This is a genomic window from Streptomyces sp. NBC_00440 (genome assembly GCF_036014215.1).
Taxonomy (GTDB): Bacteria; Actinomycetota; Actinomycetes; order Streptomycetales; family Streptomycetaceae; genus Streptomyces.
The window spans coordinates 4657501-4770764 of sequence record NZ_CP107921.1 but is presented as its reverse complement, the minus strand read 5'-3'; the positions used below and the strand labels follow the sequence as shown (position 1 = coordinate 4770764).

The following is a 113264-nucleotide window of genomic DNA, read 5'->3' as shown; positions in this document are numbered from 1 at the left end:
CTCGCCCATCGAGATCTGGCCGAGCCCTTCGGAGTTGGGCAACCGTTCCTCGAACGCCACGACGTTGGGGTGGAGTTCGGGGAACTGGTCGAGCCCGAGCTCCAGCGCGCGCTCCACCGTGACGAGCCGCTCGACCGGCGGGATCTCGTTGGCGAGGGCCCGCAGGAGCGTGGTCTTGCCGGCGTTGGTGGCGCCCGCGATCATGATGTTCTTACGGGCGCGGACCGCGCAGGCGAGGAAGTGGGCCAGCTCGGGGGTGAGCGTGCCGTTGCCGACGAGGTCCGCCATGAAGACCTTGCCCATCCGGGCGCGACGGATGGAGAGCGCGGGCCTGCGGGCGACCTCCATCACGGCCGAGAGCCGGGAGCCGTCGGGGAGCCGCAGGTCGAGCTGGGGGTTGGCGGAGTCGAAGGGGCGGGACGAGAGTCCCGAGTAGGCGCCGAGCACCTGGATGAGTTCGACGAGTTCCTCGTCGGTGTCGGCCACCGGGTCGACGCGGGCCTCGCGCCCGTCGGCGTAACCGACGAAGACCTGGTCGCAGCCGTTGATGTCGATGTTCTCGACCTCGGGGTCGTCAAGCAGCGGCTGGAGGCGCCCGACTCCGAAGAGCGCCGCGTGCACGGCCGCCGCGTACTGCTCCTCGGTCTCCGCGTCGAAAGGGGTACGCCCGGCGTTGATCTCCGCGCGCGCGTACTCCTCAAGTATCTGGGCGATGACGGCGCGCGCGTACTGCCGCTCGTCCTCCCCGGACATCGGCGGCGTGTTGCTGACCTGGTCGATACGGCGCTGTTCCGCGATCCGGTCGCCGGCCTCCTGCCGGTACCGCTTGACCAGGCTGTGGTCGACGACGTCGCTCATCGAGCGGCCCCGGCGCCCGGCTGTGACCAGGCGGCGCCGAACTGCTGGTAGACGTCGGCGGCGACCTTGCGGGCGCTGCGGATCAGCAGCGACTTGTCGAGCCGGCCGCGGCCGCGCCCGGAGAGCAGCGCGGCGCCGGAGGTGTCGTGCGCGAGTGTGCCGATGACCCGGGCGCCGGTCTGGGCGGCGACGAGCATGTCGTTGACCTGGTGGGCGACCTTGGCGGACGCGCTCGACTCGACGACCAGCAGGACGCCGATGAGCGGAGTGGCCAGCTGCGACATTCCGCGCTGTCCGCCGTGCAGCTGGGCGGCGAGGGCGGCGGCCCGGTCCCGTACGCGGGCGATGTGCTCCGGTTCCGTACGGGCGACGAGCAGCACGAGGCCGGCCTGCGGCAGCAGGTCGAGCGCGGGCGAACCCCCGGCGATCCGGCCGATGTCGGCGATCACGTCGGCGGGCGCGTGCGGTGAGTCGCCGAGGGTGGAGAAGGCGTGCCCGAGGGTGGGCCAGACACCGGCGAGGCCTGCGGCCTGCTCGGCGGAGCCGATCCCGACGAGCAGCTCCAGGCCGCCGGCCATGGGCTGGGCGTGGTCCCACAGCTGGTCGGCGGCGAGCCCGCGGCGGGCTGCGGCGGCGATGGAGAGCAGGCCGGTGTTCGGGTTGAGCGGGCCGCCGTTGGAGGCGGTGGTGCGGTAGACGAGGTCCCCGCCGGCCGGGTCGGCTTCGGCGAGCAGCGCCCGCCGGGGCCAGACGGCGGCGAGGGCGAGGGCGGCCGTGGTGACTCCGGGCGAACCCTTGTCTGCGGCGAGGGCGATGAGCGCCATGTCTTCTGCGTTCCTCTGGGTTCCTCTGGGGGCGTCGGTCAGCCGTTAGTGGGAAGCAACCGTGACCACGGCTGCTTCCCCTGCGGATGCGGCCTGCGACAGGGCAGCGGCGTCGGCGTTGTCGACCAGGAGGGTGACCGCGAGATTGCCGCTGCTGATGGTGGAGTCGTTGGGCTTGTCGGCCTGGCTGACGGTGGCCCGGTTCACGATGATGCCGCCACCGGAGGACCCGGAGTTGCTGGACGAACCGGACTGGCTGCCGCTGCTGCTGGAGCTGCTGGAGCCGCTACGGTCGCCCACCCGGTAGACGGTGACGGTGTCGCCGGCCTTGATCCCGACGGGGTACTGGCCGTCCTTGAGGGAGAGTCCGACGACGGCCTTGCCCGCGGGGGTGCCCTTTTCGCCGGTGAACATCTCGCCCACCAGGAGGGACCCGGAGTAGAGGGCGCTCCTGGCGGTGAGGGTCTTCTCGACGGTGCCGAGCTGGTCCCACTTGATGTAGTTGATCGAGTTGTCGTTGGCGACCATCACCGACGTGACGTCGCTACTCGTGATGGCCTGGCCCGCCTCGACGTTGTGCGTCAGTTTGGCGACCTCGACCCGGTTGCCGGCCCGGAGCACCAGCACGGTGGCTCCCAGCGCGCCGACGAGGATCAGCAGGACGGCGAGCGCGGCGAGGGCGGGTTTGCGTTCACGGGCGACGGTGGGAAGCCGCTCACCGGCCGACTGGGCGGGTGAGGGAACCCTGTGGTTGCCTGCACCCGTGCGCTCCTGGACCTTCACGCCGCTTCTCCCCGAATCCCCGAAATGTTTCTCTGCGACATATAGCGAGTCGACTTCGCCGCCATTTATCCGGTTCCGATTCCCAGGCCACCGGAGGCTGTCAAGTCATCGCACCGTAGCAGCAGCACATAAGCGCCTCAAGACGAGATAAGGATCGCGAACTTCACGCGCATCGCCAGGATCGGTCCAAACCGGTCAGAATCGACGAGCCTTGAGGGCCACCCAAAGATTCACGAGATTTCCCCGTACCCGCTGCACGACAGGGCATCGCCCGTTGCATCCGCCAACCCTTCACGGAGATCCGCCGATCGGGGCCCGCCAGCCCGCAGCCAACCCGGGGACTGGCGATGCACACGCAAATTCCTGAGGGCCATGGCGTCCGCATCACCGTCACAACTGGGCAGTTGGGGGCCAGGGAGGGAGGGGCGGGGCTGCACCGAGAACACAGGCTCGGGCCCCGACGCGAGCCCCGGCAACGAGCCCCGGCAGGAACCTCGGCACGCGGTTGGGGTCGGCCCGGCGCGGACCTGGCTGGGACTTGGCACGATCGGGGCGCGGACCGAGGTCCGATCGGGCACGCAGCGAGGTCCGATGCGGCCCGAGCCGGGGGCGGTCCAGGCCCGGGCCGAGCCCGGGCGGAGCCCGAACCGCGGGCTGCGCGATGACGGCAGCGGGGTGCGGTTCGGGTGCCCAGCCGCCCGGTAGCCCAGCAATATGTGAAGCGTGAACAAAGCGTAATCAAGACGGAACCTTCGCCCCGGCCGACAGCGCCCAATCTCCCGGATCCCCCCAGGAACCCCAGGCAACAGCCGCCGAACACCGGCCCCCACGCGCCCGCGCACGCACCATTCACCCCAATCGTCACCCGGGCCTCACCCTGCGCGGCGAATTCAGCCTGGTGAAACCAAGTGCCGCCCGGATAGCGTCAATTACCTCCAGTCCACAACCGCCCCACCGGGAGTCGCCAGTGAACCGCCGATCCTTGCCCGCTGCCGCAGCACTCGCGACCGCAGCGGCACTTCTTCTGACCGCGTGCGGCGGAGGCGGTGACAGCAAGTCGAAGGACTCGGGCAAGATCGCCGGGGCGGACCAGGGGGCATCGAAGTCAGCTTCACCCTCGGCTTCCGCCTCAGCCTCAGCTGACGTCGATCGACCCAAGTTCAGCCTGCCGTCGGACATCAAGTACGTCTTCGAGTGGCCCAAGACTGGCGACAAGGAGAAAGACGCCGTCATGTCCGACGCCGAGCAACTCATCAAGGCGAGGGACTACGCAATCGTCAAGCAGGACCCACTCCAGGCGGGTTACCGGTTCTACACCGAAGGGGAACTCACCGCATCGACTCAGGAATACGTCGCGGCGTATGTCAAAGCGAAATCGCGCATCACAGGAACCATTCGCTACTACGGCCCGGTCATTTCACTCAATGGTCCCGACAAGGCTACGTTCGCCTTCTGCCAGGATCAGGGAAAGGGGTATGACCTTCACCTGCAGACGAACAAGATCAACAAGACGCCAGTGACGAAGAACAGCTACGTCCTCTACAATTCAGCGCTACGCAAGAACGACAAAGGCGTGTGGGTTACCACGGCTTTGAACTCCGACAGGGGGAGTTCAAAGTGCCAGCCTTGAAAGGCTCGTACGGCGCGTTGGCGGCAACAGCGGCCCTTGGCCTGCTGTTCCTCAACGCCGGCCCAGCTCAGGCAGACTTTGAAACGGGGGGCGGAGCTTCCGGCACCGATCTCGAAGCACACGCGGGAGACTCAGGCAAGAGTGGCGGGGGTAGTCGCGGAGTCCAGTACTCCCCCGCCAACAGCGGTCCGGGTAACCTGGCTTCCGCAGGCGACTGGTCACCGCCAGCCTGTTGGTTTGCCCCTACGTATTCCCCTGCCGAGTTCCAAAAAAAGAATGAGGATGTCTGGAACGAGGAGTCGACCGGCTATCAGTGGGATGCAATCCAGCGTGACTACTACGCCGGCGGCCATCCATACAAGGACTTCAACAAGGCCAAAGCGGGCAAGGGCTACTGGTGGACTTCATACGTGGACAAGAGCTACCCACCGGGCTGGGACGCCTGCCAGGACCGAAAGGATTTCTGGGTCGACACCGGTAAGCCACCGCCGGCGGACCGGCCCGACGCCGTCACCCCGAAAATGCTCGCCGAACTCGCATCCGCGCACACCACCGTCCCGGACACACACGTGACGCTGGCTCCCGCAGGCGCCACCAAGGTCAATCTTCCGACGTGGGCCTGGCTCGACAAGACACAGTTCAAACCGGTCTCCGTCACGGCTTACATACCCGGTATGTCGGCCACCACGACCGCCAAACCCGTCTCGCTGAAGCTGGAGCCGGGCACGGACGACTCCGAACTCCACCCGGCCTCAGGCGAATGCACCTTCAACGCCGACGGCTCCATCGGCACCGCCTACAAGCCTGGTGACGCCGACAAGACACCACCGTGCGGAATCACCTATCTCCGGGCTTCCGGTGACAGCGGTCCCTTCAAGCTGCGCGCCACCATCACCTGGAAGATCTCCTGGACAGGTACGGGAAACCCCGGGCAGCACTCCCTGGGCACCGGCACCTTCGGCACCACCCAGGACGTGACGGTGGACGAGATCCAGGCCATCAACCGCTGACCGCCCCTCAGTCCGCCCGAATCGGCTCCACCGGGATCCCGGCGGGCGAGCGCGGCGACGATCCAGGTGCAAGGCCTGCATCCGGCCGGCCGGTCCACTCCCGCGCTGGCGAACCGGGAGCCTCAGTGGATAGCGTCGTACGGCTGGAGTCGGCGCTCCAGGACTCCCGGGCCCGGGCCAGGCCGCCGTCCCCCCGCGAAATCCGATGTCGTCAACCACTGAGGCAGACCCGAAAATCATGTATCTGGAAAAGTCCCCCAAGACCTGGTCGGCCATCTGTATTGCCCTCTACCTGGTCGGGATCACCTACATGGGCGTGGGTTCCATTCCGGATGAAATCGGCCTGTGGCTGGGGCTGTCGGCGCTATTCCTCGTTGTGCTGCTCCCGTGTCTGGCCGTACCCATCTCCAAGGCCATCTACCAGCGCATCCGAATCGACGGGGAAACCCTCCGGGTCGGCCGCGAGCGCATTCCGCTCGCCGATGTGGACCCGGCCTCGGTTCAGGCCGCGCTCCAGGGCGCCGTATCGACGCCGATGGAACGCAACGCAACCTCAGCGGCCGCCATCGATGCCCCGGCGCCGGGTCTGCGGGCAGCCGAGCGCACCGGACCCCGCCTCGTCGGCGGCGGCTGGGCCGTCCCGATGGGCATGGACAGCGTGACGATCTCCACCTGTCAGGGGGAGTTGCTGCTGATCGCCACCCGGAACCGCACTGCCTTCCTGACAGCCCTCGCGAACGGGACGGCAGGGCGCGGCAACTCCTGAGCCAGCAACTACGCAGAGACCGGTCCGGCCGACTGCGCCTTCCGCCGACTCGCCGCGCGTCTCGGCGGAAGGCCGTGCCGCTAGGGTCGGACCGTCTCGCCCGTCAGTTCGGTCCAGGAGGTAACGGTGGCATTCGGCAAGGGCAGAAAGGCCGAGGAGCCTGCGGTGGAGCCCATTGAGTGGGTGAACGTCCACAAGTTCATCATCGGCACCGTAGAGCGACCGGAGACCATCAAACGCAAGAAGGCGGTGTACGGACCACGCGCGGTGCGCGTACCCAAGGGAGGCAAGGACTACCGCGTCAACACCCCTTGCGCATACCTCGCTCCCGCCTCCCGACCGGTGGACGGCCCCTCCCACAACGATCTCACCCTGTACGAAGACCCCGAGTGTCAAAACCTGTTGTGCTACGTGGAGCCGCCCGAGGAGGTCGACGGTGAACGCCACCACCTCGTGCACGACGCACAGGGGCTGACCATCGGCACCTTGCGCCGTATTCCTCCCAAGCGTCCCTTCCGGCATACCTGGCGTATAGACCAGCCGGGGCACGCGGAAATCGTGGGCCGCAATGAGTGGGCCAGTGGCGACTCGACGAAGGAGGTAGTCGGCCGTGCCGCTGCGCGGATGACCATTGGATTCGTAGCCGGACTGGCCGACTTCGGTGGTGGTAATGGAGATCAGCCGACAAAGCCTCGAACTCTTGAGTGGCGCGTGGAAGAAAAGGTAGTGATGATGTCGGAGGGCAGCGTCGAAGTATCAATCAAGGCCGACTGGATCGACCGTCGACTGGCCTTCGCATTCGCCCTTGTTGGCGACAAATAGGGCAGTGAATCGTCGGCGAAGAACAGGCACCGGGCGCAATCAGGCGTCGCGCCGGGCGATAGATTACAGGGATAATCTGAGTTGCAGGATGCGGGCTGCACCACGTCGTCATACCTAGCAGAGTCCTGAGGGGGAGAGAAACCGTGAGAATGGCAAATCCAGATGACCTCGATCATCTCGCCAAGCTCATTGATGGCAAAGGCGGTGTACAGGACAAACTTGACGAAGCGTTTACTAGAGCGTCGAATCTCGGCGTTACAAGCCATCTCGCGTCTCTCAAGCCACTGCGGTCCTGGGTATCGGACACGGCGCCCGATCTGCGCAAGCGCGCCGTCTTCGCCCGACTGGAGAATGGCGATCCCGATGCCGGCTTGAAGTGGGCCGGATTCACCGACGCTGATCTCAAAAAATACAAGGGAGAAAAGCTCGGACCGGACGTCATCCTTCTGGCCAACTCGGTAGCAGCCAGCGACGAACCGCAGTCGGACTCCTTCAAGCGGCAGAAGCACGAATCCCTCAACGACTGGCTCGACCGACTCAAGTCGCAAGCCATCGGACAGATTCCGGGGCTTCATCCGCACGAGAAGACGATTGCGTATTTGATCGGGCTTTACGGCGACTGGGGGTCAGTCACACAGACAACCGCAACGGTCACCATGCAGGGCGCCGCGCTGACCAAGGTGCTGGTGGGTAACTCTCTCGCCAAGGGGGCGCTGCGGACCTGGAAGACCCGCATCGGCGTTTCGTTGCGCGGGTCCAGCAACGGAGCTCTGCGATGGTCAGGCACCAAACTCATCAAGGCGAAGCTTCCCATCCGCTCGCTCGGGGCCCCCGGGAGTTGGTTTCCGGGCAAACTTAGCCAATGGGCACAGAAGATCCCTGGCACGAAAGGTAAAATCGGCGACGTAACCGGCGAACTCTACAATGAGTTTCGCAAGCTCCCCTTCATGGATGCCAAGATCGTGAAGGACCTCACGGCAAACAGTGCCATTGACTTCATCGTCGGCTCTGATTCGCTCGCCGCGCAGTACGGAGGGATAACCCACGCAGGAACGAACGTCGTCCGCGCCGGCAACGCAAACCTACTCAAGGTCACCGGCAAGGTCTTCACTGAGTCACGTGGCCTGGGATCCACCCGGCTGGCCGCACTCGGCAAGGGCATCGGGACGGCTGGCAAGGTATCTGGACTCCTCCGCGGGGCGGGCATTGCCGGAAGTGCGGCATCGACTGTCTTCAGTGCGGCGAATGTGATCGCGCAGGGCAACCCGGTCACCGCCTTCAAGAAGAAGGGCGCGGGTTACGTAGCGGACGTCGCGGAGGTCGGCTTCAACGCCTCCATGACAGCCGCCATGATCGCCCCTAATCCGATCACCATCGGTCTCGCCGTCGGTACGGGTCTTATTTACGGCGGCGCCAAGGTCGTCGAACACTGGGACGACATCAAGAAGGGTGCTGGAAAGGCCGCGGACTGGGTCGGGGACAAGGCGAAGAAGGTCGGGGACGGCATCGCGAACGGCGCAAAGAGCATCGCCAAACATGCGAACCCGATGAGCTGGTTCTGACGCCGGGCGCCGGTTCTCGGGCCGGCGCCCGCTTCCAGGCCTGTCCGGTCCCGTCCCCCCGCGCCCACAGGGCGTCCGGCCTGTGGACCTCGTCAGTCCCGGCGGCGCAGCCTGCCGTACAGCACGAAGGCTTCCATCGCGGCAAAGAGGCCCGCGCAGGTCCATATCAGTCCGCCTGAGGGCCCAGGCCTGCCCCGGCGCCATCATGCTGCACCAGCAAGGGCGGGTGAGATCGCATTCTGCAATGACGTCCGAGTTCCGGGGCGAACTTGGCTTGAAGTAGCTTGCCTTGCCTGTACAGGGCGCGAACTGCCCCGAATTATTGGGGTCGGTGAATACGTAGCTTCTCCGAGCATTTCCTCTGCTGCGCCGTGACCAGCCCCAGGTAGTGATCCAAGCGAAAGCCGGTACGCCTGTGCCCCGACTCACGCCGTATACCCGAGACCTGCAAGTACCCGGGTATACGGGAAATGGCCCGGGATCCCGAGCGCCGCCGACCGCCGGCGCGGCCGGCTGGTCCGGGGGTGGGCACGCTGAATCAGCTGAATCAGCGGTTCGGATGGGCCTTCCTGCCCCCCTCTCTGCCCACCCCCTACGAACTGCTCACGCCTCGTCGATCAGATCCGACTTGTCCGGTAGCAGGTCAGCCAGCTTCTCCCAGATTTCCCTCGCGTTCGACCGCGCCAGTACCAGCACGCTCTCCGGGGTCACCTGGCCCGGCAGGATCGGCTCCTCCGGCTTTTCGCGGATCCAGTAGCCGAGGGCGCCGCAGTCCCAGACCGCAAGGGCGCGGAGCATCGCCGCGCGTTCGTCCTCGTGCTTGCCGTCCCAGGCCGTCGTGATGCGCCAGGTCGAGTTCATGGTGAGGACGAGATTCGTGAACTGCGCCAGGTCCGGGTCCTTGAGGTTGCTGTCCGCCTCCACCAGTGCCTTACGCACCAGCTCGCGCGTCGCGTCCTCGTCGACTCCGTCGCCCTCGCCCAGCGCCACGAAGGCGGCGTCCAGGGCCCCCATCGACGTCTCTATCCGGTCGACCGCCGGCTTCTCGCTGTCGCCGCTGCGGAGGTTGACCTTCCTGGCCAGCTCCCAGACCAGCGTGCTCGGCTCCAGCGGTACGTACTCGGACTCCTCGTCGCCGGGCCAGCCGTCGTGGGAGATGACCGCGTCCTGGCCCACGATGACTCCGTGGTTGACCGGGCCGTGCTCGCCCGTGACCTCCACCGTGATCATGACCATGGGGTCGGCCAGCGCGCCCAGCAAGTCACGCATCAGCGGGGAGAGTTCACCCTCTTCGCCGACCAGGCCGATCTGCTGGAGCTCGACCAGCGAGGGCCACAGCTCGTCCGGCGGGGTCTCGCCGTCCAGCAGGTGCGCGAAGACACCGATGTGGCGGTCGGCCAGGCGCAGGCGGCCTCGGGAACTGTCGTACGAAGGCATGTCTCTCGTTCCTCCCCCAGGGCCTGACGGCCGCGCGGCTCACTTCTTGGGATGCTGCAGGTCCTTGGCGGACTGAGAGGCCTTGTGGGCCTCCTCACGCAGCGACTTGGCGACCATGGTGCAGGTGGTCCGCCAGCTCTTCAGCTTTCCACGCACAGAATCGGCGTTCGGCCCGGCCCACGTCTTCATCACCGTGGTGCTCTGGGTGTGGGGCGAGTCGACCAGCGAATCGATGTGGTCGGCCAGCGACCTCAGAGACGCGGCGCGCGAATTTAGTTCCTGGATGTCCGGATTACCCATAGCAGCCTCCCCCGCTGTCACACAGATGCCGTCAAGCATAGACGGACTTCAACAGACGGCAAAGCGCAGTTCAAGGACGCGCACCACCCGGCGTACGAACTGACTCATGCGCCCCTTCCGGTGCGCGCGCACGACTCCCCTGCCTCGCCCTGCGTGCCCCACACCCTTACCCATTACGTACCACCCACTTCTTATGCCTCTTCTGCGTTCCGGTGGCATTCATTCCCCTGAACATGGCGGACTCTGATTGGTTCCGTATTCGTTGGGCGGAGATCTAACTGGAATAGGCCGGAGGTGGCGTGAACGACGGCGTCCGTAGGGGCAGTTGCTCCGGTCACCCGTCATCGCGGCCCTCGACGGTCAATCTTGACAAACAGTCCATCGGGTGATGATTGCGCAGATCGCCCTACTCAACCCAAAAGGCGAAGATCGCCCAACTCTGCCCCCACGCAGAGCCCGAGACCCGTTGCCCGCGGCCCGATTCACTGACCCCGATACCCGAAGGGTCTTTACGGGAACTGCCTGCTGTGCGGTAGCGTCCACTGTTGCAAACGGATAGTCCGTTTACCTCAGTGACAACGGGGAGGATCGCGATGGATCGCGGCGCAGATCTTAGTCAACTCCGGGACCTGGCGAAGAAGTTCCAGCACAGCTCTGGAGACCTTCACACGCTCATCAAGCACCTGAACACGGCGACGTCCAGTAGCACGGGCTTCTGGAAGGGTCCCAAGGCCGACAACTTCCGCAGTGACTGGGAGAGCGTTCGTCCCACCTTCGAGAAGTGGGTCACAACGCTGGGCGATGCCCACAAGTCGGCGAACACCAGCGCCGACAACATCGAAGGTGCCACCTGAGCACGGTTGGCTGTACGCACGACGCCGGGGCGGTCACCTGACAGGTGGCCGCCCCGGCGTCTGTGTATCCGGGTATCCGGCATCCGGCTCTCCGGTTCAGCCCCGCATCACGCCCTGGACCGGTGTCATCGTCCCGCCCGTCACCAGCAGCCCGCTGCCCACGGGCCCGGCGGTCGAGTTGGACGGCAGACGGATGCTGAAGAGCTCGCCCTCCTGAGGGGTCTGCGGTGTCAGCAGCAGGCCGTTACGGCTCTTGCGGGCCTCCGTGACGAAGCCCCGGTACTGCGAGGACAGCGAGTCCGTCGTGCCGGCGGCGATCAGTCCGTGGTCTCCGTCCGCGCCCCTCTTGATGACCGTCTCCAGGGCCTCGTCCAAGTTTCCGTCGTAGAGCAGTTCCGCGTCGTCGACGACCACCACGTACGGGCGCCCCTCCGCTTGCTCCAGCAATTCCTCCAGATCGCCCTCGCGGTGCTCCCCGTTGAGGAGCCCCAGCACGCCCGGCCGCCCCTCCAGTTCCCGCAGCGGCGAGCGGCGCGGTGTGATGAGGACGAGCGGGGTGCCCCTGGCCAGCAGCGACTCCGCAGCGCAGACCAGCGCGTTGGAGCGCCCCGACTTCGGCGGGCCCGCGATCACGAAGCCAGGACCTGAATCGACCAGGTCGACACCCATCGGTCGCAGTTCGTCCCCGCCCACGCAGAGCAGCGCCCACAGCGGCGACTGCGGCACGGCTTCCGGGTCGAGGGCCATCGCCTGCTCCGCGGTGATGCGCGCGGGCAGCGCGTCCACCCGCATCGGACCGCGCCCGGCCGGGAGCCTGCCGTACTGCGCCTGCGCCGTCTCGGCGATCTCCCGCAGCCTGCGGACCTGGGCCTGACCGGCCGGGTCGGCGTCGAGCAGGCCGATCTGGGTCTCGTCGACCCCGGTGTCCGTGATGCGCAGGGCGCGTCCCGGCGGCATGTTCTTCGGGATCTCGCGGGTCTGGAGCCCCGCCATGCCGTAGTCGTTCGGGTCGGCGAAGCGCATCACGAGACGGTCCATGAAGGCTGATGCGACATTGCCGGTGAGACCTGAACGGTCGGCGGTCATGACCACCTTGATCCCGGCCGCCGAGCCTTCGCGGAAGATGCGCTGGACCTGCTCGATCAGCTGGCCGTAGTTGAAGTTCTCGAAGGTGGAGACGAACCCCTCCCAGCTGTCGAGCAGGAGCACCATCCACGGCAGCCGGTCCTCCGGCGCGGCCGCGGCCCGCTGCTCGGCGGCGCTGGACGCGCCCTCCATGGCGAGCATCTGCTGACGCCTGGCGATCTCGCCGAGCAGCCGGTCGATCAGTCGTCGTACCCGGTCGGGTTCGTCGCGGTTGACCACACCGCCGACGTGGGGCATCCGCACCAGCGGCAGCAGCGCGTTGGAACCGCAGTCGATGGCGTACACATGGACGTCGTACGGAGACGTCTCCCGGCCGATGACTCCGCCCAGGGTCCGCAGCGCCGTGGAGCGGCCCGACCTGGCGCCGCCGACGAGCAGGGTGTGCTCGCCGTGGACGAGGTCGACCGCGAGCGGCTTGCGGGCCTGCTGAGAGGGCAGGTCGGTGAGGCCGTAGCCGATCGGCGCGACGTCGCGGAAGGGCGCTGCCGGGTCCTGTACTGCCGACGGGGCCTGGAACTCGGCCAGTTCGTCGATCGTGACGTGTTCGCCGAGCGGCGGCAGCCACGGGCTGCGCGGGGCAGGGAAGCCCATCTTCTCGGAGCCGGCCCGGACCGCGTCGACCAGCACGGCGAGGTCCGTGACCATCGTGCCGTCGTCCTCCGCCCCGGCCGCTCCCCTGGGTGCGGGGCGGCTGTACATCGGCCAGGTGAGCGGGGCGAGCGTTGCCTTGGGGCCGCTGCCGCCGGTGGCGGGCCTGCGGCCACCGATACGTGCCGACTGCACACCGACAAGTGACTGTGCCCCGGAGCGCACATAGGCGCGGCCAGGGGTGGACTTGGCGATGGCGCCGGCGTCCGCGGCGTCGATGACGTCCTGCGATTCGGAACCGTCGGTCACTCGAAGGGCGATACGGAGGTTGGTGTTGGCCCGGATGTCGGCGCTGACCACACCGGCCGGGCGCTGGGTCGCGAGCACCAGGTGCACACCCAGCGAACGGCCTCGCCTGGCGATGTCGACCAGTCCCGCGATGAAGTCGGGAAGCTCGGCGACCAGCGAGGCGAACTCGTCGATGACCAGCACCAGACGGGGCATCGGTTCGAGCTCCGGGCGGAGCCTGCGGGTGTCGTTGTAGTCCTCGATGTCCTTGGTGCCGGTGTCGAAGAGGATCGTCTCGCGACGGTGCAGTTCGGCCGCGAGCGAGGCCAGGGCCCGCTCGGTCAGATGCGCGTCGAGGTCGCTGACCATGCCGACGGTGTGCGGGAGCCGGGCGCAGTCCATGAAGGCGCTGCCGCCCTTGTAGTCGATGAGGACATAGTTGAGGGCGTCGGGCCGGTTGGCCACCGCGAGCGAGGCGATGATGGTCTGGAGCAGTTCGGACTTACCGGCACCGGTGGTACCCGCGACGAGCGCGTGCGGTCCGTCGCGACGGATGTCGAGGACGAAGGGCCCGTCCGCCGCCACCCCGATCGGGGCGGCCGTGGTGGACCCGCCGGCCAGCCAGACCCGTTCGATATCGTCGCCGGTCGGGTCGGGCAGGCCGAGGAGGTGGAGCAGCCTGGCCGCAGTGGGCAGGGCGCTGTCGGCGTCGTCACGGCTGACGTCGCGTACCGGCGCGAGGGAACGGGCCAGCAGCTCGCACCAGTCGGGGGCCACCTGGTCGGCGAGTACCTGACCGGCCAGTTCGAGGCCGGAGCCGCGCAGCCGTACGTGCGCCGCCGACTCGGGCGTCCAGGACACCACGGCCCGGCACTCCTCGGGGAGCAGCCGCTCGTCCTCGTCGACGCAGAGAGCGAAGATACCGAGGCCCGGGCCCTCCTGGAGGAGCTGGGGCACTCCGGCCATCCGGCGCAGCAGCCGTGCCCCGTCGAGCACCAGCAGGATGTGCGGGTCGCCCCCGAGCCCTCCGGCCATACCGCCCGAGTGCTCCCGTACGGCCTTGCGGCGGCCGAGTTCGTTGAGCAGTTCATTGACCCGCCGGGTGACGGCCTCGTTGTCCGATCCGATGAGGGCCACGCAGTCCTGGCCCTGCTGGGGTGCGGTGTGCGGGATCCAGTGCGCCCAGTTCCACTCCTCGGCTGCGTCGCGGGCCGAGGACAGTACGACCAGCGAGAGTTCGCGCGGGCTGTGGAGCACCGCCGCCTGGACGGCGAGCCAGCGCGCCGACGACAGGGCGCGGGGCCGGTCGCCCGCGACGCCGACGACACCCAGCTCGGGGAAGGGCAGCGTGATCGGGACATCCGGGATACGGGGCGGTTCCGGTTCCTCCTCTCCGGGATCGCGGCGCCCCGCGACAAGTTCGACGTCGGCCAGTGCGGTGCCCACACCGATCCGCAGCTTGAGGACGTCCGGGTCGGTGAGCCTGCGCTCCCAGAGCCGGCGGCGCGGGCCGGTGGCGAAGAGCAGGATCTCGGCCGGGTCCGGGTTCTGGGCGCGCAGCCGCTTCTGCTCGTCCTTGCCCGCCCTGACCAGCTCGGCCTCGTAGGCCGCGACGTCCTTCTTGTACTGCTTGGCCGAGGTCTTGTTCTTCTTCTTGCCCTCGCGGTTCTCGCTGATCCACTGGCCAAGCATCATCACCGGGCTCATCAGGCAGAACATCAGCATGTAGATCTGCTTGGTGACGAAGTACATGCCGAGGCCGAAGAACAGCGGCATGATCGCGGCGATCAGCTGGAAACGTGCCCGTTCGCCCTTGGACGGCGGTGTGGGGATGACGATCCGGGCGCGGGGCCTGAGCGGCGAGAGGCGCGGGGGCCGGTTGTACGCGAGGCCGCCTTCGCCGGTGTCGGAGAGGTGCGCGTCCGGTTCGCCGACCTCGTCGAGTATGAGAAGCGAGTCCCCTACGCGGACGACTCCCCCCAGCGGCCAGTCCTGCTCGCCGGTGACGGGGGCATCGTCCAGCTGGACGGCCGCCCCGGGCTGAGGTGCGACGGTCGCCCTGCCCTGTACGTCGATGGCCAAACGGAGTGCGAGGGGCGGGAGTTGGGTGTCGGCGACGGGCAGAGTGCAGGTCGGGGCCGAGCCGATGGTCGCGGACCCGGCAGCCAGCCTGACCACTCGCCCGGAGGAGGCTCCGCCCGCGACGCGCACTTCGTAGCGCCCTACGGGTTCGCCCCGGCGCAGCAGCGGCCCGATGGAGTCGTCGACGGAGATCCGCATGCCGTCGCGCAGCACGGAGCCCACCGGGGTGCGCGGGTCACAACGGTGCCCGTCGGCCCAGAGGGTGGGGGCGGCCGGTGCCTGGCCCGCGTAGCTGAAGCGGGGGTCGAGGGTCGTTCCCGGCATGGGTACGACGACGGAGGGGACCGCTTCGTGCGCCTGGCGCTGCTGTGCTCCCCGGGTCGCAGCGAGCACCTCCGCCACGTCGCCGGCGGTGGCCGCGTCGTCTGTGTTGACCAGGACATCCTGCGGCTCCTCCCCCTCCCGTACGACTGTCACCAGCACTCGCATGGTCGTCTTCCTCCCTGCCGGTCCTCGGTGGCCTGCCGGCCCTGGGTGGCGCGCTTGTCGTATGGGTTCACTGAGGCTAATGCTTGCGAACGCGGGCAGGAACACGTGCCCCGTACGGCAGCGGAGGCGGACCGGCGCGGTGTCCGACCGGATGTCGGCGCAGCCGAGGGGGCCCGGCCAGCCGGGTGCCCCCTTCGCCCTGATTTCCTCTTCGCAGATTGCCTCTTCGTGTGCGATCCGCGGGATGCACGGTGCCGGTCAGGAGCGAGCTGCGCCGGTGATGATCCGGACGGGGCTCTCCAGGCACATCGAGAAGCCGGAGCTGCACCAGCTAGACTGCCGGGAGGGCGTACAACTCGTTGCCGTGTGCGGCCATGAGCCGGGCGCCCGCTGCCGCGACACGGTAACGGTCGTCAAGGCTGCGGCCGTCGTTGTACGTCCAGCGCAGGCTCCCCGTCTTCGCGTCGATGGCATAAACGCCGCCGCTCTCGAAGACCGAGGCCGCGTACAGGGTGTCGCCGACCTTCACCAGATTGTCCGAGAAGGGTTTGCGGGCGAGGTCGCCGCTCATCCATATCTTCTTGCCGGTCTTCGGGTTGATGGCCCAGACGCCGCTGTCGTAGTCGAAGGCATACGCCACACCGTCGAAGACGAACGGAGGCTCGAACCCCCGGCGCCCGGCAGGAGGAAGCGTCCAGAGCGGATCTCCGGACTTGAGGTCGAACGCGCGCATCGTCTTACCGCTGACCATGACGGTGTTCGCATGCACCCCGACCTTGTTCGCAGTGGAACCGTCGCCGACCTTCTTGCTCCACAGCTGCCCGCCGTTGGCGCTGTTACGCACGGTGAGGTTCTTTCGTCCGTCCGTATAGACGAGACAGCCCGGCACCACCGTCAGCGCAAAGCCGAAGTCTTCCGTTCCCTCGTCGCGCGGTTGCTGCCAGGCGAGTTTGCGGGTTTTGATGTCGATGGCCACGATCGCGGTGAGGTTCTTCTTGATATCGCTGTCCTGGACCTCCGCGATGCCGTAGATCCGCTTGTCATCAGCGCCTATGGGAGCTTTCGCGCTCAGCTTCCCTCCGAGGCGGGTGCGCCACGCCTCTTTGCCGGTCTTCGCGTCGATACCGACGAGCGTGCCGTCGTAATCGCCGCTGCCGCAGAAGAACATCCCGCCCGAGGCGACGATTTTCCCGGCGCCATCCGTCGTCTCCAGCTCTCCGGTCTTCCATCGGCGGGCACCGGACTTCACGTCGAAACCCTGCATCTCATCGCCACTGATGACTGCCACATCACCGATGACGAGCGGCGGGACATCGTAATCGAGGTTGTCGTTACCCGGAGTCTTGTGCCAGAGCGGCTGCGGGGCGACTCCGTTCGGCGGGGTCGTGAAGGCCTCGGGCTTCTCCGTCGGCTTCACGACGGGATTCGTACCGCTATCGCGGGTGGCCAGCCAGGCTCCGCCGGCGCCCACCACCGCCACCCCGGTGACACTGCCCGCCGCTATACGGAAGAACCGGCGGCGGCTCGGGGCTGCGGGCGCGCTGGTGTCACCCGCGCTGTTCGCCAGGGTCGGGACTGGACCGAAGCCCTGGGGAGCTGCCGCCGGGAAGGCCGTGGCGGTCGGCAGCCCGTGGGCAGCGCCAGCGGCCGTTACGGTCTCCGCCCGCGCCGGCACCGGGATGTCGCCCCCCGTCGGGGTGTCGAGGTCCAGGATGCGCGAGGCATGTGTGGCGATCGTCGAGGAGACCGCCGAGGGGAGCCAGTCGGCGAAGACCTCGCCCGTGTTTTTCGGGTCGAGCGACTGGAGGATCTCAGCCGGGGTCGGGCGCTGCGCCGGATCCTTGGCCAGGCAGGCGCGGATCAGGCCGGTCAGCATCTGGGGGACACCCGTCAGGTCCGGCTCGGCGTGCACCACCTGGTAGAGCATCGTCGCCGCGGCGACCGCATCGCCGAACACATTGCGCCCGGTCGCCGCGAAGGCGAGGACCACACCGAGCGAGAACACGTCTCCGGCCGTGCCCACGTCCTGTCCCATCGCCTGCTCCGGTGGCATGAAACCGGGTGAACCGACCACAACTCCCGTCTGTGTCAGGCGGTTTCCGTCCACCGCTCGCGCGATGCCGAAGTCGATGACGCGCGGGCCGCCCGCGGCGAGCAGCACATTGGACGGCTTGAGGTCGCGATGGATCAGGCCGGCCGCGTGGACCTCCTGCAGCGCCGCGGCGAGACCCGTGCCGAGGGCCCGTACGGTGTGCTCGGGCAGGGGCCCGTGGGCCTCGACAACGTCCGTGAGGTCCGGGCCGAGGACGTACGCCGTTGCCAGCCAGGGCAGTGGCTCGTCGGGAGCTGCGTCGACCACCGGTGCGGTGTAGCGGCCCGAGACCCGGCGGGCCATGTCCACCTCGTGGCGGAACCGTTCCCTGAACGCCGGGTCCGCGGCGAGGTCCTGGCGTACCACCTTCACCGCGACGGTGCGGCCGCCGGGTGAGCGGGCCAGGTACACCCGGCCCATTCCGCCCGCACCGAGCCGGCCCAACAGCCGGTAGTTTCCCAGCGTTCGGGGGTCGTCCGGCTGCAACAGGTCCATGTCAGTGTTCCTTAGGGTGTCTGCTCGTCAGGCTCGGTGCCTTCGACACCTTAGAGAGTGCTGTGTGACGTCGTACGCCTAAGGTCGGCAAACGGGACGGGCTCCCGCCACGACCCACGACCATGGGTTCACGAGCGCCGGACCGTCCCGCTCGGGATTTCCGGCCGCCGGCGCGGAGGGAGCTCTCCGGCCCGCCTCGAACGAAAATGTCCCGTAATCCCTGAGGGCTCAGGGATTACGGGACATCATCGGCCTCGGCGGGCGGGTGGCAGCGGGGCGCGCCCGCCTTCCTCCGCTCCGGGGCGCCGCTCGGTCGTCAGTGGCTGTCCACGCCGTCGCCGGGGACGGCGTTCTGGGGCGACTCGTGCCAGTTGGTGACGATCGGCTTGTCGACGGTGATGCTGCCGGTGGGCAGGCTGACCGGGTCGGTGTGGTCGTCCTGGCTCACCGCGGTGATGATCTCGTTGAGTTCCTTGCCGCCATCGGTGTTGGTGGTCTTGGGGTTCACCCCGGCGTAGGCGGTGGTGGCGCCGCTCAGCTTCACCGGGTCTCCGACGGACTGCTCGGCCGGTCCCGCTTCCGTGCCGTCGGAGCCGAACGCCACCATCGGGAGCGCGGACGGGAGCGTGCAGGTGATACCCGGCTTCGCCTTCACCGAGATGAGGATGTAGCCGCCGGCCTGGGTCTCGGACTTGGCGCCCCACTTCAGGTCGTTGGCGCCGCAGGCCTGCCCGTAGCCGCTCTTGTCCCCGCTGCTGCTTCCGCTGCCCTTGCTCTTGGCTGCGGCGCCGTTCGACGAGGTGCCGCTGTTGCCGGATGCGCTGCTGTCGTCGCCGGACGTGGCGCCATCCGCCGACTTGCCCTTCTCCGCCTCAGCCGAGACGTCCTTGCCGCCTGAGCTCCCGGCCTTGCCTGCGGTGTCCTGGGCCTGGTCCGCGGAGTGTGCCGCGGCGGCCGAGTCGGACCCGCCCTGGCAGGCGGTCAGCGACAGGACGGCGGCTACCGCCATGGCGGCCAGGGTGGACGTGCGGATGAGGTTCTTACGCATGGGTGGGCTCCCCGTAGTGATCGGACTGCTTCAGCAGAGATCGGACTGCTTCAGCCGGACGCGGCGCCAGGCTCGCGCCCTGCCGACGACAACGAGCTTCGTGGGAGCCGGGCATACCCGCAATGATCTACCGGAAAGGAGGGACACTGGAACGGCGAAACGGCCTCTGACCTGTGGGAACGCCGTACCGCTGGAACGGTCGCCCGGGACGGCGGTACGGGCCGGAACGCTCATCGGTCCGTATCGGCCCGTAGTGGAAAGCGGCCCGAACGGCATGTAACGGGAGCGGCCGGGGGCCGTCAGGGGCGATCGTGGGCGCCCAACAGCGGCGCCCACGGTCCGGAGTTCGGGGTTCGGGGTTCGGCAACAGCCCTCAGGAGCCGAGCAGTTCGACGTGCACGTCCGACGGGAAGCCCGTCGTGGAGCCGACCCGTCGTGCGAACTCCTTGACGCCTTCCAGCTGGTCGGCGCCGAAGCGGAAGTCCAGTGTCGTGAAGTAGCGCTCCAGCAGCTCCGCGTCGAAGACCTCCCAGTGCGATGCCTGCTCGGCGACCTTGGTGACCTCTTCGAGGGACACGTCGCGGGAGGACAGGAACGCCTCGTGGACCGCCTTCACGACCTCGGGCTCGCGCGCGGCGTAGTCCTTGCGGGCGGCCCAGACCGCGAAGACGAACGGCAGCCCCGTCCACTCCTTCCACATCTGGCCCAGGTCGTGGACCTGGAGGCCGAGCTTGGGGGCGTCGTGCAGTGCGGCACGCAGCGCCGCGTCGCCGATGAGGACCGCCGCGTCGGCCTCCTGCATCATCACGCCGAGGTCGGGCGGGCACCGGTAGTAGTCGGGCGTGACCTCGTACCGCTCGGCCAGCAGCAGCTGCGCCAGGCGTACGGAGGTGCGCGAGGTGGAGCCGAGCGCCACCCGCGCCCCGTCGAGCTGCTCCAGCGGCTTCTTGGAGACGATCACGCAGGACATCACGGGACCGTCGCAGCCGACCGCCAGGTCGGGGAAGGCCACGAGGTCGTCGGCGTTCTTGAGGAACTCGACGAGCGTGACGGGCGCGATGTCCAGGTCACCCCTGACCAGCTGCTCGCTGAGCTTCTCGGGGGTGTCCTTGGTCAGCTCCAGATCGAGCAGGGTGCCCGTGCGCGCCAGCCCCCAGTAGAGCGGGAGACAGTTCAGGAACTGGATGTGCCCGACGCGGGGCCGGCTGCGACGGTGGTCGGCTTCGGCGGCGTGTTCTTCGCCGTGTTCCGCGGTGTGCGCGGGGGCGGTCCCGGTGGCGTGTCCGGTGACGGGTGCGGCGGCCTCTTCGGCGTATGAATTGTCCACATCGTGAGGCTAGACCCGCGTTGTACGCTGGAAAACGCAGGGTGGTCCGTCAGCATGACGCACCGCGGCCAAACGTCCGGGTGAAGTGATCTTCGCCTCTACCGCGGGCGCGCGGGCGCGTGCTAGGCTCGCCGCAAGTTGCAGTTTGGTTTCCCTTGCAGTACAGAGCCTGCGGAGCATGTGACCCGCAGGCTTTTGTAGTTTTCAGACTTCTTAGCAGGTTCTGGAGCAGGGCAACCCTTTGGCCCAAGGAGGGCTTATGGCTACCGGAACCGTCAAGTGGTTCAACGCTGAAAAGGGCTTCGGCTTCATCGCCCAGGACGGCGGCGGCCCGGATGTCTTCGTCCACTATTCCGCGATCAACGCGTCTGGTTTCCGCTCGCTTGAGGAGAACCAGCTCGTGAACTTCGACGTCACGCAGGGCCCGAAGGGTCCGCAGGCGGAGAACGTCACCCCGGCCTAGTTGCCCGGGCCGATCGGATCGCGGTCGGGATAGCACCACCCAAGGAGCCCCTTTCCGTACGTTCGCGTACGGAAAGGGGCTCCTGCCTTTTCCGGCACCCGGCTATGGACCGCCGATTGCCGCCTACCACTGGCTGTCGCCTATCGCCGGTTGTCGCCTATCCCCGGTTGTCGACTACCGCCGGTACATCTCCTCGATCTGCTCGCCGAAGTCCTTGGCTATAACCGCCCGCTTCAGCTTCAGCGACGGTGTCAGATGCCCGCTCTCCTCCGTGAAGTCAACCGGGAGTACCGCGAACTTCCGGATCGACTCGGCTCGCGACACCAGCCGGTTCGCCTCGTCGACCGCCCGCTGCAGTGCTCCCCTCAACTCCTCGTCGTGGACCAGTTCCCGCATCGGGACACCCGTCTTCTTCCGCATCAGCCGCCAGTGCGCGAGGCCGTCCGGCTCCAGGGTGATCAGCGCCGTGACATAGCTGCGGTTGTCGCCGACGACCATGCACTGTCCGACCAGCGGATGCGCCCGCAGCCAGTCCTCCAGGGGCGCCGGCGCCACGTTCTTGCCGCCCGACGTGATGATGAGGTCCTTCTTGCGGCCGGTGATCGTGAGGTAGCCGTCCTCGTCCAGCTCGCCCACGTCGCCCGTGGCGAACCACTGGCCGGAGCCGAGCCCGGCGCTGCCCGCGTACTGCCCGGCCCCCGCGCTCTCGCCGCGCTGCCCGTCCCAGTAGCCGCTGAAGACCTGGCCGCCGCTGAGCAGCACCTCACCGTCGTCCGCGATCCGGACCGCCGTGCCGGGCAGCGGCCAGCCGACCGTGCCGAGCCGCGGCTTCATCGGCGGGGTGACCGTCGCGGCGGCCGTCGTCTCGGTGAGGCCGTACCCCTCGAAGATCTGGATTCCGGCGCCCGCGTAGAACGCCGCCAGCCGGTGGCCGAGCGGGGAACCGCCGCAGATCGCGTACTTCACCCGGCCGCCGAGCGCCGCACGTATCCGCCGGTAGACCAGCGGGTCGTACACGGCATGGGCCAGCCGCAGGCCCGTCCCCGGCCCGGAGCCGGTGCCGTGCTCGGCGGCCTCCAGCGCCTGCCCGTACCGCTGCGCGATCCGCGCCGCGCGGTCGAAGGACGAGGCCCGGCCCATCTTCTCGGCGGTGGCGCGGCCGGTGTTGTAGACCTTCTCCAGGACGTACGGGATCGCCAGCAGGAACGTCGGACGGAACCCGGCAAGGTCCGCCAGCAGGTCCTCCGTACTGATGCTGGGTGCGTGCCCGAGGCGCACCCGGGCCCGCATACAGCCGATCGCCACCATCCGGCCGAAGACATGGGAGAGCGGCAGGAAGAGCAGCGTCGACGGCGGGTCCTTGGTCACCGATCTGAAGACCGGGTGGAGCAGTTCGACCGCGTTGTCCACCTCGGCGAAGAAGTTGGCGTGGGTGAGGACGCAGCCCTTGGGGCGGCCCGTGGTGCCCGAGGTGTAGATCAGGGTGGCGACGGCGGCCGGCGAGCGCCCGGCCCGGCGTTCGGCCACCGCTTCGTCGGGTACGTCCCGGCCCGCGTCCTTCAGGATGCCGATCGCGCCGGTGTCGAACTCCCAGAGGTCCGCCAGGGCGGGCAGCTGACGGCGCTCCACGCTGACCAGCCTGGCCTGCTCCTTGTTCTCGACGGCGCAGGCGACCGCGCCGGAGTCCTGGAGGATCCAGCGGACCTGGAAGGCGGAGGACGTCGGATAGACCGGGACGGTGACCAGACCCGCCGCCCAGGAGGCGAAGTCGAGGAGCGTCCACTCGTAGGTGGTCCTGGCCATGATCGCGATACGGTCGCCGGCCGCCAGGCCCGCTGCGATGAGTCCCTTGGCGACGGCCTGCACTTCGAGGGCGAACTCCATGGACGAGACATCGGTCCAGCGGCCGTCCGGCTGCTTCCGGCTGAGCACCGGTTCGTCGGGGGCCTGGTGGGCGTTGTCGAAGGGGATGTCGGCGAGCGAACCGTACTCGACGGGCCGGACCAGTGGCGGTACGGAGACCTCCCGCACCGTCCCGTCCACGCGCCGCTTGCGCGGTTCCAGCTGCTGCACTGACACGGGCACGGTCACTTGCGGCTCCTCATGTCGTGATGTCGTGGTACGTCAGCCAGGGCGCTCTCCCGGGCAGGTGTGTTCTGCCCGGCAGGTGTGTTCTGTCCGGGGGTGTGTTCTGCCCGGGGGTGTGTTCCGCCAGGCAGGTCAGGGGCGTTCGAGGATTGCCGTCACGCCCTGGCCGCCCGCCGCGCAGAGGGAGATCAGCCCCCGCCCGGGAGCCTCCCGCTCCGCGAGCAGCTTGGCCAGGGTGGCGACGATGCGGGCGCCGGTCGCAGCGAAGGGGTGGCCCGTCGCGAGCGAGGAGCCGGCGACGTTGAGCTTCGCCCGGTCCACCGGGGCGAGTCCCTGCTTCTCCCAGGCGGCGAGCGTGGCGAGCACCTGGGACGCGAACGCCTCGTGGATCTCGAAGAGATCGAAGTCGTCCAGGGTGAGGCCGGCGCGCTCCAGCATTCGCGGAACGGCGTACGCGGGCGCCATCAGCAGCCCGTCGGGGCCGTTGACGTAGTCGACGGCCGCCGTCTCGTACAGCGTCAGATACGCCAGCGGTTCGAGTCCGCGCTCGCGCGCCCACTCCTCGCTCGCCAGCAGCACGGTCGCAGCGCCGTCGGTGAGCGGGGTCGAGTTGCCCGCGGTCATGGTCGCGCCGGGCTCTCTGGCGCCGAACACCGGCTTCAGCGTGGCGAGTTTCTCCACAGTGGACTCCGGGCGGAGGTTCTGGTCCCGGGCCAGGCCGTGGAAGGGAGTCACCAGGTCCTGGAAGAAGCCGCGTTCGTACGCGGCGGCCAGCCGCTGGTGGCTGGTGGCGGCCAGCGCGTCCTGGTCGGCGCGGCCGATGTCCCATTCGCGGGCGGTGCGCGCCGCGTGCTCCCCCATCGAAAGCCCGGTGCGGGGCTCGGCGTTGCGCGGAATGTCCGGGACGAGGTGGCCGGGGCGTACACGGGAGAGAGCCCTGAGGCGCCCGCTCACCGACGTGGCCCGGCGTGCGTCGAGGAGGATCTTCCGCAGCTCGTCGTTGACGCCGAGAGGCGCATCGCTCGCGGTGTCCGAGCCGCCGGCGATCGCCGAGTCGACCGCGCCGAGGGCGATCTTGTTGGCGGTGGCGATGACGGCCTGGAGTCCCGTACCGCAGGCCTGCTGGATGTCGTACGCGGGCGTGCGCGGGTCGAGACGCGAGCCGAGCACGGTCTCCCGGGCGAGGTTGAAGTCGCGGCTGTGCTTGAGGACGGCGCCCGCGACGAACTCGCCGATCCGCTCGCCCTCCAGGCCGAACCGCTCGACCAGTCCGTCCAGCGCCGCTGTCAGCATGGACTGGTTGGACACGGTGGCGTACGGACCGTCCGAGCGGGCGAACGGGATGCGGCTGCCGCCGACCACTGCGACCTTGAGAGGCATCATGCCCGGCGTCATCGCGGCCTCATCTCGGCATCATCTCGACCAGCTCCTGACTCTTGAGTAACCTTACTCAAGAGTAAATCTACGATGCCGTAGGGAGCCTGGACAATGGCCGATCGCTATCTGCACTTCACCAGCACAGCACCCGGCCGTTTCCTCACCAGCAGGCTCGGCCTGCCCCAGCCGGCCGAGCTGCGCCGCTGGTCGGCCGAACGCCCGTGCCTTGAAGGGCCCTTGCTCCATGTGACAGCGGGCGGACCGTCGCTCGCGGGGCTGCCGGGGCTGGCGGAGGTGCTCGCCCGCACCGGCCTGAAGGCCGCGGAGCCCACAGAGCCCACGGGTCCCGCAGCGGAAGGTGAACGGCCGGCCGGCGTGGTCCTGGACGCCACCGGTGTCGTCACGGTGGCCGGTCTCGCGGAGGTGCACGGCGCGCTGCATCCCGTCGTACGGTCCCTCTCGCCGGGCGGCCGGGTCGTGGTGCTGGGCGCCCCGCTCTCCGACGAGGACCACCACCAGGCTGCGGCGCAGCAGGCGCTGGAGGGTTTCGTACGGTCCCTGGGCAAGGAGATCGGCCGGGGCAGGACCGTCCAACTGGTCAGGACGGTCTCCGCGACGGCGGCCGAGTCGACGCTGCGGTTCCTGCTGTCGCCGAAGTCCGCGTACGTGAGCGGGCAGGTCATCGAGATCGGCGGGCCAGGGACGGACACCGGCACCGCGGCCCCCGCGAACCGGGACCTGCCGCTCGCCGGCCGCACGGCGTTGGTCACCGGCTCCGCACGCGGCATCGGCGCCTCGGTCGCCGCGACTCTCGCCCGTGACGGGGCGAAGGTGTTCTGCCTCGATGTCCCGCAGTCCCAGGCAGAGTTGACCCGTACGGCCGACTCACTCGGCGGAACCGCCCTGCCCCTGGACATCACCGCGGCCGACGCTGCGGACCGGATCGCCGCCGCGCTCCCCGACGGCCTGGACATCCTGGTCCACAACGCGGGCATCACCCGCGACCGCCGCCTCGCCAACATGGCCGCCGACCGCTGGGCGAGCGTGCTCGACGTGAACCTGGACAGCGTGCTGCGGACGACGGACGGCCTGCTCAAGTCCGGCACACTGCGACCGGGCGGCCGCATCGTCGCGACGGCATCGATCGCCGGGATCGCGGGCAACACCGGCCAGACCAACTACGCAGCCAGCAAGGCCGGCATCATCGGCCTGGTCCGGACCCTCGCCCCCCGGCTCGCAGAACAGCACATCACGCTCAACGCCGTGGCCCCCGGCTTCATCGAGACCAGGATGACGGCCGCCGTACCGCTCTTCATCCGCGAAGCGGGACGGCGCATGAACTCGCTGGGACAGGGTGGCCTCCCGGTGGACGTCGCGGAGACGACCGCCTGGTTCGCCCACCCCGCGTCGGGCGGCGTCAACGGCCAGGTCGTACGGGTCTGCGGCCAGAGCCTGCTGGGGGCATGAGGGGCGCCGACCGCCCGGCCACCGGCCCCTCGCTTCTGCCCGCCGGGCGAGCCCTCGCTCCACCCTCCGGCCCGCCGCCTCGCTTCACCCTCCGGTAGGCGCCACGGCCCATGCCTCGATCTCGACCCGGAAGGCGGGATGCACCAGCCCGGCGACCTGTACCAGCGAGCAGGCCGGAGGATGTGCCGGATCCTGGTGCTCGTCGCGTACCCGGCGGAAGGCCGGAAGATCCTGCAAGTCGGTGAGGAACACGGTCAGCTTGACCACCCGCGCCAGACTCGAACCCGCCGCTTCCAGGGCGGTGGCCAGGTTCGCGTACACCTGCCGCACCTGGGCCTCGGCGTCGCCCTCACCCACTGGACGGCCCTCACCGTCCACCGGAACCTGACCCGAGACCGCGACGACCGTCCCCGTGAACGCCACAGCGTGGCTGTATCCGTTCACGGGTGGCGCCCCTTCAGGTCGCACGAAGTGCTGCACCGCTCCCCCATATCAACACCGACACGACAGCAACAGCAGACCCGCCCACGTCAGTGGTTGATCAGATGCGTACCGCGGCCTGGAAGCTGCCGATGGTGTTCATCGACTCGTAGCGGACATAGGCGCCCGGGTACGGGGCGTGCAGCACGGTGTTGTTGCCCGCGTAGAGCCCCACGTGCTGGGTGTTGTTGAAGAAGACCAGGTCGCCAGGCTTCAGCTGGCTGCGCGAGATGCGGGTGCCCTCGTTGATCTGGGTGTACGTGGTGCGGGTGATCTGGGCACCGGCCTGGGCGTACGACCACTGGGTCAGGCCCGAGCAGTCGAAGGCGTTGGGACCGGTGGCGCTGCGGACGTACGGCTTGCCCACCCGGGTCTCGGCGGCCTGGAGGGCGGCGGCGCCGAGGGCGGATGCGGGGGCCTCGTGGTCGAGTTTGACCCGGTCACCCGCGTCGCGGCTGGCGCGCACGTCGTCATCGTGCATCTTCGTACGCTCGGAGACGGTCAGGGTGTTGAGCACTTTCCGCGCCTCGGCGAGCTTGTCCTGCTGCTTCTTCTTGCGCTCCCCGAGCGTCTTACGGACGTCCGCGAGGTCGCGCAGTTTGCCCTGGGCCTCGGTGCGCTCCTGCGTGAGGGTCCGCTGCTTCTTCTGGATCTTCGCCAGGGCCTCGGCCTGCCTGGCCGTCAACTGGTCCAGGTCGGTGGCCCGGTCGAGGAAGCTGTCCGGGTCCGAGGCGAGGAAGAGCTTCACCGAGGGGTCGATCCCTCCGTCGCGGTACTGCGATGCGGCGATCGAACCGAGGCCGGCGCGGAGCGTGTTGAGCTCCTGCTGGCCGCGGGCCACCCTGTCCTGCAGCGCGTCGGTCTGCTTCTCCAGCTTGTCCTGCTGCTCCTTGGCCCCGTTGTACTGCTCGGTGGCCACCTCTGCCTCGTCGTAGAGCTTGTCGACCTTCGCCTTCACCTCGCTCTTGGTCGGCTTGGGATCGGCGTGAGCGGCCTGAGAGGTCAGGGCCACGGCCGCAGCGGCGGTCGCGGTCAGCACGGTCACGCGGGCACGGCTCGGCTGCTTGGGACGACGGTGGGACGCCACGAAGGCGAGCTCCTTCTTCCTCAGAGCCGCCTACCGGGTCATGGGGGGAAGTGCATCCCCGGCTCCGTGCACATCACGGACTCGGCGGTACCCCCGCTGACACCCCGGTTGGGTGATCAATCGCGCGAAGGTTCGAGGCCCAACCCTAGTGACCATCTTGTGACCATTACAATCTTCACAGCGAGAAACTCGGCACACGACGCACTTCTTTTACTCACAACGCACGCCGTGTAGCGGCGACTTGACGGCCCGTTGCGTAGCGGAAGTTTTCGATGCCGGGACGTCCCGATGCGCCGATGTCCATCCGGTCTACACCTTGTGTGCGAGAAGCTGGACTTCCTGGAACTGCCGCCGGTCCGTGGGCTTCGGCTCGGTCACCAGGCGGGCCGACTCGGCCAGTCCATGGTCGCGCAGGAGCTGAACGAGGCGATCGGGATACCAGCGGTAGGCCGTCGCGACCACATGGTCGTAGGACTGTGTCTCGTGGTGGGGGCCGTCAGTGGCGGGGAACTCGATCAACAGGTGCCCGCCGGGAGCCAGGACCCGTGCGAACTCGGCGAGGATGGCGGGCAGATCCTGCGGCGGAGTGTGGATGACGGACCACCGCGAGAGCACCCCGCCGAGCGCACCGTCCTCGATGTCCAGCGCGGCCATCGAGCCGACCTCGAACCGCATCCCGGGGTTGGCTTCGCGGGCCAGCTCGACCATCACAGGGGAGGCGTCGACTCCGAAGGCATTCAGGCCCAGCTCGCGGAGGTGGGCTGTGATGTGGCCCGGTCCGCAGCCGAGGTCCGCGACCCCGCCGCCGTTCGCCCGTACCAGCTCCGCGAAGGCACCCAGGAGGGCGCGCTCCAGAGGGCGGTCACGCAGGGAGTCGTGGAACTGCTCCGCGTAGGTGGTGGCGATGGCGTTGTAGGCCTCACGGGTGGCGCACAGGGTGTCGGGTTCGGTCACCCGGAGACCGTAGCGGCAGAAGGAGGAGAGTGCCTGCGTTTCAAGAGTGCGATCCCCCGGTCCGCCCGGCTTCCGGCCGGTCCCCGGGGAGGGAGCGATGAGTTCCGCCGGCCCGGGGAGTCTCACTCCGACCACCGTTGTCGACGACATGGGAAGAACAAATGGCTCAGCTGCTGAAAGTGCAGAACTTCACCGTCTCAAGTGACGGAATCGGCGCCGGCGAGGATCAGACCCTTGAGCGCCCCTTCGGCCACGTCGATCCCGGGAGGCTGTTCGCCTGGGCCGGCGCCACGGCGAGCTGGCCCATGCGCACCGACTCCGGGGGGAGCCGGGGCCTGGACGACTACCTGACGCGCGACTTCGCACGCAACATCGGTGCCGAGATCATGGGCCGCAACAAGTTCGGCCCCCAGCGCGGACCCTGGCCCAACGAGGAGTGGCGCGGCTGGTGGGGCGACGAACCCCCTTTCCACACACCGGTGTTCGTCATGACCCACCATGAGCGCCCTTCGTTCACGCTCTCCGACACCACGTTCCACTTCGTCGACGGCGACCCGGCCACGGTCCTGGAGCAGGCGCGGGAAGCAGCACAGGGCAAGGACGTCCGGCTCGGCGGCGGGGTCACCACCATCCGGGAGTTCCTCGACGCCGACCTCGTCGACACCATGCATGTGGCGGTCTCACCGGTGAAGCTCGGGTACGGACTGCGACTGTGGGAGTCCCCCGATGAGCTGCTCGACCGGTTCCACCTCGATGTCGTGCCCAGCCCGAGCGGGGTGACCCACCACCTGTTCTGGCGGAAGTGACAGGCCTCGGGTGGGCCACCGTGGCCCACCCGAGCGTCCTGCGGCCAGACCACTTCGTGGCATCAGCCCCCGGCAGGCCCGATGAGCTGGAGGTCCACGTACCCGGAGTGCGGACTGCTCTCGGCGGGGCTGCCGTCACCGACGTCGATGTCCGCCACCTTCCACAGGCGGCCGGCGAATTCGAGAGTGTCGCCCACCCGGGCGTCCCGGTAGGCGGCGTCCCCGCCGTCACGGCTCGCGATGCCGATGTCGGCGCGCGGGCCCTGGTTGATCTCCGTCACCACCGCGCTGTACTGCCCGCTGTACTCGTTGTTCGGCACGTGCCACCTGAGGCGGAAGCGGCCGTCGACCAGAGACGGCCACGTGGCCTCGGAGCTGGGCTGGGGTGACTCGGTCACGTTCTTCTGGCCCTTCGGTGTGAGTACCACTCGGTACGTGCAGATCTGCGCCACCGTGAACGAGGCACCGCCCACGGTGACGGCCTGGCCCGGCTTCACGGTCCATGCCCGGGTACCGGCTTCCGCCGAGCCGAGCCCTGTCCCGTTGGTCAGGACAGCGGAACGGGCCGAGCCGTCCGACCGGGCTTCCTTGTACGACACGTTTCCGGCACCGCCGGGCAGCTTGACGAAACCACCGCGCAGCACGTGGAGCCCCTTCGCGGCGGAATTACCCGCGCACACCGGGCCCTTGTCGCGGGGCGGGGCGGGGCTCGTCGTGGACGCGCCGGGGGGCGGGGTCTGCCCGGACTGCTTTCCGGACGAGCCGCAGCCCGCCGCGAGCAGCACACAGCCGACGACTGCGGCAAATCGGGCTGCCTTCATGACTTGGGCACCTCCAGAGCCTGCGGATTCCCGAAGAACTCTTTGTACTCGTCGGGGGTGGCCACGATGTCCTTGTTGGGCGGGCCCCATGGGTTGCCGAGCACGATGTTCCCGTTCTCGAACCCCTTGACGAAGTAGACGTGACGGGTGGAGAAAGTGGTTCCCCACTTGTCCTGGCCCTTCTTGTTCACATCGTCCCCGCTGCCTGTGCTGACAATCACCGGATGCCCCGAGTTGAAACTCGTCCGCACCGAATCCACGCTGTTGTCGATGCCCTTGGAATCGTGACCGGTGACATAAGGAGGGGCCTTCTCGTTGTAGTCCCACTCGATCGCCCCGTACGTCCCGTGCTCCGTACGGTCGTAGCGCTTGTCACCTTCATGGCCGTCCGGCGCGCCGCCGTCGTCGCCACCGTAGACGAGAGCGAACGCCTTCTCGTAGTAGGCGGGCCACATGGCTCCCTTGGCATGAGCCGTCATAGGAGTGCCGTCCTTGTCCAGCGGTACGTCCGGGGTGACGGTGACCCATCGCTGATTACCGTCCTTGTCCCAGATGCGGACGTTGACGGTGCCATTGGGATTCTGCTTGATCCCGTCACGGATGAACTGCGGGTTCACCTGAGCCGTCGACGTGAGTGATGCGATGTACCAGCAATCGCCGAACCGTCCTTGGTTGATGTCGGCAGCGTTGATGTCCTGCCCGTTGGAACCAGGGGCGAACAGAGGGTCGGACGGAATACCCCAGTGCATTCCCTTGGCGTCCGCTCCGGACTGGGAATTCTTGCCATCCAGATAAGCGTCCGTCGTGTCGAATCCCGGCTGCATTCCCGGAAAAGCCGCCTGGGCCTTGGCCCAGTGGGCGGGGCCGAGCTTCGCCAGGATCCTGCTGAGATGGTCACGGCGCTCACCCTCAGGCAGGCCGTTCTCGTCCCACCACTTCCAGCCGCTGTCATCCGTGTTGTTGATCAGGTCGTTGTAGCGCTTCAGATCGGCCTCGGGAACACGGTCGAAGAAGGCGTCCAGTTCAGCGGACGTCATCCCGTCCAGCATGCTCTCGACCTTCTTCAGATCGTCTCGGTTCCCGTTGGTGCCGAAGTCCTTGCCGTCGAGTTCCTTGATCTGCTTCAGCGCATCCTTGATGTGCTGCTCGTCGGCAGGGGCCTCGTCCGCGAAGAGGAGAGCCGGGTCGACCGCGTAGCCATGCTCGATGAGCATCTCGCACTCGTCGAGCTGCTTGCTGCGGCGATCCATCGACCCGGCCATGTTGCCCAGTTCGTCGTCCAGCACTCCGGGCATCTGCGCGGGCCCGCCGAACAGCGACGGCATGAAGAAGACCTGGCCGACCAGGGGCTGCAGGAGCGGGTCGGTGGTAGCCGGTTTGCCCTTCATGAGCTGGGTCGCCTCGGTGAGAACGGAGGCCAGGTCCCGGTGCAAGCCACGCGCGTCGCCGCCCAGTTTGCGCAGACTGGCGGCGAGGGCACGTATCTCTGTGCTGTCGAAGCCACGGAATTCGGTCAATGCCCCAGTCCCGTCTTCCGTTTGGCCGAGCCCGTCTTCGCCTCATCGTCGAGCCGGTCCGCCTCGGTGTCCCAGCGGCCCGCATCGTGCATGAGCGCAGACGCCATCTGCCCCAGCGTGCTCTTGCGATTCGCGATCTGCTGCGTCGATCGGGTGGCGAACGGCCCACGCCAGAGTGGAGGATCGGTCTGCTGGGCCTTCTTCGCCGCGCCGTCCAGATGGGGCCCGAGCTTCTTGGCGAGCGTACGAGCCCTGCGCGCACAGGCGCGCAGATCGCCTGCGCGCTTTTTCAGCTGCTCCGGTGTTTCCCCCGCCGGTTCGTCCGGTCGTGCCATGGTGCGTCCCCCAGCCCCGTCAACCCTCAGATCGACCGGTAAGGCTAACACCCCGCAATCCGGGCTCACTTGGGTTGCGGCAGACGCTGTGGCTCCGAACTGGCCGGCCTCGGCCAGAAAGAACTGGCCAGGGCCACATGTCGCGCTCGACCTCAGCTCCGCGATGGAACGGGGCACACGGACCCCGCAGCCGCAGAACCCCGGCCACCTCGACCAACGCCCGACCCGCGGGTAACCTTACTCTGGAGTAAATACCTTACGGATTACGGATCACGGAGCCCGGACCATGAGTGACCGCCTCACGCGCTCCCCCGGCCTGCTGCCCTCCATGGTGCGTGGGGCGGTTGCCTCGCCCTTCAAGCGTGGGGTGTCGGCCGAGGCGCCCCTGCCCGCGACCCGGCTGGTGCGGGGCGGGGTGCGTATCGATCCCGGGCGTCTTGACTCGTACGCGCGGGTCTGCGGCTTCGAGCGGGGCGGCCCGCTCCCCCTCACGTATCCGCATGTCCTCGGCTTTCCGCAGGCCATGCGGCTGATGTCCGCGCGGGCCTTCCCGCTGCCGGTTCTCGGGCTCGTCCATACCGGTATCGAGATCACCCGGCGGCGGGCTCTGCATCCGGGCGATGAGCTCGAACTCGCCGTCTACGCCGACGGGTTGAGGGCACACCGGCGTGGTACCGAAGTCGTCATGGTGACCGAGGCGCGGGTGGCCGGTGAGCCGGTCTGGGAGTCGCGGAGTACGTATCTGGCCCGGCACCCGGCGCCCGAAGGCGTGGCAGCCCGTACGCCGGACGCGCCGCCGCAGGCCGCGCGCCACGCCCTCACCACCGCCACCTGGGAGCTCCCCGCCGGCCTGGGCCGCCGGTACGGTGCCGTCTCCGGTGACCGAAACCCGATCCACCTCCACCCCCTCACCGCGAAGCTCTTCGGCTTCCCGCGCGCCATCGCGCACGGCATGTGGACCGCCGCACGCTGTCTGGCCGCCGTCGGGACCCCCGAAGACGTCCACGTACGCGTCGAGTTCAGGGCGCCGGTGCTGCTGCCGGGGACCGTGACGTACACCGCCGGAGCGGGTGCCTTCCAGGTCCTGAGCCAGGGGCCCCACGGGGCGGAACGGATCCACCTCACGGGCGCGGTGACGGCGCCCAGCGCTCCCCGTTCATAAGGTTCTCCAGGCCCGACCAGGCGAAGTTCATCAGCGTCGACGCGGCTTCCCTGGCCGGGACTCCGGGCATCCCGTTCGCCCATCCGGCGAGGGATTCCGCCGCACCCACCAAGGCCTGCGCGAGTCCCGCCACATCGCCGTCCGGCAGGGCCGGGTCGCGGTGCGCCTCGCGGGCGGCCGCCGCGATCAGGCCCGTCACGAAGTTCGTGATCTCGTCGCGCATCGCTGCGGCTTCGGCGGCGAACGGCTCCCCGTGCGTACGCGCCTGGTGGTGCAGGATGTTCCAGCCGTCCTGATGGCCCCGGGTGTGCTCGAAGAAGGCGCCGACGCCGTGCCACAGCTGCTGGTCCGCGGGGTCCGCCGGGTCCACCCCGGCGCGTACCGCGGCGACCAGGGACTGGGCCTCCCGGCGGATGCACGCAGTGAAGAGCTCTTCCTTGGAGTTCAGGTACAGATAGATCAAGGGCTTGGACACGCCCGCCAGTTCGGCGATCTCGTCCATCGAGGCGGCCCGGTATCCGCGCTGCCCGAAGGTCCGCACGGCAGCGTCCATCATCTGCCGCTCGCGCACCGCCCTCGGCATCCGCTTGGCCTTGGCCGCCTTGACTGCACCCACCTCAGAGCCCCTCCAGCCAGTTGGTACACACCAGGCAAGGGTACGGGTCCGGCCCCTCTCCGTCGTACGGAGAGGGGCCGGGTGGCGTGAAGTGAACGATCAAGCAGCGGTCAGATCTGCTGGGACTGTCAGGTCTGCCGGGACTGCCAGGTCTGTCAGGCCGGTCAGATGTGTCAGGCCTGTCAGGTGAGTCAGGCCGCGACCGGAACGGACTGCTTCTCCTCGACGTCGGCGGCGTGCACCTCGCGCTCGTCGACCGGGGAGGCCGAAGCGGAGTTGAACGCGTCGAGGTCCAGGATCTTCTCGCGCGCCGAGACGATGACCGGAATCAGAGCCTGGCCGGCGACGTTCGTCGCGGTGCGCATCATGTCCAGGATCGGGTCGATCGCCATCAGCAGGCCCACGCCCTCCAGCGGGAGCCCCAGCGTGGAGAGGGTCAGCGTCAGCATCACGGTCGCACCGGTCAGTCCGGCGGTGGCCGCCGAGCCGATGACCGAGACGAAGGCGATCAGCACGTAGTCCTGGATTCCGAGGTGTACGTCGAAGATCTGCGCGATGAAGATCGCGGCGATCGCCGGGTAGATCGAGGCGCAGCCGTCCATCTTGGTGGTCGAGCCGAACGGCACCGCGAAGGAGGCGTACTCCTTCGGCACCCCGAGGCGCTCGGTGACCCGCTGGGTGACCGGCATGGTGCCGACCGAGGAGCGGGAGACGAACGCCAGCTGGATCGCGGGCCAGGCGCCCTTGAAGAACTGCAGCGGGTTGACCTTGGCGACCGTCGCGAGCAGCACCGGGTAGACCACGAACAGCACGATCGCGCAACCGACGTAGATGTCGGCGGTGAACGTCGCGTACTTGCCGATCAGGTCCCAGCCGTAGTCGGCGATGGCGAAGCCGATCAGGCCGATGGTGCCCAGCGGCGCGAGGCGGATGACCCACCACAGGGCCTTCTGGAGCAGTTCGAGTACGGCCTCGCTGATCTTGAGGATCGGCTCCGCCTTCGCGCCGAGCTGGAGTGCGGCGATACCGGCGACGGCGGCCATGAAGACGATCTGCAGGACGTTCAGCTGGGTGAACGGCGTGACGACGTCCGTCGGCACGATGCCGGTCAGGAAGTCGATCCAGGAGCCGGACCCGTCGGGCGCCTTGCCGTCCTTGGGCGTGAGACCGGTGCCCGCGCCGGGGTTGGTGATCAGGCCGATCGCGAGGCCGATGACGACCGCGATCAGTGACGTGATCATGAACCACATCACCGTGCGGGTGGCCAGCCGGGCCGCGTTGTTGACCTTGCGGAGATTGGTGATCGACACCAGGATCGCGAAGAAGACGAGCGGGGCGACCGCCAGCTTCAGCAGCTGGATGAAGATGCCGCCGACGTGCTCCAGCGTGGACTTGAGCCAGCTGATGTCCTGGCTGCGGGCGAGCCAGCCGAGCAGGACACCCAGGACCAGACCGGCGATGATCTGGGCCCAGAACGGGAACTTGTCGGATATTCGGGACTTCGCCGGACCGGCGCTGGGACTGCCGGTCGAGTCGGCGGTGGAAGGCGCCGTGGGATTCGCGGCGGAATCCTCGGAACTCGCGGGACCTGCGGACATGGGGACACTCCGGTGAGGACGCAGCTGTGTGCTCGGTACGGAGCACGGGGGGACGGGGGCGCGGCGCCTGTCAGTGGGGGCGCCGCCGCATGAGGCCGATCAGAAGCGGCGACAGGCCGCGGACATGCAGCGGCAGAGATCGACATGCAGGCGCTCCACGAGCGCAGGGCTCCTGGGATGCGGGCGCACGGCTGTCTTCATGTCGAACACGTTAACACTTGAACTTTGAGTGCCTCAAAGCCGTTCTTTGGGGCAGGGGCGCGGCAGTACGCGAAAACGCCGGGACCCCGGTGCTGGAGCGACTCGCTCCGGCCCGGGGTTCCCGGCGTGTGTGACGTAACTTACGGTGCTTGCCCGCGCCTTGGGACGGCTGCGGGGCCGCGGGTGGAACGGAAGCCGACGGCCTACTGGGTGAGGCCGTCCTCCTGCGTACGGTTGGCCTCCAGCTTGACCTTGGCCCGCTCGACCTTGTTGATCAGCTGCTCGGACATCTTGTCGCGCTGCTTGCGCAGCAGGACGAAGCTGAGCGGCGCGGAGATGACCAGCGCCAGCAGGATCGTCCAGATGAAGTTGGAGCCGCCGAGTCCCTTGGGGATGATGCCGAAGTGGACGAGGACCGCGCAGAAGACCAGGGATCCCATGAAGATGACGATCCGCATCGCGGTGTAGCGGATCGTGGCGCCCGGGTTGGCTACAGACACGGGTGGGGCCTCTCTCTTCGTACCGATGATCGCTGGTGCTTCAGGACCTGCCCGACAAGTGAAGCACGCCCCACTTGCGATCACCCCGGCCGGGGTAGGGGTGCGGCGCGTCGGGGTCAGAGCAGCGGCAGGTACATGATGATGTCGTCGCGGTCGTCGCCGGGGGCGACCCGGATCGCGTCCGGCACCCGGCCCACTTCCTTGTAGCCGCAGGACTCGTAGAACCGGTCCACCCCGGTGCCGCCCCGGCAGGTGAGGCGGATCGCCTCGATGCCGTCGAGGGTGCGGGCGGCGTCCGCCGCCGCTGTCATCAGGTGGCGGCCGTACCCCTTGCCCTGGTGGGAGGGGTGGACCATCACGGTGTACAGCCAGATCCAGTGGCGCATCAGGCGGTGCGTGTTGAGCGTGAGGAAAGCGGTGGCGGCGACCGTGCCGCTCTCGTCGCGGCCGACCAGCAGCCGGACCCGGCCCTCGGTCATCGCGGTCAGATGTTTGATCAGTTCCGGGCGGACGTCGTCGGACGTGACCGGCGGGACGAAGCCGACGGCGCCGCCGGCGTTCGACACATCCGCCCAGAGCGCGGCCACTTCGTCCCGCAGCCTGGCGTCCATCCGCGGGTCCAGTTCAAACGTGAGGCTCATACGACCAGCGTAGGAAAGCACGGAACCCCGGCCGTGCCCGGGGTTCCGTCATCGAGGCAGGGAGAGCGCGACCCGTTCAGAAGCGCATCGGCTGCGGGGCGTCACGGCGGGCCGGGTCCGGTCCGTCGAACTCGCGGACGATCTCGTACTGCGTGTTGCGCTCGACCGGGCGGAAGCCCGCATCACGGATGAGTTCGAGCAGGTCCTCGCGGCCGAGCTTGTTCGGCGTGCCGTAGTTGTCGGCGTCGTGGGTGATCTTGTACTCGACCACCGAGCCGTCCATGTCGTCGGCGCCGTGCTGCAGCGCGAGCTGCGAGGTCTGGACGCCGTGCATGGGCCAGAAGACCTTCACGTGCGGGACGTTGTCGAAGAGCAGCCGGGACACCGCGAAGGTCTTCAGCGCCTCGGCGCCGGTGGCCATCGTGGTCCGCACCTGGAGCTTGTTGCGGACCTTGCCGTCCTTCATGTCCACGAAGTCGTGCTGGTAGCGCAGCGGGATGAAGACCTGGAAGCCGCCGGTCTCGTCCTGGAGTTCACGCAGTCGCAGGACGTGGTCCACGCGGTGGCGCGGCTCCTCGATGTGGCCGTAGAGCATCGTCGCCGGGGTCTTGAGACCCTTCTCGTGGGCGAGGCGGTGGATGCGCGACCAGTCCTCCCAGTGGGTGGCGTGGTCGACGATGTGCTGCCGGACCTCCCAGTCGAAGATCTCGGCGCCGCCACCGGTCAGCGATTCGAGGCCGGCCTCGATCAGCTCGTCCAGGATCTCCGAAGCGGAGAGCCCGGAAATCGTCTCGAAGTGGTGGATCTCCGTCGCGGTGAACGCCTTGAGGGCGACCTGCGGGAGGGCTTCCTTCAGCGCGCTGAGCGAGCGCGGGTAGTACCGCCACGGCAGCGTCGGGTGGAGGCCGTTGACGATGTGCAGCTCGGTGAGGTTGTCGCCCTCCATCGCCTTCGCGAGGCGGACGGCCTCCTCGATACGCATCGTGTACGCGTCCTTCTCGCCCGGCTTGCGCTGGAACGAGCAGTAGGCGCACGAGGCGGTGCACACATTGGTCATGTTGAGGTGCCGGTTGACGTTGAAGTGGACAACGTCGCCGTTCTTGCGCGTACGCACCTCGTGGGCGAGGCCGCCGAGCCAGGCCAGGTCGTCCGTCTCGTAGAGCGCGACGCCGTCCTCACGGGTCAGCCGCTCACCGGCCCGGACCTTTGCCTCGATCTCGCGCTTGAGGCCTACATCGTTGATCGACGCAGTCATGTGCGGCCGCCTCCCATATGCGTACGTAAACAACCAGCCAACCGTACTCCCCCGCCCGCGCGGCTCCGGGACCCGGCTGGCACCCGGCCGGCAACCGCCTCGCTCCCGGTGCCGGGGCCGGGGTCAGCTCGGCTCGGGCAGCTCTCCGACCCGGTTCTCCCACTTGGTGGAGAGCACGATCGTGGTGCGGGTGCGGGAGACGCCCCGGGTGCCGCTGAGCCGGCGGATCGTGCGCTCCAGACCGTCCACGTCGTCCACCCTGACCTTGAGCATGTACGAGTCGTCGCCCGCGATGAACCAGGCGTCCTCGATCTCGGCCAGGTCCTTGAGCCGGTGGGCCACGTCCTCGTGGTCGGCGGCGTCCGAGAGCGAGATACCGATGAGCGCGGTCACCCCGAGGCCGAGGGACTTGGCGTCGACGGTGGCGCGGTAACCGGTGATCACTCCGGCCGCCTCAAGGCGGTTGATGCGGTCGGTGACGCTGGGCCCGGAGAGCCCGACCAGCCGGCCGAGCTCGGCGTAGGAGGCCCTGCCGTTCTCCCGCAGCGCCTGGATGAGCTGCCTGTCCACCGCGTCCATACTGTTGAAGCCTTCCATTGTTCAGCAATATCGCGAGTTTACGTATAGAATCTAAGGCATGCAGGGAAAACGCCCTGCGAATCTTCCATCAGGAGTGATGTTCACCGTGTACACGATCGAGATGGCCTACGCCCGGATGCGCGAGCTTCAGGACCAGGCCAACCGTTCGCGTGACCAGCGGCTCGCCGCCGCAGCCCCGGCCCGCCGTACGAAGCGGCACGCCAAGAAGCGCTGACCGCCGGGCGGTTCCATGACCGCCCGAGTACGTCAGTCCTTGCGGGAGCCACCGAGCTCTCCCTCCCAGCGGCGGTACAGCCGGTGCGGCACCCCTGCCGCATCGAGCACCCGCCCCGCGACGAAGTCCACCAGATCCTGGATGTGCGTCGCTCCCGCGTAGAACGCCGGAGAGGCGGGCAGCACCACGGCGCCCGCCTCGTCCAGGGACACCAGGTGGCGCAGGGTCTGACCGCTGAGCGGGGTCTCCCGCACCGCGACCACCAGCGGGCGCCGCTCCTTGAGCGTCACGCTCGCCACCCGCTGGAGCAGGTCCTTCGAGAGCCCGAGCGCGACCCCCGCCACGCAGGCGGTGGAAGCCGGGACGATGATCATGCCCTTGACCGGGTACGAACCGGAGGACGGCCCGGCGGCCAGATCCCCGGCGGCCCAGTGCCGTACCGCTCCGGTCCCCTCCGCGAAGAGGCCCGGGTCCACCGCGAAGGTGTCCGGCTTCCCGTCCGCGCCCCTGGCCAGCCAGGTCCGCAGATCCTCCGGCCAGTGCGCGTCGCGGAAGGCGATCCCGGTCTCGTCCAGCAGCGTCAGCCGCGACGAGCGGCTGACCACCAGGTCCACGGCCTCGCCCGCGTCGAGCAGCCCGCGGAGCACTGCCGCCGCGTAGGGCGTACCGGACGCCCCGGAGACCCCGACGATCCACGGCCGCCGCGGCTGCTGACTGTGTACATTCACGCGCTCCACGTGTCCGAGCCTATCCGGGCCCGTCCGGCCGGCCGGAGACGGGAGGCGGGTCGCCGACGAGGGGCGGCCCGGACGGGTGTCACACCGTCAGGCCCCGCACCAGCAGATCGAGCAGGGCGCACACGAACAGGGCGATCCCGATGAAGCCGTTGACCGAGAAGAAGGCCCGGTTCAGCCGGGACAGGTCGTGCGGCTTCACGACGTTGTGCTCGTAGACGAAGGCCACCGCGACGATCACCAGGCCGGCCCAGAAGAACGCTCCGGCGTCCGTCGCCACCCCGTACCAGACCAGCAGGGCCGTGGTCACCGCGTGACAGGCGCGGGCGCCGTACAGCGCGGCCGGGATGCCGAAGCGGGCCGGCACCGACTTCACTCCGTCCGCGCGGTCCGCCTGGACGTCCTGGCAGCCGAAGATCAGGTCGAAGCCGCCGATCCAGATACCGACCGCGAGGCCGAGGATGACCGCGTCCCAGGACCACTGGCCGGTGATCGCCAGCCAGGCGCCGACCGGGCCGATGGCCTGCGCGAGGCCGAGGATCGCGTGCGGGAAGTTGGTGAAGCGCTTCCCGTACGGATAGACCACCATCGGGATGACCGCGATGGGCGCGAGCGCCAGGCACAGCGGGTTCAGCGCGGCCGCCGCGACGAGGAAGACGACGACCGCGACCCCCGCCCCCGTCCAGGCCGACTTCACCGAGACCGCGCCGGTGACCAGTTCGCGGGAGGCGGTGCGCGGGTTCCGGGCGTCGATCTCCCGGTCGATGATGCGGTTGCAGGCCATCGCGAAGGTACGCATGCCGACCATCGCGACGGTCACCAGGAGCAGCCGCCCCCAGTGGATGTTGCCGTCCAGCCGGTACATCGCGGTCAGTGCGGCGATGTACGCGAAGGGCAGCGCGAAGACCGAGTGCTCGATCATCACCAGGCGGAGGAACGCCTTGGTCCTGCCCGGTTGCGGCAGCGCGGCGGCGGATGCGCTCACAGGCCGTACTCCTTCCAGCGCTTCGTCACCCGGTCGGCGACAGCAGGGTCGGACCGCACCATCTCGGGCCAGCCGCCGTCCCGGGTGTAGCCCTCCTCGGGCCACTTCCTGGTCGCGTCGATACCGGCCTTGCCACCCCAGAACTGCTGGTAGGAGGCGTGGTCGAGGTGGTCGACCGGGCCTTCGGCGACGGTCAGGTCACGTGCGTAGTCCGTGTTGCCGAGGGCCCGCCAGGACACCTCGTGCAGATCGTGCACATCGCAGTCCGCGTCCACCACGACGATCAGTTTGGTGAGCGACATCATGTGCGCGCCCCAGACGGCGTGCATCACCTTCTGGGCGTGCTTCGGGTACTTCTTGTCGATCGAGACGATCGCGCAGTTGTGGAAGCCGCCCGACTCGGGCAGGTGGTAGTCCACGATGTCCGGAATGATGATCTTGAGCAGCGGCAGGAAGAAGCGTTCCGTCGCCCTCCCCAGCGGGCCGTCCTCGGTCGGCGGGCGGCCGACGACGATCGACTGGAGCAGCGGACGGCGGCGCATCGTGACGCAGTCGATCGTCAGTGCGGGGAACGGTTCCTGCGGGGTGTAGAAGCCGGTGTGGTCGCCGAAGGGGCCCTCGGGCAGCGTCTCGCCGGGCTCCAGCCAGCCCTCCAGGACGACTTCGGCCTGGGCGGGGACCTGGAGCGGGACCGTCCTGCAGTCGACCAGCTCGATCCGCTTGCCCTGTACGAAGCCGGCGAAGAGGTACTCGTCGATGTCCTCGGGGAGCGGGGCCGTCGAGGCGTACGTCACGGCGGGCGGCGCGCCGAAGGCGATGGCGACGGGCAGCCGCTCGCCCTTCCTGGCGGCCACCGCGTAGTGGTTGCGGCTGTCCTTGTGGATCTGCCAGTGCATCCCGATGGTGCGCTTGTCGTGACGCTGGAGCCGGTAGAGCCCGAGGTTGCGGATACCGGTCTCGGGGTGCTTGGTGTGCGTGAGCCCGAGGTTGAAGAAGGAGCCGCCGTCCTCGGGCCAGGTGAAGAGCGCCGGGAGGCGGTCGAGGTCCACGTCGTCGCCGGTGAGGACCACTTCCTGGACGGGGGCGGCCTCCGGCTTCACCTTCTTCGGCGGTACGTGGACCATCGTGCCCAGCTTGCCGAAGGCTTCCCGTACGCCGACGAAGCCCTGCGGCAGCTCGGGCTTGAGCAGGCCGCCGATCCGGTCGCTGATCTCGTCGTACGAGCTGAGGCCGAGGGCCTTGAGCAGCCGCCGGTCGGTGCCGAAGACGTTCATCGCCAGGGGCATCGACGCGCCCTTGACGTTCTCGAAGAGCAGCGCCGGGCCGCCCGCCTTGTTGACGCGGTCGACGATCTCCCCGACCTCCAGATGGGGGTCGACCTCGACCTTGATGCGCTTGAGGTCGCCGTCGCGCTCCAGCGCCCTGAGCAGCGAGCGAAGATCGTCGTAAGCCATGCGGTCCAGTCTGTCATCCCCAGCGGTGAAGCCGGAGCCCGCCATGTGCCGGGCGGGACGGGGGCCGGCCGGTGCGCGGCGGCGAGCCGCGCGGCGGCCGGTGTCCGACCGCTACCCTGTGGCCGTCATCGGGGCGTTGCGGACGTCTCGCAGCAATTCCCGGGGGGAACGTTCGACCATGCTCAGGTATCTGCCCTTCCTGCTGGTCCTGGCGCTCTGGATCTACGCGTTCATCGACTGCCTGAACACGCCCGAGGAGGAGGTCCGCGGTCTGCCCAAGGTCGTGTGGGTCATCGTCATCCTGCTCTTCGGCGAGGTGCTCGTCGGGCCCGTCGCATGGATCGCGGTGGGCCGGACACGGCGCGGGGCGGGCGGCGGGCGGGCCGTCTGGACGGCGCCGGACGACAATCCGGAGTTCCTCAACAGCCTGCGCAAGGGGAACAAGAAGGACAGCGCGAAGGACGAATCGGTGCTCAAGGACTGGGAGGCGGACCTGCGCCGCCGCGAGAACGAGCTGCGCCGCCGCGAGAGCGGCGAGGACGCGACCTGACAGCAGGGCCGGACGGACGGGGCTGACGGACGGGGCTGACGGAGATGGACAGGCGCATGGACATGGATATGGATACGGGCATCGGTCAGGCCGTTCCGGACCGCGCTCTGGCGCGGCGGTGGCTGGCCACGGCGGTCGCCGAGGCGCGGGCCGGGCTCGCGGAGGGCGGCATCCCGATCGGGGCCGCGCTGTACGGGGCGGACGGCACGCTGCTGGGCCGCGGGCACAACCGGCGGGTCCAGGACGGCGATCCGTCGACGCACGCCGAGACGTCCGCCTTCCGCGCCGCGGGGCGGCAGCGGTCGTACCGGGGCACGACCATGGTCACCACGCTCTCGCCCTGCTGGTACTGCAGCGGCCTGGTCCGGCAGTTCGGGATCTCCCGGCTGGTGGTCGGCGAGGCCGCCACCTTCCACGGCGGCCACGACTGGCTGGCGGAGCACGGGGTACGCGTCGTCGTGCTCGACGACGCCGAATGCACCGCGCTGATGCGGGACTTCATCACACGCAGCCCGGAGCTGTGGAACGAGGACATTGGCGCGGAGTGAGGGGCGCCGTCCGCTTCCCGGCGCCCGAAAGCCTATGCCCCTGCCAACCCACCCTCGGTAAGCTGATGTTGACGCAGTGACATCTGCGCACACCGGCGTGGGAGGTGCTGTGGAAAGGGAGTTGTACGCACGGGGCGGTCTCCTCCACGGTCTCGCACCGCGGCTCATCGGTCTGCCGCCGCACGGTTTCCAGCAGACGCCCGTCGAGGCGTTCGGGGGCCGCCGGGACGACCTGCCGGTGACCGTACTCACCGGTGGGCGCGGCATGGGCAAGACCGTCGTGCTCAAACAGCTCCGCACCAACTACCGCGGCCGTACCCCCGTCGCACTCATCGACTGCGAGCACCCGGACTTCGCGGCGCTGCCGTCAGGGCACCGGCGCGCGCCCTTCTGGTCGCCGGCCACCGAGGCACTCTCCGTCCTCGGCGAGCAGCTGGGTCCGGCCGTGCGGGGCGCCGGAGCCATAGAGTTCCCCCGGCTGGCCGCCGGTCTGATGGCCATCGCCTCCACCGGGTGGGACCCGAACAACAGCCAGCAGGTGCACGACGAGGCGCTGCGGCTCGGCCTGCTGGTGGAGTCGGGGGCGCGGCTCAAGAGCCTGGGCAAGGGCTGGCTCGTCAAGCTCACGGCGAAGTTCGCCGCACTGTGGACGGGCGCGCCGCCCGGTCTCGACGTCATCGTGGAGACCACCGTCGAGTCCCTGCTCGAAGACCTCTTCGACCGGGGCCAGCGCGCCGCGGCCAACTGGTACGGGGACTACCCGGGCGCCGGCGGCCACGCCAAGCGCGGGCTGAGTCTGCTGGCCCTGCAGTTCCACCGGGAGCGCGACAGCGACGCCCGCGCGCTCGCCGAGCGGCATCTCGTGGGGGCGCTCCGCGCCGATCTGCGGGCCGCCTACCAGGGGATGGGGCGGCTGCGCCGGGTCGGCAGGCCGCTGGTGCTGCTCGACAACGTGCAGGCGCCGCTGGGCCGCAGGCTCCTGGAGCCGGTGCTGCGCGACCGTGCGGCGGGCCGTCTTGACCAGGTCGTCTTCATCGCCACGCTGCGCGGTGACGACCATCCGGCGCTGCACTCGGCCGAGCGGTGCCTGCTGCCCGAGGTCACCCACTCCACGCCCTGGACGCGGGGCACCGAAGTCGCGTCCGGCGCGCTCACCGTGGGGCTGACGGAGCTGGGCCCGGAGCATGTGAGCCAGCTGCTCGACCGCGAGGACCCGGGGATGCGGACCCCGCCGCTGCTGGCCCGCTCCATCCACCGGCTGACCGGCGGGCGCCCGCTCGGGGTGGCGCTGCTGACGAAGGCCGCCGGGCAGGCGGCCGCCCAGCTGACCGGGCCCACCGTGCCGGTCGACGGCGGCCCCGAGAACCTCACCCCGGGCGAGCTGCTCTCGCTGCCCGTCGCGCTGCGCGAGGACGAACCGGGCCGCCCGACCGCCACCGAGCTGCTCCAGCAGCTGGTGCCCCCGGCCAGGCTCGACCGGCTCGCCGTGCTGGCCGCAGCGCACAGCACGGCGGACGCCGAAGTGCTCGCCGCCGCCCGGCTCGACCACGACGGCGGCCGGGCCGGCGTCCTGCCGATGCGCGATCTGCTGGCCGACGAGTGCTGGCCGGCCGCGCCCGACCACTTCGTCGGCGACCCGTTCCTGCGCACCCTGCTGCTGCACCGGCTGCGCCACCCCACCGGGGAGGCCGCGTCGGCCTCGGAGCTCTGGCGCGAGGTCCAGGAGACGATGCGCGACCACTGCGCGGAGCTGGCTCCGCGCCGCCTCCACCACGAGCTGGCGCTCGGCACCACCGAGAACGCCGTCGCGCATCTGCGGGACACCTTCCGGGCGGCCGACGCCGCCGCCTGGCTCGACGAGCTGCGCTTCATCGCGTCGGCGCCGCACTTCGCGGAGTACGACGTACGGCGCGCGGTGGCGCTGGGACGGACCGACTCCGCGCAGCAGCCGCCGCCCGGCACCGACCGCGTGTTCCATCTGCGCATCCGCCGACTCCTCTACTGCGTATGGCAGTTGACCGACCTGCTGGCGCTGCCCGACGAAGGGCTCACCGAGAAGATGGGCGACGAGCTGGCCCAGCTGTCGGCGCTGCATCCGACCGGCAACGAAGTGCTCTGGCACGCCTCCAGGACCTGGCCGTCGGCCGTCCGGGAGTGGCGGAGCCCGGACCGTACCGCTAGCGACCCAGGGGGCATCACGCCGTGAGCAACAGGTTCCGCGAGTTCTTCTGGTACACGGGTCTGCGCCGCATCCTCACCTCGGCGGTGGTCCTGGTCCTGCTCGCCGGTGCGGGCATCGCCGCGTACGCCCTCTACACCCCGGACCTGCACTGCGCGAAGGGCGTCGACCGCCCCGAGAAGGGGGCGGAGTGCATAGGGGTCAACGGCGACGGTTACGACTTCGGGCGGCCCGCGCTGCACGAGGTGGCGCAGGCCATCGCCCGCGAGAACCGGACGCTCAAGAAGGGCCAGTACGCGACGGTGGCGCTGCTGCTGCCGCTGACCTCGACGGACAGCGACATGGCGAACAAGGTGCTGCACGAGGCGCAGGGCGCGTTCGTGGAGCAGTACCGCGCCAACCACGACGACAACGACCAGGTGCCGAAGATCCGGCTGGTCCTCGCGAACACCGGTATCGGCAGCGACCAGTGGCCCACGACGGTGCGCAAGCTCAAGGGCATGACGGGCGCCCCGGACAATCTGCGCGCCGTCTCCGGCGTGGCGACCAGCAGCGATGCCACCCGCAACGCGGTCAAGGAGCTGACCACCAGCCACATCCCGGTGATCGGCACCACCATCACGGCCGACGACATCTCCAACGGCCCCAACGGCATTCCCTTCCCGGGGCTCGCCCGGGTCTCGCCGACCAACAAGGACGAGGCCGACGCGCTGAAGAACTTCGCGGACATCGACCCGAAGAAGACACTCCTGGTGCGCGACACGCACCCCGGCGACCACTACACGGAGACGCTGCGGGCCGCCTTCAACGGAATGCTGGCGGGCGCCCCGTACGAGGACCGGGTGTACACCTCGCCGCCCGACCAGTCCGAGGACGGCTCGACCGCCAACACCTTCGCGCAGATCACCGACGCGATCTGCTCGGCCCGCAATGTGAACACGATCCTCTTCGCCGGCCGCCACACCCAGCTGCGGCAGTTCGTGAACGCGCTGGGCAACCGGATATGTGTACGGACGAAGTTCACCATCCTCACCGGCGACGAGGGTTCGTACCTCGGCTACGACACCAAGCTCAACAAGAAGGCGCTGAAGCCCAAGAAGGGCGCGGAGCCGGTCATCGTCCAGTACGCCGCGCTCGCGCACCCCGGCGCCTGGTCGAAGGCCACCGACCCGGGCATGCCGGCGACCGGCGGCAGCCCGGCCGACTACACGGCCTTCACCAACGCGGTGGCGACGGCTTCGGGCAACGGCGTCGGGCCGATCGGCCCCATCGACAACGCCTCACTGGCCGACGGCCAGGCGATCATCGCGTACGACGGAATGGCGACCGCGGTGACCGGGATCCGCAGGGCCAGGGCGAGCAGCAGCGTCCTGCCGGACATCGAGGACGTCGGCGCGGTCTGGTCGAAGCTGCAAGGGCCGCTGCGGGTGAACGGCGCGAGCGGCTGGATCTGCCTGGACAACTACGGGAACCCGTACGACAAGGCCGTGGCCATAGTGCAGTTGACGCAGACGGGGACCCAGGAGTTCGTGAAGCTCGCCTGGCCCGCGAAGACGAAGAAGCCACCGGCTCAGGAGTGCCTGCCGCCGCGCGGCCGGTAGGCGGCCCGCAGTTCCTCGCGTCGCTCGGCGCTCCCGGCGGGCCCGGCCGGTCCGCCCGGCCCGCCCGGCCGCAGGGGGTGGCCCTCCAGGGCCTCGTGCAGCAGCTCGAAGTGCTCGTGCCAGCAGGCCAGCGCGTCCGGCCGCCGGTCGTCGGGGCCGGTGAACTCGTGGGTGAAGCGCACCACGGTCGCCTCGGCCCCGACGGATTCCAGATGGAAGCGGATACGGCCGTGTCCGGCGAAGGTGTACTCGGCGACCCGCTCGCCGTCCCAGGCGGTGACGGTCCCGGCGGCCACCACCGGCACATCGGATCCGCGCAGCGTGACCCGGCCGCCGAGCCGCGACTCGAAGACATCGGCGGTGGCGAGCCACCGCCGCAGGCCCACCGGGGTGGCCACCGCACCCCACACCCGGGCCACCGCGTACGGCAGGAAGAGGGCGAACCGCAGGATGTGGGTGTCCCCGTGACTGGTGCTGGTGCCCTGTGCGATCGCCTCGGTCATGGTTCAAGCCTCGCCCCAAGAGGCGTGTTCCACACCGGAAGAGGGCCGGTTCACCGACGCGTGTCGGGAACCGGCCCTCTGCCGGCTGTCGGACTGGGTGGCTGTCGGACTGGTGGCTGTCGGACTGCCGGCTGTCAGACTCCGGCGTAGGAGTGCATGCCGTTGATGAAGATGTTCACGCCGTAGTAGTTCCAGATCCAGCAGGCGAAGGCGAAGAGCGCCAGATAGGCGGCCTTGCGGCCCTTCCAGCCCGCGGTGGCGCGGGCGTGCAGGTAGCAGGCGTAGACGACCCAGGTGATGAACGACCAGGTCTCCTTGGGGTCCCAGCCCCAGTAGGTGCCCCAGGCGTCGCCGGCCCAGATGGCGCCCGCGATGATCGTGAACGTCCAGAGCGGGAAGACCGCGGCGTTGATGCGGTACGCGAACTTGTCGAGCGACGCGGCGGACGGCAGCCGCGAGAGCACCGAATCGGCGAAGGCGCCCGGCTGCTCACCCCGCGCGAGCTTGGCCTCGTAGCGGTCCCGGAAGAGGTAGAGCGCGGTGCCGACGAAACCCATGTAGAACATGGCGCCGCAGATGATCGCGGTCGAGACGTGGATCCACAGCCAGTACGAGTGCAGCGCCGGGACGAGCTGGTCGCTCTTGGTGTAGAGCACCGTGGTGGCCACACCGAGGTCGAGCAGGACCGTGGTGACCAGGGCGAGCCCCAGCCAGCGGACGTTCTTCTTGGTGACGAGCAGGATCAGGTACGCCGCGACCGCCACCGAGGAGAAGGTGATCGAGAACTCGTACATGTTGCCCCACGGCGCCCGCTGCACCGACATGGCGCGGGCCACCACACCGCCCGCCTCCACGAGGAACCCGAGGACGGTCAGCGAGATCGCCATCCGCCCGTACAGGTCGCCCTTCTCGGTGCCGCCGGCGGCGCCGGGTCCGTCGGGGACATCGCGGGAGCCGGCCGCGGACCGGGTGACGATCTTCGGCCGGTCCAGTACGGCGGTGCCACCGCCCTGCTTCTTGACCTGCACGGCGGGGGCGGCGGCCGTGGTCGTCGTCAGCGCGGCGGCCGTACGGCCCACCTTGCTGCGGGCGCCGAACGTCCACTCCGCGATGTGCGCGAAGAAGGCCAGCGTGTAGACGGCCATCGACGAATAGATGAGCACGTTGCTGATGTTCGCCAGGTGCTCATTGGTTGCGGCGGCGAGATTCACTTCTCGGCCCCTTCGGGAGTCTCTGCGGATGCAGCGGAATCAGGCGCCGACGGCGCCACTGAATGGAGCGTTGCGGCCAGGTCGGCCAGCTCCTCGGGGAGCTTCGCGGATTCACTCCGGCCGAGCCCGGCCATCTCCACGACGGTCACGCCGTCCTCTCCCCGTACGGCGCGGACCCAGACACGGCGGCGCTGGATGAACAGCGATCCGGCGAGGCCCGCGATGGCCGCCAGCGCGCCGGCGAGCGCGTAGTCGGTGCCGGGCTGCTGCGAGATCTTGAAGCTGGCCCACTGCTTGACACCGAGGAACTGGATCGAGCCCTCGCCGTGCGGCAGCTTCATCGTCTCGCCGGGCAGCAGGAGCTTGGCGAGCTTGTTGCCCTTGCTGTCCTTGTACTGCGTCATGTGCTTCGAGTTGAGCTGGTACACGCTCTGCGGCAGCCCGGAGTCGACCCCGAGGTCGCCGTGGAAGCCGGAGACGGCCATCACGGGGAAGTCGAGCCCCGGGAAGGTGGAGAACATCGAGCCCTTGCCCTTGCCGGCGTAGGTCGGCACGAACATCGTCTGGAAGCCGAGCTGCTCCTTCTTGCCCGCGGCGTTGCGGTAGCCGTCCATCACCTTGATGGCGCCGGTCGACGTGGCGTTGGAGTCGAGCGGCAGCAGCGGCACCGCGTCGCGGTAGATCTCCTTGCCCTTGGCGTCCTTGACCGCGACGATCGGCGCGTAGCCGTGCGAGACCAGGTAGACCTTCGAGCCCTCGATCTCCAGGGGCGTGTTGACCTTGATGACGCCCTTCTTGTCCTTGCCGTTCGCGCCGTCGGAGTACGTCACCTGGGCTTCGTACTTGCGGGGCGTGCCGCGGTTGGGCCCGTTCTTCTCGTACGTGCCGACGAACTTGTCCAGCGTGAAGCTGAACGGCTTCAGATTGTCGGGGTCGAAGAGCGTGCCGGCCGTGAAGTCGTCGTACTGGGTGAGGGTGTTGGAGAAGCCGTCGCCGTCGACGACGAGCTTGCCGCCCTGGGACTTCCACAGCTGGCCGCTGGCGAAGGAGACCAGGAGCACGATCAGCGCGATATGGAAGAGCAGGTTCCCGGTCTCGCGCAGGAAGCCCTTCTCGGACGCGACGGCATCACCGGTGATGTGCGCGCGGAACCGGCGCTTCTTCATCATCGCGAGCGCGGCGTCGCGGACGGCCTCGGGCTCGGACTCCGTACGCCAGGTCGTGTACGCGGGCAGCCGGGTCAGCCGCTTGGGCGCGGCCGGCGGGCGGCCGCGCAGCTGTCCGACGAACTGCCAGGTGCGGGGCACGATGCAGCCGATGAGGGAGATGAACAGCAGGATGTAGATCGCCGAGAACCAGACCGAGCTGTAGACGTGGAAGAGTCCCAGCTTGTCGTAGATCGGCGCGAGCACATCGTGCTTGGCCTTGAAGTCGGTGACCTTCAGGGCGTCGATGCTCGTCTGCGGGATCAGTGAGCCGGGGATCGCACCCAGCGACAGCAGAAGCAGCAGGAGCAGCGCGACCCGCATCGAGGTCAGCTGCCGCCAGAACCAGCGGATCCAGCCGATGACACCCATGGCGGGGAGGCTGGAGACCGGTTCCTCCCTGGGCGCGGTGGAGAGCTGCGACCCGGCTGCGCCGAGGTCGTTCTCGCTCTCCGCGGTGTCGCTCCCGGCGGTGTCCGCGGCCTCTTCCGGAGGGGCGCCTTCCGGGTTCTCGGCCTCCGGGTTCGTGGCGTCCGTCGTTTCAGTCGTCTTGCTCATGTGGAACTCAGATCCCCACCGTGTAGCCGGATGACCAGACCTGCATCTCCTGGATGATGCGGTCCCAGGCGCCGGTGACGAGCAGCAGTCCGGTCACGATCATCATGATCCCGCCGATGCGCATGACCCAGGCGTAGTGCTTCTTGACCCAGCCGAAGGCGCCGAGCGCCTTGCGGAAGGCCACTGCCGCGAGCACGAACGGCACTCCGAGACCGAGGCAGTAGGCCACGGTCAGTATGGCGCCGCGGCCGGCGGTCGCCTGCTCGAAGGCGAGGCCCTGCACCGACGCGAGTGTCGGTCCCAGGCACGGTGTCCAGCCGATACCGAACAGCGCCCCCAGCAGCGGGGCCCCGACCAGGCCGGTCACCGGCCGCTTGTGGAAGCGGAATTCGCGCTGGGTGAGCCAGGGCATCATGCCCATGAAGAAGATCCCGAGCAGGATCATCAGCACACCGAGGATCCTGCTGATGAGGCTCTGGTGCTCCTGGAGCCGGTGCCCGAAGTAACCGAAGAGCGCACCGCCCGAGACGAAGACGGCGGTGAAGCCGACGACGAACAGCGCGGCGCCCGCAGCCATCCGGCCGCGTCTGGCCTGCGCGAGATCGGATCCGCTGACCCCGGTGACGTAACTCAGATATCCGGGGACCAGCGGCAGGACGCACGGTGAGAAGAAGGAGATCAGCCCGCCCAGTACGGCGATGGGCAGGGCGACCAGGAGGGCGCCGTTGGTGACGGTCCCGCTGATCCCGGATTCGGCGGCGACGGTGACGAGCGCGCTCACCGGATCACTTCTCCGTGAGCAGCGGGTCGATCATCTTGCGCAGCGTGTCCTCCTCGACCCCGCCCGCCTTCCGGGCCGCGATCTTCCCGTTGCGGTCGACGACGACCGTGGAGGGAATGGACTGCGGGTTCAGGCTGCCGGCCGGGAAGCGGAGCAGCAGCTTGCCGCTCGGGTCGTAGAGGCTCGGGTACGGGACGTCGTAGTTCTTCTCGAACGCCTGGGCCGGACCGGTGGAGGTGTCACGGGTGTTGATCCCGACGAACTCGACGCCCTTGGACTTGAGGTCCCTGGAGACCTTCGCCAGGTTCCCGGCCTCGGCGCGGCACGGCGGGCACCAGGAGCCCCAGACGTTGAACACCACGATCTTGCCCTTGTAGGCGCCGGCCACATCGAGTGTCTTGCCGTCGACGGTCTTGCCGGACAGTTCGGGCGCGGTCTGGCGCCCGCTTTTCGCCGCGGTGACAATGCCACTGCTGCTGGTGACGTAGCGGGAGCCCTGGGAACTGCTCACCTTGGCGCCGGATCCGCACGCCGACAGAGCGAGCGCGGAGACCGCGACCACTGCGCCCAGCTGGGCGGCGCGGCGGACGTCGGTGCGGCGGCGGAGAGGGCGCGTAAGAGCCATGTGAAAAGTTTCGCATGGCCGTTTCCCGGATCTCGGGCACCCCCCTCACTGCCCGGAAAGCCCGATGTCAAGCAGCCTTAAGGAAACTGTTCCAACCGCCCTCGGGCCGCTGTCCGACTTCGAGGGTACGCAGCTTGTCGAGCACAGCGGGGTCCTGTACATCGAGCCAGTCACAGAACTGCCGGAAGGAGACGAGCCGTACGTCGGGACGGCCCGCGATCTTCTTCATTGCTTCCTCGACGGCGTCCATGTAGAGGCCGCCGTTCCACTCCTCGAAGTGGTTGCCGATGTACATGGGCGCGCGGTTCGATTCGTACGCCCGCTTGAATCCGGCGAAATAGGAGTCGGCGGCCTGCTTGCGCCAGTACGGATACTGCGACGTCATGCCCTTTGTCGAATTCTTGGACTGGTTGGCCAGCATGTTGTAGTCCATCGAGAGCACCTCGAAGGTGTGCCCGGGGAACGGGATCTGCTGGAGCGGGAGGTCCCAGAGTCCGCCGCGCTTGACCGGCCATGTCTGCATTCCGCCGGGCGAACTGGCGTCGTAGCGCCAGCCGAGCTTCTTCGCCGTGGGCAGCAGATTGTCCTGACCGAGCAGGCACGGAGTGCGGCTGCCGACGAGTTCCTTCCGGTAGTCGAAAGGCAGCGGGGGCTCGTCGTGCCAGCCGGTGTTCGTACGCCATTCGGTGACGAACGAGACGGCCTGGTCGATCTCGCTCTGCCACTGCTCGGGCGTCCAGTTCCCGACCGAACCCGAAGTGGTGCCGCAGAAATGCCCGTTGAAGTGCGTCCCGATCTCGTGGCCGTCGAGCCAGGCCTGCCGCGTGTACTTCATGGTCGCCTTGATGTGGTCATCGTTGAGATAACCGATGGCGGAGGCGCCGACCGGGTTGTTCGGCGGGTGGTAGAGCGATTTCTTCGACTCGGGGAGCAGGTACAGCCCGGAGAGGAAGAACGTCATCCCGGCCTGGTGTTCTTTCGCGAGTTTCAGGAATCGCGGGAAAAGGCCGTTGCCGACCTCTCCCGCGCCGTCCCAGGAGAAAATCACGAACTGCGGCGGGGTCTGCCCCGGCTCCAGCGGGACCGGCTTGTCCGGCTGATTCGGCTGGAGGCCGGTGTCGGCGGTCGACCCGTCCCCGATCAGCCGGACCGGACTCTTCTGCGGGCCCGATCCCGCACCCTGGCTTCCCTTTTGCGCACTTCCGACTGTGGACTTTCCGCCGGCACCGCAGCCCGCCAGGCCGGCCGCGGCCGCAGCCCCGGCTCCCAGCCCCAGCAGGCCCCTCCTGCTCATGTTGCTCATCGCGTCACCCATCTGTTGCGTCGTCCGGCGGCCCATACAAGCGGGCAACCGGTCAGATGATGGGATTAACGTGATGGTTCCGACCAACCGGTACTATTTTTCACCCTATGCGCCGAACGCTTTTGCCTTTCCTTTGGCGGGCTTTGCACCAGCCAGGAGATGGGACGGCACCAGGTCCCTCGCCGGTTCCGTGTAACCGACGGAGACGATCCGGTCACCCTGGTACGTGAAGGTCGTCAGCGAGGCGAGCGTGCACTGCCGCTTGCGCGGGTCGTGCCACAGGCGCCGCCGCTCGACGAAGCTCCGTACGGTCCAGATCGGCAGCTGGTGGCTGATGCAGACCGCCTCGTGCCCGCGCGCGGCGTCCCGCGCGGAGTTCAGGGCGCCCATCATCCGGACGACCTGGTCCACGTACGGCTCGCCCCAGGACGGCCGGAACGGGTTGGTGAGGTACTTCCAGTTCGCGGGCCGGCTCAGTGCGCCGTCCCCGACGCCGAACGTCTTGCCCTCGAAGATGTTCTCGGCCTCGATGAGCCGTGCGTCGGTGGCGAGGTCGAGGCCGTGCGAGGTGGCGACCGGGGCCGCGGTCTCCTGCGCGCGCTCCAGCGGGGAGGCCACGACATGGGTGATGTCCCGGCCCGCGAGGTGCTCGGCGACCCGGTCGGCCATCTCCCGGCCCAGCTCGGAGAGGTGGTAGCCGGGGCGGCGCCCGTACAGCACGCCGTCGGGGTTGTGCACCTCACCGTGGCGCATCAGATGCACGACGGTGATCTCGTTGCTTCTGTCGCTGCTGCTGTCGCTCATGCGGACACCTCTGCGGCGGCTCGGGCGGCGGCGGGCAGTGCGGCGGCGATGCGCTCGACCGCCCGCTCGTCGTGCGTGGTCGAAACGAACCAGGACTCGAAGGCCGACGGCGGGAGATAGACACCCTGCTCCAGCATCGAGTGGAAGAAGGGGGTGAAGCGGAAGGCTTCCTGCGCTTTGGCGTCCTCGTAGTCGCGGACGGGGCTGTCACTGAAGAAGACGGAGAACATGTTGCTCGCCGTCTGGATCGTGTGCGCGACGCCTTCCTTGCTGAGCGCCGCGGTGACCAGGCCCTGGATCTCCAGGGAGACCGCGTCGACCTTCTCGTACGCGGCGTCGTCGAGCAGTCGCAGCTGGGCGAGCCCGGCGGCGGTGGCGACCGGGTTCCCGGAGAGCGTGCCCGCCTGGTAGACGGGGCCGACGGGCGCCAGATACCCCATGACGTCCGCACGTCCGCCGAACGCGGCGGCCGGGAAGCCACCGCCCATGACCTTGCCGAAGGTCATCAGGTCGGGGCGGACCCCGTCGACGCCGTACCAGCCGGCCTTCGAGGTACGGAAACCGGTCATCACCTCGTCGGAGATGTACAGCGCGCCGTCGGCGGAGCAGAGCTCCTTGAGCCCGGCGTTGAACCCGTCGACGGGCGGCACCACGCCCATGTTCCCCGCGGACGCCTCGGTGATCACGCAGGCGATCTCACCGGGGTGGGCGGCGAAGGCCTGGCGTACGGCTTCGAGGTCGTTGTACGGCAGGACGATGGTGTCGCCGGTCTGCGCGCCGGTCACCCCCGGGGTGTCGGGGAGCCCGAGGGTCGCGACACCCGATCCGGCGGCGGCCAGCAGCGCGTCCACATGTCCGTGGTAGCAGCCGGCGAACTTCACCACCTTGGCCCGGCCGGTGAACCCGCGGGCGAGCCGGATGGCCGACATGGTCGCCTCGGTGCCCGACGACACCAGGCGCACCTGCTCGACGGGCTCGATTCGGGCGACGATCTCCTCGGCGAGTGCGACCTCGCCCTCCCCCGGCGTACCGAAGGAGGTGCCGCGCGCGACGGCGGCCTGCACGGCGGCGACGACCTCGGGGTGCGAGTGCCCGAGGATCATCGGACCCCACGAGCACACGAGGTCGACGTACTCACGGCCGTCGGCGTCGGTCAGGTAGGGACCGGTACCGGACACCATGAACCGGGGCGTACCGCCCACGGCACGGAAGGCGCGTACCGGGGAGTTCACCCCGCCGGGGGTCACAAGGGACGCACGGTCGAAGAGCGTCTGCGAAACTGGGGCTTCGTATTCGTACGGATAGCTCACACAAGCCATGGTGTCAGAGGCGCAGACGGTATTGCGGACAGGTGTTTCACCGCACATCCGTGGGGGAGGTCTCTGACACGATGATCGGGTTGCGCGGCGGGGGCCGCGAGTGGTCGGGTGGAGATATGCATCGCGGTGGCGGACTGGGTGAGGGGACCGATGACCTCGGTCCCGAGCCTGCCCGAAGGGGAAAGCACCGACGAGAGGCAGAGGCGCGGGCGAAGGCACGGAGTACGGGAAGCAGGAGTGGTGGGCTTGTGGGCGTGACCTACAAGTACTTCGGCGCGCCCGACGGGGCGACGGCGGCCCGGGTGCCGGTCACCATGCGCCCCGAGCAGCTGGGCGGCGACGAGCTCGGCATGGGCGGCATGTTCACGAAGATAAAGCCGGAGACGATGGCCGCCATGGTCCTCACCGGCATCCAGGGCATACCGCTGGGCAAGGTGCCCCCACTGGAACTGGTCGTGCTGCACCCCGACTACGCGGTCGTGAAGCTCCCGATGACGGTCGTGGACCCGCTGCGCGGGGTCGGCGAGGAATCGGTAGGAGCCGCGGCCTTCATCTGGTCGACGGTCCCGGACCGCGGCGGCCCCCGGGACGCGTTCAACGCGTACCAACTGCTGCACGAATGGCAGGACTTCTCCCACCGGCTGCACGACGCGGGGCATCAGGCGTACTGCCTGGTGTGGCCGTGAGCGGAGCCGGTCCCCTGCCCGGTCTCCGGTGTGCCGTGCCGGACGGACCTGCCGGACGGACGTGTCAGGTGGAGCGGCGCACGGGGGGATCGGACCAGCCGAGCGGATAGAGCACGGCGTCCTTGCCCTGGACCGCGGGCTCACCGCCCGCGTCGCTGAAGGCCGTCAGGGCCTTCACCAGGGCCGACCTCTCTTCCGGTGCGAGCTTCTCCACCACCGTCGCGATCTCCCGGCGGCGGCGGGCGGTGACCTCCTCGACCAGTCGGCGTCCCTCGGCGGTGAGGCGCAGCAGTGTGGCCCGTCGGTCGTCCGGGTCGGCCTGCCGGTCGGCGAGGCCGGCCGAGATGAGGCGGTCGAGCATGCGCATCGCTGTCGACGGGTTCACATCGAGCAGCTCGGCGAGCACCACGAGTTTCGCCGTGCCGTACGTCGACAGCACGACGAGCAGCCGGAACTGAGGCAGCGTGACCCGGTCCTCCACCTCGGCCAGCGACCTGGCCGACACGGCCACCAGCAGACGGGACGCCGTCAGCACCGCGTGGGTCACCGCGTCGACGTCGTCGGCGCCGGTCCTCGGGGCAGCGCCGGGGCCGGTGCCCGGGTCTGCGTCGGTGCCGGAGTCAGTGGGGTGCGGTTGCTCGCTCATGGTTCTTTGTACCGCGCCCCGGTGCGGGTTCCGGCCGCCGGTGCCCCCACCCCGGCCGGATTCAGGACGTGGCTGCCGCGGCCACCGGGTGCAGCGCCCGCAGTGCGCTCTGGTGGGTGATCCAGCCGACCGGGGCGCCCCGGTCCGCGTCGAGTACGGGCAGTCCGGTGCCCGGTGCCGAGACCAGTGCGTGCAGCGCGGCCGACAGCGGCATGTCGGAGCGGAGCCGCGGCGGCAGTTCGGCGAGGTCCCCGGCCGTCGCCGGTGCTCCGGCCCGGCCGTCCGGGGTCTCGGCCAGGGCCTCCGCCACAGCGCGGGCGGTGACCGTCCCGACATACCGGTCGTCGGCGTCGAGCACCGGGAGGCTGCCGTGCTCGGAGTGGGAGAGCAGCAGCGCGGCTGCCGACAGCGTGGTCCCGGCGGGCAGCGGATGCGGGAGCTCTTCCATGACCTCGTCGACCCGCCGGCTGCCCAGCGGGGCGCCGGGGGCCGCGGCGTCGAGGTCGATGCCCCGGCGCCGGAGTTTCAGGGTGTAGACGGTGTCCTGGCTGAGCAGTTTGCTGACCAGGGTGGCGGTGACCACAGCCAGCATCAGCGGCAGGATGATCGAGTACTCACCCGTCAGCTCGAAGAGAATCACCACCGCGGTGATCGGCGCCCGCGCCGATCCGGCGAACACCGCGCCCATCCCGACCAGTGCGTACGCCCCGACCGCCCCCGCCGTGCCGGGCAGCAGCTGCTGCATGCCGATCCCGTACGCGGAGCCGAGCATCGCGCCGATGAACAGACTCGGCGCGAACACCCCGCCGGAGCCGCCGATCCCGATGGTCAGACTGGTGGCGATGATCTTGCCGACCAGGAGCAGCAGCAGGAACCCGGCGGCGTACCGGCCCTCGGCGGCGTTCTCCAGAACCGGGTAGCCGACCCCGTACATCTCCGGAAGCGCCAGCAGGACGACGCCCAGCAGGAGTCCGCCGGCTGCGGGCCGCAGCCACTCCGGGCCGCGCCACGCCCAGTCGCAGGCGTCCTCGATCCAGTAGAGGGCGCGGGTGAAGCCGATGCCCGCGCATCCGGCCGCGATGCCGAGCAGAGCGAACAGGCCGTACTGGGCGACGTGTTCGACATGGAACGACGGCAGGTTCAGAAACGCGGCGTTCCCGAACGCGGCCCGGCCGATGACGCTCGCGGCCACGCTGGAGAGGACGACAGCGCCGAACGACTCGATGGCGAAGTCCCGCAGGATGAGCTCCATCGCGAAGAACACCCCGGCCAGCGGGGCGTTGAAGGTCGCCGCGATGCCGCCGGCCGCACCGCAGGCCACCAGCAGCCGCATCCGGCCCTCGGTGACCTTGGCCAGCCGGCCCAGCGTGGAGCCGAGTGCCGAGCCGATCTGCACGATCGGGCCCTCACGCCCCACCGATCCGCCGGACCCGATGGTCAGCGCCGAGGCGAGCGACTTGACGACCGCCACATTCGCGTTGATACGGCCGCCGCGCCGGGCGACCGCGAGCATCACCTCGGGCACCCCGTGGCCGCGGGCCTCTTTGGCGAACCGGTCCACCAGCGGCCCGTACAGCAGCCCGCCGACGACCGGCGCGAGCAGCACGAAGAACGGCCCGAGCCAAGACACGTGCGGGTTCGCGGCGTGCCCGGCGCCCGCGTAGTCCGCGTGTCCGGAGAAGAGCTGGGTGAAGGTCTTGATCAGCCAGCGGAAGACTATGGACCCGAGCCCCGCGCCGATGCCGGTCACCGCGGCGAGCACGGCGAGCTTCCCGTGCTCCTCGCGCATCCTTGCTGCCTGTGCGACGCCTCTGCTCAACATATTTGCATTATGCAAAAATATACTGCGAGAAGCTACGCATGTGACTCTTTGCACTGGGCAAATGAATGGGGAGGGGCAGCACGGACGGGGCCTCCGGGCCCTACTCCCCTACTTCCCCGCCAGCCGCGCCACATCCGCCTCCGTGCAGAGGCGGAACCCTCCCTGGGAGCGGGCCGACGGCCTGACCGTAGAGTTGCCCTGCCCGCGCGAGACCCGTGTGTCCGTGTGTCCTCATGGCGCCGGGGTGCCGCCCGGCATCTCGTATCTCCCACATCTCCCGGATCCCTGACCTGCCCGCCTGCCGCACGCCTCGATCCGGGTGGTGCCCGAGCACGACAGGTTCCCTCCCCCTTGCGCTCATCAGTTCTGCCCGACCCCGTCCGGGGACCGCGCCCGGTCTCCGGCGCCCGCCCTCCCTGGATGAACCCTCGGGTCTTCCGTACGGAGGTGCTGGCCGGCCTGGTGGTCGGTCTTGCGCTGATCCCCGAGGCGATCTCCTTCTCCGTCATCGCCGGTGTCGACCCCAAGGTGGGCCTCTTCGCCGCGTGCACGATGGCCATGGTGATCGCCTTCGTCGGCGGCCGCCCCGCGATGATCTCCGCATCGACCGGCTCGGTGGCTCTTGTCGTCGCCCCGGTAGCCCGGGAGCACGGACTCGCGTACCTCCTGGCGACGGTGATTCTGGCCGGTGCGTTCCAGATCGTCCTCGGCGCCGTGGGCGTGGCGAAGCTGATGCGGTTCGTGCCGCGTTCGGTGATGGTCGGCTTCGTCAACGCCCTGGGCATCCTGCTGTTCACCGCCCAGATACCGAACCTGACCGGTGTGCCCTGGCCGGTCTATCCGCTGACCTGCGCGGGCCTGCTCCTGATGGTGTTCTTCCCGAGACTGACGAAGGTGGTCCCGGCGCCGCTGGTCTCCATCGCGATCCTCACCGTCATCACCGTTGCCGCCGGCATCGCGGTCCCCACCGTCGGCGACAAGGGCAGGCTCCCCTCGTCGCTGCCGGTGCCGGGCCTGCCGGACGTACCGTTCGACCTCCAGACCCTGACCGTCATCGCTCCGTACGCGCTGGCGATGGCCCTGGTCGGGCTGATGGAGTCCCTGATGACGGCGAAGCTGGTGGACGAGATCACCGACACGCGCTCCGACAAGACCCGGGAATCCATCGGACAGGGCATCGCGAACATCGTCACCGGCTTCTTCGGCGGTATGGGCGGCTGCGCGATGATCGGCCAGACGATGATCAACGTCAAGAACGGGGCCCGGACCCGGCTGTCCACCTTCCTGGCCGGGTTCTTCCTGCTCGTCCTGTGCATCGTGCTGGGCCCGGTCGTCTCCAGGATCCCCATGGCGGCGCTGGTCGCCGTCATGGTCCTCGTCTCGGTCGGCACCTTCGACTGGCACTCCATCAGACCGGCCACGCTCAGGCGGATGCCGGCCGGCGAGACCGTCGTCATGGTGATCACCGTGATCATCACCGTGGCGACGAGCAACCTGTCCATCGGGGTGGTCGTCGGAAGCGTCATCGCCATGGTGATCTTCGCCCGCCGCGTCGCCCGACTCGCCGGGGTCACCTCCGTCATGGACCCGGATGCCGGCCGGATCACGTACACGGTGACCGGCGCGCTCTTCTTCGCCTCATCGAACGAGCTGGTAACCCGGTTCGACTACGCCGCCGATCCGGACAGGATCGTCATCGACCTGACGGCCGCCCATATCTGGGACGCGTCGTCGGTCGCCGCACTCGACGCCGTCACCACGAAATACGAGCAGCGCGGCAAGGCCGTCGAGATCGTCGGCCTCAACCGTCCCAGCGCCGAGATCCACGGGAGACTCACCGGCGAACTCACCGGCGGTCACTGACCACGACACCGGGCGGGCAGTCGGGCAGGCAGTCCAGGCAGCCGGCCGGGCAGTCCGGCGGGGCGTCTTCACATGCCGGGCACCGGCAGCGGGCCCCCAGCACTGCGCCGTGCGGCTGATGTACGGCCCCCGGTCGACCGCGTACACCCGGCCCCTGCGGAATCCGGCCCGAGGATCGGCAGATGGCCAGGCATCTTCGGACGACGGATCCGGCAAGCGATCCGGCAGTGACAGGTTCAGCGGTGACAGGTTCAGGGGTGACCGATCCGGCGGCAGCGGCTCCGGCGGCCGTACGGGCAGGTGGGCGCCGTGGCCGGGAGCAGTGACGGCGGAGCCGACGGCGACCGCGCCCCGCGGCCGGCCGTACCGGCGACCGGGGCCAGCCCCTGGCAGCAGAAGCCGCGGAAGGAGCCGGGCCCTGATGCCCGGCGCACCGGCGGGCTGCTCGGCCGGGCGCGGGTGCTGGCCGGCACGGCGCCGCCCGGACCCTTCCGCCCCGCGTTCTGGCGCAGTCCGCTCCGCGGCCCGTGGCTGACGGCGGTCCTCGGCCTGGTCCTGCTGTTCGGCATCACGGTCGTGTTCGTCACCGGACTGCTGTCGTACGCCGCCTACAACCCGGGCCTGGGGGCGCTCAACGACAAGACGCCCGGCAAGGGGCTGCTGGGCTTCTACCTGTTCACCTGGCCCACCCACCCCTACTGGCTCTACCGCCTCACCCAGGGCGTCCACGTCACCCTCGGGATCGTCCTCATCCCGGTGGTACTCGCCAAACTCTGGTCGGTCGTCCCGAAGCTCTTCACCTGGCCGCCCGCGCTCAGCCCCGCCCACGCCCTGGAGCGCCTCTCGCTGATTCTGCTGGTCGGCGGAGTCCTCTTCGAACTCGTCACCGGTGTGCTCAACATCCAGCTCGACTACATCTTTCCCGGGTCCTTCTACACCCTGCACTTCTACGGCGCCTGGGTGTTCATGGCCGCCTTCGCCGCCCATGCGGTGCTACGGCTGGGGCGGATGTGGCGGGCGGTGCGCTCCCGTACCCTGCGCTCGGTCCTGGCCACCGACGCGGCGCACACCGAACGGGAGCGGCCCGATCCGTACGGTCTGGTCGCCCCCGCGCCCGCCCGGCCGACCATGAGCAGGCGGGGCGCGCTCGGACTGGTCGGCGCCGGATCGCTGGCCCTGCTCGTGGTGACCGCAGGGCAGAGCATCGGAGGCTCCCTGCGGCGCACCGCACTGCTCGCCCCGCACAACCGCGACCCCCGGCCGGGCCCGAACGGCTTCCAGATCAACAAGAGCGCCGGCGCCGTCGGCATCAGGGCGTCGGACATCGGCCCCGGCTGGCGCCTGGAGATCCGCGGGGCCCGTCAACTCACCTTCACCCGAGCGCAGTTGCTCGCCATGGACCAGCACACGGCCCAGCTGCCGATCGCCTGTGTGGAGGGCTGGTCCACCGACGACCAGAGCTGGTCGGGGCTACGCCTCTCCGACCTCGCCGCACTCGCCGGGGCCCCGCACGCCACCAGCGTCCTCGTCGAATCCGTGCAGCGCCAGGGCGCCTTCCGCAAGGTGCTCCTGGCGGGCAACCAGATCAGCAACCCGCTCTCGCTGCTCGCCCTGCACGTCAACGGAGCCCCGCTCTCCACCGACCACGGCTACCCCGCCCGCATCATCGTTCCCGCCAACCCCGGCGTGAACAACACCAAATGGGTCCGCCGCCTCACCTTCCGGACGTGACCATGAGCCTCTTCTCGCGCCGCTACGGCGCCCACCCCGTCCATCTGCTCGTCATGGCCTGCTGCTTCACCGTCGCCGGGTACGCGGCGGTGCAGCTCCTCATGGGCCGTACCGTCGCCGTCGCCGTCTGGTTCATCGGTGCCGCGCTCCTGCACGACCTGGTCCTGGTGCCCCTCTACAGCGCCGCGGACCTCACCGCCCAGGCCGCGCTCCCGCCGCACAAGGGCCGCCAGGGACCTACGGACAGCAAGGGACCTACGGACAGCGAGGGCCGCAGGGGCCGTACGGGCCGTTCGGCGGGGCGCCGTGGGCTCAACCACCTGCGCACCCCGGTGGTCCTGTCGCTGCTCCTGCTGCTGGTCTGGTTCCCGCTGATCCTGCGCAGGTCCGCCCCGTACCACCAGGACACCGGGCTCTCGGACAGCGTCTACCTCGACCGGTGGCTGCTGATCACCGCGGGGCTGTTCGTGGCCTCCGCGCTCACCGCCCTGGTCAACACGGCCCGCCGGCGCCACCGCTCCCGGCCGACGGCTGACGGCTGACGGCTGACGGCTCCAGTGCGGATCGCGGCCGGTGAGAGCGAGCACCCGGTCGAACGCGGAGGCCCCGGCCGCGACCGGCACCGGCTCGCCGAAGATGTGGCCGCGCTGGACCGCCACGTTCCGAGGTGACGCGGTGACCGGGGTGGCGGCCGGGGCGGAGCCCCCGGGAGCAGGCGCTCCCGGGAACCGGCCATCGGCGGCCCCGGACCTCAAGGGCGGTACCACCTCACGGGCAGCACCAGGGGGATCGTCCGGGGTAGTGCCCGTTTCAGCTGCTGAGGAGTTCGTTGCCCGCCTTCAGGGCGTCGCCCCCGGCCTTCGCCGCTCCCTTCACGGCGTGCACCTTCTTGCCGACGTTGTTCCCGACGACACTCTTGGCGATGGGCTTGGCCTGCTCGCCGACAGCGGCCGTGGTCTGGGCAGTGTCGCTGAGCGTGCCCCCGAGGCTGCTGGCCTGGGCGGCGGGAGCGAAGGCGGCGAGGAGGGCGGATCCGGCGGCGGCGGTGGTGAGAATTCGACGTACGTTCATGGTCGGGGTAACGCACGGAGGCGTCCGAAGGCACGCCCCCGTCAGCGGATCGACCCCGACTGGCCGCCGATCCCACTCGCACGGGGAGTTCACAGGGGCTGGCGAATGGTGGGCGCCGAGCGGCAGCCATTCGGCAGCCCCGGCATATTTCCGGCACATTTAACTGCGTGACACAGATTCTGTTGCACGCTTAACATTACGGACCACTCGTACCGGGCACGCACACCCGGCATACGCACCGGACACCCGGGGGCCCGCCCCCGGACCCACCGAAAGGACCCTCACATGACCGTCCTCGTCACCGGAAGCCGTGGCAAAGTCGGCTCCGCCCTCATCCCGCTGCTGCACGGCAAGGGAGTGGAGGTGCGGGCCGCGTCGGCCGCTCCCGGGCGCCTCTCCCTCCCCGACGGCGTGGCAGCCGTACGGTGCGACCTCCATGACCCCGCCACCTTCCCGGCCGCGCTCGACGGGGCCGACGCGGTCTTCCTGTACGCGGAGCCCTCGCAGATCGGCGCGTTCGTCCAGCAGGCCGAGGCCGCGGGCGTCCAGCACATCGTGCTGCTCTCCTCCAGTTCCGTGCTGGGCCCGGAGGCATCCGAAAGCGCGATCGCCGCCACCCATCTCGCCGTCGAACAGGCGCTGGCCGCCTCATCCGTCGAGACGACCTTCCTGCGGCCCGGCGCGTTCGCGGGCAATGCCCTCCAGTGGAAGTGGGCCCTGCAGTCCGCGGGCACCATCGACCTTCCCTACCCCGGCAGTTACTCCGACCCGATCCACGAACGGGACATCGCCGAGTCCGCGTACGCCGCACTCACCGAACCCGCGCTGCGCGGCCAGGCGTACCACCTGACCGGTCCGCAGTCGCTCACCTTCACCGAGCAGATCGCGGCCCTCGAAGCCGCGACCGGCCGCGCCATCCCGTTCCGGCGCGTCGCCCCCGATGCGTGGAAGGAGTCGGTCAGCCCCTATCTGCCCGCCGCAGCCGCAGACAGCCTGCTGCACTACTGGGCCACGTCCGACGGCGTCCCCACCACCGTCACCGACCAGGTGGAGATACTCACCGGCCACCCGGCACGCACCTTCGCCACCTGGGCCGCCGAGAACGCGGCAGCGTTCACCGCAGCACCCAGCACAACCGCCGGACCCACCGCCACCGGACCCGCAACCACCTGACCCTGCCGGCTCTCCCCCGGCTCTCCCCCGGCTCTCCCCCGACACAGCGGAAATCTCTGGCCCGGCCCCCCGGCCCGATGACATCCTGACAGCGTGAACGGACCGGAGATCCACCTCGAAGTCGCCCCTGAACTTCGCCTCTTCCTCCCGTCGGAACGCCGCCAGGGACGTACGGACCTGGTCACCGACGGCTCGTCCACGCTCGGCCACGTCGTCGAGTCGGCCGGCATCCCGCTCACCGAGGCCGGCCGGCTGGCCGTGGACGGCCGGACCGTACCGCCCTCGCACATCCCGCGCGCGGGGGAGACCGTCGAGGTGTACGCGGTGGAGCGCCCCCAGCAGGTGCCGGGCGCCCCGCTCCGCTTCCTGCTCGACGTCCATCTCGGCACGCTGGCACGGCGGTTGCGGCTGCTCGGCGTGGACACCGCGTACTTCAGTGAGGACATCGGCGACCCCGCCCTCGCCACATACTCGGCGCAGCACCGGCGCGTCCTGCTGTCCCGGGACCGTGGCCTGCTGCGCCGGCGCGAGCTCTGGGCCGGGGCGTACGTCTACAGCGACCAGCCCGACGAGCAACTCCGCGACGTACTGGGCAGGTTCGCCCCCGACCTCGCACCCTGGACCCGGTGCAGCGCCTGCAACGGCGAGCTGGTCCCCGCCTCCAAGGAGAGCGTGCGCGGACGGATCGAGGGCGGCACCGAGCGCTCCCACGACGTCTTCGCCCAGTGCGTCGCGTGCGGGCGGGTGTACTGGCGCGGGGCGCACCACCACCGCCTGGAGGCGATCGTGGCCGATGCGCTGCGCGAGTTCAGCCCAGCTCCCCGCTCCGCAGACGGCTGATCTGTTGCGCGCTCATCGCCACGGTCCGCCGCATGTGGTCGGTGAGCAGGGCGATCTCCCGGTCGTCATAGGCGTCGAACATCGCGAACCAGGCGCCGTTCAGCTGCGCCCAGACCGCCCCGAACTCCGCCATACGCGCGGGCACCGTCACCACGAGCACCTTCCGCCGGTCGTCGGCGTCGCGCTGCCGCCGCACATAGCCCGCGCGCTCAAGGCGGTCGACGAGCCGGGTCGCCGACCCGGTGGTGAGCCCGGTCAGCTCAGCGATCCGCCCCGTCGTGACCGGCCCCGGTTCGAGACTCAGCAGATTGAGGCACTGCACATCGGTGGGGTGCAGCCGCAGATGGTCGGCGAGAGCCTGGTTGAACAGCGCGTACGCAGCCATGTACCGGCGCGAGGTGGCCCCCAGCTCGGCCATGAGCGCGCTGCGCGGCCCGGTCTTCTGCGTCATGCAGAAATCGTAGACCTGCCACGCTGTGCCCCATGCTGATCCTCCGCTCGGTTGCCCTCTTCGTCCTCGCCGCACTCTTCGAGATCGGCGGCGCCTGGCTGATCTGGCAGGGCGTACGGGAGAGCAGGGGCTGGATCTGGATCGGCGGCGGCGTCATCGCGCTCGGCATCTACGGCTTCGTCGCGACCCTCCAGCCCGACGGCCAGTTCGGCAGGATCCTCGCCGCGTACGGGGGGATCTTCGTCGCCGGGTCGATCCTCTGGGGCATGGTCGCCGACGGCTACCGCCCGGACCGCTGGGACGTGACGGGCGCACTGGTCTGCCTGGCCGGGATGGCCGTGATCATGTACGCACCACGCGGCCGCTGAGACCGGGCATATCCTGGCAGCCCGTCCCGCACCGACCGCCCTGGCCGCACCCGGCCGCCGTCCCGAGGAGCCTCCCCATGACCGCCGCGCCCGCAGCCACCAACCGCATCGCTGTCGTCACCGGAGCGAGCAGCGGCATCGGCGCAGCCACCGCACGGCAGCTCGCCGCAGCCGGCTACCGGGTCGTGCTCACCGCGCGCCGCAAGGACCGCATCGAGGCCGTGGCGGCGGAGATCAACGCAGCGGGCCACCAGGCCACGGCGTACGTCCTGGACGTCACCGACCGCCCGGCCGTCGAGGAGTTCGCCACCGCGTTCCCCACCATCGGTGTCCTGGTCAACAACGCGGGCGGCGCACTCGGCGCCGACCCGGTGGCCACCGGCGACCCGGCGGACTGGCGCCAGATGTACGAGACCAACGTCATCGGCACACTCAACCTCACCCAGACCCTGCTCCCCGCCCTGGTCGCGAGCGGCGACGGCACGGTCGTGATCGTCTCGTCCACGGCGGGCCACGGGGCGTACGAGGGCGGCGGCGGTTACGTGGCCGCCAAGAACGGCGCCCGCGTGCTCGCCGAGACCCTCCGCCTGGAGATCGTGGGCCGGCCGGTACGGGTGATCGAGATCGCCCCCGGCATGGTCAGGACCGAGGAGTTCGCCACGACCCGCTTCGGCGGCGACGAGGAGAAGGCCGCCAAGGTCTACGCGGGCGTGGCAGAGCCGCTGGTGGCGGATGACGTGGCGGAGGCCATCACCTGGTCGGTGACCCGCCCCAGCCACGTCAACATCGACCTCCTGGTGGTCCGCCCGCGCGCCCAGGCGTCCAACACCAAGGTGCACCGGGAACTGTGAAACAGCCCGACCGGCTACGGGTCAGCCCTTCACACACACAACCTGCTTGATCTTGGCGACGACCTCGACCAGGTCCCGCTGCTGCTCCATGACCTGTTCGATCGGCTTGTAAGCGGCCGGGATCTCGTCCAGCACGCCGGAGTCCTTACGGCACTCCACACCACGCGTCTGCTCCACCAGATCCTGAGTGGAGAACCGCCGTTTGGCGGCGTTGCGACTCATCCGCCGGCCCGCCCCGTGCGAGGCCGAGTTGAAGGCCTTCTCGTTGCCGAGACCCTTCACGATGTACGAACTGGTGCCCATCGATCCGGGGATGATCCCGTACTCGCCCGAGCCGGCGCGAATGGCCCCCTTGCGGGTGACCAGCACGTCCACGCCCTCGTAGCGCTCCTCCGCCACATAGTTGTGGTGGCAACTGATCTCCTGCTCGAAGGTGACCCGCGCCTTCTTGAACTCCTTCCGGATCACGTCCTTGAGGAGACCCATCATGATCGCGCGGTTGTACTTGGCGTACTCCTGGGCCCAGTACAGGTCGTTCCGGTAGTCACCCATCTGCGGGGTGTCCGAGATGAACACCGCCAGGTCCCGGTCGACCAACCCCTGGTTGTGCGGGAGCTTCTGCGCGATGCCGATGTGGTGCTCGGCCAGTTCCTTGCCGATGTTGCGGGACCCCGAGTGCAGCATCAACCACACGACGCCGTCATCATCCAGACAGACCTCGATCATGTGATTTCCGCTTCCGAGCGAACCCATCTGCTTCGTAGCCCGGCCCTGACGGAACTTGACCGCTTCGGCGACCCCGTCGAACCGCTCCCAGAAGTCGTCCCAGCCCGCCGCCGGGAAGCCGTGCAGCCGGCCCGGTTCCACCGGGTCGTCGTGCATCCCCCGGCCCACCGGAATGGCCTGTTCGATCTTGGAGCGCAGCCGCGACAGATCCCCCGGAAGATCGTTCGCCGTCAGTGACGTCTTCACCGCCGACATTCCGCAGCCGATGTCCACACCCACGGCCGCCGGGCAGACCGCCCCGTGCATCGCGATCACCGAGCCGACCGTCGCGCCCTTGCCGTAGTGCACGTCCGGCATGACGGCGAGGCCCTTGATCCAGGGCAGTGTGGCGACGTTCCGCAGCTGCTGCATCGCGCCGTCCTCGACCGACGCCGGGTCGGCCCACATGCGGATGGGGACTTTCGCGCCCGGAACCTCTACATACGACATAGCTCCTCGATTCCCCCGAACAACATGAAAGAGAAAAATACGCATCAAGATCCGCGAAAACGACAGCGGACCGGCGTGTACACCAGTGCGTGCGATAGACATTGTGTCCGGTCACCGTCATCAGGCGGTATCCGTTTTCCGTTCCGAAGGGAGCCTCGGACAGTGCAGCGAAGGGCTTACGTTCCCGGCTTGGTGCTGCTCGCAGCGCTCGTCACCGGCTGCACGACCGGTTCCGGGACCGATGGTTCCGCCGCCGACGCGAAGCCCGGTGAGACCACTCCCGCCGCGGCGCCCGGCAAGTACTCCACCCTGCCCGAACCCTGCCGCGCCGCCGACCACGGCGTTCTGAAGGACATGTTCCCGGAGTTCGCCGACCTGCCGAAGGACCAGCAGGAGCAGGCGTACGCGGGCACCCCCGAGGCCACCTTCGACACCGACCGCCAGGTGGGCTGCCGGTGGAAGGCCGACGCGCCCACCGACGCCCACCGGCTGCGTATCTCGATGGAACGCGTCGTGAGTTACGACACCACCGTCAGCGACGACGACCAGGCCAAGACCCTCTACGAGCAGAAGCTCGCCGCCGCCGGCCTCCCGGCGGACGGCTCCTCACCCACCGCGACCGCGTCCACCGGCGCGGATGGCGGTACGGACACGGGCGCGGACGGGGCCGCGACCGGCGGCACACCGGCCACCGGGAAGCCCGGGAAGCCCGGGAAGAACGGCGGGCAGAAGGGCGGGCAGGAGGACAGCACGCCGGACGCCACGGCCGGCGGGCAGAGCGACGACGACCAGTCGGCGGACGGCCTCCAGTCGCGTACCCTCAGCGGCCTCGGCAGCTCCGCCTTCCTCGCCGACATCCCGGCCAAGGCAGGCGCGGCATCCCCGCAGCACACCGTCAGGGTGGTCTTCCGCGCGTCGAACGTCCTCGTCACCGTGGAGTACAGCGAGGAGCCCGCCGAGGCGGGCGCTCCCCCCGACACCAAGACCTTGCAGGACAGGACGCAGACCATGGCCGGCAAACTCGCCGACCAGATCGGCGAATAGTCCGCCGGCCGGCCCTCGGCGTACCGTGGCGGCCCGGACGTACACACAAACGACATATATGACCCGTACGCCCGGTACGCCCCGTACGACACCTGAGCGAAGGAACCATGCACCGATCAGCCCCGCGACTCACCCGCCTTCTCGCCTGTGCAGCCGTCCCCGTGATGCTCGTCGTCGCCGGCTGCTCATCGGACTCCGGCTCCAGCGGCAAGAAGAACTCCAGCTCCTCCCCCGCGCCCAGCGCGTCGGCGTCCCCGACCGTCGCGAAGGCGGTGTACCCGAAGCTGCCCGACGCCTGTAAGTCGATCCCGGCGAAGACCGTCTCGGACCTGGTCCCCAAGGCGAAGGACAAGTCGGGCACCGCGGATAAGTCGACCGACCTGTCGGCCCGCGCCGGCTGTTCCTGGAACGGCCTGGAGAGCAAGGGCACCAAGGGCTCCCAGTACCGCTGGCTCTCCGTCTCGTATCTGCGCTTCGGCTCGGACTCCGTCCTCGGCAGCGGGCAGAAGCGCGCGCAGGACCAGTACGCCAAGACAGTGGCCGACGTGAAGGCGACGGACGGCGCGAAGAGCGTCAAGACGGTGACCACACCGGGCATCGGCAACGAGGCGACCACCGTCACCTACGAACAGCGCAAGACCGACGCGGACTTCATCTACGCCGTGGTCATCACGCGTTCGGAGAACGTCGTCACCGTCGTCAACCACAACGGCGCCGGTTACGAAGGCCTCAAGTCCCCCTCGGCCGACGACATGTCGAAGGGCGCGCAGACGGCGGCCAAGGCTGCGGTCGCCTCGGTGGCCTCGGCCAACAAGTAGCCCCCGCAAGCCTTTTCGGGAACCCGCCTCCGGAGCCCGGCCCCCTCGGGGACCGGGCTCCGGGCGTACCCGCGCAACGCCGTCCGTACACATGTGCCAGGCTGTGCCCGCCGGATGTCGAATTCAGGAGGGGACCGCGGGTGGCCGCGATGCAGCTGACACGCACGCACCGGATACTCATCGCGCTCGTCGTCGCGGGCGCGGTGATCATCGCCGGGATCGGTTTCGTGGGTTCCTACGCGGCCGTGCGCGAACTCGCCCAGGAGAAGGGCTTCGGCTCCTTCTCGACGGTCTTCCCCATCGGTATCGACGCGGGGATCTGTGTGCTGCTCGCACTGGATCTGCTGCTGACCTGGATCCGTATCCCGTTCCCGCTGTTGCGCCAGACCGCGTGGCTGCTGACGGCCGCGACGATCGCGTTCAACGGCGCCGCGGCCTGGCCCGACCCGCTGGGGACGGGGATGCACGCGGTGATCCCGGTGCTGTTCGTGGTCTGCGTCGAGGCGGCACGCCACGCGGTGGGCCGGATCGCCGACATCACGGCCGACAAGCACATGGAGGGCGTGCGCCTCACCCGCTGGCTGCTCGCACCGGTCCCCACCTTTCTGCTGTGGCGCCGGATGAAGCTGTGGGAGCTGCGCAGGTACGACGAGGTCATCAAGCTCGAACAGGACCGGCTGATCTACCAGGCCCGGCTCCAGGCCCGGTTCGGGCGCGCGTGGCGGCGCAAGGCGCCGATCGAGTCGCTGATGCCGCTGCGGCTGGCGAGGTACGGGGTCCCTCTCGCGGAGACGGCCTCCTCCGGGCTGGCCGCGGCCGGCATCGAACCGGTGCTGCTGTCCCCGGTGCCCGCCCTGGAGGCGGGGACCACTGCTGCGGGCCCCGCCGCCGCGCCCGCACCGGCCGCGACGGAGGCAGCGGTCCCGCCGGGCCCCACCGGCCAGGCGCGGGAGCAGGAGCCGCCGACCACGCACGAGAGCCCGTGGTTCGCCGCGCCGCAGGTCTCGCAGGAGGCGTACACGGGCACCTACGACCCGGCGTACGAGCCCGCGTACGACCAGCAGTACCCGCAGGATTACGACCAGGGTTACGAGCCGGGTTACGAGCAGGAGTACCGGCAGGGTTACGAGCAGGGGTACGACGACCCGTACGCGCAGGGTCACGGCCCGCAGCACGGCGATCCCCAGCAGGCCCAGCAGTACGACCAGACCCAGCAGCCCCAGCAGTACGACCGGCCGGACGCCGCCGGCTCCCCCGACCCCGCACAGGTCATGGTCCCCACCGGCGCGGGCGGTTCGCGCCCCCTCGGTGGGGTGATCCCCGGGCCGCGCGCCGAGTCGCACCCCGCCGACGCGGTCACCGAGACCACCGGCACCCCGGAGACCACCGAGGCGGACAGCCCGGAGGTGCAGGGGCTGCCGGAGGACGTGTCCCGCGAGGACGCGTACTTCGGGGCCTACCGGAAGTTCATCAGCGAGAACAACGAGGTCCCGACGGTGCGTCAGTTCGGCCGGTACCTCAAGGACCTGTACGGCGTCACGGGCCGCAACAGCGAGACCCTGAGCGACAGTTCGCTCCGCCCGTACCTGGCCCGCTTCCAGCACCGTTACGCGGAGGAGCTGGACGCGGAGCACATCGCGTAACCGGGCTGCACGGAAAGCACGGAAAGCACCAGGGCCGCTGCCCCGGGAAACGTCCCCGGGGCAGCGGCCCTTCGCCGTACCGTTCCGTCAGGCAGCGAGCAGCTTGCGCACCCGGTCGGCGCCGACGGCGAGCAGCAGCGTGGGCAGCCTCGGCCCGGTGTCGCGGCCGACCAGCAGCTGGTAGAGCAGGGCGAAGAAGGTGCGCTGCGCGACCTTCAGCTCCGGGGTGGGCTTGGCATCCGGCTCGAAACCGGCCTGGACCTTCGGTACGCCGTAGACGAGCGTCGTCAGACCGTCCAGCGACCAGTGCGTGTCGAGACCCTCGATGAGCAGCCGCAGCGACTCACGGTCCTGGTCGCCGAGGGCGGCCAGGGTCTCCGTGTCCGGCTCCGCGCGCACCAGGGTGCGCTGCTCGGCCGGGACCTGGGTGGTGATCCAGTTCTCGGCGCGGTCGAGCCGGGGGCGTACGTCGTCGAGCGAGGCGATCGGGTTCGCCGGGTCCAGTTCGCTGAGGATGCGCAGCGTCTGGTCCTCGGCCCCGGCCGTGATGTCCGCGACGGATGCGAGCGTGCGGTACGGCAACGGGCGCGGGGTGCGCGGGAGTTCACGCTCCGCCGTGCGGGCCGCGCGGGTGTGCGCGGCCGCGTCGGCGGGGAGCGCCGAGCCGTCGGCGACCTTGGTCTCCAGCTTGTCCCACTCGTCGTAGAGCCGCTGGATCTCCTGGTCGAAGGCGATCTTGAAGGACTGGTTGGGCCGGCGCCGCGCGTACAGCCAGCGCAGCAGCGGTGCCTCCATGATCTTCAGCGCGTCGGACGGGGTGGGCACGCCGCCCTTGGACGACGACATCTTGGCCATGCCGCTGATGCCGACGAACGCGTACATCGGCCCGATCGGCTGCACGCCGTCGAAGATCTCGCGGACGATCTGTCCGCCGACGACGAAGGAGGAGCCGGGCGAGGAGTGGTCGACGCCGCTGGGCTCGAAGACGACGCCCTCGTACGCCCAGCGCATCGGCCAGTCGACCTTCCAGACCAGCTTTCCGCGGTTGAACTCGCTGAGCAGGACGGTCTCGGAGTGCCCGCACGCGGTGCAGGTGTAGGACAGCTCGGTCGTGTCGTCGTCGTACGAGGTGACCGTGGTGAGGTCCTTCTCGCACGCGCCGCAGTAGGGCTTGTAGGGGTAGTAGCCGGTGGCGCCGCTGCTGCCGTCGTCCTCGTCGGCGGCGCCGGACCCCTCGGCGGCCTCGATCTCGGCCTCGTCGAGCGGCTTCTGGCCCTGCTTCTGGCCCTGCTGCTTCTTGTTCTTGCCACCGGCGCCGTCGGCAGCGCCCTGCTTCGCCGGGTCCTTCTTGGTGCGGTACCGGTCCAGGATGGCGTCGATGTCGGCGCGGTGCTTCATGGCGTGCAGGATCTGTTCGCGGTAGGTGCCCGCCAGATACTGCTCGGTCTGGCTGATCGGGTCGTACTCCACACCCAGCTCGGCGAGCGCCTCGACCATGGCGGCCTTGAAGTGCTCGGCCCAGTTCGGGTACGCGGACCCGGCCGGGGCGGGCACCGAGGTGAGGGGCTTGCCGATGTGCTCGGCCCAGGACGCGTCGATACCGGGGACGCCGTTCGGCACCTTGCGGTACCGGTCGTAGTCGTCCCAGGAGATGAGGTGGCGCACCGTGTAACCGCGCCGCCTGATCTCGTCGGCGACCAGGTGCGGGGTCATCACCTCGCGCAGGTTGCCCAGGTGGATCGGGCCGGACGGCGAGAGGCCGGACGCGACGACGACCACTGGTGCGTCGGCGCCAGAGTGTTTCGCGCCCGCGGCACGGCGCTCCGATTCGGCGATGACATCGTCCGCGAAACGGGAGACCCAGTCGGTCTCGGTGCTCTGAGCCACGATCGGCACGTCCTTCTTTCTCGTACGCCTTCAAGCAAGGGCGACTGCCATTCTCCCAGGTCCGTCCTGGAGAGCGAAAACGGCTTTCCAGGCCGTGGTACGGCCATGGGATACTTGGCCTGATCCCCTGTACCTCTATGGAAACGGCAGTCGGCCCCATGCCTGAGCCAGTCTCGGTCAATTCCCTCGCTTCGACGCTCCAGCAGCACCTTGCGGACGCCCTGACGGCAGCTCTGCCGGATGCCGGTGCCGCGGACCCGCTGCTGCGCCGAAGTGACCGGGCCGACTTCCAGGCCAACGGGATCCTGGCCCTGGCGAAGAAGCTGAAGGGCAATCCGCGCGAGCTGGCGGCCACGGTCACGGCGGCGCTCCCGGCGAACGACCTGATCAAGGAGATCGAGGTCTCGGGCCCCGGCTTCCTGAACATCACGCTCACCGACCGGGCGATCACCGAGACCCTCGCGGCGCGCGCCGCCGACGCGCGCCTCGGTGTGCCGTACGCCGCACAGGCGGGCACCACGGTCATCGACTACGCCCAGCCGAACGTGGCGAAGGAGATGCACGTCGGGCATCTGCGGTCGGCCGTGATCGGCGACGCGATGGCGAAGATCATGGAGTTCGGCGGCGAGACGGTGATCCGCCGCCACCACATCGGGGACTGGGGCACCCAGTACGGGATGCTCATCCAGTACTTGATCGAGCACCCGCACGAGCTGGACCACGAGGGGGGCGAGGAGGCCGGCGAGGCCGCCATGTCCTCGCTCGACCGGCTCTACAAGGCGTCGCGTGCGGTCTTCGACTCCGACGAGGAGTTCAAGGCGCGCTCGCGGGACCGGGTGGTGGCCCTCCAGGCCGGGGACCCGGAAACGCTGGCGCACTGGCAGCGGTTCGTGGACGAGTCGAAGATCTACTTCTACTCGGTCTTCAACAAGCTGGACATGGAGATCGCCGACGCGGACATCGTCGGCGAGTCCGGCTACAACGACGTGCTGGAGGAGACCTGCCGGCTCCTGGAGGAGTCGGGTGTCGCGGTCAGGTCCGAGGGCGCGCTCTGCGTCTTCTTCGACGATGTGAAGGGCCCGGACGGCAACCAGGTCCCGCTCATCGTGAAGAAGACGAACGGCGGCTACGGCTACGCGGCCACCGACCTCTCGGCGGTCCGCAACCGGGTGCAGGACCTCAAGGCGAACACCCTGCTGTACGTGGTGGACGTACGGCAGTCGCTGCACTTCAAGATGGTCTTCGAGACGGCCCGCCGGGCGGGCTGGCTCGACACGGGCGACGGCGAGGCGAAGCCCGTGCACCTGGGGTTCGGCACGGTCCTCGGCAAGGACGGCAAGCCGTTCAAGACCCGGGCGGGCGAGTCGGTGCGGCTGGTGGACCTCCTGGACGAGGCGATCGAGCGCGCCACGGCCGTCGTACGGGAGAAGAACAACGAGAAGGTCGGGCTGACCGAGGCCGAGATCGTCGAGAACGGCGCGCAGATCGGCATCGGCGCGGTGAAGTACGCGGACCTGTCCACGTCGGCGGCCCGCGACTACAAGTTCGACCTGGACCAGATGGTGTCGCTCAACGGCGACACCAGCGTCTACATCCAGTACGCGTACGCCCGTATCCAGTCGATCCTGCGGCTGTCGGGCGAGGCGAAGCCGGCCGCGCACCCGGAGCTCGAACTGGCACCGGCGGAGCGCGCGCTGGGGCTGCACCTGGACCAGTTCGCTGAGGTCCTCGCCGAGGTGGCCGCCGCGTACGAGCCGCACAAGCTGGCCGCGTATCTGTACCAGCTGGCCTCGCACTACACGACGTTCTACGCCGAGTGCCCGGTCCTCAAGGCCGGGACCCCGGAGCAGGTGGAGAACCGGCTGTTCCTCTGCGAGCTGACCGCGCGCACCCTGCACCAGGGCCTGGCGCTGCTGGGCATCCGGACGCCCGAGCGGCTGTAGCAGCGCGCGGGCCGCGCATCACTGCAGGGCCGGTTCCCAGGTGTCCCCGCCGAGCGGGTGCACATACCGGGGCCGGCCCTGCACGCTGCTCGCGCGGAACGGCTTGCCGTGGTCGTCCAGACGGATGGTCCCGTGCCGGTCGCCGCTGCTCCACTGGAGATCCAGGTACCAGCTGACGTCGTGGGCCGCCGTACTGGCTTTGATCTCCAGGACCTGCGGATCGCTGGATGACACCCTGTACGGGAAGTCGGTGGCCGGGATCTTGCGGTCGCCCTGCACCCCGGCGGCCGGTTCCGTCAGCGGGGTACCGGCGTCCAGGTTCACGTCGAAACCGGCCGGCTTGAGCCCGCCGCCACAGCCGTCGCCCATCGCGTACGAGTTCCAGGCGAGCGGCGCGTGACGGCCCACGATCCGCACATGCAGGGCCTGCAGCACCACCGCGTCCGCCGTCTTGCCCTGCACGGACAGCTCGATGCGCGCACCGCCGCTGGAGACACCGCCCAGCGCGGTGGCCCAGCTCGCGGCATCCTGTTCGGCCGGGGGCGGCGGCATCTTCGCGGCCGGCCGGTCCACCAGATACGACTGGCTGCACTGGTCGTCCCAGACGTACGGCCGGACGTTCACCGTGAGCGGTACGGCGGGGGTACTGCGGCCGTCGGCGCCCAGGTCACCGGCGTCCGGTGCGGGATGGGAGGCCGCAGGGGTGGACGAAGCGGTACGGGACGGAGAGGGTGAGGGGGACACGGAGCCGGACGGCCGCGGCGACGGACTCCCGGGCAGGGACTCGCCCGCCGGGGGCACCGGTTTTCCGCCGGCGACCGCGCTGACATGGGACGCGTCGTCGGAGCGCAGCGTCACGGCGACGGGTACGGCCACGGCGGCGACGGCGACCACGGCGGCCCCGATCAGCCAGCGGCGGCGGTTCCCGCGTGACGGGGCGGGCGCCCGGTCCGTCCCGAGCGTGGCAGGGGGAAGCTCCGGCCCCACGGCATCGGGACCCGCCACTTCCGGGTTCCGTACGTCTGGATCCCGCACCTCCGGATCCCGCACCTCCGGATTCCGTACCTCCGGAACTCCTACGTCCGGGCCCCGTCCTTCCGGAACTCCGGCTTCCGAAGTGCCTGCTCCCGAACCCCTCACGTCCGGAGCCGTCACCTCCGGCTTCACCGCGACCGGGGCCGTGTCCTTGGGCCGTCGTCTCGCCGCGTCGGCCAGCAGCCACCGCCGGTGCAGCGCCAGCAGTTCCTCCGGAGTCGCCGCACACAGCCGTGCGAACCGCTCGACCGGCGCGTACTCGGTCGGGACGGCGTCACCGTTGCAGTACCGGTGCACCGTGGACGTACTCATGTGGAGCTTCCCCGCGATGACGCCGTAGCTGCGTCCGGAGCGTTCCTTCAGCTCCCGGAGAAGCGTGGCGAATTCCTCGGTCTCCGAGCCCACAGCCGCTGTTCCCCCTCGTTCCACGTCCCAGGCAAGCGTTCCAGGGGCGTTCCATCCCTCCAGGTCACAGTACGCGCCGGCGTTCCAGTGTCCCCAATGGCCCGGGAACGATTGTGGCCGGAACAGGCCGCCCGCCAAGCTGAGTTCGTGTTCAACCGCCTCCGGCACGGAACCTGCCGCGGCTTGAGCCCCGGTCTCGTCGACGGGCTGGCTCTCGTCGTACTGGCCGCTTCCATCACCACGGTCGTCACTCTCATCGCATACCTCTGAGGGCGCACACCGGCGCTCACCCACACTCCACCACGGGGAGAACAGCCACCATGAACATGAGCACCCGCATCACCCGCATCACCGCCGCAGCCGCCACCGGCCTGGTCGCCGCACTCGCTCTCACCGGCGTATCGGCCGCCACCGCCAGCGCGGCACCGGCCAAGGCCGCCAAGACCGTGACCTGCACCCCCGCCAACACCAAGATCTCGGTCTCCACGGTCAGCCGCCCCATCAACCACCTGCTGATCAAGGCCACCAACAAGGGCAAGACCCCCTGCTACTCCTACGGCGCCCCGCTCATCGGCTTCGACCACCCGCAGTCGACCGTCTGGACTCTGGACGAGAGCCGGCCGCAGGCCGTCGTCACGCTGAAGCCCGGCCAGTCGGCGTACGCCAGTGTCCTCACCTCCGGCGGTGACGGCGCCGGAAGCGGCGGCCACTTGTCCAAGGAGATGTCGCTCAACTTCGAGGGCCGCGCCATGGCCGGTTCGGTCGGCCCCACGGCCTTCCCCAAGGTGCCCGCCAAGACCTGGGTCGACGACTCCGCCGCCGTCTCGTACTGGCAGTCCACAGCGGCCGACGCGCTCATCTGGTAACCACCCGGCGGACAGCCGCGCAGCCTGACAGACCCGTTGGCCCCACACACCGAATCCCGTAAGGAACCCCCCATGCGTATCCGCCGTACTCGTCGCGCCCTCACCTTCCTCGCCGTCGCCGGGGTGACCGTGCTCGCCACCGCGGCCTGCGGTACGAACGGAAGCAGCGCCGCCGACTCCCCGAACGGGGGCAAGGGCGCGGGCTCTTCGGTGTCCGGCTCCCCGGCCTCGGGCTCGTCCGCGGAGAAGACAGCCGACGTGTCCGCGGCGAAGGAGGGCAAGACCGGTTCCTCCGCGCAGGGCCAGGACGCCTCGGGGACTTCGGGCTCCTCCGGGGCTTCGGGGGGCAACAGCGGCGGGTCCGGGTCGGCCTCGGGCACGAGCGGTGCCGCAGCCGCGAAGGGCGGCGCCTGCACCACCGGCTCCGTGAAGATCTCGCTGGCCGATACGGGCGGCACCCTGCCCGCAGTCCTCCTCAAGGCCACGAACGCCTCCGGCAGCAGCTGCGACCTGTACGGCTTCCCGACCGTGGGCTACCCCGGAGCGCAGTCAGCCATCGGGGCCAACGAGCACAGCAAGCCGCAGGCAGTGGTCACCCTCGCCCCGGGCAAGTCCGGGTACGCCGCGATCAGCCTGCCGAGCGGCGCCGACAAGCACCGCGAGAAGGTCCTCACCATCGGTCTGCGCGGCAGGGACATGGGCCCGATCGACGGCCAGGACACGGTCACCGCGTTCGGCTCCGGAATCGCCCTGACCGACAGCTCGATGGTCACCTACTGGCAGTCGGACGAGGCCGCCGCGCTCCAGTGACCGACCGCTCGACCGGGCCCCGGCCCACTGCTCCGGCACCATGACGCGCCCTGGCCCCCTCCCCCGGCGGCCAGGGCGTTCCGGCGTCCCGGGTCACCTCAGGACGGCTGCTGCCCGCCCAGCGGGAAGTCGGCCCGGCTGCTCCACACCGTGCCGTCGTAGGCGACCAGTTGGACGGAGCGTACGGCTGCGCCGAACGGCAGCTTGTCGCGCACATCGGCCTCGACCGTGTCCAGTACGGCGGGATCCTGCCCCTGTGTCATCGTCACGTGCGGCGCCGGATCACCGAACCTGCCCCGGTACGGCGGTGCTTCGGGCCAGCGTCCGTGCACCGCCCGGGTCAGCGCCCGGATCGGTCCGTCCGGCTCGGGGGCCAGATAGAGCAGCCCGGGGAATCGCCCGCACTCCCGGAAGCTCACGTCGAATGCGCGATGCCCGCCGAACAGCCCGGCCAGGGCGCCGAGTACGTCCTGATCGATGCGGTCCTGCCTCAGGAACGGATAGAGCACGGTCAGGTGCGCCGGAATGCCGTCCGCCGCCATGGGGTCGAACCGCTCGCGCCAGCCACCGACCACGGGCTCGGCCTCGGGCACCGTGATCACCAGAGCTGTGTCGCCCGCCTGGTACATGTCCACTCCGTCCTCAGGGAGGACGCCACACTGCCACAGCAGCGGACAGCGCGACATCGGCTCACCCTCGACCGCATTGGTATACCCAGATGGAAAAGACCCTCCGGATCACTCACTCCTCGCTGGAGTAAATGCCATGAACTCCGCATAACAGACAGGGCAATTCGCATTTGGTATGCCGAATGCTAATGTCGCCTCGTCTCCGCCGCTGACGGCCGTCCGGCTGGGCCCGCTCCGGACACCGCACCCCGCAGGAGGCTCCATGCGCACCCGCCGCCGCGGCACCCGTTCCCAGGGCGCCGTGCCGCAGCGCAGGGCCGCCTCCGGGAGAATGCGCGCGGCGCACCGTGGCCGCGAGAACTGCGCGGCCGTGGCGCCGCCGACCTGTTCCCGCAGCAGCCACGCCGTTCCAGGAGACGCCTTGCCGAACGAATCACCCGAAACCGGTGCGTCGCACGTCACCCACGCCGAGCGGACCATTCGCGCCCGCATCATCTCCGGTCAGTACCCGCCGGGCGCCCGGCTGCGCGAGCGCGAACTCTCCGATGACCTGGGGGTGTCGCGCATCCCCGTCCGTGAGGCGCTCACCCGGCTCACCGCGGAAGGGCTGGTCGAGATCTCCCCCCGCCGTGGCGCATCCGTACGGAATCTCTCGCTGCGCGATGTGGCCGAACTGTTCGACCTGCGGCTCAGCCTGGAGGTGTTCGCCGCCCGCAGGGCCGCCGAGGTATGCGCGGCCGGACGGGGCGGCGGTCGGCTGAGCGAGCTCATGGAGGTGGCCGAGGACGCCACCCGGCGCGGTGACGTGCATGAGATCACGGCCGCCAACACCGCCCTGCACGCCGAGATCGTCGCGATGACCGGCAACCGCCTGCTCCGGACGGCCCTCCAGCCCTCACTCGGCCTGGTCCAGTGGCTGTTCACCCTCACCGGCGGTCTCGACCCGCGGGTCCAGTGCTCCGAGCACAAGGACATCTGCGCCGCGATCCACGCCGGCAATCCCGACTTGGCCGACGCCCTCGTCTACGCGCACATCGAGAGGGGCCGCGGCCCCTCGCTGGCAACGCTGGCCGGGGTGCTGCCCGCCGAATGACCGGCCGGCAGCACCCGGTACCGAACAAGGAGAGACACCGGATGCTGATCACGAACGTCCGTCCCTGGGGCGGCGCCCCCTGCGACCTGGAGATCCAGGACGGCGCGATCACCGCGCTGACCCCGCACGACCCGGCCCGCCCCACCACGGGCGACGCGGCGGGCGAGGTGGTCGCGGGCCGGGGCAGGCTCGCCGTGCCGTCCTTCTCGGACGTCCACTGCCATCTGGACGCCACCCGCATCGGACTGCCGTTCCGTCCGCACACCGGCGCCCCCGGCGTCTGGGCCATGACGATGAACGACCGCGCCCACTGGCGCGACGACGAGTGGACCGTGGCCGAGCGCGCCACCCACACCCTCGGCCGCATGATCGAGCGCGGCACCACCCGGGTCCGCAGCTACGCGCAGATCGACGCGGACTCCGGCCTTGAGCGCTTCGAGGGCGTTCTCGCCGCCAAGGAGGCCCATGCCGACCGCTGCGAGGTCGAGATCATGGCGTTCCCGCAGGCCGGTCTGCTCCGGGAGAAGGGCGTACCGGAGCTGATGGACCAGGCGCTGTCCTCCGGCGCGGCCGTGGTCGGCGGGATCGACCCGTGCACGCTGGACCGCGACCCGGTACGCCACCTGGACATCGTCTTCGAACTCGCCGAGCGCCACCAGGCCCCCATCGACATGCACCTCCACGAGCCGGGTCCGCTGGGCGTGTTCAGCGTCGACCTGATCCTGGAGCGGGTGCGCGCGCTGGGCATGGCGGGCCAGGTGACCCTGTCCCACGCGTACGACCTGGGGAGCGTCGACGAGGCGACGACCCGGCGTCTCATCGAGGAGTTCGCGGAGCTGGACATCGCGATGGCGACGATCGCCCCGGCCCAGCACCACGCGCTGCCGCTGGCCGACCTGACGGCAGCCGGGGTCCGGGTCGGTCTTGGCGAGGACGGCCAGCGCGACTACTGGTCGCCGTACGGCAACGCGGACATGCTGGACCGCACCTGGCAGCTCGCCTTCACCAACCGCTACCGGGCCGACGAGCTGATCGAGCACTGCATGGCCGTCGCGAGCCTGGGCGGCGCCGCGATCCTCGACGGGAGCCTGCCCCGTCTGACGTCGGTCGCCGACCGCCCCGGCCTCGCCGTGGGCGACCGCGCCGATCTGCTCCTCGTGGACGGCGAGACGGTGACGTCCGCCGTCATGGACCGCGGCTCCGACCGTACGGTCCTGCATGACGGCCGGGTCGTCGCGGACGGCCTGGAGCTGGTGGGCTGACCCGGCGCACCCGCGACCGGATACGGGCAGGGCCCGTCCACCAGGTGGTGGACGGGCCCTGCCCGTACCGGCGTACCGGCTGCACCGCTGTACGGCTGCCCGGATGTACCGCTACTCGGATGTACGGCTACTCCGGATGAACGGCTACACGGAAGTCCCCGCGGCGGCAGGTGCTTTCGCGGCGTCGGGCACGGTGCCGTCGTCCGCGACCAGATGGCACGCCACCTCCCGTTCGGCCGCCCCGGGGCCGGATCCCAAGGGCAGGGTGCGCAGAGCCGGGGCCTCGGTACGGCACCGGTCGGTGACCAGCGGGCACCGGGTGTGGAAGTGGCAGCCGGACGGCGGGTCCAGCGGACTGGGCAGGTCGCCGCCGAGCACGATACGGCTGCGGCCGCGCTGCTCACCGGGGTCGGGCACCGGCGCGGCCGACAGCAGCGCCTGGGTGTAGGGGTGCTTGGGTGCGGCGAACAGGTCGGCGGCCGGGGCCTGTTCGACGATCCGGCCCAGATACATCACGGCGATGCGGTCCGCCAGATACTCCACGGCCGCCAGGTCGTGGGTGATGAACAGGCAGCCGAAGCCCCGCTCGCGCTGGAGATCGGCCAGCAGGTTCAGTACGGACGCCTGGACGGACACATCGAGCGCCGAGGTCGGCTCGTCCGCCACCAGAAGCGCCGGATTCACCGACAGGGCGCGGGCGATGGAGATCCGCTGGCGCTGGCCGCCGGAGAGCTCGTGCGGGTTGCGGTCGGCCAGTTCGGGCCGCAGCCCCACCTGGGCGAGGAGCTCGTCCACCCGTTCCGAGGCTTCCTTCCGGTTCGCCATCCTGTGCAGCCGCAGCGGTTCGGCGATGATCTGACGGATGGTCATCCGGGGATTGAGGGAGGACGACGGATCCTGGAAGACCAGGTGGAAGTCCTTGCGGAGTGGCCGCAGCACACGCGGGGAGAGGGTGGTCACATCCGTACCGTTGACCAGCACGCTGCCGCCGGTCGGCCGGTCGAGCCGGACCACACAGCGCCCCACGGTGGATTTCCCGCTGCCCGACTCGCCCACCAGGCCGAGGACTTCACCGCTCCTGATGGTGAGCGACACACCGTCCACCGCGCGCACGGTGCCGCCGGCGGCGGTGAAGTGCCGCTTCAGGTCGCGTACTTCGAGCGCCGTCATCGGACGGTCCCTTCTGTTGCTTCTGTTACTACAGGTGGTTCTGGTGCTTCGGCCGCCAGGGGTGCTTCGGCCGCCGCGGGCGCTTCTGGTGCTTCGGTCGCCGCGGGCGCTTCAGGTGCCGGGTGGTAGCAGGCGATCTCATGCGTCCCGGACGCGGTCCGCAGCACCGGACGGCTCGCCAGGCAGTCCGCGTCGGCCGCCGCACAGCGCGGCGCGAAGCTGCACCCGTCGGGCTGCTCGCGCAGGTCAGGCACGAGTCCGGGGATCTCGTTGAGCCTGGCCCGCCCGTCGGCCGTCCGGCTGCCCGGCCGCAGGACGGCGCCGAGCAGACCCCGGGTGTACGGATGCCTCGGCGCGGCGAACAGTTCGTCCACCGACGCCTGTTCGGCGGGGCGTCCCGCGTACATCACCAGGACCCGGTCGGCGGCGTCGGCGACGACACCGAGGTCGTGCGTGATCAGCACGATGGCGGTGCCGAGGCGTTCACGCAGGGAGCGCAGCACATCGAGGATGCCCGCCTGCACGGTGACATCGAGGGCGGTCGTCGGCTCGTCCGCGATCAGCACCGCCGGATCGCAGGCCACGGCGATCGCGATCATCACCCGCTGCCGCATCCCGCCGGACAGCTGGTGCGGATACTCGTCCACCCGGGTCCGCGGGGCCGGGATGCCGACGAGTCCGAGCAGTTCGACGGCGCGCTCGGTGGCCTCGCGGCGCCTCAGCCCCTGGTGCCGGACGAGTACTTCGGTGATCTGCCGGCCGATGGTGAGGACCGGATTGAGTGAGGTCATCGGCTCCTGGAAGATCATCGAAAGCCGTCGGCCGCGCAGCGACCTGAGCTGTTTCTCGGGGGCGCCCACCAGTTCCCGGCCGTCCAGAGTGATCGATCCGCCGACCCGTGCGGTGGGCGGCAGCAGTCCCATCACCGCCATGGAGGTGACGGACTTGCCGCAGCCGGACTCCCCGACCACGGCGAGCATTTCGCCCGGCGCCAGGTCGTAGGAGACACCGTCCACTGCGTGCACGGTGCGTTCCGCGCCGTGGAAGGAGACCGTCAGGTCACGGACGCGCAGGACGGGCTCGGCGTGGGCGGCGCGCGGAGCGCCACCGGCCGCCGTGGCCGCCGTGCCCGCCGTGGGTGTGCCGACTCGGGTCACCGGGTACCTCCGCGGGGGTCGAGGATGTCGCGTACGCCGTCGCCGAGCAGGTTGAACGCCAGCGTGGCGAGCACGATGACCAGGCCGGGGAAGACCGCCATCCAGGGGGCGTCCGCGATGAAGGGCTGGGCGCTGGAGAGCATCACACCGAGCGAGGGTGAGGGCGGCTGCACTCCGAGGCCGAGGAAGCTGAGCACCGCCTCGCCGATGATGGCGGCCGGGATGCCGACGGTGGCCTGCACGATCAGGGTGGATGTGGCGTTCGGCAGGATGTGCCGGAAGAGGATCACACCGTCGCCCGCGCCGTTCGCGACGGCCGCGCCCACGTAGTCGAGGTGTTTGAGCCGCAGGGTCTCGGCGCGGGTGATCCGCACGATCCCCGGGATCTGCGAGATGCCGATGGCGATCGTGGCGTTCTGCAGCGACGGGCCGAGCACCGCGGCCAGCCCCACGGCGAGCACCAGGAAGGGGAACGCCAGCATGGTGTCGGTCAGCCGCGACACCACCGTGTCCGCGAACCGGCCGTAGTACCCGGCGAGCAGCCCCAGCGGTACGGCGACCACGAAGGCCAGCAGCACGGCCACCACGCCGACCTGCATGGAGGCGGTGACCCCGACCAGCACCCGGGACAGCTGGTCCCGGCCCAGATCGTCCGTGCCGAGCCAGTGGGACCAGCCGGGCGCGGTGAGCGCGGCGTCGAAGTCCGGGCGCGCCGGGTCGTACGGGGCGAGCAGCGGCGCCGCCACGGCCACCAGCACGAAGACGGCGGTCAGTACGGCGCCGACGAGCGCCAGCCGGTTGCGCCGCAGCCGGCGCAGCGCGACGGCGAACCGGCCCTGGCGGACGGGGGTCCCGGCCCTGACGCGGGCGGTGGGGACGGCCGGCGCCGGTGAGGGGGCGACGGTCATTGGGAACCTCCGAGCCGGATACGCGGGTCGACGACGGAGTAGAGGAAGTCGACCAGCAGATTGATCAGGATGTAGGCGGCCGAGGTGAACAGCACCACGCCCTGGACCATCGCGTAGTCGCGGGTGAAGACCGCGTCGATGGTGAGCTTGCCGAATCCGGGCAGCACGAAGACCTGTTCGGTGACGACGGCTCCGGAGATCAGCAGGCCGAGTTGCAGGCCCAGTACGGTGACCACGGTGACCAGCGAGTTGCGCAGCGCGTGGCGGCCGATCACGGTGCGCGGGGCGAGCCCCTTGGCGCGCGCGGTGCGGACGTAGTCCGACTGCATCGCGTCGATCATCGCGGCCCTGGTCTGGCGCATCACCACGGCGGCGAGACCGGAGCCGAGCACGATGGCGGGCAGCACCATGCGCCGCAGGTTCTCCACCGGGTCGGTGCCGAAGGGGACGAAACCCGAGGCGGCGAACACCGGCATCGCGATGGCGAAGGCCAGCACCAGCACGATGCCGAGCCAGAAGGCGGGGACCGACATCCCGAGCAGCGCGATGCCGTTGGCGATCCACTCCTCCGGCTTCCCGCGCCGTACGGCCGCCAGCACCCCCGCCCCGACACCGACGACGATCGCCATCAGCAGGGCCAGCGCGGCCAGTTCGAGGGTGATGGGGAGGGCCTGGGTGATGGAGTCGAGCACGGGCAGCCCGGTTCTGGCCGATGTGCCGAAGTCCCCGGTGGCGGCGTTGCTGACGTAACGCCAGTACTGGACGGCGATGTTGTCGTTCAGTCCGTACTCGGAGCGGATCGCGGCCAGCACCGCCGGGGATGTCTGCTCACCGGCCAGCGCCTGCGCGGTGTCGCCGGGCATCGCCCTGACCCCGAGGAACACGGTGATGCTGACCAGCACCATCGTCACGAGCGACATGCCGATCCGTCGGCTCACATAGGACGTGAGCAGTCTGCGGAGTTTCATCACCGGCTCCCCTTCACGTAACCGGCTTCCTTGACCCGGATCAGGCCGTCGCCGGAGAGCTTGATGCCGCTCACGTCGTCCGATGCGGACACGTAGTTGATCGGGCGGTAGAGGTAGATGACCGCGTGCTGTTTGTTGATCGCGGCGGTGAGGTCGCGGTAGACCGCACGGCGCTTCGCGACATCGGATGTGCTCCGGCCCGCCACGATCAGCCGGTCGATCTCCGGGTCGGAGAGCTTGCCCTGGTTGTTGCTGCCCGCTGTGCCGACCAGGCTGTCGATGTTGCCCGCCGGGTCGGGCTGGCCGCCCCACCCGCCGGTCCTGGCCTGGAAGTCGCCGGCGAGGGTGCGGGTCAGACCGGTGGCGAACTCGGTGGGCCGCAGCCGGACATCGAATCCGGCGTCGGCGGCCATCGCCTGGATGACCTGCCCGAGACGGCTGTCCTCCGGCGTTGTGTTGATCATCAGCTCCAGCGGCACGGGCGTCTTCACCCCGGCCTGCTCCAGCAGCTTCTTCGCCTTCGCCACGTCTCGCCCGGGGCAGCTGACGGGGCTGCTCAGCGGAATCCCGGGAGGCACCGGGCCGCAGGCGGGTTCGTACATGCCCTGGAAGACCAGCTTGTTGATCAGCTCGCGGTCCAGCGAGAGTTCGAACGCCTGCCGGACGCGCACATCGCGGCCGAAGGGGGTGTCGACGGTGCCCGGCTTCTGGTCGATGCCGTGTACGTTGCCGACGTTCAGCGTGACGCCCATATAGCCGAGCGACGGGGTGTTGAGGAGCTGGATCCCCTTCTCCCCCATGGAGTTGCGCACCTCGACCGGGCCCATCTGGTCACCGATCTGCACGTCCCCTGACCGGATGTTGGCCATCCGGATGTTGCCGTCGGTGATGGTCTTGTAGATCACCCGGTCGAGATGCACCTTGTCCGCGTCGTAGTACAGCGGGTCCTTGGCCAGCTCGATCCGGTCGCCGACGACCCGCTTGACGTACTTGAACGGGCCCACGCAGGACGGATGGGTCGCGAACTTGCTGCCGTACTGACGGAGCGCCTTGGGGGACATGATCAGCCCGGCCGTGTTGGCCAGCCGCCCGAGCAGCGGGACATCGGGGTGCTTGAGGGAGAGCTGAACGGTGTACGGGCCGATCGCCGCGACCTTGTCGACCGAGTCGATCTCCGAGGCGCGCCCGGATCCGCGCAGGTGCAGATGGCGGTCGAGTGACGTCTTGACGGCTGCCGCGTCCAGCCGTGCGCCGTCGCTGAACCTGGCGTCCTTGCGCACGGTGAAGGTGAAGGTCCGGCCGCCGTTCGTGATCTTCGGCAGCGAGGCGGCGAGCTGCGGCACGAAGTGGTTGTGCTGGTCGACGTCGTAGAGCTGTTCGCACATGGACGTGAAGACGGTGCGGGCGACCAGCGTCGACGTCAGGCTCGGGTCCAGCATGTCGGGATCGGACTTGAGCCCGATCGTGACCGTGCCGCCGTCGCGGACGGGGCGCAGGTCGGTGAGCCGCGCTTTCGCGGCCGTTGCTTCGCCGGGTGGCGAGAGAGTGCTGCATGCGGTGGTGGCCGCCAGCAATGCGGCCACCGCGAGAGTGGCCGGTATTCGACGCACGGGACCAAGACTCCTTCAGGACAGCACAGAGCTAGAGCGCGGACCGGTAGGGGCACGCGTTGAGGCGCAACGGTATACCAAATAGTGCAATCCCAGGACGGGCCCGAGGAGCCGTATTCACCTGTTTTACGGGGCACTTGAGAGGTGAAAAGCGGGCAAGACACCGCATCTTCATCACGGCCATTTACCCACCCGGGAGCGCACTTGGCATACCGGGAGGGATCCCGAAGGAACGACAGCCCGCACAGAACAGAGCCGCCCGCCGTGCGCCGAGAGCGACACGACGGGCGGCAAACCCTCATAAAACGCGCAGCACTGCCTGGCCAACGAACCGCCCGATGGCCCTGATTCGAGCCATCGGCTACGCAGCCAGGGCAGGACTCACCCGCCGAACCACCCCGCCACATCCACCCGGAAGCCGCCGCCCGGAACCGCCCCCGGCACCAGGGCCCGCAGGTCGGACTCAAGACCGGCCAGCCGTTCCGTGCCCAGGACCCGCGCCCACTGCGCGTACAGCTCGTCGAAGATCTGGCCCGACCGCACCAGCACCTCCATCCCGCGCGGGGTGAGCAGCACCAGCTTGCGCCGGCCGTCGGCCGGGTCGGCGGCCCGCTCGGCGTACCCCAGCTCCTCCAGGCGCTCCACGGTCTTGCCCGCCGCCTGCTTGGAGACCCCGAGCCGCCGGCCGACCTCGCTCGCCGTCGCACCCCGCACCCCGATCGCCTGGAGCGCGAAGCCGTACGCGGGGCGCACATCCGGGTGCCCCTCCTCGGCGAGGCGTGCGTGCAACTGGTCGATGGCCGAGCGGAACCCGGCGAAGAGCAGCATCGGCAGCTCGTATCCGCGCCCGGCCTCCGCACTCACCGCCGCGTCGTCAGCAGACCCGCGCCCGGCGCCGCGCCCAGCCGCACCCTCGGCCCGGTACTCAGCCCCGGGCTCAGCCATGGGTCGGCCCGCCGTTGCGCATTTCGACAACCTGGTTTACCTTTTCGTCAATCACGTTGTCGAGTTTACTGCGAGAGCGAAGGCCCAGCCATGACCACCACCGTCACGCCCGACCACACCGCCCCCTCCAGCCCCACCGCCTCCTCCGACCGCACCGTCTTCCCCGACCACACGGTCGAGTCCGCCCCCGCCGCGGCCCGCCGCGCCATGCAGGCCACCACCGACCGGCTGGGCTACCTGCCGTCCCCCGTCGCCCGGATGGCCACCTCCCCCCAGACCCTCGACGGCTTCCTGAAGCTCAGCGGGATCTTCGAGTCGACCACCCTCTCCCAGCTGGACCGCGAGGTCCTCATCCTCACGATCGCCACCCTCAACGAGTGCCACGTCTGCGTGGCCATGCACACCGCGAAGCTCACCGCGATGGGCGCGGACGCCGGCCTCATCGAGTCCCTGCGCACCCAGAAGCCGCTCACGGACGGGAAGTTGGAGGCGCTGCGCACCTTCACCCTGGAGGTCCTGGCCACCGCCGGGGCCGTGGGAGACCCCGTCCGCCAGGCGTTCCTGGCCCAGGGCTACACCGTCCAGAACGCCCTGGAGGTGGTCCTCGGCATCGGTACGTACACCCTCTCGACCTTCGCCAACCGGCTGACGGGCGCCCCGATCGACCCCCAGCTCGCGGCGTTCGCCCCGCAGGCCGGCTGAACCCGACCGGGGAGCCGCGAGGACGGCTCCCCGGTCGCGGGCGCGCCCCCGCGCCCTGCCCGACGAGCCACCGGGACAGGACGGTCGGCTGTTACACGCCGTTACAGGCTCCGGACAGTCTCGCGAGAACTTCCCCCGCCGGTCGGCACATCTCACTTTCCGTAAGACGCACTCGCCACGGGGGCGCCGGGCCCAACACCGGCGCTGGAAAAGGGGAACCATGACCGCCAAGCTGAACCGAGTCGCTCGCTGCGCCGCCGCCGTGCTGACCGTCGTCGCTGTCGGCGCCGGCGCCGCCGCGTGCGACTCGTCCTCCGGATCGGGCGCCTCCAAGACCAGTGCACAGTCCGGCGCCGGCCAGGACTCGTCCTCCACGGCGCAGGGCGGCTCGCAGGACAAGCCCCGGAGCGGCACCACCGCCGAGGGCTCCGCCCAGCACAAGGTGAAGTCGATGTCCCAGAAGGGCTCGCGGACCGACGCCGTGAACCCCGTCCCCGCCGCAGCCCCCGCCACCGGGAGCAGCCGCTGCCACACCGGCGAACTGGGCTACACCTGGGGCGGCCCGCACGGCGGCGCCCCGGACATGAACGACTCCACCGACCAGCAGATCGCCTCGATCGCGCTCAAGAACCGCAGCGACCGCACCTGCACCCTGCGCGGCTTCCCGGGCGTCCGCCTCATCAGCAAGACCGGTGAGGCATGGGACCTGCGCCGCTCGTCGGACACCCCGTCCACCATGACCCTGCACCCCGGCGAGAGCACGGCCTCGATCAGCATCATGCTGCTGGCCATCCCCGCCGACACCAAGGACACCAAGCCGTTCGTCCCGAGCAAGGTCCTGATCACCCCGCCCAACGAGACCACGCACGTCACCCTCGACTGGCCGTACGGCGGCGCCATCCTGGACCAGTCCGGCGCCACCCACCCCGGCACCTTCGTCAGCCCGGTCGGCATCTGAGCCCACCTGCTTCACGGCCTGCCCGAGCCGCACCGCACACCACGCGGTGCGGCTCAGTCATGCCGGGCGGGGCCGCGCCTCCGGCCTCCCCCGCCGGCCCGCGATCGAGACACCCGCGCCACCACGGGACGCGACGGCCTCGTGGACACGAGCAGGCATCTTCCGCTGTCTGGGCTAAGGAGGCCCGTACCAGCGCGGCGCCGGGCAGGCGACCGGGGTTCAATGCCCGTGAGTCCACCAGGTCATCGGGCGCGCCGGGCACAGGGGCCGCCGGGATGCCGCAGCACAGGCAGGAGAGGCGTTGTGGCGACGTACGAGAGGGGCGCCCCGGACTACGAGGCCCTGTTCTCGGCGGTACCGGCCGCCTGCGTGGTGCTCGACCGTGACCTGGTGATCGTCGCCGCCAACAAGGCGTACACCGACGTCACCGGGCGCCCGGCGGCGGACCTGCTGGGGCGCGCGTTCTTCGACGCCTTCCCGCCCGAGCCCGCCGAACCCTCCTCCCACGGCGCGGAGGTGCAGCGTCTTTCCCTGGAAGCGGTCCTCGCGTCCGGGGAGACCAACATGCTGATGTTGCACCGCTTCGCGATCCCCGGGCCGGGCGGGGGCGGCAGGTTCGAGCCCCGGTGGTGGAACGTGGTGAACCAGCCGCTCACCGGAGCCGACGGCCGCGTGGAGCTCATCATCCACCGTGTCGACGACGTGACGGAATTCATCCGTGCCGAGCAAGGGGACAGTGCGGCAGCGCCGGAGGACGCCGAAGCCCGCGCGCCGCGCGCCGAGCTGTTCACCCGTACACAGGAACTCCAGCGGGCCAACGTCCGGTTGCAGGAGTCGACCGTGCGTACCCGTGATGTGGCCCTGACCCTTCAGCGGGCCATGCTCGCCACCCCCGACCTGGCCGGGCATCCGGAGATCGCGGTGCGCTACCGGCCGGCGCTGAGGGGCATGAATGCCTGCGGCGACTGGTACGACGTCATCGACCTGCCGGACGGGCGGCTGGCACTGACTGTCGGTGACGTGGTGGGGCACGGCGTTGATGCCGCCAGCGTCATGGGCACCTTGCGGAGCGCGCTCAACGCGGCAGTCCGGGTGGCGGACGGGCCCAGCGGTGCTCTGGAAACACTCGGCCTGTACGCGCGGGCCCAGGAGCGCGCCACGGCCACCACGACGTTCGCCTGCCAGCTCTTCCCCGTCAGCCGGCTGCTCACCTACAGCAGCGCCGGCCACCCGCCTCCCGTGCTCATGCACGCCGACGGAACGTCACTGTGGCTGGACGAGGCCACCGATCCGCCCCTGGGAGTACGCATCGAGCACGTACCGCGCCCCCAGGCCACGGTCGACTTCCGCAGGGACGACACGCTGGTGCTGTACACCGACGGCCTGATCGAGCGGCGCGGCGAGGACCTGGACGCAGGGCTCTCGCGCCTCCTCGACGCGGTGCGGGAGATGCGTGAACTGCCGCCTCCCCAGCTCGCGGACGAGCTGCTGCGGACCATGGCCGACCCCGCCGGCCAGCAGGACGACATCTCCCTCCTGGTCATTCGCCTCTGACAACGAGCACCCAACGGCGCCGGGTTCGACGCACAGCGCATCCACCGACCCCGGCACCGCTCAGTCGAACTCGCACCCGAGCCTGCTCCGAGCTGCCGGGGTATCGCTCTCCAGGTCATGCCGTTCGGCCGACAGACCCACGCGGCTCTGGCCGGCCCGTTCGTTCTGCCGATGCTGCGAACGCAGACCCTCAACACTGGGGATACGAAAGGTCTGTTGGACCGGCCAGGGCCTGTCCGGCCCCACCCTCACCCTCACCCCCCGCCGCCTGGTCCGCGTTCGCCAGGTTCGCCACCGGCACCGCAACCGCCTGATCCGGCCCGCGCCAGTGGCAGGATGACGGCAGGCCAACGGGAGAGAGACCTGAAGACATGTCTGTGATCCACCGATCCACGCTGACCCCCACCAAGCTGGAGCTGCTGGCCGTCTGGCTGCCCAAGCAGCCCTGGTACCTCGGCGCGAGCGGCGAGCCCGAGCTGGCCAAGGCGGGCGGTTACCGGCTCGACGACCCGACCGGCGCGGTCGGGATCGAGTTCATGCTGGTCACCGACGCGTCCGGGGACGAGCCCGTCACGTACCAGGTGGCGTTCAGCTACCGGGGAGCAGCGCTCGAAGGGGCCGGCGACGACGCGCTCATCGGGACCACGGAACACGGGGTGCTCGGCAAGCGCTGGGTGTACGACGGGACCCACGACCCGGTGCTCGTCGCCCAGTTGGTCGCCCTGATGGCCGGGGCGGCCGTGCCGCAGGAGCAGAGCATCAGCAACACCCCGAACCCGACCGTCGAGGGGCACTTCACCGGCACGGAGCACCCCGTGGCGACCGGGATCGCGGCGGTGACCAGCGACGCGGACGGCACCGACGTACGCGTACGGACAGCCAACACCTCCGGTTCCGTGCTGACCCTCCACCTCACCCGGGTGGTCCGCCCCGGCCAGGACGCCGCCGCCCAGGACCTGGGCCACGTGAAGGGGAACATGCTGCTCCCGGACGGCACGAAGGCACACACCCTGTTCGCGGCCCTGCGCGAGACGGGCTCGGGCCCGACCGCGTAGCCCCGCCCTGGCCGGTACGGGTGGACTCCACGGCGCACCGGAGTGTCGGACCGCCCCACCAACCCCGGTTCGTAGCATGATCCGACTCGCACTCAGGAGCCGGGCATCGTGGTGTGAACGGGATGGGTAGGGCACGTGTCATTGACTCGTCGGGCTGTCATTGCCGCACTGGTCGGCGCCGGGCTGGCGGGATGTGACGCCAGGTCCGGTTCCGCGGGCGCCTCGCTCTCGACGTCGACGCCGACCACCCCGTCCGACATCGAACGGCCGAGCCGCACCCCGCACGCCGGCCGCAGGGCCGCACCCGAACCGGCGGCGCCCGCGATGACCCGCACGGCGGCGGTCGCCCGGTACGGCTCGGCCCGCCCGACGACCTGGGGCTTCGACGCACCGGGCGTCCTGACCGCACTGCCTCCGTCCCTGCCCCGGTCCCAACGGGCCATCGCGCTGACCTTCGACGCCTGCGGAGGCCCCGGGGGCAGCGGTTACGACAAGGACCTGATCGGCTTCCTCAGATCGAGGAAGGTATCGGCGACCCTGTTCATCAACTCCCGCTGGATCGACGCCCATCCCACGGTCTTCCGCGAGCTCGCGGACGATCCGCTCTTCGAGATCGCCAACCACGGAACCCGGCACCGCCCGCTGTCGGTCTCGGGCCGCTCCGCGTACGGCATCCCCGGAACGCGCGACGCGGGCGAGGTCTACGACGAGGTGGCGGGCAACCACACCGAACTCACCCGGCTGCTCGGCAGGGCGCCCCGCTACTTCCGGTCCGGGACCGCGTACTACGACGATGTCGCGTCCCGCATCGTGGGCGCCCTGGGCGAACGCCCGGTGAGTTTCACGGTCAACGGCGACGGCGGCGCGACCTTCACCCCCGAGCAGGTCCACACCACTGTCGTGGCCGCCCGGCCGGGCTCGATCGTGATCGGCCACATGAACCAGCCCACCGGCGGCACGGCCGAGGGCTTCGCCACCGCGGTCCCCCAACTCCTCGCGTCCGGGCACCACTTCATCCGGCTCTCCGACGCACGGTGACCCAGGGGCGCCATCCGTAGGCCGGTTCGCCGGAAGCTGGTTCGGCGGCCCGGTCGGCGGGTCAGTCCTCCAGAGCTGCCGCGATGCGGTCGAGGTCGGCGAGGAGCGCGGCGACGCGCTGTGGCGGGATCGCCCCGACCATGCGCTCTTCGACGGCGTACACGGCGGCCTGGACCGCGGCGAGGCGCGCCCGGCCCGCTTCGGTGAGGCGGGCCGGCCTGGCCCGGCCGTGCTCGGCGGTGTCGGGGCGGGCGATCAGTCCCGCTTCCTGGAGGCCCCGCAGGACGACGTTTCCGGACTGCCGGGTGACGAAGGTCGCGCGGGCGAGGTCGGCGTTCGACATGCCGGGGTGCAGGGCCAGCAGTTCGAGAGTGGAGTACTGCGGCACGGTCAGCCCTTGCTCGCGCAGCACCTTGTCCATGGCTCCGCGCAGGGCCGCCTGGGCGCGTTTGAGCAGATATCCCACGTGCCGGGTGACGTCGTCGCCCTCGGGGCGGAACGCGTCCATCGGCAGACTTTCATCCATGTCAGCATTTTGACATAGCAATCCAGGGAACCTAACCTCGCCTATGTCAAAGTCCTGACATAGAAAAGTGAGGGAACCCCATGCCTGTTGCCATCGACGGACCCGACTTCATCGCCCTGCAGGTCCACGATGTGGAAGCCGCGGCGGCCTTCTGCGAGCAGCACCTGGGCCTGCGCCGGGCCGCGGTCTCGCCGCCGCACGCGGTCGTGTTCGACACCCGGCCGACCCCGTTCGCCGTCCGCGCGCTCCTCCCGGGCGTCAGCCTCGCCGACACCGCACGACCGGGACTCGGCGTGGTGATCTGGTTCCGGACCCCGGACGCCCACGCGCTTCACGAGCAGCTCGACACGGCCGGCGTCAAGATCCTCACGCCGATGGCGGACAGCCCCTTCGGGCCGATGTTCTCCTTCGAGGGCCCCGAGGGATACACGCTCACCGCACACGGCGGCTGACCGAGTTCCCCGGGGGAGGGCGGAGGCACCCCGCTGCGAACGGCGGCGCCCGCCGCGCGCCGCCGCCCGCGCGGCTCAGCTCAGTGCCCGAGCCACTCCGCGACCTCGGTCGCCCAGTACGTGAGGATCATGTTCGCGCCCGCCCGCTTGACGCCGGTCAGGGCCTCCAGGATCGCCTTGTCCCGGTCGATCCAGCCCTTCTCCGCGGCCGCCTCGATCATCGCGTACTCACCACTGATCTGATACGCGGCCACCGGCACGGACACCGACTCCGCGACCTTCGCCAGGATGTCCAGGTACGGTCCGGCCGGCTTGACCATGACCATGTCGGCGCCCTCGGCGAGGTCGAGCTCCAGCTCGCGCAGCGCCTCCCGGGCGTTCGCCGGGTCCTGCTGGTACGTCTTGCGGTCGCCCCGCAGCGAGGAGCCGACGGCCTCGCGGAAAGGACCGTAGAAGGCGGACGAGTACTTCACCGTGTAGGCGAGGATCGACACGTCCTCCTTGTCGATCGTGTCCAGCGCGTCCCGGATCACGCCGACCTGGCCGTCCATCATGCCGCTGGGGCCCACCACATGGGCGCCCGCGTCGGCCTGGACCTGCGCCATCTCGGCGTACCGCTCAAGCGTCGCGTCGTTGTCGATCCGGCCCGACTCGTCCAGGACCCCGCAGTGACCGTGGTCGGTGAACTCGTCGAGGCACAGGTCGGACATGATCACCAGGTCGTCGCCGACCTCGGCGCGCACATCGCGCAGGGCGACCTGGAGGATGCCCTCCGGGTCCGTGCCCGCGGTGCCGATGGCGTCCTTCTTGGAGTCCTCGGGGACTCCGAAGAGCATGATCCCGGCGACCCCGGCGGAGACGGCGTCGACGGCCGCCTTCCGCAGGGTGTCACGGGTGTGCTGGACAACACCGGGCATCGTCGTGATCGGCACCGGCTCCCCGATCCCCTCCCGCACGAAGGCGGGCAGGATCAGATCGGCCGGGTGGACCCGCGTCTCGGCCACCATGCGGCGCATCGCCGGGGTGGTGCGCAGCCGCCGCGGACGGGCGCCGGGGAAAGATCCGTACACAGTCATCCTCAGTTACCTCTTCGAACTCTTCGGTTCTTCGGCTCTTCGCGCTGTGGTCCCCCCGGCACCCGGACAGGGCCCGAAGACCCTAGGTGGTGCGTCGCCTGCGACCGCCCGGACGGCGCTCGCTGGGACGGGTGACCGCCTCGCCCGCCTCCCGGGCCGCCTCGCGGCGCTGCCCGCCGAACTCGGCGAGCGCCTCCGCGAGTCTGTGCACCGAGGGCTCCGGAGAGAGTACGTCCACCCGCAGCCCGTGCTCCTCGGCCGTCTTGGCCGTGGCGGGACCGATACAGGCGATGACCGTCACGTTGTGCGGCTTGCCCGCGATCCCCACGAGGTTGCGGACCGTACTCGAAGAGGTGAAGAGGACCGCGTCGAAACCGCCGCCCTTGATCGCCTCACGGGTGTCGGCCGGCGGCGGCGACGCACGCACCGTGCGGTACGCGGTGACGTCGTCGACCTCCCAGCCCAGCTCGATGAGCCCGGCCACCAGGGTCTCGGTGGCGATGTCGGCGCGCGGCAGGAAGACACGGTCGATCGGGTCGAAGACCGGGTCGTACGGCGGCCAGTCCTCCAGCAGACCGGCGGCCGACTGCTCACCGCTCGGCACGAGGTCGGGCTTGACGCCGAACTCGACCAGCGAGGCCGCGGTCTGCTCGCCCACGGCGGCGACCTTGATCCCCGCGAAGGCACGGGCGTCGAGCCCGTACTCCTCGAACTTCTCCCGGACCGCCTTGACGGCGTTCACGCTGGTGAAGGCGATCCACTCATAGCGTCCCGTGACCAGGCCCTTGACCGCGCGCTCCATCTGCTGCGGGGTGCGCGGCGGTTCGACGGCGATGGTGGGGACCTCGTGCGGCACGGCGCCGTACGAACGAAGCTGGTCGGAGAGCGAGGCCGCCTGCTCCTTCGTACGCGGAACGAGCACCCGCCACCCGAAGAGCGGCTTCGACTCGAACCACGACAACTGGTCGCGCCGGGCGGCCGAGCTGCGCTCGCCGACCACGGCTATGACCGGCTGGTGTCCGTCCGGCGACGGGAGCACCTTGGCCTGCTTGAGCACCTGGGCGACCGTGCCGAGCGTCGCGGACCAGGTGCGCTGGCGGGTGGTGGTGCCGGCGACGGTGACGGACATCGGGGTGTCGGGCTTGCGGCCCGCCGCGACCAGTTCACCGGCGGCGGCGCCGACCGTGTCGAGCGTCGTGGAGACGACCGCGGTCGCGTCGCTCGCGCCGACCTCGCTCCAGCAGCGGTCGGATGCCGTACGGGCGTCGACGAAGCGGACGTCGGTGCCCTGCGCGTCCCGCAGCGGTACACCGGCGTACGCGGAGACGCCCACCGCCGTCGAGACGCCGGGGACGACCTCGAACGGGATGCCCGCCGAGGCGCAGGCGAGCATCTCCTCGCCGGAGTTTCCGTCGAGTCCGGGATCCCCGGTGACAGCACGGACGACCCGCCTGCCACCCCGTGCGGCCTCCATGACAAGATTGCCCGCATCTCGGATGGCCGGGATCCCGGCGGCTGTTGACGCTTCGTCAACAACCGTCAGCTGAGGCGTGCTTACGGTCGCTCTCGCATGGCTGCGTACGACGTCGAGCACATGCGGCTCGGCGATCAGTACGTCCGCACTCGCGAGCGCTTCGACAGCGCGCAGTGTGAGGAGTCCCGGATCCCCGGGTCCGGCACCGAGGAAGGTGACGTGCCCGTGCGCGGGAAGGGCGGCTGGCAGGTTCGAGGTGGGGTTCATCGTGCTCGCTCCCCCATAAGACCGGCCGCACCCTTGGCCAGCATCTCGGACGCGAGTTCGCGTCCGAGCGCCTCGTTGCCTTCGTGCGACGTGGGTACGGGACCGGTGGTGGACAGCTGCACCAGCGAGGAGCCGTCGGTCGAGCCGACGACACCGCGCAGGCGCATCTCGGTGACAGCCTGCCCGTCGGCCAGGACGTCGGCCAGTGCACCAACAGGCGCACTGCAACCGGCCTCCAAGGCGGCGAGCAGGGATCGCTCGGCGGTCACGGCGGCCCGGGTGTACGGGTCGTCGAGCTCTGCGAGCTGGGCGACGAGATCAGCGCGGGATGCCGCGCACTCGACCGCCAGGGCCCCCTGGCCGGGGGCGGGCAAGATGATGTCGACCGGCAGGTACTCGGTCACTTCGCCGGCCCTGCCGACACGGTGGAGCCCGGCCGCGGCGAGAACCACCGCGTCCAGCTCCCCGCTGCGGACGAATCCGATGCGGGTGTCGATGTTGCCGCGGATCGGCACGGTCTCGATGCGTATCCCGTGGTTACGGGCGTACGCGTTGAGCTGCGCCATCCGGCGCGGTGAGCCGGTGCCCACCCGGGCGCCGTCCGGCAGCTGCTCGAAGGTCAGCCCGTCCCGCGCGATCAGCACGTCCCTGGGGTCCTCGCGGACCGGGATCGCGGCCAGCACCAGATCGTCCGGCTCGGCGGTGGGCAGGTCCTTCAGCGAGTGCACGGCGAAGTCGACCTCGCCGCTCACCAGCGCATCGCGCAGGGCGGTGACGAAGACACCGGTCCCGCCGATCTGCGCGAGGTGCTCACGGGAGGTGTCCCCGTACGTGGTGATCTCGACGAGTTCCACGGGGCGACCGGTGATCTGCCGCACCGCCTCGGCGATTTGTCCTGACTGCGCCATGGCGAGCTTGCTGCGCCTGGTCCCCAGCCTCAAGGCATCGGTCATGCCCGCCCTCGGTTCTTGACGTCTGTGTTGCTCAGGTCGGTCAGATCGGCCCTGCTGACGGCCGCGACCGTCAGCGGGTCGAGGTCGAAGAGTTCCCGCAGCGCGTCCGCGTACCCGGCGCCGCCGGGCTCGCTCGCGAGCTGCTTGACCCGCACGGTGGGCGCGTGCAGGAGCTTGTCGACGACACGGCGCACGGTCTGCGAGATCTCGGCGCGCTCCTTGTCGTCCAGGTCGGGAAGGCGTCCGTCGAGCCGCGCGATCTCACCGGCGACGACGCCGGCGGCCATGGTGCGCAGGGCGACAACGGTCGGAGTGATGTGGGCGGCCCGCTGGGCGGCGCCGAACGCCGCGACCTCGTCGGAGACGATCGTCCGTACGGCGTCGACATCTGCGGCCATCGGGGCGTCGGCGGACGCGTCGGCCAGCGACTCGATGTCCACCAGGCGCGCACCGCTGATGCGGTGGACCGCCGCGTCGATGTCGCGCGGCATGGCCAGGTCGAGCAGGGCGAGCCGCGGCGCGGCTCCGTCGGCGGCGGCGATACGGCGCACCGGACGGGGGACGGCGGCAGTTCCTGCCGTACCGGCCCAGGCGCCGTGCTGCTCCAGCGCGTCGACCGCGCGGGCGGCTGCGGTGGCGGCCGTGGCGTCGGCGGGCACGTCGGGGACGGGTTCGACCACCGGCTCCGCAGGGGTGAACTCCTCGCCGAGTGCCCGGGCCACGGACTCCGCGGTCAGTACGAGACCGGTCGCCCCCGTACAGGAGACGACGAGGTCGGCGCGGGCCAGCTCCCCGTCGACGGCGTCCATGGGAACGGCCGAAGCGGTCACCCCGGCGCCGCCGAGGATCTCCGCGAGCCGCTCCGCACGCGCCTGCGTCCGGTTGGCGACGATGATCTCCCCGGCGCCCGCGCGGGCCAGCGTCGCGGCGGCCAGCGAGGACATGGAGCCTGCGCCGATCACCAGGGCGCGCTTGCCCCGGGCCCAGCCGGCCACATCCGTGCCACCGGCGAGCTGTTCGAGGCCGAAGGTGACGACCGACTGCCCGGCCCGGTCGATGCCGGTCTCACTGTGCGCACGCTTGCCGACCCGCAGGGCCTGCTGGAACAGATCGTTCAACAGCCGCCCTGCGGTGTGCAGTTCCTGGCCGAGCGCGAGAGCGTCCTTGATCTGGCCGAGGATCTGGCCCTCGCCCACGACCATGGAGTCGAGCCCGCACGCCACCGAGAAGAGGTGGTGGACGGCCCGGTCCTCGTAGTGCACATAAAGATAGGGAGTGAGCTCTTCGAGCCCGACGCCGCAGTGCTGCGCGAGCAGCGTGGACAGCTCGGCGACGCCCGCGTGGAACTTGTCCACGTCGGCGTACAGCTCGATGCGGTTGCAGGTGGCGAGCGTCGCGGCCTCGGCAGCGGGCTCGGCGGCCAGCGTGTCCTGCAACAGCTTGGCCTGCGCATCAGCGGAGAGCGCCGCACGCTCCAGCACACTGACGGGCGCGCTGCGGTGGCTGACTCCGACGACCAGAAGACTCATGCCGGCATCACGGCGGGCATGTCCCCGTCGGGTCCCTTCCGGTCGGGGGCGGTGCGGGCGTTCACGGTGTGCGCGGCGGCGGCCGCACTGGCCGCGTGCGCGGCGCCCCGCACCGGGGGTGCGTCGGTGTCGGGGTCGGCGAGCGCCCCCTCACCGGCCTTCCGCTGCTCGTGGAAGGCCAGGATCTGCAGCTCGATGGAGAGGTCCACCTTGCGTACGTCGACGCCTTCCGGCACCGAGAGCACGGTGGGGGCGAAGTTCAGGATCGAGGTGACACCGGCGGCGACGAGCCGCTCACAGACCGGCTGCGCCGCACCCGCGGGGGTGGCGATGACGCCGATGGAGACGCCGTTGTCCGAGATGATCTTTTCGAGGTCGTCGCTGTGCTGGACGGGGATCCCGGCCACCGGCTTTCCGGCCATGGCGGGGTCGGCGTCGATCAGCGCGGCGACCCGGAATCCACGCGAGGCGAATCCGCCGTAGTTGGCGAGCGCGGCGCCGAGGTTACCGATACCGACGATGACGACCGGCCAGTCCTGGGTGAGACCCAGCTCACGCGAGATCTGGTATACGAGATATTCGACGTCGTAGCCGACGCCCCTGGTCCCGTACGAACCCAGGTAGGAGAAGTCCTTGCGCAGCTTCGCGGAGTTGACTCCGGCAGCGGCTGCGAGCTCCTCGGACGAAACCGTGGGTACGGAGCGCTCCGACAGCCCGGTGAGGGCGCGGAGATACAACGGAAGTCGGGCGACGGTGGCCTCGGGGATTCCTCGGCTACGGGTCGCCGGTCGGTGAGTTCGGCCAGTTGCCACGGTGCTCCTGCGGGATGAGCGAGGCTGCAGGCGGCCACATCCAGCAGGACCGCCCCGTCGAATGCAGGCTATGTCTTTGTGAACGCGTGCACAAAGATAGTGTCCGTTTTGTCCGTGCAAAGTGACCGGGGTCACGCACTTCGGCGGCACATTGACGGAACCACTGACCGGTCCGATGCGTTGAGATCCCAAAGGGGACAAAACCGCACACACTCCTCACGCTTACGCCCCCGAGACCGCTCAAATCGCCCACGATGGTAGCTGTCTTTTGCGCGAGAGGCTCCGCGCGGACCGGTCACCCGCCTCCCGGCCCGCCATCCGTCCTGACCCCCTCAGGAACGTCAGGAACGCAGCGCGCGGCGGAGGCGGTCGGGGTCGACCCGCCAGAAGGTGTGCTGCTCCCCGTCGATGAGTACGACCGGAATCTGCTCCCAGTACGCGTCGTTGAGCGTGGAGTCCTGAGTGATGTCCTTCTCCTCCCACGCCGCACCGACCTCTCCGCACACCGCGGAGACCACGGCGCGCGCGTCGTCACAGAGATGGCACCCGGGCTTCCCGACCAGAGTGACGACCCGCTCGGCGGGATTTCCTTGACCGGCACTGCGGCGGAACAGAGGACTCATACCCCCATTCTCCGCCCCTCTCCGTCTCACCCCCCGCCTCTCCCCGCCGTACGCTCCCCACCGCCCGATCTCCCCCACCCGGGCCCACACATTCCGCATCAGCTCCCGCGGGCGGCCCGCCCCCGGTCCAGGCCCGGCCACCGCCACGGGAGCCGTCCGTACACCAGAGTTCACTCCGCCGCATTCCGTCAGGTGAGGAATGCTTCACCGAACTGGCTATGCTCGCACCATGGCCGCACTGGGATGGCTCACCCCTCGTAGGCGCTCGGCAACAGCACGCAGCGTGCTGGCAGGCGAGGCCGCAGCCGAAGCAGCCCGGAAGTCCTCGCAGGAGCCGGTACCGGCCGGGTCCGGCACAGTCGGCGAAACCGGCACAGCCGGCGAAGGGGCCACCCCGGAGCCCGAGTTCCCCGTCGCGGGCGACAGCCTGGCCGCCGCCTTCTTCGATCTCGACAACACCGTGATGCAGGGCGCCGCGATCTTCCACTTCGGCCGCGGCCTCTACAAGAGGAAGTTCTTCGAGCGGCGCGAGCTGGCCAGGTTCGCCTGGCAGCAGGCCTGGTTCCGGCTGGCCGGCGTCGAGGACCCCGACCATATGCAGGACGCCCGGGAGAGCGCCCTGTCCATCGTCAAGGGCCACCGTGTGTCCGAGCTGATGTCCATCGGCGAGGAGATCTACGACGAGTACATGGCCGACCGCATCTGGCCGGGCACCCGCGCCCTGGCCCAGGCCCACCTGGACGCGGGCCAGCGGGTCTGGCTGGTCACGGCCGCCCCCGTGGAGACCGCGACGATCATCGCCCGGCGCCTCGGCCTGACCGGAGCGCTCGGCACCGTGGCGGAGTCGATGGACGGCGTCTACACCGGCCGCCTCGTCGGCGAGCCGCTGCACGGCCCGGCGAAGGCGGAGGCCGTACGGGCGCTCGCCGCCGCCGAGAATCTCGACCTGGCCCGCTGTGCCGCGTACAGCGACTCACACAACGACATCCCGATGCTCTCGCTCGTCGGCCACCCGTACGCGATCAACCCCGACGCCAAGCTGGCCCGTTACGCCCGCGAGCGCGAGTGGCGGCTGCGCGACTACCGGACCGGCCGCAAGGCGGCCAGGGTCGGCATCCCGGCCGCTGCCGGGGTCGGCGCACTGGCGGGCGGCACCGCCGCCGCGGTCGCCCTGCACCGCCGCCGCCACTGAGCGGCACGGCACCGGCGCGCGGGCAGATCACCGGCTCGCGCCTCGATCATCAGTACGTCAGGCACCGCTGACCGGAACGTCAACAGCTCTGCACCGCCTCGCCACTCCGAGAAGCGCGGGCGAATCGAACTTCTTACCCCCCTGCGCCCGCCGCCAGTCCCGTTCCGGCGACTCGCGCACAAGTGACCCCTCAATCAAGCGGATCGTGAGGCTATCCGATCAATAAACGGTCACGAAGTGCTACTTGATCCGACGTGTAGACGTAACAGAAGCGACGTAATCGATGATTTGAGCAACTGGGTGTAGCACTGCCTGTACGAAGCGTTATTCTCCTCAGACGCATACCGGACCTCACTCGCCATCACGTCGAGTGAATCATCCAGCACTGCACGTGATGGAAGCTCTGCCTCTGGGAGTCCCGTGTACCCACACGTCGGGGTTGACGCCTCGGGCCTGGCTACGCTGCGCGCAACGGTCTTTGACCAGCTGCGCGGCTTCGTCCCCACCGCGTACGCCGTCCCCGCATTTGCCACAGCCGCGCCCGCCGGCCCCTGCTATGCCCTCGCCGAGAGCGGTGCGGGCGCGGCGGTCGGCAGACGCAGCCGTGGCGGCACCGGCACGTCCACCGCCCGTCGGCCTGCGGCCGACAGCGACAGCGCACGCATGATGGACCTCGTCGAACGAGCTCAGGCCGGCGAGGCCGACGCCTTCGGGCGGCTCTACGACCAGTACAGCGACACGGTCTACCGCTATATCTACTACCGCGTCGGAGGGAAGGCGACGGCGGAGGATCTCACCAGCGAGACCTTCCTGCGCGCTCTGCGCCGTATCTCCACCTTCACCTGGCAGGGGCGCGACTTCGGCGCCTGGCTGGTCACGATCGCCCGGAACCTGGTCGCCGACCACTTCAAGTCGAGCCGTTTCCGGCTCGAAGTGACCACGGGCGAAATGCTCGACGCCAACGAGGTCGAGCGCAGTCCGGAGGACTCCGTCCTGGAGTCCCTCTCCAACGCCGCCCTGCTCGAAGCCGTACGGAAGCTCAATCCACAGCAGCAGGAGTGCGTGACCCTGCGCTTCCTGCAAGGGCTCTCCGTGGCCGAGACGGCACGGGCCATGGGCAAGAACGAGGGCGCCATCAAGACGCTCCAGTACCGGGCCGTGCGCACGCTGGCCCGGCTCCTCCCCGATGACGCGCGCTGATCACAACTCACCGACAGTGCACACCTCACCGTCAGCGCACAACTCACCGTCAGTCATGGGCTCATGACACTGCGGTCCGATCATCCTTCGTCCGTAACCCAAGTGCTGTGCGGCTCGTTGAGTGGGATGCAGGCTCCCTGTGGTCAAGCCACGCCCGCAGGTACTCACCCGATCGAGTGGAAGCACTCAAGGTGGGCAACCTTCCGGACCCCGAGGGGAGTCGATCGTCATGACGAGAGGAGGTGCCGCCAGTGATCGGACAAGTTTCGGCACACCGGCGGGCGAACGCCTTCGCCCAGGCCCTGGAGGAGCAGACACTCCAGGGCTCGGCGGCCGACCAGCCCGAAGCTCCCACCGACCCGAGCGCACAAGGGCAGTTGCTGGCCCTGGTGACCGGGCTCGAAGAGCTACCGAAACCACAGCTGGATCCTGAGGTCAAAGTGGTGCAGCGAGCCCAGCTCGTCGCCGCCATGGAGACGATGCTCGCGGGGGGAGGTGTGTCCGAGGGCCCTCAGGTGCCCGAACAGCGGACCGGCCGAGGCGCCCACCGGGCGTCCCCGCTCCGGAAATTGCGCCCCCGCTCCCGCTGGTCGAAGGGCCTCGCTGCGGGCGGACTCACCGTCGGCGTCGCAGCCGGAGCCTTCAGCGGCGTCGCGGCTGCCAGCTCCGACGCCCTCCCCGGTGATTCGCTGTACGGGCTGAAGCGCGGCATGGAAGATCTCAAGCTGGGAATGGCGAACGACGATGCCGCCCGCGGCCAGATCTACCTCGACCAGGCTTCCACCCGTCTCCAGGAGGCACGCCGCCTCATGGAGCGCGACCGGGCGGGCCGGCTCGACCACGAGCAACTGGGCGAAGTCAGACGCGCACTGAACGGCATGAACCACGACGCCGGAGAAGGACACCGGCTGCTGCACGAGGCGTACGCGAGGAACGGGGCACTCGGCCCGATCCAGACACTCTCCTCGTTCTCCCGCTCGCACCGGGAGGCCTGGAGCAAGCTCCGAGGCCGGCTGCCCGTCCAGCTCCACGACGTGGGAAACCAGGTGAACTCGGTCTTCGACGCCATAGACCAGGAGGTAGGCCCGCTCCAGTCGCAGCTGCCGCGCACCCCCGGCACACCCGCCGCCCGTACCCCTGGGCACCCGGGCACCTCAAGGCCGGGCACACCCGGGACCGACCGTTCCGGACCCACCTCGGCAGCCCCCGGCCACCACAGCCAGGGCAACGCCCGGCCGGAGCCCTCCGGCTCCGAGAGCGGCAAGGCCGATCAGGGCCTGATCGGCGGCAGCACGGGCGGCCTCCTCGACCCGCCGAAGAGCAGCAGCGGATCGTCCTCATCCGAAGGCACGGGCAAGTCCGGCGACGGCACCAAGCCCGCACCGGACGTCACTCTCCCCCCGCTGCTCCCCGGCCTGCTTCCGGGCCTGGGCATCGACGGCGAGGACGCCCAGTAGCACGGAGAGACAGCAGCAGTACCAGTAGAGCCAGCAGTACCAGTAAGCCGCAGTACCAGTACAGGAAAGTGCCGGGCCCGAAAGATCACGGGCCCGGCACTTTTCTGCTCGGAAGAAGTCAGCGTCAGAAGAAGACCGACCGCCGCTGCACCAGCAGCTTGTACAGCGTGTGCTGGATCTGCTCCCGCACCTGGTCCGTCAGGTTGAACATCAGCATCGGGTCCTCAGCGGCCTCCGCGGGAAACCCGTCCGTCGGGATCGGCTCACCGAACTGGATGGTCCACTTCGTCGGCAGCGGCACGAGACCCAGCGGCCCCAGCCACGGGAACGTCGGTGTGACCGGAAAGTACGGGAAGCCCAGCAGCCGCGCCACCGTCTTCGCGTTGCCGATCATCGGGTAGATCTCCTCCGCCCCGACGATCGAGCACGGCACGATCGGCACCCCGGCCCGCAGCGCGGTCGACACGAAGCCGCCCCGCCCGAAGCGCTGGAGCTTGTACCGGTCGGAGAACGGCTTCCCGATCCCCTTGAACCCCTCGGGCATCACCCCGACGACCTCGCCGCGCTGGAGCAGCCGCTCCGCGTCCTCGGCGCACGCCAGCGTGTGCCCGGCCTTCCTGGCCAGCTCGTTGATGACGGGCAGCATGAAGACCAGATCCGCCGCGAGCAGCCGCAGATGGCGCTCCGCCGGGTGGTGGTCGTGGACGGCGACCTGGAGCATCAGCCCGTCGAGCGGCAGCGTCCCGGAGTGATTGGCGACGACGAGCGCCCCGCCGTCCGACGGGATGTTCTCGATGCCCTTCACCTCGACGCGGAAGTACTTCTCGTACAGCGGCCGCACCGCCGACATCAGCACCTGGTCGGTGAGTTCCTTGTCGTACCCGAACTCGTCGACGTCGTACTCACCAGTGATCCGCCGCCGCAGAAAGGCCAGCCCGCCGGCGATCCGCCGGTCCCAGTCGGTGGTCTCCGCGCGGCCCGCCGGGCCCTGCACAGGAGCGTCCTGCAACGGCTCCCCCTCCCCGGCCGGCTCGGCCGGCCCCGCGGACGCCTCGGGTCCGGTCTGCTGCTCCGGTACGGGCGCGAGCGGTCCCGCGGCAGCCCTGCCGCGCGCCCCGGACCGCTTGGCGGTCTTGCCGTTCCTGTTCCGCCTCGCTCTCGGCTCGTCGCCGAAGGGGATGACCTTGGCATCGGCCATGTCAGATGCGCTCCTTGCTGACGGAGTGGGCGGGGATCACGGGCCGGGCGGCGGGTCCGGCAGGTCCGACGGATTCGGCGAAGGCAGCGACCCGGTCGACCGCCCGCGCCAACGCCCGGGGCGGCAGCAGGCCGTCCCCCCGGCTGAGCGCGAAGTCCTCGAAGGTCTCGGCCGTCGAGTACCTCGGTACAAAGCCCAGCGTCTCGCGCATCTGCGCCGTGCTGACGACCCGGCCGTGGGTGAGCAGCCGGATCTGCTCGGGCGAGAAGTCGGTGACCCCGACGGTCCGCAGCGCGGAGCCGACCCAGTTCACGGCGGGCAGCAGCACCGGCACCGTCGGCCGGCCGAGCCGCCGCGAACACTGTGAGAGCAACAGCACACCGTCGCCCGCGATGTTGAAGGTGCCGCTGTTGAGCGTCCCGCGCGGTGGTTCGCCCAGCGCGAGGCGGAGTACGTCGATGACGTCGTCCTCGTGGACGAACTGGAGCCGTGGGTCGTAACCGAACACGGTCGGCAGCACCGGCAGCGACAGATACTCGGCGAGCGGGTAATCCGTGCTCGGCCCCAGGATGTTCGCGAAGCGCAGGACACAGACCGCCACATCGGGCCTGCGCCGGGCGAAGCCCCGTACGTAACCCTCGACCTCGACCGCGTCCTTCGCGAAGCCGCCGCTGGGCAGGGACTTGGGGGGCGTCGTCTCGGTGAAGACGGCCGGGTCGCGCGGCGCCGACCCGTACACATTGGTACTGGACTTGACCACCAGGCGCTGGACGGCCGGCGACTTCTGGCAGGCACCGAGCAGCTGCATGGTGCCAATGACGTTGGTCTCCTTGACCGTCGTCCGGCCGCCGGTGCCCAGCGGGGTGCCGGTGACATCCATGTGCACGACGGTGTCGACGTCGTACTCGGCGAGTACCCGGGCGATGGCGGGCTGGCGGATGTCCGCCCGTACGAAGACGGCGTCGCCCAGTCCGTGCGCCGGCTCCACGATGTCCACCGCGATCACCCGGTCCACCTCGGCGTCCCGCAGTATGCGGCGCACGAGCCGGCCTCCGAGCTGCCGGGCCACTCCGGTGACGAGCACGACCTTGCCCAAGATCAGCGCCTTCCCATTCGGACTCCCGTACGGGCCACGGTAGCGGCTCGATATCGCGCTGTACTGATGATGCGCTGCGTGAAGTCATCGGAAATCTACCCGCAGGAACGCGCAGAGGCCCTCCCACCATGCTGGCGGGAGGGCCTCAGAACCACGTACAGCTGCCGCTTACTTCTTGTTGCGACGCTGAACGCGGGTGCGCTTGAGCAGCTTGCGGTGCTTCTTCTTAGCCATCCGCTTGCGCCGCTTCTTGATAACAGAGCCCACGACTACCCTCGCTCACTTCTCTTCACTCGGTGCGGGGCGTCTGGGCCCACACGACCTACGTCGGCCTAGCCTACCTGCCGCCGAGTGAGGGACGTAATCCGAGGGGAACCACCGGACTCGACCGGACCCCACTAGGCGGTCTGGACCCCCACAAAGGACTCGCGAAGGTATGCGTGCACTGCTTGCTCCGGGACCCGGAAGGACCTGCCCACCCGGATCGCCGGCAGATGACCGCTGTGCACCAGCCGGTACACGGTCATCTTGGACACTCGCATCACCGAGGCGACTTCCGCCACGGTCAGGAACCTGACCTCGTTGAGAGGCCTCTCACTCCCAGCAGCCATGACCCACCTGAACCTTCCGCACCCGACGGGGCACCGGCTTCCCCTTCCGGTGACTCTTCGTCGTGGCGCGCTCACTCACCAGACTAGGTGCGGGTGATACGAGTGGGGAAGAGGAGTAACAGCCCCTTCCCTACTGGGGCAGAAGCGCCCGATTGAGTACATAGCGAGTGAGCGGCCGGTAGTAGTCCGGCCGCACGGCATCGTCGAGCGGAACGGCGACGGACACCCGGCCCTCCGCCTCACCCACGAACAGCGCGGGATCGTCGGTGTCGGCGAGCCCGATGGCCTCAACCCCCAGCTGACCTGCCCCGCAGACCCATCCGTGGTCGCCGACGACCAGCCCGGGAAGGCCGTACGAGCCCCCTGCGGCGGCCTCCAGCGCGACCCGGACGGGCAGCGGGGAATGGGTGTGTGCGCCGGGCTCACTTCCCGGCAGCCGCACGCCGGGTTCGCGCATCAGCGCGACTCCCCGTACGTACTCCAGAAGGTGCGTACGTACGCCGAACCGGGTCGTTATGTCGACACTGCGGCCCTGCGCGGGGGTGAGGACAGTACATCCGGCCGCCGACAAGGCGTCTGCCAGCGCGGCGTAGAAACCGAGCAGCCGATGCGGATGCCCGGTCCCGAACAGCACATTGGCACCACGCGCCACAGCCTCGCCGAGCCGCACGGCGAACGCGTCGAGCGCGGCCAGCGTCCGCTCCGGGTCGATGACATCGGGCCCCGACACATGGCCCGGGTCCGCGGACACCCCGCACCGCTCGGCCATCAGACCGAGCAACTCCCGCTCGCCCCAGACCCGTTCAGGATGGATGCCGAGAGTCACCCGCGGATCGCGCGCGGCGAAGAGCCGGTAACTGCGCAGACTCACCTCCCGCGGGGTAGCCACGGGCCCGGCCAGCCTGGCCGCCAGCAGATGCGCTCGGAGGGCGCCGGTGGTCAACACCCTGCCGATCGTGCCGCAATGACCGCGCGGGCGGGCCGGAACGGGGGATATGCGGCACAGTTGGCGTAACACCCCCACAAGGCCACCACACGGCCGCCGGGGCGCAACCCCACCGCACCTCCTAAGCCAGCATCCCCCGCAAGGGAAACGCCGCCCGCCGAGTAGCCAGCACCGCCTGGTCCAGCCGGTCCGCCGGGTCGTACCCCGCGTCCCACGACCGCCAGGCCACCGGCCACCGCCCGTCCGTCATCCGCGCGGGCCCCACGCCCCGGGTCCGCGCGTACACCTCGTCCCGCCAGGACGGCGGGATCACCGACTCCGGATCGATCTCGGCGTGCCCCGCGATCGCCACCAGATGCGTCCAGGACCGCGGTACGACGTCGGCCACCGCGTAACCGCCCCCGCCGAGCGCCACCCAGCGCCCGCCGTCCGCGTACTCGTGCGCCAGCTCGTGGCAGGCGACCTGCACCGCGCGCTGCGCGTCCAGCGAGACCGCCAGATGAGCCAGCGGGTCCTCGAAGTGTGTGTCGGCCCCGTGCTGCGACACCAGCACCTGCGGCCGGAAGTCCGCGAGCAGCTCGGGCACCACCGCGTGGAACGCCCGCAGCCACCCGGCGTCCCCGGTCCCGGCCGGCAGCGGCAGGTTGACCGCCGACCCCTCGCCCGCGCCCTCGCCCGTCTCGGTCGGAAAGCCCGTACCGGGAAAGAGCGTCCGGGGGTGCTCGTGCAGCGAGACGGTCAGCACCCGCGGATCGTCCCGGAACGCCTCCTGCACCCCGTCCCCGTGGTGCACGTCCACATCGACGTACGCGACCCGCTCCGCCCCCAGTTCGAGCAGCCGGGCGATCGCCAGAGCGGCGTCGTTGTAGATGCAGAACCCGGAGGCCGCACCCGGCATCGCGTGATGCAGCCCGCCCGAGAAGTTCACCGCGTGGTCCGCCTCACCGCGCCACACCGCCTCGGCCGCGCCGACCGACTGCCCGGCGATCAGCGCGGAGACCTCGTGCATCCCGGCGAAGGCCGGGTCGTCAGGGGTCCCCAGACCGTACGAGATGTCCGCGGCCCCCGGATCCGCCGACGCCGCCCGCACCGCGTCCAGATAGTCCGCCCGGTGCACCAGGCGCAGGGTCGACTCCCCGGCCGGTCTGGCGGCGACGACGTCGACCGCGCTGTCCAGTCCGTACGCCCGGACCAGCCCCATGGTCAGTGCGAGCCGCACCGGATCCATCGGATGGCCGGGCCCGAAGTCATACCTCGTTACTGCTTCGTCCCACATCAACAGTCGGCGGCCGCTCATGCCGGACACCGTATCGGGCGTCGCCTGCACCGAACGAGCGGGCGTACACGAGGCTCGCCAGCACAAGCACCATCGGGACGAGCATCGCGCCCCGGTAGTTCCACGCGTCACCGATCGCACCCACCAGCGGCGAGCCGACCAGGAACCCCACGTAGTTGAAGATGTTGAGCCGGGCGATGGCCGCGTCGGACGCGTGCGGGAACATCCGCCCGGCGGCCGCGAAGGTCTGCGGCACGATCACACAGAGCCCGAAGCCCAGCACCATGAACCCGAGCAGCCCCACCCAGGGACCGGTCGCGGCGGCGACCACACCGAACCCGACAGCCGCGACGACGGACCCGAACCGCACCACGGCCACCGCACCGAAGCGCCGCACCCCGAAGTCCCCGACCGCACGGCCGATCAGCGTGGTGACCGTATAGACGTTGTACGGGACGGTGGAGAGCTGCTCGGAGCTCCCCAGTACGTCCTGAAGGTACTTGGCGCTCCAGTTGGAGACGGTCGAGTCGCCGATGTAGGTGAAGGCCATCACCAGACAGAGCGGCAGCAGCATCTTGAAGACGACAGACCCACCAGAACTACCGGCACCACCAGCGCCACCAACCGCCTCAACGCCCCCACCCGCCGCGGCGGTCGGCCCGTCGGCCTCCCGTGCGTCCGCGTACCACCGGCTCCCCACCAGGCAGAGAGGCAGCAGCACCACGGCCACCGGCCAGTACGAGGTCAGCAGTGACAGATGCCAGTGCGCCCCGACCCAGGCGAGCGAGGCACCGGCGATCCCGCCGAGGCTGTACGCGGCGTGGAACCCCAGCATGATGCTGCGCCCGTAGGCCCGCTGGAGACTCACCCCCAGCATGTTCATGGAGGCGTCCAACGCGCCCACGGCGAGCCCGAACACCCCCAGCGAGACCGCCGCTTGCCACAGCTCGGTGCCGGCCGCGGCACCGAGGAGCGCCAGCAGCACCACGGGCTGCGCCCAGCGCAGCACGGCCGAGGGCCGCACCCGCTTCACCAGCTGCTCGGTGCCGACGCTGCTGACGCCTGCGAGGACCGGAACCGCGGCGAGGAAGACGGGAAGCAGGCCGTCGGATATCCCGTAACGGTCCTGGATGGCGGGGATCCGCGTCACCAGGAGAGCGAATGCGGCGCCCTGTGCGAAGAAGCTGAGCCCCAGAGAGGCCCGGCCGTGCCGCAGGCGAACATCTGTCGTCATGGCGGCACAGTAGGCCCCTCGCCTACCCGTGGGTAGATGGATCAGGCAAGGAGTTGGGGCAGCTGCGACATATTCGAGAAGAAGCCGTTCGCCCCGGCGAGCCGCTCGGCGGGAGTCATCGCCGTAAACCCGTACACATCCATCCCCGCGGCATGGGCGGCCGCCACCCCGAGGGGGCTGTCCTCGATGACGACGCACCGCTCGGCGGCCACGCCCATCTGCTGGGCGGCGTGGAGGAACAGGTCCGGTGCCGGCTTGCCCCGGCCGACGTCCTGCGAGCTGAAGATCCACTCGTCCTCGAACCACTCGTCGAGGCCGGTCGCCCGCTGTCCCACCCGGATCCGCTCGTGGGTGCCCGAGGAGGCGACGCAGTACGGGACGCCCTGGGCGACCAGCTCACCGAGCACGTCGGTGACGCCGGCGACCGGCCGCAGTTCGGTCTGGAAGGCGGCGAAGATCCGGGCGTGCAGAACCTCGTCGAAGTCGTCGGGGAGCCGCTGTCCGCTCCGCTCCAGGATGGTGTCGTGCACCCGGTGCACGGCGGCACCCATGTAGTCGCGGACGGACTCGTCGTACGACGTGGGGTGCCCCAGCTCGGTCAGGTACCCCGCGAGGATGGTGTTGGAGATCGGCTCACTGTCCACAAGGACGCCGTCGTTGTCGAAGATGACCAGGTCGTAGCGCATACCCTGACCATAAACGCAAAAATGCCTCAACCCCGAGCCATTACAGCTCGGGGTTGAGGCTAAAAATTGTTCGGCGGCGTCCTACTCTCCCACAGGGTCCCCCCTGCAGTACCATCGGCGCTGAAAGGCTTAGCTTCCGGGTTCGGAATGTAACCGGGCGTTTCCCTAACGCAATGACCACCGAAACACTATGAAATTAACCAACACCGGATACAACACGGTCGTTCGTTATTTCAGAACTAACACAGTGGACGCGAGCAACTGAGGACAAGCCCTCGGCCTATTAGTACCAGTCAGCTCCACCCGTTACCGGGCTTCCACATCTGGCCTATCAACCCAGTCGTCTACTGGGAGCCTTAACCCCTCAAAGGGGGTGGGAATACTCATCTCGAAGCAGGCTTCCCGCTTAGATGCTTTCAGCGGTTATCCTTTCCGAACGTAGCCAACCAGCCATGCCCTTGGCAGGACAACTGGCACACCAGAGGTTCGTCCGTCCCGGTCCTCTCGTACTAGGGACAGCCCTTCTCAATATTCCTACGCGCGCAGAGGATAGGGACCGAACTGTCTCACGACGTTCTAAACCCAGCTCGCGTACCGCTTTAATGGGCGAACAGCCCAACCCTTGGGACCGACTCCAGCCCCAGGATGCGACGAGCCGACATCGAGGTGCCAAACCATCCCGTCGATATGGACTCTTGGGGAAGATCAGCCTGTTATCCCCGGGGTACCTTTTATCCGTTGAGCGACAGCGCTTCCACAAGCCACTGCCGGATCACTAGTCCCGACTTTCGTCCCTGCTCGACCCGTCGGTCTCACAGTCAAGCTCCCTTGTGCACTTACACTCAACACCTGATTGCCAACCAGGCTGAGGGAACCTTTGGGCGCCTCCGTTACTCTTTAGGAGGCAACCGCCCCAGTTAAACTACCCATCAGACACTGTCCCTGATCCGGATCACGGACCGAGGTTAGACATCCAGCACGACCAGAGTGGTATTTCAACGACGACTCCACAACCACTGGCGTGGCCGCTTCAAAGTCTCCCACCTATCCTACACAAGCCGAACCGAACACCAATATCAAACTGTAGTAAAGGTCCCGGGGTCTTTCCGTCCTTCTGCGCGAAACGAGCATCTTTACTCGTAGTGCAATTTCACCGGGCCTATGGTTGAGACAGTCGAGAAGTCGTTACGCCATTCGTGCAGGTCGGAACTTACCCGACAAGGAATTTCGCTACCTTAGGATGGTTATAGTTACCACCGCCGTTTACTGGCGCTTAAGTTCTCAGCTTCGCAACCCCGAAAGGTCACTAACCGGTCCCCTTAACGTTCCAGCACCGGGCAGGCGTCAGTCCGTATACATCGCCTTACGGCTTCGCACGGACCTGTGTTTTTAGTAAACAGTCGCTTCTCGCTGGTCTCTGCGGCCACCCCCAGCTCATGGAGTAAATCCAATCACCAGGAATGGCCCCCTTCTCCCGAAGTTACGGGGGCATTTTG

General features: G+C 69.5%; 104 protein-coding genes, 2 rRNA genes and 1 pseudogene (2 of these 107 only partly in view). 41 read left to right on the top strand and 66 right to left on the bottom strand.

Features of this window, described 5'->3' with window-relative positions; all coding sequences use genetic code 11:
* The 3 genes in view from OHB13_RS21495 to OHB13_RS21485 are tightly spaced (at most 45 nt apart) and all read right to left on the bottom strand, a layout consistent with a single transcriptional unit that may run on beyond the window.
* Positions 1-858: the 5' portion of a CpaF family protein gene (locus OHB13_RS21495; protein WP_164259316.1), read on the bottom strand. The gene continues 453 nt to the left of window position 1, outside the view; 858 of the gene's 1311 nt are visible here — the first part of the coding sequence; the start codon lies at positions 856-858; its stop codon lies off the left edge, out of view.
* On the bottom strand, positions 855-1682 hold the full coding sequence (locus tag OHB13_RS21490; protein WP_328378187.1) for a hypothetical protein: 828 nt from the start codon (positions 1680-1682) through the stop codon (positions 855-857). Before OHB13_RS21490 ends, OHB13_RS21495 begins: the two co-directional genes overlap by 4 nt.
* A 45-nt stretch (positions 1683-1727) precedes the next feature.
* Positions 1728-2465, bottom strand: a complete 738-nt coding sequence (locus OHB13_RS21485) for a hypothetical protein (protein WP_328378186.1) — start codon at positions 2463-2465, stop codon at positions 1728-1730.
* A gap of 967 nt (positions 2466-3432) precedes the next feature.
* Here OHB13_RS21485 and OHB13_RS21480 point away from each other — a divergent pair.
* The 5 genes from OHB13_RS21480 to OHB13_RS21460 all read left to right on the top strand — a co-directional run bounded on the left by OHB13_RS21480 (position 3433) and on the right by OHB13_RS21460 (position 8255).
* Positions 3433-4095: a hypothetical protein gene (locus tag OHB13_RS21480; RefSeq protein ID WP_328378185.1), complete on the top strand. Its 663-nt coding sequence runs from the start codon at positions 3433-3435 to the stop codon at positions 4093-4095.
* Entirely contained in the window at positions 4083-5105 is a 1023-nt protein-coding gene (locus OHB13_RS21475; RefSeq protein ID WP_328378184.1) for a hypothetical protein, read from the top strand. The genes OHB13_RS21480 and OHB13_RS21475 overlap by 13 nt, the downstream gene beginning before the upstream one ends.
* Positions 5106-5343: 238 nt before the next feature.
* On the top strand, positions 5344-5871 hold the full coding sequence (locus tag OHB13_RS21470) for a hypothetical protein (RefSeq protein ID WP_328378183.1): 528 nt from the start codon (positions 5344-5346) through the stop codon (positions 5869-5871).
* Between the two features lie 126 nt (positions 5872-5997).
* Positions 5998-6693 carry a hypothetical protein gene (locus OHB13_RS21465; RefSeq protein ID WP_328378182.1) on the top strand — a complete coding sequence of 232 codons (696 nt, stop codon included), beginning with the start codon at positions 5998-6000 and terminating at the stop codon, positions 6691-6693.
* 143 nt (positions 6694-6836) lie between these two features.
* Positions 6837-8255: a PE-PGRS family protein gene (locus OHB13_RS21460; RefSeq protein WP_328378181.1), complete on the top strand. Its 1419-nt coding sequence runs from the start codon at positions 6837-6839 to the stop codon at positions 8253-8255.
* Positions 8256-8858: 603 nt separating this feature from the next.
* On the opposite strand, the gene OHB13_RS21455 is transcribed toward OHB13_RS21460, so the two are convergent.
* Together OHB13_RS21455 and OHB13_RS21450 are read right to left on the bottom strand one after the other, a co-directional pair.
* The gene (locus OHB13_RS21455; RefSeq protein ID WP_328378180.1) at positions 8859-9692 is read right to left on the bottom strand and encodes a hypothetical protein; all 834 of its coding nucleotides are present in this window, start codon (positions 9690-9692) and stop codon (positions 8859-8861) included.
* 39 nt (positions 9693-9731) lie between these two features.
* Complete coding sequence (locus OHB13_RS21450; RefSeq protein ID WP_328378179.1) at positions 9732-9992, bottom strand: WXG100 family type VII secretion target; 261 nt, start codon at positions 9990-9992, stop codon at positions 9732-9734.
* Positions 9993-10585: 593 nt separating this feature from the next.
* Here OHB13_RS21450 and OHB13_RS21445 point away from each other — a divergent pair.
* A complete protein-coding gene (locus tag OHB13_RS21445) occupies positions 10586-10846 on the top strand; it encodes a WXG100 family type VII secretion target (protein ID WP_328378178.1) in 261 nt (86 codons plus the stop codon).
* A gap of 96 nt (positions 10847-10942) precedes the next feature.
* On the opposite strand, the gene OHB13_RS21440 is transcribed toward OHB13_RS21445, so the two are convergent.
* The 4 genes from OHB13_RS21440 to OHB13_RS21425 all read right to left on the bottom strand — a co-directional run bounded on the left by OHB13_RS21440 (position 10943) and on the right by OHB13_RS21425 (position 20260).
* Positions 10943-15439 carry an FtsK/SpoIIIE domain-containing protein gene (locus tag OHB13_RS21440; protein WP_328378177.1) on the bottom strand — a complete coding sequence of 1499 codons (4497 nt, stop codon included), beginning with the start codon at positions 15437-15439 and terminating at the stop codon, positions 10943-10945.
* A 331-nt stretch (positions 15440-15770) separates the two neighbouring features.
* Positions 15771-18026: a serine/threonine-protein kinase gene (locus OHB13_RS21435; protein ID WP_328378176.1), complete on the bottom strand. Its 2256-nt coding sequence runs from the start codon at positions 18024-18026 to the stop codon at positions 15771-15773.
* A 316-nt stretch (positions 18027-18342) separates the two neighbouring features.
* Positions 18343-19074, bottom strand: coding sequence for a DUF4232 domain-containing protein (locus OHB13_RS21430; RefSeq protein WP_328378175.1), 732 nt, complete (start codon positions 19072-19074; stop codon positions 18343-18345).
* Between the two features lie 373 nt (positions 19075-19447).
* Entirely contained in the window at positions 19448-20260 is an 813-nt protein-coding gene (locus tag OHB13_RS21425; protein ID WP_266860798.1) for a menaquinone biosynthetic enzyme MqnA/MqnD family protein, read from the bottom strand.
* 400 nt (positions 20261-20660) lie between these two features.
* Between OHB13_RS21425 and OHB13_RS21420 the strand changes: the two genes are divergently transcribed.
* Positions 20661-20864, top strand: a complete 204-nt coding sequence (locus OHB13_RS21420) for a cold-shock protein (RefSeq protein WP_008738468.1) — start codon at positions 20661-20663, stop codon at positions 20862-20864.
* A 174-nt stretch (positions 20865-21038) separates the two neighbouring features.
* Here the strand turns inward: OHB13_RS21420 and OHB13_RS21415 are convergent, their stop codons facing one another.
* Both OHB13_RS21415 and OHB13_RS21410 read right to left on the bottom strand, forming a co-directional pair.
* On the bottom strand, positions 21039-22955 hold the full coding sequence (locus OHB13_RS21415; protein ID WP_328378174.1) for an AMP-dependent synthetase/ligase: 1917 nt from the start codon (positions 22953-22955) through the stop codon (positions 21039-21041).
* A gap of 129 nt (positions 22956-23084) precedes the next feature.
* Positions 23085-24347 carry an acetyl-CoA C-acetyltransferase gene (locus tag OHB13_RS21410; RefSeq protein ID WP_328378173.1) on the bottom strand — a complete coding sequence of 421 codons (1263 nt, stop codon included), beginning with the start codon at positions 24345-24347 and terminating at the stop codon, positions 23085-23087.
* Positions 24348-24440: 93 nt separating this feature from the next.
* Between OHB13_RS21410 and OHB13_RS21405 the strand changes: the two genes are divergently transcribed.
* Complete coding sequence (locus OHB13_RS21405; protein WP_328378172.1) at positions 24441-25796, top strand: 3-oxoacyl-ACP reductase; 1356 nt, start codon at positions 24441-24443, stop codon at positions 25794-25796.
* An 84-nt stretch (positions 25797-25880) separates the two neighbouring features.
* Here the strand turns inward: OHB13_RS21405 and OHB13_RS21400 are convergent, their stop codons facing one another.
* The 3 genes from OHB13_RS21400 to OHB13_RS21390 all read right to left on the bottom strand — a co-directional run bounded on the left by OHB13_RS21400 (position 25881) and on the right by OHB13_RS21390 (position 28317).
* Entirely contained in the window at positions 25881-26276 is a 396-nt protein-coding gene (locus tag OHB13_RS21400) for a RidA family protein (RefSeq protein ID WP_328378171.1), read from the bottom strand.
* A gap of 61 nt (positions 26277-26337) precedes the next feature.
* Positions 26338-27363 (bottom strand): C40 family peptidase, encoded by a 1026-nt coding sequence (locus tag OHB13_RS21395; RefSeq protein WP_328378170.1) that lies wholly within the window; start codon positions 27361-27363, stop codon positions 26338-26340.
* 309 nt (positions 27364-27672) lie between these two features.
* Positions 27673-28317, bottom strand: coding sequence for a class I SAM-dependent DNA methyltransferase (locus tag OHB13_RS21390; protein ID WP_328378169.1), 645 nt, complete (start codon positions 28315-28317; stop codon positions 27673-27675).
* A gap of 161 nt (positions 28318-28478) precedes the next feature.
* On the opposite strand from OHB13_RS21390, the gene OHB13_RS21385 reads away from it, so the two are divergent.
* The gene (locus tag OHB13_RS21385) at positions 28479-29123 is read left to right on the top strand and encodes a dihydrofolate reductase family protein (protein ID WP_266854505.1); all 645 of its coding nucleotides are present in this window, start codon (positions 28479-28481) and stop codon (positions 29121-29123) included.
* 62 nt (positions 29124-29185) lie between these two features.
* Here the strand turns inward: OHB13_RS21385 and OHB13_RS21380 are convergent, their stop codons facing one another.
* The 3 genes from OHB13_RS21380 to OHB13_RS21370 are packed head-to-tail and all read right to left on the bottom strand — an operon-like array spanning position 29186 to position 31796.
* Positions 29186-29944, bottom strand: coding sequence for a hypothetical protein (locus OHB13_RS21380; RefSeq protein WP_328378168.1), 759 nt, complete (start codon positions 29942-29944; stop codon positions 29186-29188).
* A complete protein-coding gene (locus OHB13_RS21375) occupies positions 29941-31461 on the bottom strand; it encodes a C2 family cysteine protease (protein WP_328378167.1) in 1521 nt (506 codons plus the stop codon). The genes OHB13_RS21380 and OHB13_RS21375 overlap by 4 nt, the downstream gene beginning before the upstream one ends.
* On the bottom strand, positions 31458-31796 hold the full coding sequence (locus OHB13_RS21370; RefSeq protein ID WP_266854508.1) for a hypothetical protein: 339 nt from the start codon (positions 31794-31796) through the stop codon (positions 31458-31460). The genes OHB13_RS21375 and OHB13_RS21370 overlap by 4 nt, the downstream gene beginning before the upstream one ends.
* A gap of 286 nt (positions 31797-32082) precedes the next feature.
* Here OHB13_RS21370 and OHB13_RS21365 point away from each other — a divergent pair, with 286 nt between their 5' ends.
* The gene (locus OHB13_RS21365) at positions 32083-32958 is read left to right on the top strand and encodes a MaoC/PaaZ C-terminal domain-containing protein (RefSeq protein ID WP_328378166.1); all 876 of its coding nucleotides are present in this window, start codon (positions 32083-32085) and stop codon (positions 32956-32958) included.
* Here the strand turns inward: OHB13_RS21365 and OHB13_RS21360 are convergent.
* The 6 genes from OHB13_RS21360 to OHB13_RS21335 form a co-directional block, all read right to left on the bottom strand.
* Positions 32918-33541: a TetR/AcrR family transcriptional regulator gene (locus tag OHB13_RS21360; RefSeq protein ID WP_328380360.1), complete on the bottom strand. Its 624-nt coding sequence runs from the start codon at positions 33539-33541 to the stop codon at positions 32918-32920. The genes OHB13_RS21365 and OHB13_RS21360 overlap by 41 nt on opposite strands.
* A gap of 224 nt (positions 33542-33765) precedes the next feature.
* Complete coding sequence (locus tag OHB13_RS21355; protein ID WP_328378165.1) at positions 33766-35172, bottom strand: dicarboxylate/amino acid:cation symporter; 1407 nt, start codon at positions 35170-35172, stop codon at positions 33766-33768.
* Between the two features lie 404 nt (positions 35173-35576).
* Positions 35577-35873, bottom strand: a complete 297-nt coding sequence (locus OHB13_RS21350; protein ID WP_266854513.1) for a DUF4229 domain-containing protein — start codon at positions 35871-35873, stop codon at positions 35577-35579.
* A gap of 116 nt (positions 35874-35989) precedes the next feature.
* On the bottom strand, positions 35990-36514 hold the full coding sequence (locus OHB13_RS21345) for a GNAT family N-acetyltransferase (RefSeq protein ID WP_266854514.1): 525 nt from the start codon (positions 36512-36514) through the stop codon (positions 35990-35992).
* A gap of 76 nt (positions 36515-36590) precedes the next feature.
* Complete coding sequence (gene mqnE / locus OHB13_RS21340) at positions 36591-37769, bottom strand: aminofutalosine synthase MqnE (protein WP_266854516.1); 1179 nt, start codon at positions 37767-37769, stop codon at positions 36591-36593.
* 123 nt (positions 37770-37892) lie between these two features.
* Positions 37893-38348, bottom strand: a complete 456-nt coding sequence (locus OHB13_RS21335) for an Lrp/AsnC family transcriptional regulator (RefSeq protein WP_164259277.1) — start codon at positions 38346-38348, stop codon at positions 37893-37895.
* 97 nt (positions 38349-38445) lie between these two features.
* Here OHB13_RS21335 and OHB13_RS21330 point away from each other — a divergent pair, with 97 nt between their 5' ends.
* Positions 38446-38583, top strand: coding sequence for a hypothetical protein (locus tag OHB13_RS21330; RefSeq protein WP_327299891.1), 138 nt, complete (start codon positions 38446-38448; stop codon positions 38581-38583).
* Between the two features lie 32 nt (positions 38584-38615).
* Here OHB13_RS21330 and OHB13_RS21325 read toward each other — a convergent pair whose 3' ends face one another.
* The 3 genes from OHB13_RS21325 to OHB13_RS21315 form a co-directional block, all read right to left on the bottom strand.
* Positions 38616-39311, bottom strand: a complete 696-nt coding sequence (locus OHB13_RS21325; RefSeq protein ID WP_328380359.1) for a UbiX family flavin prenyltransferase — start codon at positions 39309-39311, stop codon at positions 38616-38618.
* A gap of 88 nt (positions 39312-39399) precedes the next feature.
* A complete protein-coding gene (gene mqnP / locus OHB13_RS21320) occupies positions 39400-40302 on the bottom strand; it encodes a menaquinone biosynthesis prenyltransferase MqnP (protein WP_328378164.1) in 903 nt (300 codons plus the stop codon).
* On the bottom strand, positions 40299-41756 hold the full coding sequence (locus OHB13_RS21315; protein WP_328378163.1) for a menaquinone biosynthesis decarboxylase: 1458 nt from the start codon (positions 41754-41756) through the stop codon (positions 40299-40301). The genes mqnP and OHB13_RS21315 overlap by 4 nt, the downstream gene beginning before the upstream one ends.
* 178 nt (positions 41757-41934) lie before the next feature.
* Between OHB13_RS21315 and OHB13_RS21310 the strand changes: the two genes are divergently transcribed.
* The 4 genes from OHB13_RS21310 to OHB13_RS21295 all read left to right on the top strand — a co-directional run bounded on the left by OHB13_RS21310 (position 41935) and on the right by OHB13_RS21295 (position 46634).
* On the top strand, positions 41935-42306 hold the full coding sequence (locus OHB13_RS21310) for a PLD nuclease N-terminal domain-containing protein (protein WP_328378162.1): 372 nt from the start codon (positions 41935-41937) through the stop codon (positions 42304-42306).
* Positions 42307-42362: 56 nt separating this feature from the next.
* A complete protein-coding gene (locus OHB13_RS21305) occupies positions 42363-42854 on the top strand; it encodes a nucleoside deaminase (protein ID WP_266854524.1) in 492 nt (163 codons plus the stop codon).
* Positions 42855-42963: 109 nt separating this feature from the next.
* Positions 42964-45060 (top strand): hypothetical protein, encoded by a 2097-nt coding sequence (locus OHB13_RS21300; protein WP_328378161.1) that lies wholly within the window; start codon positions 42964-42966, stop codon positions 45058-45060.
* Entirely contained in the window at positions 45057-46634 is a 1578-nt protein-coding gene (locus OHB13_RS21295; RefSeq protein WP_328378160.1) for a hypothetical protein, read from the top strand. The genes OHB13_RS21300 and OHB13_RS21295 overlap by 4 nt, the downstream gene beginning before the upstream one ends.
* Here the strand turns inward: OHB13_RS21295 and OHB13_RS21290 are convergent.
* The 8 genes from OHB13_RS21290 to hemL form a co-directional block, all read right to left on the bottom strand.
* On the bottom strand, positions 46604-47137 hold the full coding sequence (locus tag OHB13_RS21290) for an SRPBCC domain-containing protein (protein ID WP_328378159.1): 534 nt from the start codon (positions 47135-47137) through the stop codon (positions 46604-46606). The two genes, OHB13_RS21295 and OHB13_RS21290, sit on opposite strands and share 31 nt — an antisense overlap.
* A gap of 134 nt (positions 47138-47271) precedes the next feature.
* Positions 47272-48348 carry a c-type cytochrome biogenesis protein CcsB gene (gene ccsB / locus OHB13_RS21285; RefSeq protein WP_266854530.1) on the bottom strand — a complete coding sequence of 359 codons (1077 nt, stop codon included), beginning with the start codon at positions 48346-48348 and terminating at the stop codon, positions 47272-47274.
* Positions 48345-50111: a cytochrome c biogenesis protein ResB gene (gene resB / locus OHB13_RS21280; protein WP_328378158.1), complete on the bottom strand. Its 1767-nt coding sequence runs from the start codon at positions 50109-50111 to the stop codon at positions 48345-48347. The genes ccsB and resB overlap by 4 nt, the downstream gene beginning before the upstream one ends.
* A 7-nt stretch (positions 50112-50118) precedes the next feature.
* Positions 50119-50892 carry a cytochrome c biogenesis CcdA family protein gene (locus OHB13_RS21275; protein WP_328378157.1) on the bottom strand — a complete coding sequence of 258 codons (774 nt, stop codon included), beginning with the start codon at positions 50890-50892 and terminating at the stop codon, positions 50119-50121.
* A gap of 4 nt (positions 50893-50896) precedes the next feature.
* The gene (locus tag OHB13_RS21270; RefSeq protein ID WP_328378156.1) at positions 50897-51517 is read right to left on the bottom strand and encodes a TlpA family protein disulfide reductase; all 621 of its coding nucleotides are present in this window, start codon (positions 51515-51517) and stop codon (positions 50897-50899) included.
* Positions 51518-51584: 67 nt separating this feature from the next.
* The gene (locus tag OHB13_RS21265) at positions 51585-52820 is read right to left on the bottom strand and encodes a hypothetical protein (RefSeq protein ID WP_266854537.1); all 1236 of its coding nucleotides are present in this window, start codon (positions 52818-52820) and stop codon (positions 51585-51587) included.
* 105 nt (positions 52821-52925) lie between these two features.
* Positions 52926-53624, bottom strand: a complete 699-nt coding sequence (locus tag OHB13_RS21260) for a histidine phosphatase family protein (protein WP_266854539.1) — start codon at positions 53622-53624, stop codon at positions 52926-52928.
* Positions 53621-54943 carry a glutamate-1-semialdehyde 2,1-aminomutase gene (gene hemL, locus OHB13_RS21255; RefSeq protein ID WP_266854540.1) on the bottom strand — a complete coding sequence of 441 codons (1323 nt, stop codon included), beginning with the start codon at positions 54941-54943 and terminating at the stop codon, positions 53621-53623. Before hemL ends, OHB13_RS21260 begins: the two co-directional genes overlap by 4 nt.
* A gap of 116 nt (positions 54944-55059) precedes the next feature.
* Here hemL and OHB13_RS21250 point away from each other — a divergent pair, with 116 nt between their 5' ends.
* A complete protein-coding gene (locus OHB13_RS21250; RefSeq protein ID WP_266854542.1) occupies positions 55060-55629 on the top strand; it encodes a hypothetical protein in 570 nt (189 codons plus the stop codon).
* Between the two features lie 64 nt (positions 55630-55693).
* On the opposite strand, the gene OHB13_RS21245 is transcribed toward OHB13_RS21250, so the two are convergent.
* The 3 genes and pseudogenes from OHB13_RS21245 to OHB13_RS21235 form a co-directional block, all read right to left on the bottom strand.
* Positions 55694-56275, bottom strand: coding sequence for a MarR family winged helix-turn-helix transcriptional regulator (locus OHB13_RS21245; RefSeq protein WP_328378155.1), 582 nt, complete (start codon positions 56273-56275; stop codon positions 55694-55696).
* Between the two features lie 61 nt (positions 56276-56336).
* A complete protein-coding gene (locus OHB13_RS21240; protein WP_328380358.1) occupies positions 56337-58064 on the bottom strand; it encodes a chloride channel protein in 1728 nt (575 codons plus the stop codon).
* Positions 58065-58217: 153 nt separating this feature from the next.
* A pseudogene (locus OHB13_RS21235) lies at positions 58218-58283 on the bottom strand (MerR family transcriptional regulator); the annotation flags it as partial.
* Positions 58284-58517: 234 nt separating this feature from the next.
* Between OHB13_RS21235 and OHB13_RS21230 the strand changes: the two are divergent.
* The 3 genes from OHB13_RS21230 (at position 58518) to OHB13_RS21220 (ending at position 62233) form a co-directional block, all read left to right on the top strand.
* Positions 58518-59960 (top strand): SulP family inorganic anion transporter, encoded by a 1443-nt coding sequence (locus OHB13_RS21230; protein WP_328378154.1) that lies wholly within the window; start codon positions 58518-58520, stop codon positions 59958-59960.
* A gap of 441 nt (positions 59961-60401) precedes the next feature.
* Positions 60402-61691: a molybdopterin-dependent oxidoreductase gene (locus OHB13_RS21225; RefSeq protein ID WP_443063005.1), complete on the top strand. Its 1290-nt coding sequence runs from the start codon at positions 60402-60404 to the stop codon at positions 61689-61691.
* 2 nt (positions 61692-61693) lie between these two features.
* Positions 61694-62233 (top strand): hypothetical protein, encoded by a 540-nt coding sequence (locus tag OHB13_RS21220; RefSeq protein ID WP_328380356.1) that lies wholly within the window; start codon positions 61694-61696, stop codon positions 62231-62233.
* Between the two features lie 268 nt (positions 62234-62501).
* Here the strand turns inward: OHB13_RS21220 and OHB13_RS21215 are convergent, their stop codons facing one another.
* Positions 62502-62762 (bottom strand): hypothetical protein, encoded by a 261-nt coding sequence (locus OHB13_RS21215; RefSeq protein WP_266854554.1) that lies wholly within the window; start codon positions 62760-62762, stop codon positions 62502-62504.
* Between the two features lie 285 nt (positions 62763-63047).
* On the opposite strand from OHB13_RS21215, the gene OHB13_RS21210 reads away from it, so the two are divergent.
* The gene (locus tag OHB13_RS21210) at positions 63048-63935 is read left to right on the top strand and encodes an SDR family oxidoreductase (protein ID WP_328378153.1); all 888 of its coding nucleotides are present in this window, start codon (positions 63048-63050) and stop codon (positions 63933-63935) included.
* Between the two features lie 93 nt (positions 63936-64028).
* Positions 64029-64775 (top strand): Mut7-C RNAse domain-containing protein, encoded by a 747-nt coding sequence (locus tag OHB13_RS21205; protein WP_328378152.1) that lies wholly within the window; start codon positions 64029-64031, stop codon positions 64773-64775.
* On the opposite strand, the gene OHB13_RS21200 is transcribed toward OHB13_RS21205, so the two are convergent.
* Positions 64744-65226 carry a MarR family winged helix-turn-helix transcriptional regulator gene (locus OHB13_RS21200; RefSeq protein ID WP_266854560.1) on the bottom strand — a complete coding sequence of 161 codons (483 nt, stop codon included), beginning with the start codon at positions 65224-65226 and terminating at the stop codon, positions 64744-64746. The two genes, OHB13_RS21205 and OHB13_RS21200, sit on opposite strands and share 32 nt — an antisense overlap.
* A 32-nt stretch (positions 65227-65258) precedes the next feature.
* Here OHB13_RS21200 and OHB13_RS21195 point away from each other — a divergent pair, with 32 nt between their 5' ends.
* Together OHB13_RS21195 and OHB13_RS21190 are read left to right on the top strand one after the other, a co-directional pair.
* Positions 65259-65594, top strand: coding sequence for a YnfA family protein (locus OHB13_RS21195; RefSeq protein WP_266854562.1), 336 nt, complete (start codon positions 65259-65261; stop codon positions 65592-65594).
* A gap of 77 nt (positions 65595-65671) precedes the next feature.
* On the top strand, positions 65672-66445 hold the full coding sequence (locus OHB13_RS21190) for an SDR family NAD(P)-dependent oxidoreductase (protein ID WP_328378151.1): 774 nt from the start codon (positions 65672-65674) through the stop codon (positions 66443-66445).
* Between the two features lie 21 nt (positions 66446-66466).
* On the opposite strand, the gene OHB13_RS21185 is transcribed toward OHB13_RS21190, so the two are convergent.
* Entirely contained in the window at positions 66467-67660 is a 1194-nt protein-coding gene (locus OHB13_RS21185; RefSeq protein ID WP_328378150.1) for an RtcB family protein, read from the bottom strand.
* A gap of 192 nt (positions 67661-67852) precedes the next feature.
* On the opposite strand from OHB13_RS21185, the gene OHB13_RS21180 reads away from it, so the two are divergent.
* The 3 genes from OHB13_RS21180 (at position 67853) to OHB13_RS21170 (ending at position 71165) form a co-directional block, all read left to right on the top strand.
* A complete protein-coding gene (locus OHB13_RS21180; protein ID WP_328380355.1) occupies positions 67853-68704 on the top strand; it encodes a DUF3558 domain-containing protein in 852 nt (283 codons plus the stop codon).
* A 107-nt stretch (positions 68705-68811) separates the two neighbouring features.
* Entirely contained in the window at positions 68812-69522 is a 711-nt protein-coding gene (locus tag OHB13_RS21175; protein WP_266854566.1) for a DUF3558 domain-containing protein, read from the top strand.
* 140 nt (positions 69523-69662) lie between these two features.
* A complete protein-coding gene (locus OHB13_RS21170; protein WP_328378149.1) occupies positions 69663-71165 on the top strand; it encodes a DUF2637 domain-containing protein in 1503 nt (500 codons plus the stop codon).
* A gap of 87 nt (positions 71166-71252) precedes the next feature.
* On the opposite strand, the gene lysS is transcribed toward OHB13_RS21170, so the two are convergent.
* On the bottom strand, positions 71253-73061 hold the full coding sequence (gene lysS / locus OHB13_RS21165) for a lysine--tRNA ligase (protein ID WP_328378148.1): 1809 nt from the start codon (positions 73059-73061) through the stop codon (positions 71253-71255).
* Between the two features lie 149 nt (positions 73062-73210).
* On the opposite strand from lysS, the gene argS reads away from it, so the two are divergent.
* Positions 73211-74995, top strand: coding sequence for an arginine--tRNA ligase (gene argS / locus OHB13_RS21160; RefSeq protein ID WP_328378147.1), 1785 nt, complete (start codon positions 73211-73213; stop codon positions 74993-74995).
* A gap of 18 nt (positions 74996-75013) precedes the next feature.
* Here argS and OHB13_RS21155 read toward each other — a convergent pair whose 3' ends face one another.
* Positions 75014-76435, bottom strand: coding sequence for a helix-turn-helix domain-containing protein (locus tag OHB13_RS21155; protein ID WP_328378146.1), 1422 nt, complete (start codon positions 76433-76435; stop codon positions 75014-75016).
* A 147-nt stretch (positions 76436-76582) separates the two neighbouring features.
* On the opposite strand from OHB13_RS21155, the gene OHB13_RS21150 reads away from it, so the two are divergent.
* The 3 genes from OHB13_RS21150 to OHB13_RS21140 all read left to right on the top strand — a co-directional run bounded on the left by OHB13_RS21150 (position 76583) and on the right by OHB13_RS21140 (position 78111).
* The gene (locus OHB13_RS21150; protein ID WP_266854572.1) at positions 76583-76705 is read left to right on the top strand and encodes a hypothetical protein; all 123 of its coding nucleotides are present in this window, start codon (positions 76583-76585) and stop codon (positions 76703-76705) included.
* Between the two features lie 50 nt (positions 76706-76755).
* The gene (locus tag OHB13_RS21145) at positions 76756-77301 is read left to right on the top strand and encodes a DUF4232 domain-containing protein (protein ID WP_328378145.1); all 546 of its coding nucleotides are present in this window, start codon (positions 76756-76758) and stop codon (positions 77299-77301) included.
* Between the two features lie 72 nt (positions 77302-77373).
* Positions 77374-78111 carry a DUF4232 domain-containing protein gene (locus OHB13_RS21140; protein ID WP_328378144.1) on the top strand — a complete coding sequence of 246 codons (738 nt, stop codon included), beginning with the start codon at positions 77374-77376 and terminating at the stop codon, positions 78109-78111.
* Between the two features lie 98 nt (positions 78112-78209).
* On the opposite strand, the gene OHB13_RS21135 is transcribed toward OHB13_RS21140, so the two are convergent.
* The gene (locus OHB13_RS21135; RefSeq protein WP_328378143.1) at positions 78210-78740 is read right to left on the bottom strand and encodes a 2'-5' RNA ligase family protein; all 531 of its coding nucleotides are present in this window, start codon (positions 78738-78740) and stop codon (positions 78210-78212) included.
* A 262-nt stretch (positions 78741-79002) separates the two neighbouring features.
* Between OHB13_RS21135 and OHB13_RS21130 the strand changes: the two genes are divergently transcribed.
* Together OHB13_RS21130 and OHB13_RS21125 are read left to right on the top strand one after the other, a co-directional pair.
* Positions 79003-79833 carry a GntR family transcriptional regulator gene (locus tag OHB13_RS21130; protein ID WP_328378142.1) on the top strand — a complete coding sequence of 277 codons (831 nt, stop codon included), beginning with the start codon at positions 79003-79005 and terminating at the stop codon, positions 79831-79833.
* Between the two features lie 41 nt (positions 79834-79874).
* Entirely contained in the window at positions 79875-81095 is a 1221-nt protein-coding gene (locus tag OHB13_RS21125) for an amidohydrolase family protein (RefSeq protein WP_328378141.1), read from the top strand.
* Between the two features lie 144 nt (positions 81096-81239).
* On the opposite strand, the gene OHB13_RS21120 is transcribed toward OHB13_RS21125, so the two are convergent.
* From OHB13_RS21120 to OHB13_RS21095, 6 genes are all read right to left on the bottom strand, one after another.
* The gene (locus OHB13_RS21120; protein ID WP_328378140.1) at positions 81240-82265 is read right to left on the bottom strand and encodes an ABC transporter ATP-binding protein; all 1026 of its coding nucleotides are present in this window, start codon (positions 82263-82265) and stop codon (positions 81240-81242) included.
* The gene (locus tag OHB13_RS21115) at positions 82262-83338 is read right to left on the bottom strand and encodes an ABC transporter ATP-binding protein (RefSeq protein WP_328380354.1); all 1077 of its coding nucleotides are present in this window, start codon (positions 83336-83338) and stop codon (positions 82262-82264) included. The genes OHB13_RS21120 and OHB13_RS21115 overlap by 4 nt, the downstream gene beginning before the upstream one ends.
* An 80-nt stretch (positions 83339-83418) precedes the next feature.
* Positions 83419-84330, bottom strand: coding sequence for an ABC transporter permease (locus tag OHB13_RS21110; protein ID WP_328378139.1), 912 nt, complete (start codon positions 84328-84330; stop codon positions 83419-83421).
* Positions 84327-85301 (bottom strand): ABC transporter permease, encoded by a 975-nt coding sequence (locus OHB13_RS21105; protein WP_323183752.1) that lies wholly within the window; start codon positions 85299-85301, stop codon positions 84327-84329. The genes OHB13_RS21110 and OHB13_RS21105 overlap by 4 nt, the downstream gene beginning before the upstream one ends.
* A complete protein-coding gene (locus OHB13_RS21100) occupies positions 85298-86908 on the bottom strand; it encodes an ABC transporter substrate-binding protein (protein ID WP_328378138.1) in 1611 nt (536 codons plus the stop codon). The genes OHB13_RS21105 and OHB13_RS21100 overlap by 4 nt, the downstream gene beginning before the upstream one ends.
* Positions 86909-87289: 381 nt before the next feature.
* Positions 87290-87736, bottom strand: a complete 447-nt coding sequence (locus tag OHB13_RS21095; protein ID WP_266860812.1) for a MarR family winged helix-turn-helix transcriptional regulator — start codon at positions 87734-87736, stop codon at positions 87290-87292.
* A gap of 324 nt (positions 87737-88060) precedes the next feature.
* Here OHB13_RS21095 and OHB13_RS21090 point away from each other — a divergent pair, with 324 nt between their 5' ends.
* The 5 genes from OHB13_RS21090 (at position 88061) to OHB13_RS21070 (ending at position 93160) form a co-directional block, all read left to right on the top strand.
* On the top strand, positions 88061-88555 hold the full coding sequence (locus OHB13_RS21090; RefSeq protein WP_328380353.1) for a carboxymuconolactone decarboxylase family protein: 495 nt from the start codon (positions 88061-88063) through the stop codon (positions 88553-88555).
* A 220-nt stretch (positions 88556-88775) separates the two neighbouring features.
* Positions 88776-89513, top strand: coding sequence for a DUF4232 domain-containing protein (locus tag OHB13_RS21085; RefSeq protein ID WP_328378137.1), 738 nt, complete (start codon positions 88776-88778; stop codon positions 89511-89513).
* Positions 89514-89816: 303 nt separating this feature from the next.
* Complete coding sequence (locus OHB13_RS21080; protein ID WP_328378136.1) at positions 89817-91067, top strand: PP2C family protein-serine/threonine phosphatase; 1251 nt, start codon at positions 89817-89819, stop codon at positions 91065-91067.
* Positions 91068-91438: 371 nt separating this feature from the next.
* On the top strand, positions 91439-92122 hold the full coding sequence (locus tag OHB13_RS21075) for a maltokinase N-terminal cap-like domain-containing protein (RefSeq protein WP_328378135.1): 684 nt from the start codon (positions 91439-91441) through the stop codon (positions 92120-92122).
* A gap of 135 nt (positions 92123-92257) precedes the next feature.
* Complete coding sequence (locus tag OHB13_RS21070) at positions 92258-93160, top strand: polysaccharide deacetylase family protein (protein WP_328378134.1); 903 nt, start codon at positions 92258-92260, stop codon at positions 93158-93160.
* 61 nt (positions 93161-93221) lie between these two features.
* On the opposite strand, the gene OHB13_RS21065 is transcribed toward OHB13_RS21070, so the two are convergent.
* Complete coding sequence (locus OHB13_RS21065) at positions 93222-93686, bottom strand: MarR family winged helix-turn-helix transcriptional regulator (protein WP_328378133.1); 465 nt, start codon at positions 93684-93686, stop codon at positions 93222-93224.
* An 80-nt stretch (positions 93687-93766) separates the two neighbouring features.
* Here OHB13_RS21065 and OHB13_RS21060 point away from each other — a divergent pair, with 80 nt between their 5' ends.
* Positions 93767-94138, top strand: a complete 372-nt coding sequence (locus tag OHB13_RS21060) for a VOC family protein (protein ID WP_328378132.1) — start codon at positions 93767-93769, stop codon at positions 94136-94138.
* 80 nt (positions 94139-94218) lie between these two features.
* Here OHB13_RS21060 and hemB read toward each other — a convergent pair whose 3' ends face one another.
* The 6 genes from hemB to OHB13_RS21030 form a co-directional block, all read right to left on the bottom strand.
* Positions 94219-95214 (bottom strand): porphobilinogen synthase, encoded by a 996-nt coding sequence (hemB, locus tag OHB13_RS21055; protein ID WP_328378131.1) that lies wholly within the window; start codon positions 95212-95214, stop codon positions 94219-94221.
* A gap of 82 nt (positions 95215-95296) precedes the next feature.
* Positions 95297-96955 (bottom strand): bifunctional uroporphyrinogen-III C-methyltransferase/uroporphyrinogen-III synthase, encoded by a 1659-nt coding sequence (locus tag OHB13_RS21050; protein WP_328378130.1) that lies wholly within the window; start codon positions 96953-96955, stop codon positions 95297-95299.
* A complete protein-coding gene (gene hemC / locus OHB13_RS21045) occupies positions 96952-97908 on the bottom strand; it encodes a hydroxymethylbilane synthase (protein ID WP_266854594.1) in 957 nt (318 codons plus the stop codon). Before hemC ends, OHB13_RS21050 begins: the two co-directional genes overlap by 4 nt.
* Positions 97905-99437, bottom strand: coding sequence for a glutamyl-tRNA reductase (locus tag OHB13_RS21040; protein ID WP_328378129.1), 1533 nt, complete (start codon positions 99435-99437; stop codon positions 97905-97907). The genes hemC and OHB13_RS21040 overlap by 4 nt, the downstream gene beginning before the upstream one ends.
* Positions 99434-100249, bottom strand: a complete 816-nt coding sequence (locus OHB13_RS21035) for a redox-sensing transcriptional repressor Rex (RefSeq protein WP_266854598.1) — start codon at positions 100247-100249, stop codon at positions 99434-99436. The genes OHB13_RS21040 and OHB13_RS21035 overlap by 4 nt, the downstream gene beginning before the upstream one ends.
* A 341-nt stretch (positions 100250-100590) precedes the next feature.
* A complete protein-coding gene (locus OHB13_RS21030; RefSeq protein ID WP_328378128.1) occupies positions 100591-100872 on the bottom strand; it encodes a glutaredoxin family protein in 282 nt (93 codons plus the stop codon).
* Positions 100873-101101: 229 nt separating this feature from the next.
* Between OHB13_RS21030 and OHB13_RS21025 the strand changes: the two genes are divergently transcribed.
* The 3 genes from OHB13_RS21025 to OHB13_RS21015 all read left to right on the top strand — a co-directional run bounded on the left by OHB13_RS21025 (position 101102) and on the right by OHB13_RS21015 (position 104721).
* The gene (locus OHB13_RS21025; protein WP_328378127.1) at positions 101102-102064 is read left to right on the top strand and encodes an HAD family hydrolase; all 963 of its coding nucleotides are present in this window, start codon (positions 101102-101104) and stop codon (positions 102062-102064) included.
* A 420-nt stretch (positions 102065-102484) separates the two neighbouring features.
* A complete protein-coding gene (locus tag OHB13_RS21020) occupies positions 102485-103264 on the top strand; it encodes an ECF subfamily RNA polymerase sigma factor, BldN family (RefSeq protein ID WP_266854602.1) in 780 nt (259 codons plus the stop codon).
* A 251-nt stretch (positions 103265-103515) separates the two neighbouring features.
* Entirely contained in the window at positions 103516-104721 is a 1206-nt protein-coding gene (locus tag OHB13_RS21015) for a DUF5667 domain-containing protein (protein WP_266854604.1), read from the top strand.
* 124 nt (positions 104722-104845) lie between these two features.
* Here OHB13_RS21015 and OHB13_RS21010 read toward each other — a convergent pair whose 3' ends face one another.
* The 10 genes from OHB13_RS21010 to OHB13_RS20965 all read right to left on the bottom strand — a co-directional run.
* A complete protein-coding gene (locus OHB13_RS21010) occupies positions 104846-105919 on the bottom strand; it encodes a lysophospholipid acyltransferase family protein (RefSeq protein WP_328378126.1) in 1074 nt (357 codons plus the stop codon).
* 1 nt (position 105920) lies between these two features.
* Positions 105921-107015, bottom strand: coding sequence for an NAD-dependent epimerase/dehydratase family protein (locus OHB13_RS21005; RefSeq protein ID WP_266854608.1), 1095 nt, complete (start codon positions 107013-107015; stop codon positions 105921-105923).
* A 168-nt stretch (positions 107016-107183) separates the two neighbouring features.
* Positions 107184-107282, bottom strand: coding sequence for a 30S ribosomal protein bS22 (locus OHB13_RS21000; RefSeq protein WP_003948845.1), 99 nt, complete (start codon positions 107280-107282; stop codon positions 107184-107186).
* A 131-nt stretch (positions 107283-107413) separates the two neighbouring features.
* Positions 107414-107626: a helix-turn-helix domain-containing protein gene (locus OHB13_RS20995; RefSeq protein ID WP_164266407.1), complete on the bottom strand. Its 213-nt coding sequence runs from the start codon at positions 107624-107626 to the stop codon at positions 107414-107416.
* Between the two features lie 130 nt (positions 107627-107756).
* Positions 107757-108572: a phosphatase gene (locus OHB13_RS20990; protein WP_266854610.1), complete on the bottom strand. Its 816-nt coding sequence runs from the start codon at positions 108570-108572 to the stop codon at positions 107757-107759.
* A 121-nt stretch (positions 108573-108693) separates the two neighbouring features.
* Positions 108694-109869: an acetoin utilization protein AcuC gene (locus OHB13_RS20985; protein ID WP_328378125.1), complete on the bottom strand. Its 1176-nt coding sequence runs from the start codon at positions 109867-109869 to the stop codon at positions 108694-108696.
* Positions 109820-111082 carry an MFS transporter gene (locus OHB13_RS20980; RefSeq protein WP_328378124.1) on the bottom strand — a complete coding sequence of 421 codons (1263 nt, stop codon included), beginning with the start codon at positions 111080-111082 and terminating at the stop codon, positions 109820-109822. The genes OHB13_RS20985 and OHB13_RS20980 overlap by 50 nt, the downstream gene beginning before the upstream one ends.
* Positions 111083-111123: 41 nt before the next feature.
* Positions 111124-111768 carry an HAD family hydrolase gene (locus tag OHB13_RS20975; protein ID WP_328378123.1) on the bottom strand — a complete coding sequence of 215 codons (645 nt, stop codon included), beginning with the start codon at positions 111766-111768 and terminating at the stop codon, positions 111124-111126.
* Between the two features lie 68 nt (positions 111769-111836).
* Positions 111837-111953, bottom strand: a 5S ribosomal RNA gene (gene rrf, locus OHB13_RS20970).
* A gap of 78 nt (positions 111954-112031) precedes the next feature.
* A 23S ribosomal RNA gene (locus tag OHB13_RS20965) occupies positions 112032-113264 on the bottom strand; it runs 1890 nt beyond the window's last position.

Excerpts from the sequence above, each read along its gene's own strand:
- OHB13_RS21490 (WP_328378187.1), bottom strand. The coding sequence starts at position 1,682 with ATGGCGCTCATCGCCCTCGCCGCAGACAAGGGTTCGCCCGGAGTCACC.
- OHB13_RS21470 (WP_328378183.1), top strand. The coding sequence starts at position 5,344 with ATGTATCTGGAAAAGTCCCCCAAGACCTGGTCGGCCATCTGTATTGCC.
- OHB13_RS21455 (WP_328378180.1), bottom strand. The coding sequence starts at position 9,692 with ATGCCTTCGTACGACAGTTCCCGAGGCCGCCTGCGCCTGGCCGACCGC.
- OHB13_RS21450 (WP_328378179.1), bottom strand. The coding sequence starts at position 9,992 with ATGGGTAATCCGGACATCCAGGAACTAAATTCGCGCGCCGCGTCTCTG.
- OHB13_RS21445 (WP_328378178.1), top strand. The coding sequence starts at position 10,586 with ATGGATCGCGGCGCAGATCTTAGTCAACTCCGGGACCTGGCGAAGAAG.
- OHB13_RS21440 (WP_328378177.1), bottom strand. The coding sequence starts at position 15,439 with ATGCGAGTGCTGGTGACAGTCGTACGGGAGGGGGAGGAGCCGCAGGAT.
- OHB13_RS21435 (WP_328378176.1), bottom strand. The coding sequence starts at position 18,026 with ATGGACCTGTTGCAGCCGGACGACCCCCGAACGCTGGGAAACTACCGG.
- OHB13_RS21430 (WP_328378175.1), bottom strand. The coding sequence starts at position 19,074 with ATGCGTAAGAACCTCATCCGCACGTCCACCCTGGCCGCCATGGCGGTA.
- OHB13_RS21420 (WP_008738468.1), top strand. The coding sequence starts at position 20,661 with ATGGCTACCGGAACCGTCAAGTGGTTCAACGCTGAAAAGGGCTTCGGC.
- OHB13_RS21410 (WP_328378173.1), bottom strand. The coding sequence starts at position 24,347 with ATGACGCCGGGCATGATGCCTCTCAAGGTCGCAGTGGTCGGCGGCAGC.
- OHB13_RS21405 (WP_328378172.1), top strand. The coding sequence starts at position 24,441 with ATGGCCGATCGCTATCTGCACTTCACCAGCACAGCACCCGGCCGTTTC.
- OHB13_RS21385 (WP_266854505.1), top strand. The coding sequence starts at position 28,479 with ATGGCTCAGCTGCTGAAAGTGCAGAACTTCACCGTCTCAAGTGACGGA.
- OHB13_RS21380 (WP_328378168.1), bottom strand. The coding sequence starts at position 29,944 with ATGAAGGCAGCCCGATTTGCCGCAGTCGTCGGCTGTGTGCTGCTCGCG.
- OHB13_RS21370 (WP_266854508.1), bottom strand. The coding sequence starts at position 31,796 with ATGGCACGACCGGACGAACCGGCGGGGGAAACACCGGAGCAGCTGAAA.
- OHB13_RS21365 (WP_328378166.1), top strand. The coding sequence starts at position 32,083 with ATGAGTGACCGCCTCACGCGCTCCCCCGGCCTGCTGCCCTCCATGGTG.
- OHB13_RS21360 (WP_328380360.1), bottom strand. The coding sequence starts at position 33,541 with ATGCCGAGGGCGGTGCGCGAGCGGCAGATGATGGACGCTGCCGTGCGG.
- OHB13_RS21355 (WP_328378165.1), bottom strand. The coding sequence starts at position 35,172 with ATGTCCGCAGGTCCCGCGAGTTCCGAGGATTCCGCCGCGAATCCCACG.
- OHB13_RS21345 (WP_266854514.1), bottom strand. The coding sequence starts at position 36,514 with ATGAGCCTCACGTTTGAACTGGACCCGCGGATGGACGCCAGGCTGCGG.
- mqnE (WP_266854516.1), bottom strand. The coding sequence starts at position 37,769 with ATGACTGCGTCGATCAACGATGTAGGCCTCAAGCGCGAGATCGAGGCA.
- OHB13_RS21335 (WP_164259277.1), bottom strand. The coding sequence starts at position 38,348 with ATGGACGCGGTGGACAGGCAGCTCATCCAGGCGCTGCGGGAGAACGGC.
- OHB13_RS21330 (WP_327299891.1), top strand. The coding sequence starts at position 38,446 with ATGTTCACCGTGTACACGATCGAGATGGCCTACGCCCGGATGCGCGAG.
- OHB13_RS21315 (WP_328378163.1), bottom strand. The coding sequence starts at position 41,756 with ATGGCTTACGACGATCTTCGCTCGCTGCTCAGGGCGCTGGAGCGCGAC.
- OHB13_RS21310 (WP_328378162.1), top strand. The coding sequence starts at position 41,935 with ATGCTCAGGTATCTGCCCTTCCTGCTGGTCCTGGCGCTCTGGATCTAC.
- OHB13_RS21305 (WP_266854524.1), top strand. The coding sequence starts at position 42,363 with ATGGACATGGATATGGATACGGGCATCGGTCAGGCCGTTCCGGACCGC.
- OHB13_RS21290 (WP_328378159.1), bottom strand. The coding sequence starts at position 47,137 with ATGACCGAGGCGATCGCACAGGGCACCAGCACCAGTCACGGGGACACC.
- resB (WP_328378158.1), bottom strand. The coding sequence starts at position 50,111 with ATGAGCAAGACGACTGAAACGACGGACGCCACGAACCCGGAGGCCGAG.
- OHB13_RS21270 (WP_328378156.1), bottom strand. The coding sequence starts at position 51,517 with ATGGCTCTTACGCGCCCTCTCCGCCGCCGCACCGACGTCCGCCGCGCC.
- OHB13_RS21265 (WP_266854537.1), bottom strand. The coding sequence starts at position 52,820 with ATGAGCAACATGAGCAGGAGGGGCCTGCTGGGGCTGGGAGCCGGGGCT.
- OHB13_RS21260 (WP_266854539.1), bottom strand. The coding sequence starts at position 53,624 with ATGAGCGACAGCAGCAGCGACAGAAGCAACGAGATCACCGTCGTGCAT.
- hemL (WP_266854540.1), bottom strand. The coding sequence starts at position 54,943 with ATGGCTTGTGTGAGCTATCCGTACGAATACGAAGCCCCAGTTTCGCAG.
- OHB13_RS21250 (WP_266854542.1), top strand. The coding sequence starts at position 55,060 with ATGCATCGCGGTGGCGGACTGGGTGAGGGGACCGATGACCTCGGTCCC.
- OHB13_RS21245 (WP_328378155.1), bottom strand. The coding sequence starts at position 56,275 with ATGAGCGAGCAACCGCACCCCACTGACTCCGGCACCGACGCAGACCCG.
- OHB13_RS21240 (WP_328380358.1), bottom strand. The coding sequence starts at position 58,064 with ATGCGCGAGGAGCACGGGAAGCTCGCCGTGCTCGCCGCGGTGACCGGC.
- OHB13_RS21230 (WP_328378154.1), top strand. The coding sequence starts at position 58,518 with ATGAACCCTCGGGTCTTCCGTACGGAGGTGCTGGCCGGCCTGGTGGTC.
- OHB13_RS21220 (WP_328380356.1), top strand. The coding sequence starts at position 61,694 with ATGAGCCTCTTCTCGCGCCGCTACGGCGCCCACCCCGTCCATCTGCTC.
- OHB13_RS21215 (WP_266854554.1), bottom strand. The coding sequence starts at position 62,762 with ATGAACGTACGTCGAATTCTCACCACCGCCGCCGCCGGATCCGCCCTC.
- OHB13_RS21210 (WP_328378153.1), top strand. The coding sequence starts at position 63,048 with ATGACCGTCCTCGTCACCGGAAGCCGTGGCAAAGTCGGCTCCGCCCTC.
- OHB13_RS21200 (WP_266854560.1), bottom strand. The coding sequence starts at position 65,226 with ATGACGCAGAAGACCGGGCCGCGCAGCGCGCTCATGGCCGAGCTGGGG.
- OHB13_RS21195 (WP_266854562.1), top strand. The coding sequence starts at position 65,259 with ATGCTGATCCTCCGCTCGGTTGCCCTCTTCGTCCTCGCCGCACTCTTC.
- OHB13_RS21190 (WP_328378151.1), top strand. The coding sequence starts at position 65,672 with ATGACCGCCGCGCCCGCAGCCACCAACCGCATCGCTGTCGTCACCGGA.
- OHB13_RS21185 (WP_328378150.1), bottom strand. The coding sequence starts at position 67,660 with ATGTCGTATGTAGAGGTTCCGGGCGCGAAAGTCCCCATCCGCATGTGG.
- OHB13_RS21175 (WP_266854566.1), top strand. The coding sequence starts at position 68,812 with ATGCACCGATCAGCCCCGCGACTCACCCGCCTTCTCGCCTGTGCAGCC.
- argS (WP_328378147.1), top strand. The coding sequence starts at position 73,211 with ATGCCTGAGCCAGTCTCGGTCAATTCCCTCGCTTCGACGCTCCAGCAG.
- OHB13_RS21145 (WP_328378145.1), top strand. The coding sequence starts at position 76,756 with ATGAACATGAGCACCCGCATCACCCGCATCACCGCCGCAGCCGCCACC.
- OHB13_RS21140 (WP_328378144.1), top strand. The coding sequence starts at position 77,374 with ATGCGTATCCGCCGTACTCGTCGCGCCCTCACCTTCCTCGCCGTCGCC.
- OHB13_RS21135 (WP_328378143.1), bottom strand. The coding sequence starts at position 78,740 with ATGTACCAGGCGGGCGACACAGCTCTGGTGATCACGGTGCCCGAGGCC.
- OHB13_RS21130 (WP_328378142.1), top strand. The coding sequence starts at position 79,003 with ATGCGCACCCGCCGCCGCGGCACCCGTTCCCAGGGCGCCGTGCCGCAG.
- OHB13_RS21125 (WP_328378141.1), top strand. The coding sequence starts at position 79,875 with ATGCTGATCACGAACGTCCGTCCCTGGGGCGGCGCCCCCTGCGACCTG.
- OHB13_RS21120 (WP_328378140.1), bottom strand. The coding sequence starts at position 82,265 with ATGACGGCGCTCGAAGTACGCGACCTGAAGCGGCACTTCACCGCCGCC.
- OHB13_RS21110 (WP_328378139.1), bottom strand. The coding sequence starts at position 84,330 with ATGACCGTCGCCCCCTCACCGGCGCCGGCCGTCCCCACCGCCCGCGTC.
- OHB13_RS21095 (WP_266860812.1), bottom strand. The coding sequence starts at position 87,736 with ATGCTGCTCTTCGCCGGGTTCCGCTCGGCCATCGACCAGTTGCACGCA.
- OHB13_RS21090 (WP_328380353.1), top strand. The coding sequence starts at position 88,061 with ATGCAGGCCACCACCGACCGGCTGGGCTACCTGCCGTCCCCCGTCGCC.
- OHB13_RS21085 (WP_328378137.1), top strand. The coding sequence starts at position 88,776 with ATGACCGCCAAGCTGAACCGAGTCGCTCGCTGCGCCGCCGCCGTGCTG.
- OHB13_RS21075 (WP_328378135.1), top strand. The coding sequence starts at position 91,439 with ATGTCTGTGATCCACCGATCCACGCTGACCCCCACCAAGCTGGAGCTG.
- OHB13_RS21065 (WP_328378133.1), bottom strand. The coding sequence starts at position 93,686 with ATGGATGAAAGTCTGCCGATGGACGCGTTCCGCCCCGAGGGCGACGAC.
- OHB13_RS21060 (WP_328378132.1), top strand. The coding sequence starts at position 93,767 with ATGCCTGTTGCCATCGACGGACCCGACTTCATCGCCCTGCAGGTCCAC.
- hemB (WP_328378131.1), bottom strand. The coding sequence starts at position 95,214 with ATGACTGTGTACGGATCTTTCCCCGGCGCCCGTCCGCGGCGGCTGCGC.
- OHB13_RS21050 (WP_328378130.1), bottom strand. The coding sequence starts at position 96,955 with ATGAACCCCACCTCGAACCTGCCAGCCGCCCTTCCCGCGCACGGGCAC.
- hemC (WP_266854594.1), bottom strand. The coding sequence starts at position 97,908 with ATGACCGATGCCTTGAGGCTGGGGACCAGGCGCAGCAAGCTCGCCATG.
- OHB13_RS21040 (WP_328378129.1), bottom strand. The coding sequence starts at position 99,437 with ATGAGTCTTCTGGTCGTCGGAGTCAGCCACCGCAGCGCGCCCGTCAGT.
- OHB13_RS21030 (WP_328378128.1), bottom strand. The coding sequence starts at position 100,872 with ATGAGTCCTCTGTTCCGCCGCAGTGCCGGTCAAGGAAATCCCGCCGAG.
- OHB13_RS21025 (WP_328378127.1), top strand. The coding sequence starts at position 101,102 with ATGGCCGCACTGGGATGGCTCACCCCTCGTAGGCGCTCGGCAACAGCA.
- OHB13_RS21010 (WP_328378126.1), bottom strand. The coding sequence starts at position 105,919 with ATGGCCGATGCCAAGGTCATCCCCTTCGGCGACGAGCCGAGAGCGAGG.
- OHB13_RS20995 (WP_164266407.1), bottom strand. The coding sequence starts at position 107,626 with ATGGCTGCTGGGAGTGAGAGGCCTCTCAACGAGGTCAGGTTCCTGACC.
- OHB13_RS20985 (WP_328378125.1), bottom strand. The coding sequence starts at position 109,869 with ATGAGCGGCCGCCGACTGTTGATGTGGGACGAAGCAGTAACGAGGTAT.
- OHB13_RS20980 (WP_328378124.1), bottom strand. The coding sequence starts at position 111,082 with ATGACGACAGATGTTCGCCTGCGGCACGGCCGGGCCTCTCTGGGGCTC.
- OHB13_RS20975 (WP_328378123.1), bottom strand. The coding sequence starts at position 111,768 with ATGCGCTACGACCTGGTCATCTTCGACAACGACGGCGTCCTTGTGGAC.